This is a genomic window from Sulfuriferula multivorans (assembly GCF_003851125.1).
GTDB classification, from domain to species: Bacteria; Pseudomonadota; Gammaproteobacteria; order Burkholderiales; family Sulfuriferulaceae; genus Sulfuriferula; species Sulfuriferula multivorans.
The window spans coordinates 57,672-171,983 of sequence record NZ_BGOW01000001.1 but is presented as its reverse complement, the minus strand read 5'-3'; the positions used below and the strand labels follow the sequence as shown (position 1 = coordinate 171,983).

117 protein-coding genes and 1 other RNA gene (2 of these 118 running past the window's edge) are annotated in these 114,312 nt (G+C 56.7%); 59 read left to right on the top strand and 59 right to left on the bottom strand.

Annotated elements, in window-relative coordinates; translation table 11 throughout:
- The 12 genes from EI185_RS00830 to EI185_RS00775 form a co-directional block, all read right to left on the bottom strand.
- On the bottom strand, positions 1-344 hold the 5' portion of the coding sequence (locus tag EI185_RS00830; RefSeq protein ID WP_124703209.1) for a GGDEF domain-containing protein. 286 nt of this gene lie to the left of the window's left edge; 344 of the gene's 630 nt are visible here — the first part of the coding sequence; the start codon lies at positions 342-344; its stop codon lies off the left edge, out of view.
- Between the two features lie 183 nt (positions 345-527).
- Positions 528-1,298, bottom strand: coding sequence for an NAD-dependent epimerase/dehydratase family protein (locus tag EI185_RS00825; protein WP_223247590.1), 771 nt, complete (start codon positions 1,296-1,298; stop codon positions 528-530).
- Between the two features lie 42 nt (positions 1,299-1,340).
- The gene (locus tag EI185_RS00820; RefSeq protein ID WP_124703208.1) at positions 1,341-1,796 is read right to left on the bottom strand and encodes a GNAT family N-acetyltransferase; all 456 of its coding nucleotides are present in this window, start codon (positions 1,794-1,796) and stop codon (positions 1,341-1,343) included.
- A 105-nt stretch (positions 1,797-1,901) separates the two neighbouring features.
- Positions 1,902-2,642, bottom strand: coding sequence for a sulfotransferase family protein (locus EI185_RS00815; protein ID WP_124703207.1), 741 nt, complete (start codon positions 2,640-2,642; stop codon positions 1,902-1,904).
- Between the two features lie 348 nt (positions 2,643-2,990).
- Positions 2,991-3,716 (bottom strand): endonuclease III domain-containing protein, encoded by a 726-nt coding sequence (locus EI185_RS00810; protein WP_124703206.1) that lies wholly within the window; start codon positions 3,714-3,716, stop codon positions 2,991-2,993.
- 84 nt (positions 3,717-3,800) lie between these two features.
- Complete coding sequence (locus EI185_RS00805) at positions 3,801-4,754, bottom strand: O-methyltransferase (RefSeq protein WP_124703205.1); 954 nt, start codon at positions 4,752-4,754, stop codon at positions 3,801-3,803.
- Positions 4,755-6,101 (bottom strand): ATP-binding protein, encoded by a 1,347-nt coding sequence (locus tag EI185_RS00800; protein ID WP_124703204.1) that lies wholly within the window; start codon positions 6,099-6,101, stop codon positions 4,755-4,757.
- A 39-nt stretch (positions 6,102-6,140) separates the two neighbouring features.
- Positions 6,141-7,298 (bottom strand): DNA cytosine methyltransferase, encoded by a 1,158-nt coding sequence (locus EI185_RS00795; RefSeq protein ID WP_124703203.1) that lies wholly within the window; start codon positions 7,296-7,298, stop codon positions 6,141-6,143.
- Between the two features lie 120 nt (positions 7,299-7,418).
- Positions 7,419-8,600: a DNA cytosine methyltransferase gene (locus EI185_RS00790; protein WP_124703202.1), complete on the bottom strand. Its 1,182-nt coding sequence runs from the start codon at positions 8,598-8,600 to the stop codon at positions 7,419-7,421.
- Positions 8,597-9,244: an Eco29kI family restriction endonuclease gene (locus tag EI185_RS00785; RefSeq protein WP_124703201.1), complete on the bottom strand. Its 648-nt coding sequence runs from the start codon at positions 9,242-9,244 to the stop codon at positions 8,597-8,599. The genes EI185_RS00790 and EI185_RS00785 overlap by 4 nt, the downstream gene beginning before the upstream one ends.
- A gap of 258 nt (positions 9,245-9,502) precedes the next feature.
- Entirely contained in the window at positions 9,503-10,030 is a 528-nt protein-coding gene (locus EI185_RS00780; protein WP_124703200.1) for a permease, read from the bottom strand.
- A 44-nt stretch (positions 10,031-10,074) separates the two neighbouring features.
- The gene (locus EI185_RS00775; protein ID WP_189836221.1) at positions 10,075-10,794 is read right to left on the bottom strand and encodes a YfdX family protein; all 720 of its coding nucleotides are present in this window, start codon (positions 10,792-10,794) and stop codon (positions 10,075-10,077) included.
- 264 nt (positions 10,795-11,058) lie between these two features.
- Here EI185_RS00775 and EI185_RS00770 point away from each other — a divergent pair, with 264 nt between their 5' ends.
- From EI185_RS00770 to EI185_RS00760, 3 genes are all read left to right on the top strand, one after another.
- Complete coding sequence (locus EI185_RS00770) at positions 11,059-12,450, top strand: cytochrome ubiquinol oxidase subunit I (protein WP_223247589.1); 1,392 nt, start codon at positions 11,059-11,061, stop codon at positions 12,448-12,450.
- A 233-nt stretch (positions 12,451-12,683) separates the two neighbouring features.
- A complete protein-coding gene (gene cydB, locus EI185_RS00765) occupies positions 12,684-13,703 on the top strand; it encodes a cytochrome d ubiquinol oxidase subunit II (RefSeq protein WP_189836220.1) in 1,020 nt (339 codons plus the stop codon).
- A 213-nt stretch (positions 13,704-13,916) separates the two neighbouring features.
- Positions 13,917-14,531, top strand: coding sequence for a DedA family protein (locus EI185_RS00760; RefSeq protein WP_124703197.1), 615 nt, complete (start codon positions 13,917-13,919; stop codon positions 14,529-14,531).
- A 26-nt stretch (positions 14,532-14,557) separates the two neighbouring features.
- On the opposite strand, the gene cyoD is transcribed toward EI185_RS00760, so the two are convergent.
- The 23 genes from cyoD to EI185_RS00645 all read right to left on the bottom strand — a co-directional run bounded on the left by cyoD (position 14,558) and on the right by EI185_RS00645 (position 43,485).
- Positions 14,558-14,890, bottom strand: coding sequence for a cytochrome o ubiquinol oxidase subunit IV (gene cyoD / locus EI185_RS00755; protein ID WP_124703196.1), 333 nt, complete (start codon positions 14,888-14,890; stop codon positions 14,558-14,560).
- Positions 14,891-15,502, bottom strand: coding sequence for a cytochrome o ubiquinol oxidase subunit III (gene cyoC / locus EI185_RS00750; protein ID WP_124703195.1), 612 nt, complete (start codon positions 15,500-15,502; stop codon positions 14,891-14,893).
- Positions 15,499-17,499 (bottom strand): cytochrome o ubiquinol oxidase subunit I, encoded by a 2,001-nt coding sequence (cyoB, locus tag EI185_RS00745; RefSeq protein WP_124703194.1) that lies wholly within the window; start codon positions 17,497-17,499, stop codon positions 15,499-15,501. Before cyoB ends, cyoC begins: the two co-directional genes overlap by 4 nt.
- 3 nt (positions 17,500-17,502) lie before the next feature.
- Positions 17,503-18,624, bottom strand: a complete 1,122-nt coding sequence (cyoA, locus tag EI185_RS00740; RefSeq protein WP_124703193.1) for a ubiquinol oxidase subunit II — start codon at positions 18,622-18,624, stop codon at positions 17,503-17,505.
- Between the two features lie 230 nt (positions 18,625-18,854).
- Positions 18,855-20,171: an NAD(P)/FAD-dependent oxidoreductase gene (locus tag EI185_RS00735; RefSeq protein WP_124703192.1), complete on the bottom strand. Its 1,317-nt coding sequence runs from the start codon at positions 20,169-20,171 to the stop codon at positions 18,855-18,857.
- A 25-nt stretch (positions 20,172-20,196) separates the two neighbouring features.
- Positions 20,197-23,298 carry an efflux RND transporter permease subunit gene (locus EI185_RS00730; RefSeq protein ID WP_124703191.1) on the bottom strand — a complete coding sequence of 1,034 codons (3,102 nt, stop codon included), beginning with the start codon at positions 23,296-23,298 and terminating at the stop codon, positions 20,197-20,199.
- 224 nt (positions 23,299-23,522) lie between these two features.
- Entirely contained in the window at positions 23,523-24,569 is a 1,047-nt protein-coding gene (locus tag EI185_RS00725; protein WP_124703190.1) for an efflux RND transporter periplasmic adaptor subunit, read from the bottom strand.
- Entirely contained in the window at positions 24,566-26,008 is a 1,443-nt protein-coding gene (locus tag EI185_RS00720) for a TolC family protein (RefSeq protein ID WP_189836219.1), read from the bottom strand. The genes EI185_RS00725 and EI185_RS00720 overlap by 4 nt, the downstream gene beginning before the upstream one ends.
- Positions 26,009-26,159: 151 nt before the next feature.
- Positions 26,160-28,538 (bottom strand): cation-translocating P-type ATPase, encoded by a 2,379-nt coding sequence (locus tag EI185_RS00715; protein WP_124703188.1) that lies wholly within the window; start codon positions 28,536-28,538, stop codon positions 26,160-26,162.
- 126 nt (positions 28,539-28,664) lie between these two features.
- The gene (locus EI185_RS00710; RefSeq protein ID WP_124703187.1) at positions 28,665-29,804 is read right to left on the bottom strand and encodes an MFS transporter; all 1,140 of its coding nucleotides are present in this window, start codon (positions 29,802-29,804) and stop codon (positions 28,665-28,667) included.
- A gap of 194 nt (positions 29,805-29,998) precedes the next feature.
- On the bottom strand, positions 29,999-31,546 hold the full coding sequence (locus EI185_RS00705) for a GMC oxidoreductase (protein WP_124703186.1): 1,548 nt from the start codon (positions 31,544-31,546) through the stop codon (positions 29,999-30,001).
- Positions 31,536-32,321 (bottom strand): glucose 1-dehydrogenase, encoded by a 786-nt coding sequence (locus tag EI185_RS00700; RefSeq protein WP_124703185.1) that lies wholly within the window; start codon positions 32,319-32,321, stop codon positions 31,536-31,538. Before EI185_RS00700 ends, EI185_RS00705 begins: the two co-directional genes overlap by 11 nt.
- A gap of 180 nt (positions 32,322-32,501) precedes the next feature.
- Positions 32,502-34,865 (bottom strand): glycoside hydrolase family 15 protein, encoded by a 2,364-nt coding sequence (locus EI185_RS00695; protein WP_124703184.1) that lies wholly within the window; start codon positions 34,863-34,865, stop codon positions 32,502-32,504.
- A gap of 83 nt (positions 34,866-34,948) precedes the next feature.
- Positions 34,949-35,545: a ubiquinol-cytochrome c reductase iron-sulfur subunit gene (gene petA / locus EI185_RS00690; RefSeq protein WP_124703183.1), complete on the bottom strand. Its 597-nt coding sequence runs from the start codon at positions 35,543-35,545 to the stop codon at positions 34,949-34,951.
- 2 nt (positions 35,546-35,547) lie between these two features.
- Positions 35,548-35,784: a hypothetical protein gene (locus EI185_RS00685; RefSeq protein ID WP_124703182.1), complete on the bottom strand. Its 237-nt coding sequence runs from the start codon at positions 35,782-35,784 to the stop codon at positions 35,548-35,550.
- A gap of 141 nt (positions 35,785-35,925) precedes the next feature.
- On the bottom strand, positions 35,926-36,300 hold the full coding sequence (locus EI185_RS00680; RefSeq protein ID WP_124703181.1) for a hypothetical protein: 375 nt from the start codon (positions 36,298-36,300) through the stop codon (positions 35,926-35,928).
- Between the two features lie 69 nt (positions 36,301-36,369).
- Positions 36,370-36,765 carry a PRC-barrel domain-containing protein gene (locus EI185_RS00675; RefSeq protein ID WP_124703180.1) on the bottom strand — a complete coding sequence of 132 codons (396 nt, stop codon included), beginning with the start codon at positions 36,763-36,765 and terminating at the stop codon, positions 36,370-36,372.
- Between the two features lie 135 nt (positions 36,766-36,900).
- Positions 36,901-37,041, bottom strand: coding sequence for a cbb3-type cytochrome oxidase subunit 3 (locus tag EI185_RS00670; protein WP_124703179.1), 141 nt, complete (start codon positions 37,039-37,041; stop codon positions 36,901-36,903).
- A gap of 221 nt (positions 37,042-37,262) precedes the next feature.
- Positions 37,263-38,630, bottom strand: coding sequence for a ClcB-like voltage-gated chloride channel protein (locus EI185_RS00665; protein ID WP_124703178.1), 1,368 nt, complete (start codon positions 38,628-38,630; stop codon positions 37,263-37,265).
- A 39-nt stretch (positions 38,631-38,669) separates the two neighbouring features.
- A complete protein-coding gene (locus EI185_RS00660; protein WP_124703177.1) occupies positions 38,670-40,079 on the bottom strand; it encodes a sigma-54-dependent transcriptional regulator in 1,410 nt (469 codons plus the stop codon).
- Positions 40,072-41,574 carry a sensor histidine kinase gene (locus tag EI185_RS00655; protein WP_124703176.1) on the bottom strand — a complete coding sequence of 501 codons (1,503 nt, stop codon included), beginning with the start codon at positions 41,572-41,574 and terminating at the stop codon, positions 40,072-40,074. The genes EI185_RS00660 and EI185_RS00655 overlap by 8 nt, the downstream gene beginning before the upstream one ends.
- A 6-nt stretch (positions 41,575-41,580) precedes the next feature.
- On the bottom strand, positions 41,581-42,798 hold the full coding sequence (locus EI185_RS00650) for a YfdX family protein (protein WP_124703175.1): 1,218 nt from the start codon (positions 42,796-42,798) through the stop codon (positions 41,581-41,583).
- 174 nt (positions 42,799-42,972) lie between these two features.
- Positions 42,973-43,485, bottom strand: coding sequence for a DUF1269 domain-containing protein (locus EI185_RS00645; RefSeq protein ID WP_124703174.1), 513 nt, complete (start codon positions 43,483-43,485; stop codon positions 42,973-42,975).
- 154 nt (positions 43,486-43,639) lie between these two features.
- Between EI185_RS00645 and rnpB the strand changes: the two genes are divergently transcribed.
- Positions 43,640-43,933: RNase P RNA component class A (gene rnpB / locus EI185_RS00640), an RNA gene on the top strand.
- Between the two features lie 39 nt (positions 43,934-43,972).
- Here rnpB and EI185_RS00635 read toward each other — a convergent pair.
- On the bottom strand, positions 43,973-44,377 hold the full coding sequence (locus EI185_RS00635; protein ID WP_124703173.1) for a hypothetical protein: 405 nt from the start codon (positions 44,375-44,377) through the stop codon (positions 43,973-43,975).
- Positions 44,378-44,629: 252 nt separating this feature from the next.
- Here EI185_RS00635 and greB point away from each other — a divergent pair, with 252 nt between their 5' ends.
- The 22 genes from greB (at position 44,630) to EI185_RS00525 (ending at position 66,244) form a co-directional block, all read left to right on the top strand.
- Positions 44,630-45,211 carry a transcription elongation factor GreB gene (gene greB, locus EI185_RS00630; protein ID WP_124703172.1) on the top strand — a complete coding sequence of 194 codons (582 nt, stop codon included), beginning with the start codon at positions 44,630-44,632 and terminating at the stop codon, positions 45,209-45,211.
- A 256-nt stretch (positions 45,212-45,467) separates the two neighbouring features.
- A complete protein-coding gene (mraZ, locus tag EI185_RS00625) occupies positions 45,468-45,914 on the top strand; it encodes a division/cell wall cluster transcriptional repressor MraZ (RefSeq protein ID WP_124703171.1) in 447 nt (148 codons plus the stop codon).
- A complete protein-coding gene (gene rsmH / locus EI185_RS00620) occupies positions 45,911-46,849 on the top strand; it encodes a 16S rRNA (cytosine(1402)-N(4))-methyltransferase RsmH (RefSeq protein WP_124703170.1) in 939 nt (312 codons plus the stop codon). The genes mraZ and rsmH overlap by 4 nt, the downstream gene beginning before the upstream one ends.
- Positions 46,846-47,124 (top strand): cell division protein FtsL, encoded by a 279-nt coding sequence (ftsL, locus tag EI185_RS00615; protein ID WP_124703169.1) that lies wholly within the window; start codon positions 46,846-46,848, stop codon positions 47,122-47,124. The genes rsmH and ftsL overlap by 4 nt, the downstream gene beginning before the upstream one ends.
- The gene (locus EI185_RS00610; RefSeq protein ID WP_124703168.1) at positions 47,121-48,869 is read left to right on the top strand and encodes a peptidoglycan D,D-transpeptidase FtsI family protein; all 1,749 of its coding nucleotides are present in this window, start codon (positions 47,121-47,123) and stop codon (positions 48,867-48,869) included. Before ftsL ends, EI185_RS00610 begins: the two co-directional genes overlap by 4 nt.
- Positions 48,869-50,347 carry a UDP-N-acetylmuramoyl-L-alanyl-D-glutamate--2,6-diaminopimelate ligase gene (locus EI185_RS00605; RefSeq protein WP_223247598.1) on the top strand — a complete coding sequence of 493 codons (1,479 nt, stop codon included), beginning with the start codon at positions 48,869-48,871 and terminating at the stop codon, positions 50,345-50,347. The genes EI185_RS00610 and EI185_RS00605 overlap by 1 nt, the downstream gene beginning before the upstream one ends.
- Entirely contained in the window at positions 50,344-51,690 is a 1,347-nt protein-coding gene (locus tag EI185_RS00600; RefSeq protein WP_124703167.1) for a UDP-N-acetylmuramoyl-tripeptide--D-alanyl-D-alanine ligase, read from the top strand. The genes EI185_RS00605 and EI185_RS00600 overlap by 4 nt, the downstream gene beginning before the upstream one ends.
- Positions 51,690-52,775, top strand: coding sequence for a phospho-N-acetylmuramoyl-pentapeptide-transferase (gene mraY / locus EI185_RS00595; RefSeq protein WP_124703166.1), 1,086 nt, complete (start codon positions 51,690-51,692; stop codon positions 52,773-52,775). Before EI185_RS00600 ends, mraY begins: the two co-directional genes overlap by 1 nt.
- The gene (gene murD, locus EI185_RS00590; protein ID WP_189836218.1) at positions 52,775-54,121 is read left to right on the top strand and encodes a UDP-N-acetylmuramoyl-L-alanine--D-glutamate ligase; all 1,347 of its coding nucleotides are present in this window, start codon (positions 52,775-52,777) and stop codon (positions 54,119-54,121) included. The genes mraY and murD overlap by 1 nt, the downstream gene beginning before the upstream one ends.
- Positions 54,118-55,290 (top strand): putative lipid II flippase FtsW, encoded by a 1,173-nt coding sequence (gene ftsW, locus EI185_RS00585; RefSeq protein ID WP_124703164.1) that lies wholly within the window; start codon positions 54,118-54,120, stop codon positions 55,288-55,290. Before murD ends, ftsW begins: the two co-directional genes overlap by 4 nt.
- Positions 55,287-56,381, top strand: coding sequence for an undecaprenyldiphospho-muramoylpentapeptide beta-N-acetylglucosaminyltransferase (murG, locus tag EI185_RS00580; RefSeq protein WP_124703163.1), 1,095 nt, complete (start codon positions 55,287-55,289; stop codon positions 56,379-56,381). The genes ftsW and murG overlap by 4 nt, the downstream gene beginning before the upstream one ends.
- A complete protein-coding gene (gene murC / locus EI185_RS00575; protein ID WP_124703162.1) occupies positions 56,378-57,775 on the top strand; it encodes a UDP-N-acetylmuramate--L-alanine ligase in 1,398 nt (465 codons plus the stop codon). Before murG ends, murC begins: the two co-directional genes overlap by 4 nt.
- Entirely contained in the window at positions 57,765-58,748 is a 984-nt protein-coding gene (gene murB / locus EI185_RS00570; protein ID WP_124703161.1) for a UDP-N-acetylmuramate dehydrogenase, read from the top strand. Before murC ends, murB begins: the two co-directional genes overlap by 11 nt.
- 8 nt (positions 58,749-58,756) lie before the next feature.
- Entirely contained in the window at positions 58,757-59,668 is a 912-nt protein-coding gene (locus EI185_RS00565; RefSeq protein ID WP_124703160.1) for a D-alanine--D-alanine ligase, read from the top strand.
- Positions 59,658-60,455, top strand: a complete 798-nt coding sequence (locus EI185_RS00560) for a cell division protein FtsQ/DivIB (RefSeq protein ID WP_124703159.1) — start codon at positions 59,658-59,660, stop codon at positions 60,453-60,455. The genes EI185_RS00565 and EI185_RS00560 overlap by 11 nt, the downstream gene beginning before the upstream one ends.
- Positions 60,452-61,687 (top strand): cell division protein FtsA, encoded by a 1,236-nt coding sequence (ftsA, locus tag EI185_RS00555; protein ID WP_124703158.1) that lies wholly within the window; start codon positions 60,452-60,454, stop codon positions 61,685-61,687. Before EI185_RS00560 ends, ftsA begins: the two co-directional genes overlap by 4 nt.
- A 70-nt stretch (positions 61,688-61,757) precedes the next feature.
- Positions 61,758-62,912: a cell division protein FtsZ gene (gene ftsZ / locus EI185_RS00550; protein WP_124703157.1), complete on the top strand. Its 1,155-nt coding sequence runs from the start codon at positions 61,758-61,760 to the stop codon at positions 62,910-62,912.
- Between the two features lie 76 nt (positions 62,913-62,988).
- Positions 62,989-63,903: a UDP-3-O-acyl-N-acetylglucosamine deacetylase gene (gene lpxC, locus EI185_RS00545; RefSeq protein WP_124703156.1), complete on the top strand. Its 915-nt coding sequence runs from the start codon at positions 62,989-62,991 to the stop codon at positions 63,901-63,903.
- A gap of 6 nt (positions 63,904-63,909) precedes the next feature.
- Positions 63,910-64,092 carry a hypothetical protein gene (locus EI185_RS00540; protein WP_124703155.1) on the top strand — a complete coding sequence of 61 codons (183 nt, stop codon included), beginning with the start codon at positions 63,910-63,912 and terminating at the stop codon, positions 64,090-64,092.
- Positions 64,093-64,265: 173 nt separating this feature from the next.
- Positions 64,266-64,736 (top strand): DsrE family protein, encoded by a 471-nt coding sequence (locus EI185_RS00535; RefSeq protein ID WP_223247588.1) that lies wholly within the window; start codon positions 64,266-64,268, stop codon positions 64,734-64,736.
- 252 nt (positions 64,737-64,988) lie between these two features.
- On the top strand, positions 64,989-65,435 hold the full coding sequence (locus EI185_RS00530) for a hypothetical protein (protein ID WP_124703154.1): 447 nt from the start codon (positions 64,989-64,991) through the stop codon (positions 65,433-65,435).
- Positions 65,436-65,461: 26 nt separating this feature from the next.
- Positions 65,462-66,244 carry a transporter family protein gene (locus EI185_RS00525; protein WP_124703153.1) on the top strand — a complete coding sequence of 261 codons (783 nt, stop codon included), beginning with the start codon at positions 65,462-65,464 and terminating at the stop codon, positions 66,242-66,244.
- 96 nt (positions 66,245-66,340) lie between these two features.
- Here the strand turns inward: EI185_RS00525 and EI185_RS00520 are convergent, their stop codons facing one another.
- Positions 66,341-66,787 carry a DciA family protein gene (locus tag EI185_RS00520; RefSeq protein WP_124703152.1) on the bottom strand — a complete coding sequence of 149 codons (447 nt, stop codon included), beginning with the start codon at positions 66,785-66,787 and terminating at the stop codon, positions 66,341-66,343.
- A gap of 81 nt (positions 66,788-66,868) precedes the next feature.
- On the opposite strand from EI185_RS00520, the gene secA reads away from it, so the two are divergent.
- The 3 genes from secA (at position 66,869) to EI185_RS00505 (ending at position 72,049) form a co-directional block, all read left to right on the top strand.
- Complete coding sequence (gene secA, locus EI185_RS00515; RefSeq protein WP_124703151.1) at positions 66,869-69,595, top strand: preprotein translocase subunit SecA; 2,727 nt, start codon at positions 66,869-66,871, stop codon at positions 69,593-69,595.
- 53 nt (positions 69,596-69,648) lie between these two features.
- A complete protein-coding gene (locus EI185_RS00510; RefSeq protein WP_124703150.1) occupies positions 69,649-70,809 on the top strand; it encodes a DUF2863 family protein in 1,161 nt (386 codons plus the stop codon).
- A gap of 358 nt (positions 70,810-71,167) precedes the next feature.
- Positions 71,168-72,049 (top strand): PEP-CTERM sorting domain-containing protein, encoded by an 882-nt coding sequence (locus EI185_RS00505; RefSeq protein ID WP_124703149.1) that lies wholly within the window; start codon positions 71,168-71,170, stop codon positions 72,047-72,049.
- Here the strand turns inward: EI185_RS00505 and EI185_RS00500 are convergent.
- Positions 72,031-73,179, bottom strand: a complete 1,149-nt coding sequence (locus tag EI185_RS00500) for a class I SAM-dependent methyltransferase (RefSeq protein WP_124703148.1) — start codon at positions 73,177-73,179, stop codon at positions 72,031-72,033. The two genes, EI185_RS00505 and EI185_RS00500, sit on opposite strands and share 19 nt — an antisense overlap.
- A gap of 59 nt (positions 73,180-73,238) precedes the next feature.
- Here EI185_RS00500 and EI185_RS00495 point away from each other — a divergent pair, with 59 nt between their 5' ends.
- The 28 genes from EI185_RS00495 to EI185_RS00370 all read left to right on the top strand — a co-directional run bounded on the left by EI185_RS00495 (position 73,239) and on the right by EI185_RS00370 (position 95,688).
- Complete coding sequence (locus EI185_RS00495; RefSeq protein ID WP_124703147.1) at positions 73,239-73,979, top strand: pteridine reductase; 741 nt, start codon at positions 73,239-73,241, stop codon at positions 73,977-73,979.
- Positions 73,980-74,058: 79 nt separating this feature from the next.
- The gene (locus EI185_RS00490) at positions 74,059-74,358 is read left to right on the top strand and encodes a nucleotidyltransferase domain-containing protein (protein ID WP_124703146.1); all 300 of its coding nucleotides are present in this window, start codon (positions 74,059-74,061) and stop codon (positions 74,356-74,358) included.
- Entirely contained in the window at positions 74,355-74,882 is a 528-nt protein-coding gene (locus EI185_RS00485; RefSeq protein ID WP_124703145.1) for a hypothetical protein, read from the top strand. The genes EI185_RS00490 and EI185_RS00485 overlap by 4 nt, the downstream gene beginning before the upstream one ends.
- A gap of 109 nt (positions 74,883-74,991) precedes the next feature.
- Positions 74,992-75,282 (top strand): nucleotidyltransferase family protein, encoded by a 291-nt coding sequence (locus EI185_RS00480; RefSeq protein ID WP_124703144.1) that lies wholly within the window; start codon positions 74,992-74,994, stop codon positions 75,280-75,282.
- Complete coding sequence (locus EI185_RS00475; RefSeq protein WP_124703143.1) at positions 75,279-75,545, top strand: HepT-like ribonuclease domain-containing protein; 267 nt, start codon at positions 75,279-75,281, stop codon at positions 75,543-75,545. Before EI185_RS00480 ends, EI185_RS00475 begins: the two co-directional genes overlap by 4 nt.
- Positions 75,546-75,703: 158 nt before the next feature.
- Positions 75,704-76,066: a toxin-antitoxin system TumE family protein gene (locus tag EI185_RS00470; protein ID WP_124703142.1), complete on the top strand. Its 363-nt coding sequence runs from the start codon at positions 75,704-75,706 to the stop codon at positions 76,064-76,066.
- Positions 76,063-76,413 carry an HVO_A0114 family putative DNA-binding protein gene (locus tag EI185_RS00465; RefSeq protein WP_124703141.1) on the top strand — a complete coding sequence of 117 codons (351 nt, stop codon included), beginning with the start codon at positions 76,063-76,065 and terminating at the stop codon, positions 76,411-76,413. The genes EI185_RS00470 and EI185_RS00465 overlap by 4 nt, the downstream gene beginning before the upstream one ends.
- A gap of 108 nt (positions 76,414-76,521) precedes the next feature.
- Positions 76,522-76,647, top strand: a complete 126-nt coding sequence (locus EI185_RS18315) for a hypothetical protein (protein ID WP_262982368.1) — start codon at positions 76,522-76,524, stop codon at positions 76,645-76,647.
- Positions 76,648-76,953: 306 nt separating this feature from the next.
- Positions 76,954-77,721, top strand: a complete 768-nt coding sequence (rfbF, locus tag EI185_RS00460) for a glucose-1-phosphate cytidylyltransferase (RefSeq protein ID WP_124703140.1) — start codon at positions 76,954-76,956, stop codon at positions 77,719-77,721.
- Positions 77,721-78,788, top strand: coding sequence for a CDP-glucose 4,6-dehydratase (gene rfbG, locus EI185_RS00455; protein WP_124703139.1), 1,068 nt, complete (start codon positions 77,721-77,723; stop codon positions 78,786-78,788). The genes rfbF and rfbG overlap by 1 nt, the downstream gene beginning before the upstream one ends.
- Positions 78,789-78,864: 76 nt before the next feature.
- The gene (rfbH, locus tag EI185_RS00450) at positions 78,865-80,181 is read left to right on the top strand and encodes a lipopolysaccharide biosynthesis protein RfbH (protein WP_124703138.1); all 1,317 of its coding nucleotides are present in this window, start codon (positions 78,865-78,867) and stop codon (positions 80,179-80,181) included.
- A gap of 6 nt (positions 80,182-80,187) precedes the next feature.
- A complete protein-coding gene (locus EI185_RS00445; RefSeq protein ID WP_124703137.1) occupies positions 80,188-81,231 on the top strand; it encodes an NAD-dependent epimerase/dehydratase family protein in 1,044 nt (347 codons plus the stop codon).
- Entirely contained in the window at positions 81,228-83,045 is a 1,818-nt protein-coding gene (locus EI185_RS00440) for a thiamine pyrophosphate-binding protein (RefSeq protein ID WP_223247587.1), read from the top strand. Before EI185_RS00445 ends, EI185_RS00440 begins: the two co-directional genes overlap by 4 nt.
- 159 nt (positions 83,046-83,204) lie before the next feature.
- Complete coding sequence (locus EI185_RS00435; RefSeq protein WP_124703136.1) at positions 83,205-83,750, top strand: ORF6N domain-containing protein; 546 nt, start codon at positions 83,205-83,207, stop codon at positions 83,748-83,750.
- A gap of 37 nt (positions 83,751-83,787) precedes the next feature.
- Positions 83,788-83,964, top strand: coding sequence for a hypothetical protein (locus EI185_RS17900; protein ID WP_189836217.1), 177 nt, complete (start codon positions 83,788-83,790; stop codon positions 83,962-83,964).
- Positions 83,961-84,473, top strand: coding sequence for an NUDIX domain-containing protein (locus EI185_RS00430; protein WP_223247586.1), 513 nt, complete (start codon positions 83,961-83,963; stop codon positions 84,471-84,473). Before EI185_RS17900 ends, EI185_RS00430 begins: the two co-directional genes overlap by 4 nt.
- 11 nt (positions 84,474-84,484) lie before the next feature.
- Positions 84,485-85,459: a glycosyltransferase family 2 protein gene (locus EI185_RS00425; protein WP_124703135.1), complete on the top strand. Its 975-nt coding sequence runs from the start codon at positions 84,485-84,487 to the stop codon at positions 85,457-85,459.
- Positions 85,440-85,892, top strand: a complete 453-nt coding sequence (locus EI185_RS00420) for a GtrA family protein (protein ID WP_124703134.1) — start codon at positions 85,440-85,442, stop codon at positions 85,890-85,892. Before EI185_RS00425 ends, EI185_RS00420 begins: the two co-directional genes overlap by 20 nt.
- The gene (locus EI185_RS00415; RefSeq protein WP_124703133.1) at positions 85,880-87,967 is read left to right on the top strand and encodes a TrkA C-terminal domain-containing protein; all 2,088 of its coding nucleotides are present in this window, start codon (positions 85,880-85,882) and stop codon (positions 87,965-87,967) included. The genes EI185_RS00420 and EI185_RS00415 overlap by 13 nt, the downstream gene beginning before the upstream one ends.
- Positions 87,968-88,250: 283 nt before the next feature.
- Positions 88,251-89,066, top strand: a complete 816-nt coding sequence (locus tag EI185_RS00410; RefSeq protein ID WP_223247585.1) for an aldolase/citrate lyase family protein — start codon at positions 88,251-88,253, stop codon at positions 89,064-89,066.
- A complete protein-coding gene (locus tag EI185_RS00405; RefSeq protein WP_124703132.1) occupies positions 89,063-89,731 on the top strand; it encodes an SDR family NAD(P)-dependent oxidoreductase in 669 nt (222 codons plus the stop codon). Before EI185_RS00410 ends, EI185_RS00405 begins: the two co-directional genes overlap by 4 nt.
- A complete protein-coding gene (locus tag EI185_RS00400) occupies positions 89,722-90,801 on the top strand; it encodes a 3-dehydroquinate synthase family protein (RefSeq protein WP_124703131.1) in 1,080 nt (359 codons plus the stop codon). Before EI185_RS00405 ends, EI185_RS00400 begins: the two co-directional genes overlap by 10 nt.
- Positions 90,798-91,814 carry a glycosyltransferase family 2 protein gene (locus EI185_RS00395; protein ID WP_124703130.1) on the top strand — a complete coding sequence of 339 codons (1,017 nt, stop codon included), beginning with the start codon at positions 90,798-90,800 and terminating at the stop codon, positions 91,812-91,814. The genes EI185_RS00400 and EI185_RS00395 overlap by 4 nt, the downstream gene beginning before the upstream one ends.
- Positions 91,780-93,228, top strand: coding sequence for a polysaccharide biosynthesis protein (locus EI185_RS00390; protein WP_223247584.1), 1,449 nt, complete (start codon positions 91,780-91,782; stop codon positions 93,226-93,228). Before EI185_RS00395 ends, EI185_RS00390 begins: the two co-directional genes overlap by 35 nt.
- The gene (locus EI185_RS00385; RefSeq protein ID WP_124703129.1) at positions 93,225-94,259 is read left to right on the top strand and encodes a glycosyltransferase family 2 protein; all 1,035 of its coding nucleotides are present in this window, start codon (positions 93,225-93,227) and stop codon (positions 94,257-94,259) included. The genes EI185_RS00390 and EI185_RS00385 overlap by 4 nt, the downstream gene beginning before the upstream one ends.
- A 38-nt stretch (positions 94,260-94,297) precedes the next feature.
- Entirely contained in the window at positions 94,298-94,993 is a 696-nt protein-coding gene (locus EI185_RS00380; RefSeq protein WP_442267870.1) for a glycosyltransferase family 2 protein, read from the top strand.
- A gap of 129 nt (positions 94,994-95,122) precedes the next feature.
- Positions 95,123-95,320, top strand: coding sequence for a type II toxin-antitoxin system VapB family antitoxin (locus EI185_RS00375; protein ID WP_124703127.1), 198 nt, complete (start codon positions 95,123-95,125; stop codon positions 95,318-95,320).
- Positions 95,317-95,688: a type II toxin-antitoxin system VapC family toxin gene (locus tag EI185_RS00370; protein WP_124703126.1), complete on the top strand. Its 372-nt coding sequence runs from the start codon at positions 95,317-95,319 to the stop codon at positions 95,686-95,688. Before EI185_RS00375 ends, EI185_RS00370 begins: the two co-directional genes overlap by 4 nt.
- A 57-nt stretch (positions 95,689-95,745) precedes the next feature.
- Here the strand turns inward: EI185_RS00370 and EI185_RS00365 are convergent, their stop codons facing one another.
- Positions 95,746-95,931, bottom strand: coding sequence for a hypothetical protein (locus EI185_RS00365; RefSeq protein WP_124703125.1), 186 nt, complete (start codon positions 95,929-95,931; stop codon positions 95,746-95,748).
- On the opposite strand from EI185_RS00365, the gene EI185_RS00360 reads away from it, so the two are divergent.
- On the top strand, positions 95,931-96,473 hold the full coding sequence (locus tag EI185_RS00360; protein ID WP_124703124.1) for an ATP-binding protein: 543 nt from the start codon (positions 95,931-95,933) through the stop codon (positions 96,471-96,473). The genes EI185_RS00365 and EI185_RS00360 overlap by 1 nt on opposite strands.
- On the opposite strand, the gene EI185_RS00355 is transcribed toward EI185_RS00360, so the two are convergent.
- The 19 genes from EI185_RS00355 to EI185_RS00265 form a co-directional block, all read right to left on the bottom strand.
- Complete coding sequence (locus EI185_RS00355; RefSeq protein WP_223247583.1) at positions 96,457-96,765, bottom strand: type II toxin-antitoxin system PemK/MazF family toxin; 309 nt, start codon at positions 96,763-96,765, stop codon at positions 96,457-96,459. The two genes, EI185_RS00360 and EI185_RS00355, sit on opposite strands and share 17 nt — an antisense overlap.
- Complete coding sequence (locus tag EI185_RS00350) at positions 96,762-97,010, bottom strand: AbrB/MazE/SpoVT family DNA-binding domain-containing protein (protein ID WP_124703122.1); 249 nt, start codon at positions 97,008-97,010, stop codon at positions 96,762-96,764. Before EI185_RS00350 ends, EI185_RS00355 begins: the two co-directional genes overlap by 4 nt.
- 113 nt (positions 97,011-97,123) lie before the next feature.
- Positions 97,124-97,303, bottom strand: a complete 180-nt coding sequence (locus EI185_RS00345; protein ID WP_223247597.1) for a type II toxin-antitoxin system RelE family toxin — start codon at positions 97,301-97,303, stop codon at positions 97,124-97,126.
- Positions 97,304-97,397: 94 nt separating this feature from the next.
- Positions 97,398-99,230 (bottom strand): polysaccharide biosynthesis protein, encoded by a 1,833-nt coding sequence (locus tag EI185_RS00340; protein WP_124703120.1) that lies wholly within the window; start codon positions 99,228-99,230, stop codon positions 97,398-97,400.
- Between the two features lie 58 nt (positions 99,231-99,288).
- Positions 99,289-99,681: a type II toxin-antitoxin system VapC family toxin gene (locus EI185_RS00335; RefSeq protein ID WP_124703119.1), complete on the bottom strand. Its 393-nt coding sequence runs from the start codon at positions 99,679-99,681 to the stop codon at positions 99,289-99,291.
- On the bottom strand, positions 99,668-99,928 hold the full coding sequence (locus EI185_RS00330) for an AbrB/MazE/SpoVT family DNA-binding domain-containing protein (RefSeq protein WP_124703118.1): 261 nt from the start codon (positions 99,926-99,928) through the stop codon (positions 99,668-99,670). Before EI185_RS00330 ends, EI185_RS00335 begins: the two co-directional genes overlap by 14 nt.
- 69 nt (positions 99,929-99,997) lie before the next feature.
- Positions 99,998-100,999, bottom strand: coding sequence for an MraY family glycosyltransferase (locus tag EI185_RS00325; RefSeq protein WP_223247582.1), 1,002 nt, complete (start codon positions 100,997-100,999; stop codon positions 99,998-100,000).
- Positions 100,992-101,567, bottom strand: a complete 576-nt coding sequence (locus tag EI185_RS00320; RefSeq protein WP_124703117.1) for a Uma2 family endonuclease — start codon at positions 101,565-101,567, stop codon at positions 100,992-100,994. Before EI185_RS00320 ends, EI185_RS00325 begins: the two co-directional genes overlap by 8 nt.
- A gap of 64 nt (positions 101,568-101,631) precedes the next feature.
- Complete coding sequence (locus EI185_RS00315) at positions 101,632-102,615, bottom strand: UDP-glucose 4-epimerase family protein (protein WP_124703116.1); 984 nt, start codon at positions 102,613-102,615, stop codon at positions 101,632-101,634.
- Positions 102,616-102,633: 18 nt separating this feature from the next.
- A complete protein-coding gene (locus EI185_RS00310; RefSeq protein WP_124703115.1) occupies positions 102,634-103,011 on the bottom strand; it encodes a type II toxin-antitoxin system VapC family toxin in 378 nt (125 codons plus the stop codon).
- On the bottom strand, positions 103,011-103,220 hold the full coding sequence (locus tag EI185_RS00305; protein ID WP_124703114.1) for an AbrB/MazE/SpoVT family DNA-binding domain-containing protein: 210 nt from the start codon (positions 103,218-103,220) through the stop codon (positions 103,011-103,013). The genes EI185_RS00310 and EI185_RS00305 overlap by 1 nt, the downstream gene beginning before the upstream one ends.
- A 206-nt stretch (positions 103,221-103,426) precedes the next feature.
- Positions 103,427-104,533 (bottom strand): glycosyltransferase family 4 protein, encoded by a 1,107-nt coding sequence (locus EI185_RS00300; RefSeq protein ID WP_223247581.1) that lies wholly within the window; start codon positions 104,531-104,533, stop codon positions 103,427-103,429.
- Positions 104,530-106,482 (bottom strand): asparagine synthase (glutamine-hydrolyzing), encoded by a 1,953-nt coding sequence (gene asnB / locus EI185_RS00295; RefSeq protein ID WP_124703112.1) that lies wholly within the window; start codon positions 106,480-106,482, stop codon positions 104,530-104,532. The genes EI185_RS00300 and asnB overlap by 4 nt, the downstream gene beginning before the upstream one ends.
- A 30-nt stretch (positions 106,483-106,512) precedes the next feature.
- The gene (locus EI185_RS00290; protein WP_223247596.1) at positions 106,513-107,649 is read right to left on the bottom strand and encodes a glycosyltransferase family 4 protein; all 1,137 of its coding nucleotides are present in this window, start codon (positions 107,647-107,649) and stop codon (positions 106,513-106,515) included.
- Positions 107,649-108,785 (bottom strand): glycosyltransferase, encoded by a 1,137-nt coding sequence (locus EI185_RS00285; protein WP_223247580.1) that lies wholly within the window; start codon positions 108,783-108,785, stop codon positions 107,649-107,651. Before EI185_RS00285 ends, EI185_RS00290 begins: the two co-directional genes overlap by 1 nt.
- A complete protein-coding gene (locus EI185_RS00280; protein WP_124703109.1) occupies positions 108,769-109,608 on the bottom strand; it encodes a class I SAM-dependent methyltransferase in 840 nt (279 codons plus the stop codon). Before EI185_RS00280 ends, EI185_RS00285 begins: the two co-directional genes overlap by 17 nt.
- A gap of 52 nt (positions 109,609-109,660) precedes the next feature.
- Positions 109,661-110,347, bottom strand: a complete 687-nt coding sequence (locus EI185_RS00275; protein ID WP_189836216.1) for a class I SAM-dependent methyltransferase — start codon at positions 110,345-110,347, stop codon at positions 109,661-109,663.
- 13 nt (positions 110,348-110,360) lie between these two features.
- Positions 110,361-111,608 (bottom strand): murein biosynthesis integral membrane protein MurJ, encoded by a 1,248-nt coding sequence (gene murJ, locus EI185_RS00270; protein ID WP_189836215.1) that lies wholly within the window; start codon positions 111,606-111,608, stop codon positions 110,361-110,363.
- A 275-nt stretch (positions 111,609-111,883) separates the two neighbouring features.
- Positions 111,884-112,897 carry an NAD-dependent epimerase gene (locus EI185_RS00265; protein ID WP_124703107.1) on the bottom strand — a complete coding sequence of 338 codons (1,014 nt, stop codon included), beginning with the start codon at positions 112,895-112,897 and terminating at the stop codon, positions 111,884-111,886.
- A 70-nt stretch (positions 112,898-112,967) separates the two neighbouring features.
- Between EI185_RS00265 and waaA the strand changes: the two genes are divergently transcribed.
- Entirely contained in the window at positions 112,968-114,233 is a 1,266-nt protein-coding gene (gene waaA, locus EI185_RS00260) for a lipid IV(A) 3-deoxy-D-manno-octulosonic acid transferase (RefSeq protein WP_124703106.1), read from the top strand.
- Between the two features lie 6 nt (positions 114,234-114,239).
- Here the strand turns inward: waaA and EI185_RS00255 are convergent, their stop codons facing one another.
- Positions 114,240-114,312, bottom strand: partial view of a TolC family outer membrane protein gene (locus tag EI185_RS00255; protein WP_124703105.1) — the 3' end only. It continues 1,232 nt past the right edge of the window; the window shows 73 of its 1,305 coding nt (coding positions 1,233-1,305); its start codon lies beyond the right edge, outside the window — the gene reads right to left on this strand; it ends in the stop codon at positions 114,240-114,242.

The window sequence follows — 114,312 nt, the reverse complement described above, 5'->3', positions numbered from 1 at the left end:
TCGAGACGGCCAAACCGGTCTACCGTCCGCAGCAGCTTGATCGCTGTATCGGCCACTGTTTTCAATATGGTGTCTCCAACAAGGTGACCGTATTGATCGTTCGCTGCGCCGAAATGGTCCAGATCGATGATTGCGAAACTGAATGGATGTCCGGTTCGAAGCGAGCGCTGCAATTCCGCATCCAGCATCTCGGTCAGGCTGCGCCGGTTGAGCACGCCGGTCAGTGGATCATGCCGGGACAGTTCTTCGATCTGGTTGCGTAAAGCCTGGATCGCCTGGTCTTTTTCAGACAGTTGCTGGCGCAGGGAGGCGCAATTGGGGCAAGTATCCTGTTCTGTCGTCATTGGTGCTCCGTTAATGCAAAACGGTTGATTGCCGGATGCCTGCGTCCGGATTTTTATAATGATACGGCGCTCATCATGCCATCGTAATCGATTGATGCGCAATGAAATTAATCACCCGCTGCCCGTCGTTGACAGACGTGCTTTCGGGAATCGGGCATTCAACATTCAGACCTGCCACAGGCATTATGGATCAGGTGAAGTGTCTGCCTGGCGATTGTATTCGCCGATACGGAAGTCGGCGTTCCAGCCTAGGGCTGCTCGCGCTTTATCGATGGTAACGGTACCGTCATCCTCTGCAATATTGTAGATACCAGCCTCACCGCTCATGACCGCCCGCCGTGCTGCGTCAGCCGCGGCGTCGACATGCAACGGCCCGCCACTAGATGGTTTGTCGAAACCAGTCCCCGGCCCATAAAGTTTCCCGTAGCGGAGAACAATGGCCTCGAACGGAGCGCTGAGCACCTGCTGTTCGAGGCTGGCAACGGCCCGAGCCGATAATCCGAAATCAGGGTCATCCAGATTCAGCGGCGCATCTTCACGGTAGGGCGTCGGGCCGGGCGCATAAACAAAAGCAAGGCTTTGGGCGACCATCCGCCTTGCTCCCGCAGCCACCGCCGCGGCGACCAGATTGCGCGTGCCGACTTCACGGAGACGGGCGTTGCGGATTAGCGCATCAGCCATCTTCGTGGGGTCGAGTGCGGGAGGCAGGTCGGTCAGTTGATGCACCACAACATCCGGCTGCGCTGCGCAGACAATGTCGAGCAATGCTTTCTCGTCGAACACGTCCACAATCACCGGCGTTACACCCATGGCGCGCAGGGCCGATGCTTTCTCTGCCGAGCGTGTTGTACCGGTCACCGACCAGCCGTCGCGGACCAGCAACGGACAAAGCCTGCGACCGATAACGCCTCCTGCACCGGCAACAAAAACCTTTTTGTTCAGTTCGCCTGGCATATGTGTCTCCCTTAACGCGAGGCAGCCTGCTCGGCTGCCAACTCAGGTTGAAAGCTTGATGTGATAGACCAGAAACTGTTCATCTCGTTTCCAGCCTGCAGATTGATAAAGGGTCTGTGCAGTTTCATTGGTTGTGGCGGTTGACAGCGAGACGCGCACAGCGCCCAGTGCGCGGGCGAAATCGACGGCGGCGGACATCAGTTTTGCAGCCACGCCTTTTCTGCGTGCATGCTCATCAACATAGAGATCATTGAGTATGAATGTTCGGGCGAGAGATATGGATGAGAAGCCGGGATAAAGCTGGGTAAAACCAACAGGCATGCCGTCTTCAAATGCGATGAACAGAATGGACTCGCCATGATCGAAGCGGGCCAATAAAAACGCTCTCGCAGCGCGAACATCGCTGGCGCGACCGTAGAATTGGCGATAAGCATCAAAAAGCGGCACAAGCGCTTCAAGATCAGACAAGATGGCTTGGCGAACGGTAATGGAACCCATGTTTCCCCGAAAAGATATCGCGTTTGAGTTGGTGGACTGGACGCCGCAGGCGGTCAGTCTCAGTGAGTAGAGCGAACAACCGAACGGCTCACTATGCTTTGATTTTCAGGAAAAGAAATGGACGGCCCCATAAATCAAACCGGCCAATGCAACCGAACCCGCACCAAGAATGACATAGGCGCCTTTGGTAAGATCGCGCACGGTCTTTTTAATGGCTGCGCGATCATTGACATTGGGAAACTCCGATTCGGGCGCTGGCACATCCAGAAACTCGCAAAGTGGCTTCCAGCCCTGGTCTGCGGAAAACACCAGCAGCCGATCGGCCGGAACAGCGGCTTTTACATCCGCGATGTGCTGATGATAGTGAGCGATGGCTTGGTCACGATCATCCATGGTGCCCTTGTGCGAGCGCTGCCAGATCAGCTTGCGGGACATGTCGCCAAACTTTCGCCCGAACGGCGTAGCAAATTCCAATACCTTGAACTGCCACATTTTTTCCGTGAAATAGATGGTGTCCATCGTGCTTTCATACCAGGCTTCGGCACCGCGAGGGTGAACGGTCAGCACCACCCTGGCGTCGGGATAGGCAGCCAGCAGTTCACGCCATACACAGCACGCCGGGTTGTCCACCGCGGCGGTATATTTTGAAAATACCTGTGTCCAGTCGTGCTGAGCGCCCGGCGCGGAATTAGCGACTTTGCGCCAAAAATCCAGGTGCGATTTGTTTTCCTTGTTTTCCAGTACTTCGAACATGTGATAGCACGGAAAACCCAACTGCTGAAGTGCGGTATAAACAGACAATGTGCCGGTGCGCCCAAACCCTGCGCCGATTATTTCAAGAGCCATGGTCATATCCCCTTTTTATAACCAACCGACATTTTGCCAGTTATCAACCCGACACCTGCCAGTACTCTTTGTAATGGTACTGACGCGCATCATGCCATCGTCATTGATTGATGTGCAATGAAACGGGTGATACCCCGTGCATAAGGTAGCGCCCATCTTGCTGACAGGATGGCTTGTAATACCTATGCCTTATAAGACTGATCAAGGCCAGAAATCGATATTAATAAACGGCAGAATACGACACATACCCGCCCGTCATGATGCTTGCAATGAAAGGGCCGCTTGTAGTTACTTGTATAGGAATGTGATTTTTGAACGTCCGCTCATTTGATTTCTAAAGCGCCATTTCTAGACTTTAATTTTTTTCTTCATTCGATCCACACCAGTCTTGGGGCACAAAGCTGATATGGGACATTCATCGCAATGGGGTACAGATGGAGTGCAAATCTCGCGCCCGAGTGAAATCATGTTTACGTGCAGCGAGTAGCGAAGCTCGGGCGGGATTTTGGATTGCAGGCGATCCATGTCGCGCGGCGCGCAGTGTTTGTCTTTTTGCGTAGGCCTGACCCAGCCGAGGCGGCGGGCGATACGCCAGCAATGCGTGTCCACTGGGAAAACCTGCCTGCCCAGCGAGTACATCAGAACGCAGCGCGCCACTTTCTTCCCGACTCCCGGCAGCGCCAACAAAAAAGCCTCGGCCTCCGTGTCGCTCATCTTGCGCAACGGCTTCAGCGTCGGCTCACCGAACTTTTCCACGATCACATCGAGCAGTTCGCGGATCGCCTTTGCTTTCTGGTTTGACAACCCGCCGCTGACGATAGGCCGCGCGATATATTCGGCGGGCGCTTCGGCGATGTGCAGATGTGTAGGGAAGGTTTCTTTCAGCGAGCGGAAGGTGCTGCGGTAGCTCGCCTCGCCAGTCTTGGTGCTGCAAATGATGAACAGCAATTCGTCCAGCGGGTCTTTGAGGTTGTAGTGGTTGAAGTCACGGTAGCGTTTTTTCAGCGCTGCGGCAACGTCAAAAATAGAAGAGGGATATTTAGGAAATGGCATGTTAGCAATTGCGAAGTTCACGGATGAGTTTGGCGCTGCAAATGCAGTAGCCAGCCTTGTGCTGATCAACCCTGAAGATACGCGAAGCTAATATCTTTATTTTTCTCAAACTTCAGATTCGGCGAAAATTGGAAAGTAGCGATACACTTCACAATATTGAATAATTTCGGACTGCGGGATGTTAATTGTCTTATAACTTTCTTCGCTGATAGGCATTAGAGATTCAAGATGCCTAATTTCCTTAAAAGTTAACTTGGGAATGTTAATTTTATAAGGCTCACTTCCGTCTTTGCAAAATCGCAAGTTCGTAAATGCGCATTTGTCGAGCAAATGTTTTTGACCAGAGCCGTATATTATTCCTCCAACAGTGAGCATTAACGCGCCATCTGAATAGTGAAAATTAAATAACTGGCGATAGCAAAGCTTTGCGCTATCTGGCATAGAACCATTTCTTTGCGAAAGAATTTCTTCTATTTTATTGGTAATAATTCGTCTAAAAATATCCGCACGATCCCATCCGCTGAGCGAATTAGCACCTACATCCCTCGGAACATTTTCCTCGCCTATTTGGGTCTTTAGGCGGTCTAAAGGAGTCCCCGCCCCAGAATCGGGGTCGTCTTGAATATTAAATGATGCAAGGCAAACGCTACCGGATGTCGCCGACGAGAAGAATGTTTCGATGTCTCTCAAACAATTAGATTCGAGCAAACCATCATAATCAAGCCAGAGTATTGTTGGAATATCCTTCCATTCAAGGGTCGGTAACACCTCCCAAGATTTTCCAAACTTTAGTTCTATGTATTTATAGGGGGCATTAAATTCAAATCTGCGCTTAACACTTTCCGAAAGCGTGCTTTCAATGCTGACCATGTTGCGGATCCCCAACATGCGATGAAAAAGAACAAAGTCCGAAAAGTACACCGCACCAAAACCAATATACCGATAACTATCGATCGTATAAAAATCATTCAGCTTTCTAAAGATGTCGCACAGCATCTTTCTTTCGACGGACTTCGCTGGTCGAATGGTGTAGTTTATTTTGCGATAGCTGCCAGCCATTTATTCTTCTCCCATTGATTTGAGAAAATAATTAAAAGTGTGCAAGCCAACTGCCGGATTAGATTTGCATCCCGTCAATTCCTTTATTCGGTTAATTTTTTCATAAGATGCAAGATAAGAAATTCTGCCTTCTTTGGGCTCTTCATTTTTCATATCTGTATCGGTGGCTTTCGGATAAACAAATACAGCGGATTCGGCAATGTTGCGAAGTAGCGCAGGCTTGGCCTCGTTGACCTTTGATTGCAGCGCCGTACTCTCTGTATCCATTTCGTTATCTAGAGCATTCAAAAAATCGATTACCGGTCGCATTGCATTTACCATTTCCAACTTGGCCGACTGATACAAGCTAGATTCGACATCAACTCCATTTTTTGTGGTGTTCCAAGGCAGCACGTCGGCGCTATCTGAGTCGAAGAACACATACCCTCGAAAACGCGCAAACTGGTAATGCGGTTTTGGCATGTGAACCCCATTAATTTCCTGATCCCAGCCGGTTACCTGGCTTTTATCAGCGCGAAGCACCAAACGTTCATTACAAAAAACATACCACCCTGCATCGATTAGCTTTGCTTCCGATATGCCAACGTAAATTCTAACTGTGACAGCCTTTCCCTTGATTGGAATTCCGACGCTTTTGTATAGGGGCTGTAGCTTTTTTGAGCTGAGAAGCGCGGATTGACGATATTCGAGATCAATATCATTGACTGCAATCTTTAAGTTATTCCCGATGGCGCTTTGATGAGCAGCCTCAATGTTTGAAATTAGGCGAGTAACAAAATTTTCCAATTTAAATTCATTTGCAATTCCTTCATGCAATTTTGTTACCGTTATTACAGTCGAACATTTCTCGGCAGGATTGTTCAAGTTTTCCTCTAGCGTTTCAAATTCAAAATCCCATCTTTCCTTGCCATGCTCGTCAACATATCCCGGATTTTTCCATGCATCAACATCAATGTTGATAGTAAATTTTGAATCAGCGGCTGTTGACTCAATTTTAATATTTGACCCCATTTTAAAAAGCGCTCTCTTCATGCCAACGCCAAACTGGCCAATTGAATGTGGGGTATTTTCTATATTGACTGGGCGACCAAAACGAAAAGCATATTCACGAGCAATCTTTGCGCTAATGCCGCCGCAGTTATCAGCAATAATAAAGAAATCAGGTTTCGCCTCTAGCGTGAGATGCAAGCCATCATAGTTGTTATCTGGGCGCAATCTTCTTGCGCCGTCAACACAGTTATCAACTAAATCAGATATCGCATCGACAAGTTTTATGTCCCTTACCAGAATCGAGATGAAAAAATCTTTTGTTGGAGATGCGTCAATTCTCTGATTTACATCTGTCATAAACTTCCCCTCAACCCTTGGTTAAACTTGCTAGTAATGTCAGACCAGACCCTTTATCAACTTGCCGAATATCACTGACAATAAATATTCTGAAACTATCGGGCTAACGCTATTCCCAATCTGCCTGAAGCTATGCCACTTGGTGCTATGCAACAAAAACCAGTCTGGAAACCCCTGGAGCCTTGCAGCTTCGCGCGGAGTAATAACTCTAGGCCGCAAATAGTGGATGGGGCGCACCGCTTGAAAGCTTCCTTTATCGCTTCCGGTTCCGGCCCGCAACGTCGGACAGAATCCGTTCGGGTTCAGCTTGATGGATTTCGATATTGCATCCTGTTCCCCGTAGCCTAAATCGCTGTAACGTTTTTCGACTTCCGGCGAATGTATCGTTCCGATGCAGCCGGAGACAATTCTTTTCTCCATATAAATTTCAAGCGCAGAATTGTTTCCGACACCGAGTGGAACAGCATTCGTAACTTTATTCAGAAAAGCGCTTTCATTTTCGATATGGGTGCGGCTCCAGCCTTTATCTGTGTCTGCTTTCCAATTCGGGAGTATATCTTTCGGAAGGCCGTGCAATGCTTCCCTTACCTTCGTTAACTCGACATCGCTGCCATGCTCGAAATCGGACACGGTCATGGCCGCCATTTTTGATGGATCGTAGCCGAAGAAAAAAATACGTGTACGTGTGGTGGGCGCACCGTAATGATTTGCTTTAACCGTTATCGGATCGAGCGTAACGTACCGTTTTGGAAGCCGTTCAAAGGCGGCCTTTCTGATGTCATCGTATTTCTCGTTTAGTATTCCGGGTACGTTTTCAGCAAGAAAAAATGCGGGGCGCGTTTCGTCAACCAAGCGCATGAAGTGTCCGAACAAATCGTTTCTGGAGTCGTCCAGTTGACGCTTCCCCATCGTGCTGAACCCTTGGCACGGAGGCCCGCCGATCAACCCGTCCAGCTCGCCTTTTTTCAAACCGGCGCGCATTAACAGCTCACTGCCGCTTAGCTTGGCAATGTCGTTATCCAAATGGGTCACATAGGGGAAGTTTTGGGTGTGGCTTTCTATCGCGAACTTATCCAGCTCTACAGCAGCGGAGACGGTAAATCCGGCGCGCGTTGCACCTAGACTTAGCCCGCCAGCTCCCGCATATAAATCTATTACTTTGGGCTGGGCGTCAAGTTGTCGTCGGATGTTTTCCATAGTCACAAATTATACAGATGCAGTAAACCCCAGCAGGCCGATATTTTGAGCCAGTTCAGAAGCCGCTCAACTTGTCCCACATTAACAGTCAACCACGCTATCGGGTTGTCATGCTGGATATTAGATTCTTGCCCGGTGCGACAGTCTTGCATCAACCGAGTCGCCCCGCACTCTCAACCTGCCCGCCAGTTCACGCCCTATCGTTTCGCCCAGCAATACAGGAACCGCGTTCCCTATCTGGCGCATCGCTTCGCCCCAGGCGCCTTTGATGACGAAGTTATCCGGGAAGGTCTGGATTCGTTTGGCTTCGCACACCGTGAAGTAGCGGACGCTGCCATCCGGGTAGCGGATCATGTTTTCTCCGCCGGGTACGCCGTGGCCTCCGGCCTTGATGGTTTTTGCGGGCCAGTCTATGTCGCTGCCGGTGTGGCCGGGATAGGTGCGCGCACCGTCGTGATAGATGTGATCGGCGATGCCGTGTTGTGTGGTTGGCTCGGGGATGCCGTGCAGCGCATCTCTGACCGTGCGCCAAGGCTGTTGCTCCGGCTCGAACATGCCGTACTTGTCCTTCAAGCGAGCCACCTTCTCTTGCAGAAGCTCGGTTATCGGTAAGCGTTCCGATTTCGGCACGCGGTGGCGTTTCCAGTATTCGCCCGAAACGTACATCTCCCAAAGCAACCTGTCTTCGGAATGTGTCTCGGCGGGGAACGACCAAGGCACGCCCAGATCAGCTCTGATACCGACGATAACAACCCGCTCCCGCGTTTGCGGGACGCCGTAATTTGCCGCATTGATTAGATTGAACGAGACATCGTATTTTGTTCCGGCATAAGCAAGCTGGCTGATGCTGCGCAGGTCGGACAAATGTTCTTTCCAATCCGCGTTGGGCTTGGCAGCAAATCCGGGGTAGGTAAGTCGCAGGATTATGTATTCGAAATAATCCGCAAATGATTCTCTGAGCAAGCCCTTAACGTTCTCAAATACAAAAGCTTTTGGGATGAGTTGTTCGATTGCCCGGATCGCATATGGGAACATGTCGCGGTTATCTTGATCCGCTTTATGTTTGCCGCCCAATGAAAATGGTTGGCAAGGCGGGCCACCCGCCACGATATCGACATCGGCCAGAGCGCTAAGGTCAAAATCTTTGATGTCGCCAAAGTAAACTTTTTTCGCATCAAAATTTTCGCAGAGCGATGCGCAGGCGTGTTTGTTAAATTCCACGAACGCGGAATGCTGGAAGCCCGCAAGCTCCAGCCCTTTCGCCAATCCTCCAGCCCCTGAAAATATTTCTAATGACTTCATGGCTTGCGCTCGATATTTTTGAAGTGGCTTTTGATTCTGGAAAGGATGGTGCTTTCTTCGGCATGTGCGCCGTTGCATTTTTTTGCCCAAGCCCGTCCCGGATGAATCACATCCCATTCGGATTTCGCCTGCTCATATCGCCCACTACCTGGATCGTGATTACCGAAGCCATCCACGGCAGTGTTCCATAGAGGCATGTTCAATTTGATTAGCGCAGCTTCGATGGTGCTGATCATGTCTGAGCTAGCATCTTCAAAAATAACGAAACGGCACATGAAGTCTTTCAGTTCCAATCCTTGAGCAATATTGATGCTACGACTGTGCTCCCGAAGTCGGCCAATTAGTTCTTTGGATTGTTCGAGCTGATTGTCGGAAACCCTCGCTTGGCGCCAGCCCTTTGGCACCGCCTTGCCAACATATATTGGGTAACTGTAAGACAGGCGATTCAACTCGGCATATTTTTTGTATATTGTGTTTTTGCCTGTGTAATAGATAGCGTAAACCCCGGTGCCGAGGAAAGACTCTGGAGGGGGTAGCGTATGTACGGGCGTGCCATTGAAAAACCGGATGGCATCTTTGACGAGTTCGGCAAAAGCGTCGTTCTTATAAACGTGTTCACTTCTATCGAAAGGTTTTGATTTCATGAGTGTGTGACGCGCATGGTCTGGTCGACCCGTATTTTCTCATGTTGGCATGGTAAATGCCTCAAGTCCAATTCAGTAGAGGTGAATTGCCAAGAGAGCAGACGCTAAGAAATGGAATTCCTCGATTAACTACCATCGTCCGCACTGAAGCGGTCATTCCCGGTTTCACCCTTGAATGTCTGAAACTTATCCGCCCTTGCGATGTTCATGCCAAATCAACACCTCTCAAAATATCGCAAAGGCCAGTGCGAGTGCAAATCAGGCAGCCAGTCGTTCGGTCTCCAGTGCATGCGCACGCTGCAGGATCTCCCGGGCGTTTTCCACTTCCTCGGCATTGCCATGCGCAATGACCAAGTACTTGTTGGCCTTGAGCAGGGTTTCGTATTTGATTGCGCTGTGTTTGGGCAGGCCCAGGCTCATCAGTGCCGCGACCAGCGCGCTGATCCCGCCTACCACTGCGGCGCCTTCCAGGCCGCCGGCCAGCATGCCGACTATGGGGCCTGCTACTGCCAGCGCGCCAAAGCCCGGTACCCAGAAGAAGGCGGCGCCTAATAATATCCCCCACAGGCCGCCCCAGAAGGCACCGATGCCGCCCCAGGTCTTGATGCGATCGCCGCTGGTGTAAAAGCCAAGCGGATGTTCTTCACTGTGATAGCCGCGTCCGATGATGGACAGCTTCTTCATATCGAAGCCGGATTTCTGCAGTTCCTTCACTCCTTGTTCTGCCTGCGGATGGGTGTCGAACGTGGCAACGACGGCGCTTTGGTTGGGTTGTAGAGTTTCCATGATTGCATTCCTTTCGGTGTGGTGATTAAAAACATTGTGCGGGTTTAGCTGTTGGGGAAAGCCAGTACGCGGACTTTCTCGGCGACCAGGCTATCCAGTGCCTTGTTGACAGAGCGTTGCGCCGATTTCAAATCGGGATGGCTGCCATGCAATGCCGTTTGCGCGAGCCGGATCTCTTTGCTGATGTGGTCCAGGGGAAGATAAACCGTGGTGGTTTCCAGTTCGTTCGCCGCATCGGTCAATGCTTGTGCGGCTGCACGGGTCTTTCCGCTGCGCGCCTGGGTTTCAGCGTGTTTGATTTTGTGGCGTTCCTGTCGTGCCAGTTCAGGTGCATAGACTTGCATATCGTCCAAGCTGGCATAGATCGGCAGCAAGTCATCGTAAGCAATTTTGGTATTTCCGGAGATCAGCTTTTGCTGCGCGTTGCGTATCGATTTGGATACTTCCAGAAAAGGCATGTCGTGTTTCAGCGCCGCACTGAAGTCTTGCGCAACGATCAGTTCGTTACGCGCACCCGCAGCGGAGCCGTCGGCCAGAAATGCCCGCGCAGCGCGCAGATGACCAATCAGCACGCGTCCGGATTCTGCAGCAGCGTGCGCCAGCTCGGGATTGGCCCAGCCGCTGTTTTCAGTGTAGGTCTCGTTTTTGATCCGCAGACTCGGCTGCGTTCCGGATACGGCCGCGTAGCTGGTACCGGAAATGAGCGACATGGTTAACACGATGGGCAGTGCAAATTTGACACCTGCCGCGCTTCGTTTGTTCATGATATCTACCTCCTGTTGCGATGGTCTTGTTTGGGCACCTTGCCCAGCCAATGCGATGCATACCTCATGCCAGAAACATAAGTAATTGATTTTTTGAAAAAGCCACAGGAGCGCAGAGGGTCTGGCGGGGGATATGCCCCATTGCAAGGTCAGAGCCATGGGGGTTGTGACCCAAGAGCAGTTGGCACGTCAATTGAACTTAGGGTTTGCTATTCCGTCGATGAATTACTATAAAGCACCTTCTGATTGCTACTCGACTCCTTCATGGCAACCATGCTCGTTACCGATTTATCCCGTGCCCAGTTTGCCTTGACTGCGCTATTTCATATTGTGTGGCCGGTGCTCACCATCGGGCTGTCGTTTTTTCTGGTGGTGATCGAAGCACTGTGGCTCAAGACCGGCGATGTTGACTACTATCGCCATGCGCGTTTCTGGGCAAAGTTGTTTGTGCTCAATTTCAGCGTGGGGGTCGTCACCGGCCTGCCGCTGGAATTTGAATTCGGCACCAACTGGGCGGAGTTTTCACGCTTCGCCGGGGATTTTTTCGGCGCAGCGCTGGGTTTTGAAGGCGCCATGGCATTCATGCTGGAGGCGGGCTTCCTCAGCATCATGCTGCTGGGCTGGCAGCGCGTGCCGCGCGCGGTGCATTTCTTTGCCACGCTGATGGTGGCTGTCGGGGCCAGCCTGTCGGCATTGTGGATCGTCATGGCGAATTCCTGGATGCAGACCCCGGCGGGCGGATCGGTGGTGAACGGACGCTTTGTAGTCACCGATTTCTGGGCTGCCATGTTCAACCCGGATATGGTGTGGGGGGTGAGCCACATGTGGGTGGCCGCGCTGGAAACCGGCTGCTTCGTGGTGGGCGGTGTGTCGGCCTGGTATGTTCTGAAAAACCGCAATCCGGCGTTTTTCATGAAGAGCTTCAAGATGGCGGTGCTGGCGGCGGTGCTGATTACCCCTTTGCAAATTTACCTGGGCGACGGTTCGGGTAAATCCGTATTTGTTTACCAGCCAGCCAAGGGCGCGGCGATCGAAGGCCATTGGCACACCAATCCGGTTGGACAGGGTGCGGCGTGGGCGGTTGCCGCCTGGCCTGACGCAAAAAAAGGCGCCAATGACTGGGAGATCAAGATTCCCAATGCGTTGAGCCTGCTGGCAACCAGCACCTGGGACGGCCAGGTGAAAGGTCTGCTCGATATTGCGCCGCAGGATCGCCCGCCCGCATTGCCGCTGTTGTTTTACAGCTTCCGCTTGATGGTGGTGATCGGCTTGTATTTCTTCGCATTGATGCTGCTGAGTCTGTGGCACGCATGGCGCCACGGCTGGCAGGATGCGGCCTGGCAGTCACGCCCGTGGCTGCTCAAAGGCTGGCTGTGGGCGGTGCCGCTGGGCTATGTCGCGGTGGAACTGGGCTGGACCGTGCGCGAGGTCGGACGTCAGCCGTGGCTGGTCTATGGTTTGCTGCGCACCAGCGAGGGGGCGTCGCCACTCCCCGCGTCCAGCGTCATGTTCAGCATGGCCGGATACACCGTGCTCTACATCGTGCTGGCGATAGCGTTTTTTATTTTTGCGCGACGCTGGCTGCGCAAAGGTCCGGACCTGACGCTGGAGCCGCCAGCAGTTCCCCAGCACGGCTGGCAAGATCGGCGCATCTGATCAAACCATCCTGAAAACGGCGATTTATCCACGAAAGACACAAAAGACACGAAATAAAACAATGCGGCATTGATTAGGTCGTTCACTCTCTGGTGATGATTTACTACTTTTTATTTCGTTGAATATTTTGCGAGCTTTCGCCTTACGGCGAAATGCCTGCATACCCCATTTCGTGCTTTTCGTGTGTTTCGTGGACCACCGCTTTTTTTGGATCATTCAAGGACAAACGCTGTATGGACATGCAAAGTTTCCTGGTGGCATTCTGGATCGGCGTAGCCGGGCTGTCGCTGTTGCTGTATGTGGTGCTGGACGGCTTTGATCTGGGCGTGGGCATCCTGTCGCTGGCGGCCTGCGATGAAGACCGCCGCGGCTTGATGATGGCGAGCCTGTCCAGCGTGTGGGACGCCAACGAAACCTGGCTGGTGCTGTTGGGCGGCGTGCTGTTCGGCGCATTTCCGCCGGTCTACGCCGCCTTGTTGCAGGGCTTGTATATCCCGGTCACGGTGATGCTGTTCGCGCTGATCATGCGCGGGGTGGCGTTCGAATTCCGCCATGCCAGCAGGCGCAAGTGGCTGTGGAACGTGACCTTTGGCGTAGGCAGCCTGGGTGCAGCCATCAGCCAGGGAATGATACTGGGCGCGCTGATTCAGGGCTGGCCGACCCTGGCGGGTAACTATGTGGGCAGCGGCTGGCACTGGATGACACCCTTCACGTTGCTGACCGCATTGGGCGTGGTGCTGGGTTATGCGCTGATGGGGGCGGGCTGGCTGATACTCAAATCCACCGGCGAGATGCAGGATCGCGCCTATCGACGTGGCTTCTGGCTGTTGCTGGGTACCTTGGCGACGGGTGCGCTGGTGCTGGCGTTGACGCCGTTGCACAACCCCCATATTGCCAGCCGCTGGTCCGGCAGCTCGGCGCTGCCTTATGCGCTGGCAGGCGGGGTAGCCATATTTGCCGCGCTGCTGACGCTATGGGCCTATCTCAAACGGCATGAGTACTGGCCATTCCTGGGCACGCTGCTGCTGTTTGTGGCGTCGTTTGTCGGCTTGGTCGCGAGCCTGTATCCCTACGCCCTCACTCCCACGTTGACCTGGAACGCTGCCGCCGCTTCCTCCGGTACGCAGTTGTTCATGCTGGTCGGCATCCTGCCGCTGATACCGATCATGCTGTTCTACAACGGCTATCAGTATCTGGTGTTTAGCGGTAAGGTGGATGGGACGGCTTACGGCGACGATGAAGGCGAAGAATGAACCTAAAACAAAACCCGCGATTCAAGCCACAGAGATCACGGAGAACACAGAGATGAAGCGTTTCCCACCTGTTTTTCCGGGTCACCTGATGGGGGAAGTCAATATTTACGGCAACCAGGGATTTTTGCGAGTTGGGCGACGAATCGCCCATCCCGGCGAGCCCCGCTGCCTCAGTGAACTCTGTGTTCTCTGTGGCTGACTGATTTTCTCAATATGAACAGCCTGCTTGCCACGGCGCATCCCTATATTATCCAGTACGGTTACGGCGCGCTGTTCGGCGTGCTGTTCGCCGAGTCGTTGGGATTACCGCTGCCGGGCGAGACCTTCCTGGTCGCCGCGTCCTTCCTCGCCGTGCAGGGCCAGCTCAACATCTGGCTCGTGGTTGTGACGGCATGGGCAGCGGCGACGCTTGGCGACAACGCCGGCTATGCCATTGGCCGCTTCGGTGGTCGCAAGCTGCTGGTTCGCCATGGCGCGCGCGTGGGCATCAGCGTCGCGCGGCTGGACAAGACGGAGCGCTTCTTCGCGCATTACGGCCCGGAAGTCGTCATCGTCGCGCGTTTCTTCCCGGTGCTGCGGCAACTCAACGGCCTCACTGCGGGCAGTGTTGGAATGGGCTGGAAACGCTTCGCAGTCTACAACGCGCTGGGCGCGCTGCTGTGGGTCGGCGCATGGAGTGCGGGCGTCTACTATTTCGGCAAGCAGATCGAAGCATGGCTGCTGCGGGTTCATACGGCAGAGTTGTGGCTGGCGGGCGCGTTGGCGCTGGTTCTGCTGGTTGCCGTCGTTTACTGGGCCATGTCGAAACGGTCGCGCAGCCGGCGCTGAGACTACGCTCTCAGGGCGATCGGCTTTTACATCATGCGTGCATGGAGATCGAACATGATCCACAGCGTGCCAAGCAGCATGATGGCGATGATGAGTACGGTGAACACAATGGCGAGCAGGTTCCAGCTCTGGTCCGAGGTGCGATCCAGGTGCAGGAAGTAGTGGAGTTGCACCACAATCTGGACGATGGCTGCGAGTGCGATGACAGTCAGTATGGCGGTGTGGGGAAAGCGGTCGAGACCGAATACGACCAAGCCGAACGGGATGATAGTGAGCACGATGGACAGCGCAAAACCCACGACATAGGTGCGCAAGCGGGCATGGCTGACACCGGGCAGATCAATCGACTCATGTGCCATTTACATCACTCCCATCAAGTAGACCACGCTGAAGACGCCGATCCACACGATGTCCAGGAAGTGCCAGAACATGCTCAGGCGGATCAGCCTGGACTGAACCGGGACGGTTAATCCCTTGTGCATGACCTGAACCATCATCACCAGCATGCCGATCAGGCCGAAGCTGACGTGCAGGCCGTGAGTGCCGACCAGGGTAAAAAATGCGGACAGAAAACCGCTTCGATCGGGTCCGGCACCCGTCAGGATCATGCGCTGGAACTCGCTGACTTCCATGCCGATGAAACCCAGCCCAAGCAGGAAGGTGATCAACAGCCAGCCCAGCACCTGGATTCTGTTTTTCCTGTTCATCGCCAGCACCGCCAGGCCATAGGTCACGCTGCTGGTAAGCAGGAGCAGGGTTTCGCCGAACACCTTGGGCAGGTCGAACAAGGTCGCGCCGGTGGGGCCGCCCGCGTAGTTGTGGCGCAACACGGCAAAGGTGGCGAACAGTATGGCAAACAGGATGGCGTCGCTCATCACATACACCCAGAATCCGAAAACGCTGTTACTCACGGCCTGGGCATGGTGCGCCGCAGTCTGGTCGGTGTCGCGGGTTAATGCGGCGGACATCATGCTGGCACCTGCTGATACGAATCGGCGTCTGCATGCCGGAATATGCGCGCGGCTTCAATCCGCTGCACTTCCTCTGCGGGAATCAAATACTCCACCTCGTCCTGCATCATCCGGAAAATGAGTGTGGCGAGGATGCCCAGCGCCGCGCCTGCGGCCAGCCACCAGATATGCCATATCAAGCCAAAGCCGGTAAAGAACGCCAGCACGCCGACAATGAAACCGGCAGGCGTGTTCTTCGGCATCAGAATGGCGTGATACGTGTCCGGGCGTTGATCGGTGCTGCCGGCTTGCTTCATCGCCATGAATGCATCGCGCGACTGCACAACAGGGTGTTGCGCGAAATTGTAGAGCGGCGGCGGCGAGGCAGTTGACCATTCCAGGGTGCGACCGTCGCGCCAGTAATCGCCGCTCAGGTCGCGGGTTGTTTCGCGCGCCCGGATGCTCACCACCAGCTGGATGACCTGAAACACGATGCCGATCAGGATGAAGGCAGCACCCACGGCGGCAATTTCCAGCCAGGGATGCCAGGCAGGGTTGGTGTAGTACTCCAGACGACGCGGCATGCCCAGAAAACCGAGCACGTAGAGCGGCATGAAGGCGAGGTAAAAGCCGCTCGCCCACATCCAGAATGCACGCTTGCCCCATTTCTCGTTCAGCGCAAAACCGAACACCTTGGGAAACCAGAAGGCATAGCCGGCAAAGTAGCCGAACAGAGCACCGGGAATCAGCATGTTGTGAAAGTGGGCGACCAGGAACTCGGTGTTATGCAGCACGTAATCGGCACCCGGAATCGCCAGCATCACGCCGGTCATGCCGCCCAGCACGAACGTCACCATGAAGGCCAGCGTCCACAGCATCGGCGTGTCGAAACGCACCCGCCCCTGATACATGGTGAACAGCCAGTTGAACACCTTGACCCCGGTAGGTACCGCGATAATCATGGTCATGATGCCGAAGAAGGCATTCACGTCTGCGCTCGATCCCATGGTGAAAAAATGGTGCAGCCACACCGTGAAGGACAGCACGGTGATGGCGATGGTCGCCCAGATCATCGAGGTGTAGCCGAATAGCCGCTTGCCGCACAGTGTGGCCACCACTTCGGAAAACACGCCGAACGCGGGCAGCACCAGGATGTAGACTTCCGGATGCCCCCAGATCCAGAACAGATTGAGGTACATCATCATGTTGCCGCCGAGAGCGTTGGTAAAAAAATGCATGCCCAGGTAACGATCCAGCGCCAGCAACGCCAGCGTCACGGTCAATACCGGGAAGGCGAGAATCATCAGCACGTTGGTGCACAATGCGGTCCAGGTGAAGATCGGCATGCGCATCAGCGTCATGCCGGGAGCGCGCATTTTGAGTATGGTCACCAGGAAATTGATGCCTGTCATCAGCGACCCCAGCCCGCTCAACTGGATGCTCCAGATCCAGTAATCGACACCGGTGCCCGGACTGTAATGCAGGCCGCTGAGGGGCGGGTAGCCGGTCCATCCGGCGTGGGAGAAATTGCCCACGCCGAGCGAGAGCATGACCAGCCCGGCGCTGAATACCGTGAGCCACAGGCTGACTGCATTCATGAACGGGAAGGCGACGTCGCGCGCGCCGATCTGCAACGGCACGACCACATTCATCAGGCCGACCAGGAACGGCATGGCCATGAAAAAAATCATGATGGTGCCGTGCGCGCTGAAAATCTGGTCGTAGTGGCCGGGCGGCAGGAAGCCGTGATCGGAGCCCAGTGCGACGGCCTGCTGCGAGCGCATCAGGATGGCGTCAGAGAAGCCGCGCAGCAGCATGACGAGCGCCAGAATGATGTACATGACGCCGATTCTTTTATGATCGACGCTGGTCAGCCATTCATGCCACAAGTAGCCCCACTTGCGGTAATAGGTGATGAGCGCCAGGATCAGCGCCGCGCCCAGCAATACCACGCTGACCGATCCCATGATGATGGGTACATGAAAGGGGATCGCTGACAGTGACAGTTTTCCGAACATGCCTTATGTCTCCTGATGGCTTGACGCCGGCTGCATGGGCGCCATCGCGCCTGGCTGCATCGGCTTGAATGTGCGCATAACCTGGTCGAACAGATCAGGGGGCTGGACCGATGCGAAATAACTCACCGGCGAATGGGCGCTGGGTTGCGCCAATTGCTTGAAGCGTGCCAGGTTCAGTGCGCTACCGGTTTGCCTGACCTGTTTGAGCCAGGCCTGGTAATCGCCCTGTGAAGTTGCAATGACCCTGAAGTGCATGCCCGGAAAACCGGCACCGCTGAATTGCGAGTTCATGCCGCGGTAGTTGCCCGGCTGGCTTGCCAGCAGATGCAGACGGGTTTGCATGCCCGCCATCGCGTAGACCTGACTGCCCAGACGCGGGATGAACAGCGAGGCCATCACTGTATCGGAGGTGAGCCGGAAACTCACCGGTGCGTTGACGGGAATGACCAGCTGGTTGACCGTTGCGATATGCTCGTCCGGGTAAATGAACAGCCATTTCCAGTTCAACGCAATCGCCTCGATCTGGATCGGTTTTGCGGATGAAGCGATGGATTTGTAGGGGTCGAGCCGGTGCGTGGTGACCCAGGTCAGCACGCCCAGCGCAATCACGATGATGGTCGGCACCGTCCATACCACCAGCTCGATTGTATGTTCGGACCAACCGGGCTGGGGCGCAGTTTCCCGGCGCGAGGCGCGATAACGCCAGGCAAACCAGAAGGTCATGCCTATCACCGGCAGCACCGGGATCAGCATGATGAGAAAGGCGGTTACGATCAGATTGAGTTCGCTGTGACCGATCGGCCCCTGCGGGTCGAGCAGCGGGAAACCGGATACGCTACAACCGCCCAGAAACAGCAATGGGATGAGCGAGCAGTAACCGAGTAGCCTGAGGTGCTTTTTTCCTGGCACAAAATACCTCATATCCGCATTTGAATGGGAACTGCCGGCTTGAACACGGCGCGGCAGATTCAGGTTTATCCGGTCAGGCTTGATGGCTGCGGACAACACCTCTCCGATTTTCCCTATGCATCGACTGTGCCAGCCCAATAAGGCCTTGAATTTTTTGTGATCGGTTTTGTTGGTGCGGGAAACTTCGGGGTATAAGCCCCGGACCAGAAGGGTCATTGGGGCATCTCAACCAGTGTCGCAGAGGCAGGCGCGACACGCCCACGCGGGATGACGAGACGTTCAACCTGGAAAAAGCAGTTGGTCCACGAAAGACACGAAAGACACGAAACAAATCAATGCATGACATTGAGTAAGTCATTCACCCTTTGGGTGATGATCTGCACTTGTTATTGATTCGGATATTTCGTGATTTTCGTGTATTTCGTGGATAAATCGCCGTTTTTTGATCAGTGCAGCTTGATGGTGGGCTTGTTGGGCGTATTGATGAGATTGGCGAGAAGCAACAGCGCGGTCCTGACGTAGCCGTTCAGCGCAAGCAGGTGCAGGGTATGCAGCGACCTGTACATCAGCCGCGCCCACAGCCCTTCTACCCGCAGGCCATTGCCGGACCACCTGTCCATCAGATTGCCTACCGTGCTGTGTTGTCCGAGCGCAACCAGCGAGCCGTAATCGCGATACACATACTGCGGCAACGGTTTGTGGTTGAGTCGGCAGCGTATCGATTTCACCAGCAGGCTGGCCTGCTGATGCGCGGCCTGCGCGCGTGCAGGGACGATGCCCTTGCCGCCGGGCAGCGGACACGCGGCGCAATCGCCAAAAGCAAAAATCGCGTCATCCGCGGTCTGCAAGGTCGGGCGCACGATCAATTGCTGCGCGTGATTGGTGGGCAAGCCCAGTGTGGTCAGAACATCCGGCGCCTTGATGCCTGCCGCCCACACCATCATGCTGGCGTGGATGAATTTACCGGTATGCGTGAGCATGCCGTCCGGGCGCACTTCCACCACGTGTTCGCCGTTATGCATCTCGATACCCATGCTGTGCAATTGAGCGGCGACCGCATCGGACAGGCGCACCGGCAATCCGGGCAGCACTCGCTCGGCCGCCCCCACCAGCACCAGCCGCAAGCTTTTGTCGGGGTCGATATGTTCGAGCCCGTAGGACGACAGTTCGCGCGTCGTGTCGTGCAGTTCGGCGGCCAGTTCCACCCCGGTGGCACCGGTGCCGACGATGCCGACCGTGATCTGCCCGGGTGCGACCGGCCCGGTCTGGGTTTGCGCGCGCAGACAGGCGTCGATATGGCGGCGATGGAATTGACGCGCCTGTTCCGGGGTGTCGAGCATGATGCAATGTTCGGCCACGCCGGGTATGCCAAAATCATTACCGATCGAACCCACCGCAATCACCAGCGTGTCGTAATGAAGGCTGCGGCGCGGCATGATTTCGTGTCCGTTCTGATCCGTGGCGGGTGCAATCCATACGCGTTGCCGGGCGCGATCCAGGCCGTCCATGCGTCCGAAACAAAAGCGGAAATGATGCCAGTGCGCCTGTGCCAGATACTCCAGCCGTTCCGCATAGGAATCCAGACTGCCTGCGGCCACTTCGTGCAACAGCGGCTTCCATACGTGCGAAGCCGAAGCGTCGATCAGGGTGACCTTGGCGCGGGTGCCGCGTCCCAGTGTGTTGCCCAGGCGCGTGGCGAGCTCCAGCCCGCCCGCGCCACCGCCCACAATCACAATGTCGTGCGCTGGCTTATGCCGTGTCATGGCTGTCTTCGGTCACCGTCGGGTTTCATGCGGTGCTGTCCGGGTTGCGCCGCTCAAACCGCCCATAGCGCAGCGCGAGCGTCGGCAATATCAGCAGGTTGAGCAGCGTGGAAGTGATCAGCCCGCCCAGGATGACGGCCGCCATCGGGCCTTCGATCTCGTTGCCGGGCGCACCGCTGGTCAGAGCCAGCGGCAGCAGCCCCAGCGCGGTGACCAGCGCCGTCATCAGGATAGGCGACAGGCGTTCTGCTGCGCCGCGTATCGCTGCATCCTTGCCCCATGCCACGCCTTCCACCTCGACCAGATGGCGATAGTGCGAGATCAGCATGATGGCGTTGCGCAGGGTAATGCCGAACAGCGTGACGAAACCCACCAGCGAGCCGATCGACAATACCCCGCCGGTGACGAGCACCATCACCACGCCGCCGGCCAGCGCGAACGGCAGGTTGGCGAACACCAGAATGGTCGACCGCACGCCGCCCAGCGCCATATACAGCAGCAGCGCTACGCCCGCCGCAGCCAGTGCCGAATGCAACAGCAGATCCTGTTGCGCGCGCGCCTGCTCCGGCGCATCGCCGGCGTAGACCAGGTAAGTGCCGCGCGGCAGCGTGACCTGGGCCGCGATCTGTTTTTTTACCGCCGTGACAAAACTCGACAGCGCACGTCCCTTGACGTCTGCGGTCACTACCTGCAGGCGTTGCGCGTCGTCGTGTAGGATCAGATAACGCCCATCGGTCTGGTGAATATCGGCAATGTCCTTGAGCAGCACCATGCGGCCGTCCGGGGTCTTCAACGGCAGTTCGCCCACTTGCGCCGGGCTTTGGCGCAGCGGTGGCGCCAGCACCACCGTCACGTCGAATACGCGACTCCCTTCGTACACCTCGCCGACTTGGGTACCGGCGTAGGCGGTTTGAATCGCACTCAGCGCGTCGACCGGGGCGATGCCGAGCCGCGACAGGGCGCTGTCGCGCAGCTGGATGACCAGTTGCGGACTGCCGGTGGGCGCCTGTACCTGCACCGCGCCGGCGCCCGGCACGCTGCGGATCGCGGCGGCGACTTGTTCGGCCTTGCGGTCGAGCACGTCGAGGTCGTTGCCGTAGATATCCACGACCAGCGGCGCGGTATAGCCTGAAATCGTTTCGTGGATGCGCTCGGTCAGGAAGGTGTTGACCGAGAAACTCGCTCCCACGAACGGCGCAACGGTGCTGCGGATGGCATTCAATACGCGCTGTTGTCCGGGGCCGGAGAGCGGCGTCAGGTCCACCTCGAACTCGCTCGAAAATGCGCCTGCCGGATCCGACACCTGGGTGGCCCGTCCCGCGCGCTGGGCCACCGAACGTATTCCCGGAATCCGGCTAAGCGTCGTACTCACACGCTGCCCCAGCGCAAGCGACTGGGCCAGCGACGTGCCCGGTGCCATTTTCATGTGGACGATGAAATGTCCCTCGCGCAGCGTGGGCAGGAAGCTGCCCTGCAGGAACGGCAGCACCGCAAATGCCGCGCCGCACAGCAACACCACGACCAGAATCACCGCGCCCGCGCGCTGATCGATGCCGGCGAGCAGACGGGTGTAGCGCACCTTGAGCCATTTACCCAGCGGCGGCTCTTTTGCTTCAGCGGCACGGCTTGCCAGCAACGCATAGGCCAGCGCCGGGGTAAGCGTCAGCGCCACCACCAGCGAAGCCATGATGGCCGCAATATAGGCGATTGCCAGCGGGCCGAACAGGCTGCCGGCGACGCCGGACAGTGTCAGCACCGGCACGAACACCAGCGCCACGATGAAGGTGGCGTAGATCACTGCGCCGCGTACTTCGAGCGATGCGTTCAATACCACTTGCGCCGCATTCAGCGGTGCAGCCAGCAGGCGATTTTCGCGCAGGCGTCGGAAAATGTTTTCCACATCGACAATGGCGTCGTCCACCACCTCGCCGATGGCGATGGCGAGTCCGCCCAGCGTCATGGTATTGAGGCCGATGCCGAAGTGATTCAGCACGATCACCGCAGTCAGCAGGGAAAGCGGAATCGCGGTGGCAGAAATGACCGCGGCGCGCGCGTTGAACAGGAACAGGAACAGCACGATCAGCACCAGCGCAGCGCCGATCAGCAGCGCGGTGCGCAGGTGGCTGATCGCGGTTTCAATGAAGTTGGCCGGACGGAACAGGTCGGGATTCAGCGTCACGCCTTCGGCAGTGAGGGCGGGTTTGAGCTGCGCGAGGCGCTGTTCCAGGGCGCGGGTCACGGCCAGGGTATTCGCGCCGTACTGTTCCTCGACCACCAGCATCACGCCCGGCTGCCCCTCGATCGAAGCCGCACCGACTGCGGGGGCGGGCGCCACCGTCACATTCGCGACATCTGCCAGGTGCAGGGTGGCGCCGCCCTGATTGCGCAGCACCACCGCTCCCAACGCTGCGGCGGAGATGGGCTGCCCGGTGGTTTCCAGCGTGATGCGCTGGTTGTTGTTTTCGATGATGCCGGCGCCGCGCACTGCGGTTGCCCGTTTTGCCGCATTGACCACGTCCTGGAAAGACAGGCCGTAGCGCACCAGCTTTTCGGGGGCGATCTGGATCTGCAACTGCTTCACCTCGCCGCCAAATACGGAAATGCCCGCCACCCCGTGCACGGAAAGCAGCTGCGGTTTAACGCTCCAGTCGGCAAGGGTGCGCAGTTCCATCAGCGAGCGCGACTTCGAGGTCAGACCGAGGCTCAGCACCACGCTGGTGGATGAAGCCAGCGGCAGCAAAGCCGGTGTTTTGACGCCTTGCGGAAGGGTAGCGGCAGCCCCGCCCATTTGTTCTGCCACGACCTGCCGGGCCCGATAGATGTCGGTACCCGATACGAAAGTCAGGGTGATCATGGACAGCCCCTGAAACGACTTGGAGCGCATGGTCTTGATCCCGGTCAGGCCGGCCAGGCGGTTCTCCAGCGGCTGGGTGACCAGCACTTCCACCTGCTCGGACGACAAGCCCGGCGCTTCGGTCTGCACCTGCACCTGGGGCGGCGCGAATTCCGGGAATACATCCAGCCGCGCATGGCTGAGGGCGAACAGGCCGTACCCCGCCAGCAGCATTGCCAGGGCGATGACAACGCCGCGAAAGCGGATGGCAAAGTCAACGATGGGAGTCAGCATGGGCGATGAAGTCCTGTTAAACCTGAAAAAATCGGTTAGCCACAGAGAACACAGAGTTCACAGAGAAAAAACGATGGATTGACGTAAATTTGTGCTTTCATCCGGTGAACTGGAACAATAGCTGGAACCTGCTTCATCTCTGTGTCCTCTGTGCTCTCTGTGGCTGGCATTGCGGTTTTTGGCTTCAATGACCGGATTGGAAATAAGGTGCGCGCGCTCGCCTGCTAATCATCGTCATCGCCGCCGCTGCTCGGGGCGCCCGGTTGCGGTTTCGGCTGGAATTCCTGCGAGAACAGCAGCGCGGCGCCCTTGACCACCACGCGTTCGCCACCGCGCCACTGCGCAACAAACCAGCCGCCGGGTGCGGGTGTGTCGACGGCGATTTCGCGGCGCACGAATTGCGTATCGGTGGACTGCACATAGACCCATGGCCGGTTGGCGTACCAGATTACCGCCGAGTTCGGGATCACAACCCCGTCGACAGATTGACCGGTGGGCAGCAAGGCATCGAGGCGCATGCCGGTGCGCAATCCGCCGCGCGGCGCCTGGTAAAAATACGTCGGACTCTGGGTGACCGGGTCGGCCAGCGGCGAAGGCGATAGCAAATGCGCAGTGATCTCGCCGACGCTGCCGGGCAGGCTGATGTGGATGGTTGGCAGCGGCGAACCCGTCGCCCCGCCCTGCGGCAATGCGACCGACAGTAAAGCCTGCTGTCCGGAATTCAATGCATCCAGTTGCGGCGAGCGCGTGGCCAGTGCCCAACCCGTCAGCACGTCGCCCCAGCGGCTGCGCGCCGTGTCGCGCGCAGCCAGCAAGCTTGCCTGTGCCGCTTCCAGATGTGCGCGGTCTGCATCGCGGGTGGCACGGGCTGTTTCGGTCACTTTGTCCGACACGGTGTGGTCCTGGCCATTTAGCACAGTCAGGCGCTGGTATTCGCGTTCCGAGGCCGCAGCCTGGGCGCGCGCCGCGTCGGTCTGCAGTTGTGCCGAGCGCAGTTGTCCGCGCAGCTGCAGCAGCGGCCCCGGGTCGAGTACGCTGGCGTAGGCGCTGGTTTGCGGCTGGAAACGGGTGACGGGCAGCGCTTGCACTGCTATGCCGCTCAGCGCCATTTGCGCGGGGCTGATCACTACCGTACCGGCGCTGGTCGTTGCGGCTTGCGAGTCAGCCGATGAGGCGGGCGGATGGCTGGGCGTGCTGCGTATCCAGATCACAGTGCCGATAACGATCGCAGTCGCGATCAGGCCGGCGAGAATAAAGCGCGTGTGTTTCATGGCCGGGATCCTTGATGGGCAGGCGCGTCGCGCCGGGGGTCGGGCAGGGTGGGGTCGGTGATTTGAATTGAGCCGTCCAGCGGTTGCTGGACCGCGTCTTCGAGCGCACCCAATGCGCGTTGTGTCTGTATCGATGCAGTCAGGCGGGTGTTCTCGGCAGCCAGGGTTTGCAGGTGTGCCTGGTCCAGCGCGAGGTGATCGATGTAGCCGGATGAAAATTGACGCTGCGCGGATTGCGCGCGTAACTGCTGCGTAGCGGCCAGGGACTGCGCAGAGTCCAGTGCCGTTAGGGCCGCACGATAGTCTGCAAGCGCTTGCCCGGTCTGGGCGATGGCCTGGGTTTGCAGGGCGGTGAAGCGGGCCGCGGCCAGCTTGCGTTGTGCCCTGGCCTGCGCGATTTGACCCTGGTTCTGGTTGAACAGCGGCAGCGTCAGGCTGATTCCCAGCGACCATTTGTTCGCGCCCTGGTCCCACTTGTAGCCAGGGCCGATTTGCAGGTCCGGATATTGCCGCGCAATTTCGAGCTGCAACGCGGACTGGCTAACCTCATACCGGGAAAGTGCCGCGAGCAGATCGGCGCGATTGGTCAAGGCTGCGCGGCGCACAGCTGGAGCTGGGATTTGCGCTGCAGAAAGTGGGCGGTTGAGTGCCGTGAAGGAAAGATTGACGCTGTCGAGCGCCGCCACCGGCACCCCCACGGCCGCAGCCAATGCCACCCGCGCTGCGTCCCCGCGGCCACGCGCCATGTCCAATTGCAGGCGCACGTCGGCCAGTGCAGCCTGCTCAGTATCCACCTCGGGTTGCCCCGCCTCGCCGGCCGCGAGGCGGCGCTGCACGGCCTGCAACAGCTTCCCGCGCAGAGCCAGTGTTTGCTTCAGGATGGCGGCTTCGCGCAGCGCGGCATCGTAATCCAGCATGCGGCTACGCATATGGCTGCGCACTTGCCAGGCCACCTCGGCAACATGAAAACGCGCATCATCAAATTGATGGTTTGCCTGGGCCTCGCGATAACCGCGTCGTCCGGCGGTTTCGATCGGGAAATTCAGCATCGAGCCCAGAATCCAGGGCGACATACCGGCGATCGCATTGGCGTTATAGGCCGGCGTTAAATTCAGGCTCGGATTGGGCCGTTGCCGGGATATCTGGACGCCCGCTTCGGCTACGTTCTGCTGCGCACGCGCTACCTTCAGGTCGGGATGGTAGTACAGCGCAGCCAGTGTCAGCTTATCCAAATCCCAGGTATGGGATGACTCCGCCTGCCCGGTGCGCGGCAGATGGGCGGCCAGGTACTTTTCCAGGCCGGGGTCGGAGAGCGTGCGCGCTTCAAAGGCGCTGGCAGTGGCTTGCGGCGACAATGGTCGCGGCGTGTAGCTCGCACAACCGCCGAGCGCAGCCGCCAGCAGGAATAAAGCGAGTGCGTTGCGGCGGTAACGGGGCATTGGCATCATCCTAAAGGCAATATTTTCGATGTCCATGGCTGAATGTTACGCCATGAAAACTTACTTTATTCTTAACGACCCTATCTGTTTTTGTTAGCCGATAGCTCATTTAACTTGTGTATACCAAAAATTTTCCACCTATGTAATAACGCTACATACCAAGAAAACGCTTGCGAATCGCATCTTGCAGCAAGTAATGCAACGCCACCATCCCCAATCCGGATGCTGCCAGGATCGTGATCCAGGAGTCCGCATCCAGCGACACCATGCCCAATATGTCGCGTAGCGGCGGCCAATAAACCCCAGCACCATGCAACAACGGCGCGCCGATCAGCAATCCCCATACCGCCAGCCGTTGCGCGGCTGACGCAGTTGGCCCGCGCTCGTCGCTGGTCAACCGGAACAGCACGTACAAGCCCATCAACACGATCACCGATACACCCGCCGTTCTACTGTACTGCTCCGCCCGGTCTTGAAACAGGAAGAAATTCGCGTAAACGAGTAGCGAAAAAAATGCGGTGCACAGCCCTGCCAGCAGCGCGAACTTTAACGGTTCACGGAGAAAGTTTTCCGTCGATTGTTTGCCCACGGCAGGGGCCAACAGTGTCAGCACTGTGGCCGGGATACCAATGGTCAGCACATCGATCCACGTAATGTCGCGCGGGCTCAACGGAAATCTCAGCCCAACGAAGCCGACGAAGCCGACAAAAAACAGGCTGTAGACGTTCTTCGTGAGAAACAACTGCATGATGCGCTTGATGCTATGGATGATCCGATCCCCCTCTTGCGAGAGCGCCGGCAAGTGAGCAAAAGAATCTTTCAGCAACACAATATCCGAGACATCGCGTGCCGCTGCTGCACCTGAGTTCATTGCGACCCCGATGTCGGCCTGCTTTAACGCCAAAACGTCATTGACACCATCGCCTACCATACCGACAAAATCGCCTGACTTCTGCAGACATTTGACGATCTGTTGTTTTTGCTGCGGTATCAGGCGGCCAAAAAATTGGCCTTCATGAACCGCTTTCGCGAATGCATCCGGCGCCAAAGCAGCTAACTCTGGGCCGCTGATGGTTGATCCGTGGAGGGTTATGCCCGCTTGCCGGGCCACCGCCGAGACGGTGTCAGGGTTGTCGCCCGATAGTATTTTTAGAGTAACGTCGCGCGCTTCGTAAAATCGGATCGCGCTGCCGACATCCTGGCGTAGCTCATCGCGCAGTACCACGAAGCCCAACAGCAACAGGTCGTCGCGCTGCGACAGCGTTTGTGCAGAGCGCGCAAACAGCATCACGCGCAGGCCGCGCTGCCTGAAGTCCGTCAGCTGCGCAGCCTGGGCGGCCGTCAGCCGGTCCTCGGCCATCGCCTCGGGAGCACCGAGCCACAAGGACACGTCCTCGCCATTAAACCCTACACGCACTGCACTGGTCTTGTGCTCGGTACTGAAAGGTAACTCGTCGATCACGGTACTGGCGAGGCTGGGGAACGCCGATGCAATCGCTTCGGTGGTCTGGTTTTGCGCGCTCACCGCGCCGAGGAATAGCCCCAGGTAGCGAGCTAACTCGCCTTGACTCAAGGCGAAGGGTACTAACACTTCAAATTGCAAACGATTGGTGCCGAGAGTACCCGTTTTATCCAGGCACAGCACCGTCAGGTGACCCAACGATTCGACCGCGCCAAGCTTTTGCACCAGGACATGCCGCCTGGCCGCGCGCAACGCGCCCATCGCGAACGCCAGCGTGGAAATCAGGACCAGCCCCTCGGGCACCAGGGCTTTGATCACAGTGACCAGCGACAGGATGGTCTCCTTCACCGGCAAACTCTTGATGTAAGCCGCCATGAGCAATAAGGCGACGAACAATATCAAGATCGCGGTCAGCGTCTTAATGAGGGTATTGATGCTCTTCTGAGTGGGTGTGAGCTGGATCTTGTATGTTTTGGCCTGCGCGGTCAGTGTATTGACGCTGGAAGCTGCGCCGACACGGATCGCCACATAATACCCCGCCCCGCTGACACAATAGCTGCCGGAAAGCACGGTATCACCCGTACGTTTCTCGACTGCAGTTGCTTCCCCTGTCAGCAACGATTCGTCCATGACGACCGGCGCAGACGGCGCGAGCATGCCATCGGCGACCACTTGATCACCAGGCGTCAAGCGTACCAAGTCGTCCTTGACGACCTCGTCGCTGGAAATTTCCTGGTCGTGGCCATCGCGGCGTACCGTGACAACATGGTGCTGTAACAGCGCGAGCCGGTCCAGTGCCCACTTGGCACGAAATTCACTGATGACGCCCACCAGCATGTTGGCGAGAGTGACTATGGACAAGAACACTGCATCGCTATTGGCACCAACCGCCAGCAGCGCCACAACAGACGCCGTCAGGATGCCATTGAATACCGTCACGATGTTGTTGCGCAAGATGCCCGGGACAGTGCGCGTCGTGAATTTCTCTACCAGGTTGACTTGGCCCTGTTGCCGTCGTTCGTTTACCTCGGTTTGGGTCAGACCGGCAGCTTCGGGTGGAGACAACATAGGATTAGCCTTAGTCCAGTATTTTGAAACAAAGATATGCGCCGACCACCACTCGCGGGCCAATTTTTGCGTTTTGGCGATTTGCGCCGGAGGCAGCGCCCCCGTTTTTGCCAGCGGATGACTAGTTTAGCTGGTTTTTGCCCGCGCCGAGAGGCGCCATCCCAACACGAACAAGGGTATGGCCAACAATGCCGAAAACAGGTAAATCCGCGGCAGCGCGACGAGGCTTTGCAACGGCCCCAGGGCAAACGAGCCGATGCCCTCGCCGGCCATCAGCGCGGCCACCATCAGACCGGCCATGCGTGTCTGCTGCCCGGAAAAAGCGGCCAGCCCGTACGACATGGAAAACGGAAAGTAGACGCTGCATGCTGCGCCGGCCAGTGCAAACGCGCCTATCAAAGTCCAGGCGCTGGACAGAAACGGCAACGCAGCGAAGCAGGCGCCCATGCCCAGCGGCGCCGCCAGATAAAGCCAGCGCTGCGCGATCACGCGCTCCGGCACCAGCGCCAGCAGGATGCGAAACAGCGTCATGCTGCCCCAGAAAGCGGAGAGCGCCAGCGCTCCGTAATGCGCAGGCAGGGCCTTGTTCACGCTGATGTAAATATTGGCCCAACTGCCAAAAATGCCTTCGCCGATGGCATAGAGAAATGCGGCCAGCGCAAACAGCAGCATGGCGGCTTGCCAGCGCGGTGATTCACCGGTTTTGGCAGTGCTGGCCGGGAGCGGCAGAAAGAGCACCAGTCCGAATCCCGCTGCCAGCATGAGCGGCCATACGCCCCAGCTGGTCCAGGCAGCAATGCCATGCAGGATTAGCGGGGAGAGCGCGGTGGCGCCACCGATGCCGGCGTTGAGCAAGGTGACTGCCATTGTGGCGCTGCGGGGGAACAGCAGCGCGGCATAGTGATTGACGGCAGCCAGCGTCAAGCCAAAACCCACGCCGAGAAACAGTGTTTCCATCAATAGCAAGGCATGCGCCAGCGTGCCACTGCTATAGGCCGCGCCGGCCAGCAGGAGCAGGGCGAGCACATTGGCAGCAACGCCGGTACGGAACAGGCCGCGACTGCCGATGCGCTGGTGCAGCGTGTCGGCAGTGAGCGCGCCGAAGATGGCGCCCAGCGTCTGCGGCAGAAACAGCACGCCATAGGTGCTGCTGGACAGGTGGTAAGGCGGTGCGGCCAGAATGGTACCGAGCGCCGGGATCAGGACAAACGCGCAGCCTTGCAGGAAACCTGCTGTATAGACTGCGACGGCGCTGAGCTTGGCCATGTCTGATTCTCCTGATTAGGTCATCAATGTCATGAATCCGGAAACGGCAATTGCAGCCACAGAGTAGGCGCGGGTATGCCGTATTCCGAGTTGATCGACCGGGTACTCAGGTCTGGGAAGCGCGTTTCCTCCGTGTTCTCTGTGGCCTCTGTGGCCAAAGTGCTTTTCAATCGCCATTTCGGCACACCAGTTGCCTATCCATGCCAATCGCCCTGGGCGAAACGCTGGCGCAGGTGGGCGCCGACGCGCAGTGCGTTGGCCATGATGGTCAGCGACGGATTGACGGCGGCGATGGAGGGCATGAACGACGCATCCACCACGTACAGGTTGTCCAGCTCATGCGTCTTGCAATGGAGGTCGAGCATACTGGCGCCGGGGTCGGTGCCGAACCGTGCCGTGCCTACCTGGTGGGCCACCGCCTCGATGCCCATGCGCTGGGTGAAGACGAGCGGATAGCCGAGCTGTTTCAGGATGTTTTTCCAGCCACCGACCAGGCGCTGATGGGCGGCCTCGTTGGTGGGTAGATAGTGCAGCCGGATGGTGCCGTCAGCATCCAGACTGACCCGGTTGTCCGGGCGCGGCAGGTCTTCCGTGGTCAGCCACCAGTCCACCGAATGCTGCGCCGCCCAGCGCGCCAGTGGCCAGGGGAAGTATGGGCGCTGAGCTTTGAGGATGGCCGGGGTAACCTTGCCGAGATTCTGAATGTGGCCGAGCGGGTAGGGGAAATCCGCCTCGCCCGAGCTATTGTAAAAATCGTTGATGGCGATGGTTTTCTGAAACACGGTCGGGTTGCGGCGACGCGGATCGATGGCAATGCAGGCGCTGTTGAGATGGCACATGTAGTTGCGGCCAAGCTGGTCGCTGCCATTAGCCAACCCGCGCGGGTGCCGGGCGTTGGCTGAAGCCAGTAACAGAGCGGCGGAATTGATGGCGCCGGCAGCGACGACAACCACACGTGCGCGGAAACGCCGCGCGCCTTGCGGGCCCAGCGTTTCCACGCTTTCCACGCGGCTGCCAGCGCCATTGGTGAGGAGTTTTTGCACCCGGACACCGGGCAGGATATGAACATTGGCGTATTGCAATGCGGGGCGGATGCCGCAGGTTTCCGCATCGCCCTTGGCGTGCACCAGGCACGGGAAACCGTCGCAGCTGTCACAGCGTATGCAGGCACTTTGTTGCGGATGATCTTCGTCCCGATTCAGCGCCAGCGGCAGCGGAAAGGGGTGTAAGCCTAGCGTTTTCAGTTGGCGCGCCACTTCTGCCATGTAAGGCTCATGGGTGAACGGCGGCCATGGATAGTCGTTGCGCGGCGGCTCCGTAGGGTCGGCACCGGCCAGGCCGTGCGCGTAATACCAGCGTTCTGCTTCATCGTAGTAAGGGCGCAGATCGGCATAGCCAATCGGCCAGTTCGGGGTGCTGCCGTCGACATGCTTGCGCGCCACAAAATCCTCGCCGCGGCGGCGCAGCACCGCTGCGCCGTAGAGCTTGGTGTTGCCCCCCACGTGGTAGCCGGTGACGGGTTGAAACAGACGCCCGGCGCCATCGCGCCAATGATCCTGAGTATGGTAGCGGTGCGCGCGAAATACAGCTTCGGCCTGCCAGTTGGCTTTTTCCCTGGGCAGAAAATCGCCGCGCTCCAGCACCAGGATGGAAATGCCGCTGGGCGCCAGCGCACGCGCCAGCGTGCCGCCTCCGGCACCGCTGCCGATGATGATCAGGTCGGCATCCAGATCATCCGCCATGACGGAAGTCCGGGTAGATCAGCATGCCGCCGTCCACCGCGATGCTGGTACCGGTAATGTAGCTGGCCAGATCGCTGGCCAGGAAAGCCGCAACCTGGCCGATTTCATCCGGCTCGCCCATGCGCCCCATGGCGATTTTCTGATCCAGATCGACCAATCCCTGCGGGTCTTCCCAGACGCTGGCGTTGATCGGCGTTTTGATCGCGCCGGGGGCGATGGCCAGCACGCGTACGCCGCTTGCAGCCACTTCCTGGGCCAGGGTCTTGGTGAACATGGACAGCCCCGCCTTGGCGCTGGTATAGGCGCTGTAGCCCGACCAGGGGATGAATTCATGCACTGAGGTGATGTTGATGATGACCCCGCGTTTCTGCGGCAGCATCCAGTGCAGTGCCTGACGCGCGCAGTAGTAGGACCCTTGCAGGTCCACCGCGATGACGCGCGCCCACTGGTCCGGATCGCTGTCGGCACAATTGGCCGCACCGCCGTCGATGCCGGCATTGTTGACCAGAATATCCAGCCCGCCGAATGCGGCGCCGACTTCAGCGAAAAGCCGCGTCACCTGTTCCGGAACCGAAATGTCGGCCTGAAATGCCTGCGCCGCACCGCCTTGCCGGACGATGCGCGCCACCACTGCGTCTGCTACCACTTTATCATTTCGATAGTTGATCGCCACCTTGGCGCCTGCGCTGGATAAGGCCATCGCGATGGCTTCGCCCAGTCCGGAACTGGAACCGGTGACCAGCGCCCGGCGTCCGCTCAAATCAATTGTCATCATGATGCGTCTCCTGTCATTCTGGAAAAAAGCAATTGGCCACGGAGAGCACGGAGGAAAAAGAACAAGGCAAAAGGCAAAAATGGAAAGTCAAAAGGCAAAATTCAAGACACTTCCCGGGTTTTATTTTGACTTTCTCCTTCATTGTTTTTCTCCGTGTTCTCCGTGGCTAAAATTGCCGTTTTAAACGATGCGAATCTGAAAATCCTCACCCTGCCATTGCCCGCTATCCGGCCAGTACAGCGTGAACTCCAGTGTGTCGTCCGGTTTCAATTGCGTCGTCGGCAAAATGGCGATGTGCGCCAGCCCCCAGTCCTGCGTGTCCACGTCTGCGATCTCCTGCCAGCCGTTGCGTCCCCAATGCACGCGTGCAGGCGCGTGCAGCAACAGGCGCAGTTCCTTGCCGGCAGGCAGATTGCGCGGGCGTTGCTTCATGCGCCATAGATAAAATGAAATTTGCGGGCGCCGGCCGTGATAGCGCTGCCAGGTCTGCACCGGGCGATCCACCGGATAGCCCTGGGCATGGCTCAGGCACAGCTTGATGTACTCGGCGTGCGCCCACACCAGCGGCATGGCAGACCCGCTGGGTTGGCCCGGGTAGAGATCGCGCGCAGGTATGGGATCGGTATCCCATACCTGTTCGGGAATGAGACCGCCCGCCCCGGTCATGGCCGTGATGGCTTCGATGTAGGGCAGCACGTCCGCTCCGGCCATCAATGCATAGTGGCCGCGCTCGCCGGTAAGCAGTGGCCAGCCGCGCCCGTTGCCACTGCCGTCGAAGGCTTTGCCATCTGCATGTTCGCCGTAGCCGTCGCCGTTGTAGCGATGCCATACCGGGCCGTTGGGCGTATCGGTCTTGAGCAACTTGTCGATGGCGGTCACGCTTGCGACGATGCACGGGTCGTGCGCATCGCGCAGACCATAGCGCACCAGTTGCAGGAAATCGGTTGCCAGTTGCTCCTCGGCGGGAAGATCGGGATCAATGGCGCGGTTTTTGATCAGCAGGTGTTCGAGTTTGGCGCCGTCGTGGATGAGTTCGTCGGTGGGGGTGCTGCGCAGATAATAGCCGGGCACGTCGAGGCTGCGTGCCAGCGCCGTATCTTCTACCCAGGTCCAGTCTTCCAGCCGGGCATTCCAGTAATCCGCCAGCATCAGTGCGCAATCGCGTTCACGCCCTTGCAGCAATGCAGCGCCCTCCACCAGTGCGGCAATGGCCACCGCCAGGGTAAAAGGATTGATGCCGGCGTCCTCCTCCCAGCGGTCCTGGCCGGTGGCAGGACCTTCGCGCAGGATGAAATCGAGCGCGCGACGCACTGTATCGTGCACCGGAATTTGTGCCAGCGCGTCACGTGCGTGCAGGGCGGCGGCCAGCAGCACGGGGAAGGCGGTTTCGTCCAGCTGGATGCCTTGCCAGAATGGTTTGCCGCCCAGCCACTGATTTTGCAGCCAGTGGCCGTTGCTCTGCTGGGTGGCGATCAGATAGCACAGGATGGCCCGCGCATCGTCGAGTTTATCCATGGCCAGCAGTGCGCCGGCAGTCTCCACCAGATCGCGTGACCACACCAGATGGTAGCCGCCCTGGCTCGAGCTGGATTCGCCCCACGGCACCGACAGGCTGGCGACGGCAGCACCGGGGTAAGTATGGTCCTGGTGGATTTTGAGTATGCTCGCAGAGCGTTGCAGCAGTTGTTGAGAGGCATCCGGCAGGGCGGCGAGCGCTGGCGGCGGCTGCCAGTTTTTTTGCCAGTCTGCCCAGTCCTTGCATTGACCTTGCCAGGCCGCTTCGAAACCTTGCATCAATGCGCTCCATGCCAGGGTGGCTGCGGCTTCCTTGCTGCTGCCCAGACCCAGCGCTACAGTACAGCGACGCGGCAATTCTCCAGCCAGCGATACTTCACCCGGCTCGGTTTCGGCATAGCTCCATGTCATGCGCCGGTGGCGATCGAAATCCTGCCATAAATCGCTTTCGCCCACGCTGCCCACTGATCGCATGCCAAAACCGGGCAGTCCGCCATGGTCGGCACACATCAACGCCAGACCGAAAGGCCCTTGTTCCGCCCACAGCAAGGGCCTGCCTTGCCAGGAATCCGCCCAGGCGCGGTTATTGAGGCTATCTCCACCCAGACGCGGCGCGGCAAGCAGATAGGGGCGCAGCGCCGCGTCGCCGTCAAGCTCGATATCCAGCAGCAGCACATCGCGCTGCGGATCGGAGCAGATTCGGATGCGCAGGTTGAAGCGCGAATGCCGGTGGTGGATGGTCAGTACCGGGATGCCGGGGGCAACGAATTCCAGGGTGTAACCGGGCAGCCTGCGCAACTCCTGCCAGAAGCCCTGGTCATCGGCGACGATCAAGCCGAGATCCTTGAGCTGGGGGATATCCAGGCGCGGGTAATACACCTCGCTGACGATTCCCTGCGCTACGCTGAACCACAGCCGCGAAGCGCCCAGTGCGGTGCCAACCATATCCTTGCGCGCGGATGTCCAGGCAGGGTTGCTCCACTGCGGCGCCGGGGCTGTGCCAGAAGGTTGCGTGGTGTCATTTTTCATTGTGTTCTTTCTGGTGGAAGTTCTGATCGTTCTGCTGCAAATCCGGATATAAACGATAGTCGCGCTGGTTTCGTGTGGGGTATCTAGCCTGTTTTCTTGTCTGCACCGATCAATATCAGGGTCTCGCTCAGGTAGGTATGTTGAGGAATTTCCAGGTTGAGTGGTGCCGGCACGTCCTTGAATACCCGACCCGCCAGATCGTATTTGGAACCGTGGCAAGGGCATAGAAAACCACCCGGCCAATTCGCTCCTATATCCGGTGCTCCCACTTCCCTGCGGTAGGTTGGAACGCAACCGAGGTGTGTACAGATACCGACTGCGACAAAGTATTCCGGCTTGATCGAACGGGTTGCGTTCTGACAATAAACGGGTTGTTGGGGCTGTCGTGACAGCGGATCAAGCAGTAACTGATCATGCTTGCCCAACCGGTCGAGCATGGGCTGGGTGCGATGCAGAACCCATACCGGCTGTTTGCGCCATGTGAAGGTTACCAGCATGCCCGGTTCAATCTTGCGGATGTCCGCATCGACCGGACCGCCTTCGGCCAGCGCTCTCTGGCTCGGCATCATGCTCATCACGAACGGATAAGCGGTCATCACGAACCCTGCGCCCGCCACCGCAGTGGTGGCGGCAATCAGGAAGCGCCTGCGGTTAAAGTTGAATTCTGTCGACTCGACCATTTTTAGAGGATCTCGAAAGAAAGTACAAAGGAGGCTACCGTCATGCAAATCAGTCCGACGATAAACATGGTGTCAGCCAGATTCTCCAGATGCACAGCCCGCCGCTCGTAGCGCATCGAGGCATAGGACAGGATGGCGCTAAACAGAAACACTACATTGTCAAAGCCGAGTATTTTGTCCACCAGTCTGCTCATGGGCCCACCCATATGGATGAGTTTGACGATGCTGAGAATCATCATGCAAACGCCGACCATTGAGGCGGAAGCCTGCAAAATATGCGAGGAAAGGTTCTTGAACTGGCTCATGCGACAGTCCGGGCGTTTGCCGGCCCGTGTTCCTTTAATCCATTCCAGCCTGCATGCGCTGAATTCGGGATGGAATCAATAGCAGCGGTAAGGCCAGGCGCCGTAGTAACAACGGCCGTAGAAATAACCATCCGGAGCCGGCCACCAGCTATTCCAGTCTTGCATGTGCTGATCGCGGCGCACGGCTTCAAGGTAAGTATGCTGCATGTAATCCAGCACCTCATCGGATACGCCCTGCTGGTGCAGGCGCGCGAACTGACTGGCCTTGAGGCGATAGACGGTGCCAGCGTCACGCATGCGCTGGATGATTTGATCGGGAGGGTCGCCTTCATGACTGAGGCGAACCACCTCTGCAACCGTGACCGGCGCGGGCGGCGGCAGACTGGCACAACTCGCCAGCATCAATGTCAGGGTGGTTGCGACGAGCAGCGGGAAAATACGACGCCTCATGACACGCTCCTTGGTTTGAACCAATAGTGTGAGAAAAAGGGGTGCGCAGGCCACCCGCCATGACCTGCATCATTTTGTGTATTTGAATGCAGGCAAGGACTTGAGCATGGCCTTGTTCGCGCCCGGCAGCAAGTATCGATGTCCTTCGGCCTTGAAATGGTTGAACGGGATCAACACATCATGACGGTCAATGCCGAGGAAGCCGCCAACGCCGACAACTGCGTAGGACACCGAATTTCCCGGCGACACGATGATGTCTTCAATGACGCCGATTTTCTTCTTGTCATCGTTATAGACCGGTTTGTGCAGGATTTGTTTCTGTGCACTCCAGCCCGCGGCGGCGATGCTTGCCTCCTGGACGGTGATGCCTACGGTTTCAGAACCTGCCACGGGGGCGGCATAGGCGGCGCCGGTCAAGGAAATAATCGAGGTGGCGAGGACGGCTGCGAGCAGATTTGATTTCATGCTAATTCTCCTGAGATTAAAGTGATCTAAAACATGGTTGGTGAAGCGGGATCATGGTTTGCCTGGTTTGCTGTTTTTTTTGCCGGGCTTGAAACTCCTTTTGACCAAACGGTTGTGGCGCCTGTGAGCAGGAAATTATTCCTGCTCTTCCTCAAAGGGGATATCGGCGTCCTTGCTGAAGCGCGCCTTGCGTTTTTTGCTGAATACCCAGATCACTATGCTCACAAACGCCAGCAACAGAATCACGGTATAAATTACATATCCGCTTGCATGCATTGATGCTCTCCTTACGCCTGGAAAAATCTGTATCCGAATTGGAATGAGTGTCTCTGGTGTCAATACAGCAGCATCCATGCCAAAACCATAAGCACATGAAAGTAAATATAAGTCTGCTATGTATAAGTGATCGCCGGGGGATATCCCCCGGAACATGAAAGAAATTAGGCTGATATCCCCCTAGCCCTGTTGTCTGGCTGGGAAGAGGTGTTGCGGTCTGATCAAGGCGATTTGCTGACGGGCGCTATTTCTGCGGCATGGAGTCCACGCTTGCGCCGTAGTGCGCCGGCGTAGATCGACTCGCTGCCGCGGTGGTCGCGCGCGACGGTGTAGGCGATCACACACGCCAGCATCAGTGGCAGGGTAATTTTGTAATCCAGGGTCATCTCGAAAATCATCAGGATCGCCATCAGCGGCGCATGGGTGGCGGCGGCCAGAAACGCGCCCATGCCGACGATGGCGTAGGCGCTGGAGGGCGAGATCATACCGGGAAAAATCGCGCCCAGCGCGGTGCCGAACAGCGAGCCGAATGCCGCGCCAATGAACAGGGTGGGGGTGAATACCCCGCCCACTGCGCCGGAGCCGATCGTCGCTGCCGTGGCGATGATCTTGAAAATCAGCACCAGGGCGAGCAGCTGCCAGGCGATGTTCTGATGCAGCAGGCTGTTCACCACACTGTAACCGTTGCCCCACACTTGCGGATAGAACGTGGAAATCGCGCCCACCATCAGGCCGCCCAGCCCCAGCTTCAGGGTGAGAGGCAGCCTGGTGCGCGCGAACAGGCTTTCGCTGCGATCCAGCAGGGTGATGAAAGAGGGCGCGAGATGCCCCAGCAGATAGCCCAGTGCGGCGTAAAAAATCAACTCCCAGTTGGATAGAAACTGAAACGCCGGGATCTGGTACACCGGCGCGTAACCGAGGAAATGGTGGATGGTGGTATTGGAGACAACCGAGGCGACGATGAGCGGGCCAAAGCTGTCCATGGCGATGGTGCCTATCACGATTTCAGCCACGAACAGTGCGCCGGCGATGGGTGCGTTATAAGCCGCAGCCAGACCTGCCGCGGCTCCGCACGCCACCAGCAGGCGTTGCTTGTGCTGAGGCAGGTGCACCCAATGGCCTGCCGCTGATCCCACCATGGCGGCAAGCTGCACCATCGCACCCTCGCGTCCGATCGAGCCGCCGGAGCCGACGGTGAACAGTGACGACAGGCTTTTCACCAGGCTGGCGCGGACACCGATGACGCCGTCGCCCGCGACGATGGCTTCCATGTAGTCGGTGGTCCGCGCGCTGCCTACCCATTTCAAGCCGAATTGCAAAATCGCCCCTGCCAGCAAGCCCCCAGCCAGCGGAATCAGCAGGCGCTGCCACCAGGTCAGCCCTTCGGCGATGTGCACCAGGCTGCCGGAATGGCGCGTGAACAACAATTGAACGAGCTGGATGCCCTCGCGGAACAGCACGGTCGCCAGCGCACCGAGTATGCCGACCACGCCAGCCCACAGCAGCATGCGGCGTGCTTCTTCCTGCTCGTGCCCGCGCAGGAAGAGCTTGAGCCGGGTGATGGCATGGATTATGGATTTACCTTGCATTGCGCCTTCTCCCGGCGGCGTCTCATTAGGCCGGATGTTTCAGCCATCCTTGCCGGCTTCTGGTTTGAGGCCGTATTTATCCACCCGGTAACGCAGTGTTTCGCGTGTGGTGCCAAGCGCGCGCGCGGCGGCAGTGACATTGTAGGCGTAGCGTACCAGGGTGGTCTGGATGATGTGACGATCCATGTCGTCGAGCGCCATGCTGCCGTCCAGCGGCAGGCACAATAAAGTTTCACTGCTGGCTTGCGGTGGCGCGGGCAGGATGCGACCGGGAGTGAGTTGCAGCCATTCCTCCTGCAGCGTGTCGGCATCGCCTGGGGTGAGCAGCACGGCGCGCTCGATGGCATTGTGCAGTTCGCGTACGTTGCCCGGCCAGTCGTGCTGCTCAAGCAGAAGCCAGGAGCTGTCGCGGATATGGCGTATTTTTTTGCCGGCCTTGAGGTTGAATTCAGCAACAAAGCGCTGCACCAGGGCACGAATGTCCTCGCGGCGCTGGCGCAATGGCGGCAATTCCAGGCGGAATACCGACAGGCGATGATAGAAGTCTTCGCGGAAACGCCGGGCGGCGACAGCTTCAACCAGATCCTGATTGGTGGCCGCGATGAGCTGCACGTCGAGTGCGATTTCGCGGTCGCCGCCCACGCGGCGGATGACCTTGTCCTCGATCGCCTTGAGCAGCTTGGCCTGCAAATCGGGTGCCAGCTCACCGACCTCATCCAGAAACAGGGTGCCGCCATCGGCCTGCTCGAACAGGCCGCGCCGCCGGGTTTTGGCGCCGGTAAACGCGCCGGGTTCGTGGCCGAACAGCTCGGATTCGATCAGTTCATGCGGCAGTGCGGCGCAATTGACCTCCACCAGCGGGGCATTGGCGCGCATCCCGCCGTGATGCAGGATGCGTGCTGCCAGACCTTTGCCGGTACCGGTTTCGCCGCTGATGAGCAGTGCGGAATAGGGTACGCTGGCCAGCCGCGTCAGCATCTGGCGCGCCGCGTTCGAGGCGCTGCTGTTGCCGCTGAAGCTGTCCACGCTGTAGCGCCGTGCCGCCGCCGCCGAGTGTTCGGCAATGCGCCGCTGGGCGCGGCCGCTGCGCGTGGCGGCGGCGATGATCAGGTCGAGGCGCGCCAGATCGCAGGGTTTGCTCAGGAAATCCAGTGCACCCAGTTTCAGCGCGCGCACTGAATCCGGCACGGTGCCGTAGCCGGTGAGGAACAGCCACTCGCCGCCCAGATTTTTCTGGCGCACGGATTCGAGCAAGTCCAGGCCATTGCCATCCGGCAGGCTCATGTCGGAGAGCACGATCAGCGGTGTAAGAGTTTCGCCGAACAGCAGGGATTCGGCTTCGGCGATGCTGCGGGCCCAGCTGACCTCCCAGCCTTCACGTCGGAAATGGCGCTGTAGTTCAGCACCGAGCAGGGATTCGTCTTCAATGATGAGGAGGCTGTCAGGCATGGGTGGAGGCACAAGGCAGGTAGAGGGTGACGCGTGCGCCACCGCCAGGCGTGTTGTCCAGCGCAATGCGCCCGCCCAGATCATTTACGAAACGGCGCGTGATGGCCAGCCCGAGTCCGGTGCCTGACTCGTGGCTGCTGATAAACGGGCGCGGGCCGTGGCTGAGCAGTGTATCGGAAAAGCCGCCACCGCTGTCGGTGACGCTGATTTCGATAGCGTCTTCACGAGGCTGCGCGGTTAGGTGGATATTTCCCGCATGTTCGCCGATGGCGTTGCGTGCGTTGAGAATCAGGTTGAGCAAGGCCTGGCGCAAGCCATCGGCCGAGATCACGCAGCTCAAATCCGCGGGGACGTCGGTCACCAGCGTGATCGCGGGTGGCAACAGGTAATGGACCAGGCTGGCCAGGGCGCCGCACAGTTCGGCCAGGTTCACTTCGCTGGGCGGGGCGGGGTGGTGCCGTGCCTGATCCAGCAGGCCATTGAGCAGGCGCGTAATGCGGTTGATTTCATCCAGGACCATATCCAGCCGTTCGGCATGGTCGGCCGATTCGGTTTCACGGCGCAGATTGGTCAGCGCCATCTGGATGCCGGACAGCGGGTTGCGCAGTTCGTGCGCAATGCCGGCAGCGACTTCGCCGACGCTGGCCAGTTTTTCCGCCTGCGCCAGATGCTGCTGCTGGTTGAGCAGGGTGGTGCTGGCGGCGCGCACCTGCTGTTCGAGCAGGGTCTCGCGGTTCTGGTGTTCGGCTTCGAGCTCGGCCAGTCGGCTCACCAGATGGTTGTAACGCAGCAGCAGCGGCTTGATCATCGGATCGGCATGGGCAATCGGGGCGCTGGCGTAATCCTGTTGCGACAAACGTTGCATCAGCCAGCTCAGGTCGCGCAGCGGTAACTGCACGCGATGGCGCAGCAGGTAGAGGGTGGCGACCGCCAGCAAGGGGAGCACCACGACCAGGGTCAGCGCGAGATTGAATTCGAAGCGCGCGGTGCGTTGCACATCGCTGACCAGTACCGCATGGGCGTTGGTTTCACGCGTGATGCGGTCATGGATCTGCGCCAGCGTGGAGAGCAGCGTATCGTGGCCGGCATTGCGACGCGCCAGCAATTGCCGTAGCTGGCTCAATACCGCGGGTGTGTCGGCCACGCGCGAGTGATCGGCAGCGATGATGTCGGCGAGTTGTTTGTCCAGCGCCTGCTGGATGTGCGCAGGGAGCGGCGCCTGCGGATTAACCAGGCGCAAATAGTCGTGTTCTATCTGCATTGAGAGCGTCTGCAGTGCGAGAATATTCTGCATGTGCAATTGCACGGTGCCGATGCGGGTTTCGGCGCGCCATGCGGTCAACGTCATCAGTGCCAGAGCCAGGATCACCACGCCGCCCAGCACCAGGGCAGGCAGTCGCAATGAGCGCAGGATCAGCGCACTCGACACGGGATAGGAATCAGTATCTTCATGGCCGCTATTCAAACTGGTTTCTGTTGGGTAGGCAAGCCTCATCTCATGTCAGCTCTGGCTGATCAGGATACCCAGTTCGCCCGCGAGCTGGCTGTACTGGTCCGGGTTGCGTTGTGCCGGAGTTTCGGTTGCGAGCCGGGCGACATGTTGTTGCACACCGTGTATTTCGATTTGCGGCTGGTTATCGGTGCGTGCGATTTCCAGTGCCTGGCCGAGGTAGCTTTGCGCGCGCACCAACGCTTTCTCGGCGGCCGCTGGCTGGTGTGCGGTAAATTGATCAATGGCCGCATCGCGTAACGCGAGGCGGGCTTCGATGAGTCTGGATTTGATCGGCCGGTCGTGCATTACGCTGGCCCATTCATTGCCCAGATATGCCTTGGAGCGTTCAGCCAGTGCAGCTGTCCTGTACCACAAGGTTTGCGCGTCATTGACCAGATTGGCATCGTTGTTCCGGATATGCGCGTCGAGCCGGTCAGCATCCTGCAGCAGTTTGTCGGCATCGTCCTTGGCAATGCTATCGGTTGTTTGTGCGGCGCGTTGCAGGTAGCTGCGCGCGCGTTGGAGTTCGAGCCGGGCTTTGGCGGTTTCACCCGCTGCTAGCAGGCGGGTGGTTTGCAGCAAGGATTGGCGGCCTGCGGCGAAAGGCTCGTTTACGCTCACCGACATGAATACGACGCCGTCTTCGGCATTTTTGAGTGCCTGGTCGGCACGTTGCCAGTTCTGCTGGTCCAGCGCATGACGTGCGGTATCCACGGTGCGAAGCGTATGCACCAGTGGCAGGTCAGCCTCGGCATAAATCAGCGTGGCATCCGTGACGCGCAGCTTATCGGCGGCAGGCTGTTTAAGCTTCTGCTGTGCCGGAATGAAGTCTCGCAACGTATGCAGGTTGGCGTAAATCGGTATCAAATCAGGCAGCACACGCGCACTGTTATCGTATTCCTGATGTTTTTGCGCATTCCAGACGTGATCGGAGACGCGTGTGACAGGCAGGCGGGTTTGCAAGCTGGCGAGCAAGTTGCCGGCGTTGTCCAGGGCCTGGTGAGCACTGGCGGCATTGCGTAGAGCGATGTCTTCCCGTGCCGCAGCAATCTGATGCAGTACTTTGACTGCAATATCTGACAGTCGCTGTTGCTGTTCAATACTTAAAGCCGGGCTGGGTACCACGGATATCTGCTGCACTACTGGAGCCTCTGCACCCCAGGCGCGCGTCAATGCACTACCCAACAGCAAGGTAATAATAAGCGGGCGACAGGAAAAAGTGCGCATGATGTTCTCCGGCAAAAACAACGTCCTTGCCCTTTTGCATACAATTGCCGTGCCAGAGTGTAACTTGTTGAAACTGCGTATTAAGCCCGGATTTTATTGAAGAAGGCGGGGCATATCCACCAATCCCGCGGGGCATAAACCCCGCGCAGCACTATGCGATTTTCCTTGGTTGAATCAGGGAAAAGCGGGGATGGTGGGCTCCATATTGCTGGTGCTGGCCTCGGGATGACGGCTTGCGATGAGCTTGCGAATATCATCTACACGTCCACTGGGAACGTCGACCATCATCAAAATGCGTCCCTGCTCAATTGCTTTTTCGTAAGTCTTGAGCCTGGAATTTGGAACGGAACTGGCAATCATGCTCGACACCCAGGCACCGAATGCGGCACCCGCCAGCGCGGTCACCAGGATGGTGACCAGCCTCAAATCGACACCTGCTGGAGGAAATAATATCCCCACGATGCCGGCCAGAATACCGGCAATGCCGCCTATGACCAGGCCGCTTTCCATGCCGTGAATGAGGTCGCTTTTTTGCAGGATAGAGGCTTCGTGCAAGCCGTCGAGCGGGATGCCGTCGCGGGCGAGGACGTGCATATGCCCCTCGTCAATTCGTGCCAGTAATAAATCATTGACCATCTGCTGGGCGCTGGCAGTATCCGGCACCGTGAAATAGAGTCTGCGTCTCATCGCACTCTCCTTGAATGAAAGAAATTGAACATCAGTAGCCCCGTAGCGGGGTGGGAGGACGCCGCAGGTGACGCGCCGTCATGATGTTTTTTCTAGGCAATAAATCTATTTATGTCAAGGATATAGACTGGGTTGATGATGATAGAATAGCGGGGAAGCTGGCCAGACAGTCGCCGCCCCGGGCAACCGGGGGGGAGGAAAGTCCGGGCTCCACAGAGCAGGATGCCGGTTAATGGCCGGCCGCCGTGAGGCGAGGAACAGGGCCACAGAGACGAGCCGGTTAAGTCTGGAGTGAAACGCGGTAACCTCCATCCGGAGCAAGGCCAAATAGGCAGGCGATGAAGCGGCTCGCTGAGTCTGCGGGTAGGCTGCTTGAGCTGTCGGGTAACCGACGGCCTAGAGGAATGACTGTCCACGACAAAACCCGGCTTATCGGCCAGCTTCACCTTGTTTTCATAGCTGGATATTGACGTGGTATTTCAGGCAATTATTCCTGTTCCTGCGATGTGCTAGCCCAATGCATGATCAGGCTCTTGGCGTGTTTTCCATCCAGCGTCACGTTGCGGGATTGCTTCACGCCATGGTGTTCTGCGTTTACAGTATATTTGCCCTTGGGAAGGCGTACATACAATAGGGGCCCGGCATCCGGCAGTTCAACTACCGCCTTGTGATGTCTATCCAGAATGGTCACCGGAATGTCAGCGAGGAACGCACCGTCCTTGCCTTCAGAAAATATGATGTGCAGCGGATATTCATTGGCGATGCTGTGCATCCTTGCCATTCCCTCGTCACCAATTCCGCCGTTGACGTAATTCGTTGAATCGTCCGCATAGGCTAATGGCAAAGCAAGGGCCAAAGCGACGGCCATTACGAAGGATTTTTGCAGTTTCATGATGTTTCCTTTCATAGATGAAAATTGATGGGGAACCAATCGGGCGGTCTCCATTGCTTGCGAGGTTTTCCATCGATTCTGGATGGAGATGAGTTTTGTCTGTGCAATGGGTACGCGCCTTAATGCCTACTTGCAATGAATTAGAATATTAAATCCGGGTAGGGTTCAGTATAGGACACAGGACGGGGTTCGCCGGGGCAGTCACTGCAGGCGCGTATTGGGTATTCAGAAGTTGAGCATAAACTATTTGCCATGAGTAAAGCATTTACCAAAGAATCCGACGCTGACGACGAGGAGCCGCTATCCGAGCCGCAGTTACCCGCGGGTGCGAAGAACTACATGACTCCGCGCGGCTACGCGTTGCTCAAGGCCGAATTCGACCATCTGCTCAAGGTGGAGCGTCCACAGATGGTTGAAACGGTGTCGTGGGCGGCGTCGAACGGTGACCGCTCGGAGAACGGCGACTACATCTACGGCAAAAAACGCCTGCGCGAGATCGACCGGCGCCTGCGCTATCTCACCAAGCGCCTGGATGATCCGATCGTGGTGGATCCTGCTACCCAGCAGGGTCTGGAGCAAGTGTTTTTCGGCGCTACAGTGACCGTGGGAGAAGAAGACGGTAGCGAGCATGCCTATCAAATCGTTGGCATGGATGAAGCCGACCCCGCCGCGGGTCGCATCAGCTGGGTTTCGCCGCTGGCGCGTGCGCTGGTCAAGGCGCGTGCCGGCGATGTCGTGCGTTTGCAAAGCCCTTCCGGGTTGCGCGAAATCGATGTGCTGGAAGTGCGTTATTTAATGGATTCCATACCGCCTGCTTTGGCAGGTAACGAATAACCCGGTTCGCGCTGGGCATCTGTTTTACTTTCTTTTCCGGCAACACTTGATATCAAGCCTTCAGATAGTTGGCTATGTACTTATTTTTGATTGTTAATTAGCATTCACTAATGTTGTGTAAGTGTTTGTAACGTCTTGAAAAAATCCCTTTTAGTTGCTTGACCCACTATTGCTTTTTATCTATAGTGGGGCGAAGTGGTGAATTGTGGAGGAAAGTGGGAAATTTCCTCCGGGCTAAGTAATCAAAAGGGGTCTCATGTTCCGCGGCGTCGCAACACTTAACCTGGATAGCAAAGGTCGGCTGGCTGTGCCGTCCAGGTATCGTGACGCGCTCATGGTGCATGGTGCCGGCCGCGTTGTAGTAACCGCCGACCCCAGTCAGTGCCTGCTTTTGTTCCCTCTGCCGGAGTGGGAACCCATCGAGAAAAAACTCAATAGTCTATCCAGTTTCAATCCCCAGACCCGCAGTTTGCAGCGATTGCTGGTCGGAAATGCCGCCGATCTGGAACTGGATAGTGCCGGGCGTGTTTTGCTGCCTGCCATGCTGCGCCAGTTTGCGGCGCTGGAAAAAAACGTGGTGCTGGTGGGGCAGGGCGTGAAATTCGAATTATGGAATGAAGAACGCTGGCAGGCGCAGATGGAGCAGGCGCTGGTATTCAAGGATGGAGCCATGCCGCCGGAGTTGGAGGGATTCTCGCTGTGAGCTCCGGCTTACGGCATGAGACGGTTCTACTTGAGGAGGCGGTTGCGGCACTGAACATCCAGCCTGACGGCGTGTATGTGGACGCAACTTTTGGCCGCGGCGGGCACAGTCGCAGCATATTGGCGCGATTGGGAACGGGCGGGCGGTTGATAGCGTTCGATAAAGACCCGGCAGCCATGGCAGTGGGCCAAGGCTGGAAAGATCCTCGTTTCGAGATTGTTCATAGCAGCTTCGCGCAGATGACAGAAACATTGCACGCGCGTGGCTTAACTCAGGTGAGTGGTGTGTTGATGGATTTGGGTGTGTCTTCACCGCAGCTGGACGAGGCTGAACGAGGTTTCAGCTTTCGTTTCGATGCGCCGCTCGATATGCGTATGGACACCACGCGCGGGCTGTCTGCCGCCGCCTGGCTGGCTGATGCCGATGAAGGGGAGATCAGGGGGGTCATCAAGGATTATGGCGAAGAGCGGTATGCTAAATCGATTGCAGGCGCGATTGTTGCGCAGAGAGCGGGCGCGCCGATTACAACCACCAAAAGGCTTGCGGATCTCGTGGCGGGAGTCGTACCCACGCGCGAGCCAGGGCAGAATCCGGCGACCCGCACCTTTCAGGCTATACGGATTTACATCAATCGGGAGCTTGAGGAGTTGTCGCTAGCATTGCCCCAGGCTGAACAGTTGCTCGCTCCCGGCGGGCGCCTGGCAGTGATCAGCTTTCACTCGCTGGAAGACCGCATCGTCAAGCGCTTCATGCGTGAAGCGTCAAGCCCGCCCCCGCTACCGCGCCGCTTGCCGGTCCGTGCTGCCGATATCCCTGCACCAAAAATGCGTCTGGTGGGGCGCGCAATTCGTCCGCTAGCTTCCGAAATTGCCGCAAATCCCCGCGCGCGCAGCGCTACCCTGCGCATTGTCGAACGATGTGGGGGTGATGCGTGAGCCGGATCAACCTGGTGCTATTGGCACTCGTCGTCATCTGTGCGCTGGGTGTGGTGAATAGCCAAAATCACGAGCGCCTGCTGTTCGTTGAGTTGCAGCAGGACCAGGCACGTCAGCGTCAGCTGGATGTGGAGTGGGGGCAATTGCAGCTGGAGCAAAGCACCTGGGCAATGCACGGACGTATTGAAAAGCTGGCCACGGAGCGCCTGCACATGCAGGTGCCATCCGCCGACAAGGTGCAGGTGGTGAATGACATGGGCGGTGCCGCGCAATGAGTCGAATTGCCGCCCGCCCGTCCAGCCATTTGCTGGAACTGCACTTGCAGCGCTGGCGTGGCCGCGTGGTGGCCGGGCTGCTATTACTGTGGTTGCTGATGCTGGTGGGGCGTGCCGTGTATTTGCAGGGGGTGCATCATGACTTCCTGCAACGCAAGGGCGACGCAGTGGTGAACCGCATCCTGGTGTTGCCCGCGCACCGGGGCATGATTACCGACCGTCGCGGCGAACCGCTGGCTATCAGTACGCCGATGGAGTCGCTGTGGGCCAACCCGGGTTCGGTCAGCGCCACCCAGGGGCAGGTCGTACATCTGGCCAAGCTATTGGGAATGCCTGTGAAAGACTTGCAAACCCGGCTGAATGAACAGGACCGTGAATTCGTTTATATCAAACGGCAGTTGCCGCCGGATCAGGCCGCGGCCGCGACCCAGCTGGGTATACCGGGGTTGTATCTGCGGCGCGAATACCGGCGCTACTATCCGTCTGCCGATGTCACCGCCCAGTTGCTGGGTTTTACCAACGTGGATGACGTGGGTCAGGAAGGTTTGGAACTGACCTATCAGAACTGGCTTGCCGGGGTACCTGGCAGCCGGCGTGTCGTCAAGGACAGGCGCGGCAATATCGTGGAGGATCTGGAAAGTATCCAGAGCCCGAAACCGGGGCGCGATCTGGCGTTGTCGATCGACATGAAGATTCAGTATCTGGCCTATCGGGAATTGCAGGCTGCCGTGCTCGCCAACAAAGCCAAGGATGGTGCGATTGTGGTGCTGGATGCCAAAACTGGCGAGATACTGGCAATGGCCAATCTGCCGTCCTACAACCCCAACAACCGCGAAGGCGTCAAGCTCTGGCAGATGCGCAATCATGCGGTCACCGACGAATATGAGCCGGGATCGACGATGAAACCGTTTACCGTGGCGGCAGCACTGGATGCCGGCACCATCAAGCCGGATACGGTGATAGATACCGGTGACGGTACTTATGAATTGGGTAATCGGCGCATCCACGATACCCACGCCAACGGCATGCTCACCATCTCGCAGATTATCGAGAAATCCAGCAACATCGGCGCGGCCAAGATTGCGCTGGAACTCAAGCCGGAATATTTCTGGGATGAATTACACAAGGCCGGTTTCGGTACCGCGCCGAAGATCGGATTTCCAGGGGCCGCCAGCGGCCGTTTGCGCCCGTATCAGAACTGGCGGCCCATCGAACAGGCCACCATGGCCTACGGCAATGGTATTGCTGTCAGCCTGTTGCAAATGGCGCGCGGTTATACCGTGTTCGCCAATGACGGCGTGATGAAAGCGGTTTCTTTGCTGAGACAGGATGTGCCGTCAGGTAATGGCGTGCAGGTATTCAGCCCTGCCGCTGCCCGTGCGGTGCGCGCCATGATGGAAACGGTGGTGTCGCCGGAAGGTACTGCACCGCGTGCCCAGGTGGCCGGCTACCGGGTGGCGGGCAAGACCGGCACTGCGCACAAGCCGGAAGACGGACGCTACTCCGCCCACAAATACATTGCCTCGTTTATCGGCATGGCGCCGGCGAGTAATCCGCGTCTGATTGTCGCAGTGATGATCGATGAGCCCGACGCCGGTCAGTATTACGGCGGCATCGTCGCGGCGCCGGTGTTCAGCAGCGTGATGAGCGGCGCGCTGCGCGTGCTCGACGTGCCGCCGGACAACCCCACCGGCAATGTGGTGCTGCCGCCGGCGGCAAGCCATGCGGAAGAGGAATCGATGTGATCGCCGCATCCGATGCCCAACAGCAGACTGCCGCCGGTATCCTGGCCGCGCTGGCACGCCAGGGCGCGCGTTTGACTGCGCTCACCGCCGACAGCCGTAAAGTCACGCCAGGTTGCGGCTTTGCTGCATACCCGGGTGATACGAGCGATGGCCGCAATTATCTGGATCAGGCGATTGCAGCCGGGGCGGCAGGTGTGCTGTGGGAGCAGCGTGACTATGCCTGGCCGCAGGAATGGTCGCAGTTGCCCAATGTGGCGGTGACCGGCCTGAAAGATCGCATTGGTGAAATTGCCGCAGCGGTATATGGCAATCCATCCGACAAATTGTGGGTGATCGGTGTGACCGGCACCAATGGCAAAACTTCATGTGCACACTGGCTGGCGCAAAGCCTGACCGGCAGCGGTCGGCGCAGCGCGGTGATCGGCACGCTGGGGAATGGCTTTCCCGATGCGCTGACGCCGTCAGTCAATACCACCCCCGATGCAATTGTGTTGCAACAGGCGCTGGCCGGATATGTCGAGCAGGGCGCAACTGCTGCGGTGATGGAGGTGTCTTCGCATGGACTGGCGCAAGGCCGGGTCAATGGCGTGCAATTCGACGTGGCCGTATTCACCAACCTGTCACGCGACCATCTTGACTACCACGGCGACATGGACGGCTACGCAGCGGCCAAGGCTGTGCTGTTTAAATGGCCCGGGCTGCGCTACGCGGTGCTCAATATGGATGATGAATTTGGCCGCGCCCTGGCCGGGCAGTTAAGCGGCAGCAAGGTTGAGGTGGTGAGTTACGGCATGTGTAGCAGCCGGGTGCGCGGCACCGCCCTCAAGCTAAGCGCCAGCGGGCAGGAAATGGATATCGAATCCGAATGGGGTAATGCACATCTGGTTTCATCTCTGCTGGGCGGTTTCAATGCCCACAATCTGCTTGCTACGCTGGCAACGCTGTTGGTCAGCGGTGTGTCGATGGCGGAAGCGGTGCGGCAACTGGCGACGGTCAAGCCCGTGGCAGGCCGCATGCAGGCATTGGGAGGCGACGGCAAACCTGTGGTCGTGGTGGACTATGCGCATACCCCCGATGCGCTGGAAAAAGTGCTTTGCACCCTGCGTGAAATAAATCCGCACGGAAAGCTGATCTGCGTATTCGGTTGCGGTGGCAAGCGCGACACGGGAAAGCGCCCGCTGATGGGCGCCATTGCTGCAGCTCTGGCAGACCATGTGATCGTCACTTCGGACAATCCTCGTAACGAAGACCCGCTGGCCATCATCGCGGACATCACCGCGGGCATGAGCGGCGACTATTGCATCGAAGCTGACCGGGGCGCGGCCATAGCGGCCGCAGTGCGGTCGGCAGGGGCCGGCGATGTGGTGCTGGTGGCGGGCAAGGGGCATGAAGATTATCAGGAGATACACGGCGTGAAGTACCCGTTCAGCGATGTTGACGTTGCCACTCAGGCACTGGAGGGGTGGACATGCACATGACCACGCTGGCTATGGCCGCCGCCGCCATCCATGCCGATATGCGCGGCACGGATGTGGAATTTGATCGCGTCGCCACCGACACCCGCACCATCCAGCCGGGCGATTTGTTTGTAGCGCTCAAAGGCGAGAATTTTGATGGGCATTACTTTGCCCAGCAGGCGCTGGATAACGGCGCGGCAGCGGTAATGATCGCCGCAGACAGCGGCTGCAGCGCGCAACCTGCACTGCTGGTCGACGATACGCGGCTGGCGCTGGGCCAGTTGGCGGCCTGGTGGCGTACGCAAATGCCCGCACGCCTGGTGGCCATTACCGGAAGCAACGGTAAAACCACCGTCAAGGAAATGCTCGCGTCGATCCTGAGCGCTGCGAGTTCCAGCGCGGCGGTCCTGTCTACCCAGGGCAATTTCAATAACGACATCGGCATGCCGCTTACGTTGCTGCGCCTGCGCCCGCAGCATGTGTACGGGGTGATCGAGATGGGCATGAACCACAGCGGCGAAATTGACTACCTGACCCGGCTGGCCAGACCCGATGTGGCGCTGGTCAACAACGCGGGTGCTGCGCATGTGGGCATGCTGGGCTCGGTAGAAAACGTGGCGCGCGCCAAAGGCGAAATCTTTGCGGGGCTGGAAGAAAGCGGCACAGCGATTATCAATGCCGATGACGCCAACGCCGGACTATGGCGCGCCCTGGCAGGCAAGCATCAGATAATGGATTTTGGCCTGGAGCACGGCGCAGTCCGTGGCGGCTACCGGGCCAGCGCGCGCGGCAGCGAAGTGACAGCGGCCACGCCGATCGGGCCACTGCAATTCAATCTGCGCGTGGCGGGGGAGCATAACGTACGCAATGCCCTGGCTGCTACCGCTGCCGCACTGGCGTTGGGAGTGGGCGCCAGCGCAATCGTTGATGGACTGGGCAGATTTGAGGGAGTCGCCGGACGTTTGCAATTCAAGCTCGCGCTGCATGGCGCCACGCTGATTGACGATACCTACAACGCCAACCCGGATTCGGTAAACGCTGCACTGGCAGTGCTGGCGGCCATACCCGGCAAGAAGATTGTGGTGCTGGGCGACATGGGTGAGCTGGGTGAGGATGCGGCCGCCATGCATGCGGATATCGGCCGTGCTGCGCGTGCGGCAAACGTTAACAGGCTGCTTGCGCTGGGCGAAATGAGTGCGGCCGCCGTGACGACATTCGGCGCAGGCGCGATGCATTTCGAGCGCATCGAAGAGTTGCTGGCGGAACTGGAAAACCGGCTGGATGCCGGAGTGACTGTATTGGTAAAAGGATCCCGTTTCATGCAGATGGAACGGGTGGTGAAGAGTTTCGAGGTAAAACACTAATGCTGCTCTGGTTTGCTCAATATCTGGCGCAGGATGTGCGTGCGTTCAATGTATTCAACTACATCACGCTGCGGGCAGTGCTGGCCACGCTGACTTCGCTCACCATCTCGTTTGTGGTCGGACCTGCCGTGATCCGCAAGCTGACTTCGATGAAAATCGGCCAGGCAGTACGCGACGACGGTCCGCAAAGCCATCTGATCAAGGCGGGCACACCGACCATGGGCGGCGCGCTGATCCTGGTGTCCATTACCATTTCCACCTTGCTGTGGGCGGATTTGTCCAACCATTATGTCTGGGTGGTGCTGTTCACTACACTCGGGTTTGGCGCAGTGGGCTGGGTGGATGATTACCGGAAAGTCGTGCATCGCAATCCCAAGGGCCTGTCGGCCAAGGCCAAGTATTTCTGGCAGTCGTTGATCGGGCTGGCTGCGGCGCTATTTATTGCCTACTCCACCCATCTGCCCGCGCAGACCGAGCTGATCGTGCCGTTCTTCAAACATATCGGCATTCCGCTGGGCGCAGTGGGATTTGTCATCCTCACCTATTTCGTCATCGTCGGCTCCAGCAATGCGGTCAACCTGACCGATGGCCTCGACGGGCTGGCGATCATGCCCACGGTGATGGTGGCCTCGGCACTGGGCATTTTCGCCTACGTGGCCGGCAACGCGGTGTTTTCCAAATATCTTGGCGTGCCGCACATTCCCGGCGCGGGCGAACTGGTGGTGTTTTGCACCGCCATGGCGGGGGCGGGGCTGGCTTTCCTGTGGTTCAACGCCTACCCGGCTGAAGTGTTCATGGGCGACGTCGGCGCGCTGGCGCTGGGCGCCGCACTGGGGGTGGTCGCCGTGATCGTGCGTCAGGAGATAGTGCTGTTCATCATGGGCGGCGTGTTCGTGGTGGAAACCCTGTCGGTGGTGATCCAGGTGGCGTCGTTCAAGCTTACCGGCAAGCGCGTGTTCCGCATGGCGCCGTTGCATCACCACTATGAATTGAAGGGCTGGAAGGAGACGCAAGTCGTCGTCCGTTTCTGGATCATCACCATGATGCTGGTGCTGATCGGCTTGTCTACGTTGAAGCTGCGTTGATGAATTTGTACGGACAAAATATTCTGGTGCTCGGGCTGGGCGATACCGGCCTGTCTGCGGCGCGCTGGCTGGCGCGGCGCGGCGCCACCGTGCGTGTGGCAGACAGCCGCGACGCACCGCCCAATCTGGCGCGTCTGCATGAATTGCTGCCTGATGTGGCGGTGTCCACCGGCCCGTTTCGCAGCGCGGATTTTGACTGGGCCGAACGCATCGTGGTGAGCCCCGGTGTCGCCGTGTCCGAGCCGCTGATCCAGCAGGCCATGCTGCGCGGCGTGGCCGTGGAGGGCGATGTCGAGCTGTTCGCCCAGGCTGTTCCCGCTACAGCTACAGTCATCGCCATCACCGGTTCCAACGGCAAAAGCACCGTCACCAGCATGGTCGGGGCGATGTGCGCGGCGGCAGGCAAAAAAACCATCATGGCCGGAAATATTGGCCTGCCGGTGCTGGATGCGCTGGACGACCATCCGGAGACGGATATTTTTGTGCTGGAATTGTCCAGTTTTCAGCTGGAAACCACGGCCAGTCTCAATGCCGCTTCCTCTACCGTGCTGAATATCAGCGAAGACCATCTCGATCGTTATGCCGATCTCGACGCCTATGTCGCCGCCAAGGCACGAATTTTTAGCGGCGACGGCGTACAGGTATTGAACCGCGATGACGCACGCAGCCTGGGCATGGCATTGCCGTGGCGCACGGTGTTGACCTTTGGCCTGGGTGCTCCAGCGATGCTCAACGAATTCGGCGTCAAGGACGGCTGGATGTGGGAGGGCAAGTTTCGATTGATGCCACTGGCGCAACTGCCGCTGACCGGTCTGCATAATGTCTCGAATGCGCTGGCCGCGTTTGCGCTATGTCGTGCAGCAGGTTTGCAGATTGAGCCACTGGTCGAGGCCTTGCGCCAATTCCGTGGTCTGCCGCACCGGGTTGAGTGGGTAGCGGCGATCAATGGCATTGAATTCTATGACGATTCCAAAGGCACCAATGTGGGCGCTACCGAGGCTGCCCTGAAAGGGATGGATAAAAAGGTGATTCTGATCGCCGGTGGCGACGGCAAGGGGCAGGATTTCAGTCCGCTCAGGGATGCCGTGGCGCAGCATGCGCGTGCCGTGGTGCAGATTGGACGCGACGGTGCATTGATAGCCGCTGCGCTCACCGGCGCCGGCGTGCCCGTGCTGCGCGCCGAAAGCATGCAGGACGCAGTGCAAGCCGCATTTGCAGCCGCTCTGCCAGGCGATGCCGTGCTGCTCTCGCCCGCCTGCGCCAGTTTCGACATGTTCAACAATTATGCCCATCGCGCCCAGGTGTTCATTGACGCAGTGCATGCCCTGCCAGGAGCATCCGCATGAGTACCGCTACCGCAGCCGCCATACCGCGCCGCAGCGCGGCACCGGAATACGATTTTGTGCTGATGTGGATCACGCTGATCCTGCTCGCCTTCGGTCTGGTGATGGTGTATTCGGCTTCCATAGACATCGCCGAGGCGAGCCGCCGCACCGGCCACAATTCGGCCTACTTCCTGATTCGTCAGGCGATGTTCATCGGCCTCGGTATCGCGGCAGGCTTTGCCGCATTTCAGGTGCCGATGCGCGAGTGGCAGCGCGCCGCGCCGTGGCTGTTCATTGGCGGTCTGGGGTTGCTGGCGATCGTGCTGATTCCGGGCGTCGGGCGCAATGTCAACGGTAGCCAGCGCTGGCTGCCGCTGGGTCTTCTCAATCTGCAGCCGTCCGAGCTGATGAAGCTGGTAGCGGTGCTGTATGCCGCCGATTACACGGTGCGCAAGGCCGCCTTCATGCACAGCTTCAAGCAAGGTTTCATGCCGATGCTGATCGTCATGCTGCTGACCGGTTTCCTGTTGCTGCGCGAGCCGGACTTCGGCGCGTTCGTGGTGATCATTGCCATCGCCATGTCGGCACTGTTCCTCGGCGGCCTGAATCTGCGCATTTTCGCCGGACTGATCGTGCTGCTGATCGTCGGGTTCGTGGCGCTGATCTGGAGTTCGCCGTATCGCCTGCAGCGCATTGTCGGCTTCATGGATCCGTGGGCGGATCCGTTCGGCAAGGGCTACCAGTTGTCGCATGCGCTGATCGCGTTCGGGCGCGGCCAGTGGTTTGGCCTGGGGCTGGGCGGCAGCGTGGAAAAATTATTCTACCTGCCGGAGGCGCATACCGATTTTCTGCTCGCGGTGATTGCCGAGGAGCTCGGTTTCGTCGGCGTGCTCGCGGTGATTCTGCTGTTTGGCTGGCTGGTGCTGCGCGCGTTCCAGATCGGGCGCCAAGCGGCGGTGCTGGAACGCCATTTCTGCGCGCTGACGGCGATGGGCGTGGGCGTATGGCTGGGCGTGCAGGCGTGCATCAACATGGGCGTGAACATGGGGCTGCTGCCCACCAAGGGGCTGACCCTGCCGCTACTGTCATTCGGCGGCAGCGGGATCGTCGCCAACTGTATCGCCATCGCGCTGCTGCTGCGTGTGGATCATGAAACGCGCTGCCTGATGCGCGGAAAGAAGGGCTCATGAGCACCGCACGCACGCTCATGGTCATGGCCGGCGGCACGGGCGGGCATATCTATCCGGGTCTTGCCGCCGCCGCTGCGCTGCGCAATCACGGCTGGAACATTGTCTGGCTGGGCACCCGCCACGGCATGGAGTCACGCCTGGTGCCGGAGCATGGCTACACCATGGCATGGCTGTCGCTGGGCGGTGTGCGCGGCAATGGCGTGCTGCGCAAATTGCTGTTGCCGGTGACGCTGCTGGTCGCGTTTGCACAGGCGCTCGGCGCGTTGCTGCGGCACCGTCCCGATGTGGTGCTGGGCATGGGCGGCTACCCGAGTTTTCCGGGCGGCATGATGAGCGTGCTGCTGGGCAAGCCGCTGGTGATCCATGAACAGAATTCGGTGGGGGGGCTGGCCAACCGTGTGCTGGCGTGCGTGGCCGACCGCGTGCTGACTGGCTTCCCGGATGTATTCAGGAGCGGGCGCGACAAGCCGTTGCCCTGCGGCAAGGTGGCAAGCACCTGGGTGGGCAATCCGGTGCGTGCGAGCATTGCTGCACTGCCGGCGCCGCAAACGCGCACGGCGCCGCAACTGCACTTGCTGGTGGTGGGGGGCAGTCTCGGCGCTGCGGCATTGAATGACATCGTGCCGCGCGCGCTGGCGCTGATTCCCGCAGCCGAGCGCCCCGCAGTCATCCACCAGTCCGGCACCCGCCACGCAGACAGCCTGCGCGCCAATTACGCAGCAGCAGGAGTGATTGCCGAGGTGCGCGACTACATCGCCGACATGGCCGAAGTGTATGCCTGGTGCGATATTGCGGTTACCCGTGCGGGTGCGCTGACCATAGCCGAACTGGCAGCGGCGGGCGTGCCGGCCGTACTGGTGCCCTATCCTCACGCGGTGGATGACCACCAGACCGGCAATGCGAAATTTTTGAGCGCAGCCGGCGCAGCGTTGCTCATGCCGCAATCCGAACTGACCCCCGACAGGCTGGCGGCGGTGTTGCGCAGCCTGGACCGGGAAAAGCTGCTGGTCATGGCGCAGCATGCGCGCGCCCTGGCGAAGCCGGATGCCACCGAAACCGTAGCGCGGGTATGCATGGAGCTGGCGTCATGAAGCACAAAGTCAAACAACTGCATTTTGTCGGCATCGGCGGCGCGGGCATGAGCGGCATCGCAGAAGTGCTGGTCAACCTGGGCTTTGTCGTCACCGGTTCAGACATGGCCGAGAACGCGGCGACGCGACATCTGGCAAAGCTGGGCGTCAAGGTATTTAGCGGCCATGCCGCAACACAAATCGCAGGTGCCAATGCCGTGGTGGTTTCCACCGCGGTGAAAGACGACAACCCGGAAGTCATGGCGGCGCGCGAAAAACACATACCGGTAGTGCCACGCGCAATCATGCTGGCGGAATTGATGCGTCTGCGCCAAGGCATCGGTGTGGCCGGTACCCATGGCAAGACCACAACCACTTCGCTGATCGCCAGCATTCTCGCAGAGGCCGGGATGGATCCGACTTTCGTCATTGGCGGCCGCCTGGAAGCGGCAGGGGCCAATGCACGTCTGGGCAAGGGCGAATTCATCGTGGCCGAAGCAGATGAATCCGATGCGTCCTTTCTCCACCTCACTCCGGTGCTGGCGGTGGTGACCAATATCGACGCCGATCATATGGAAACCTACGGTCACGATTTCGGTCGCCTGAAGCAGGCGTTCGTGGATTTTGTGCAGCACATTCCTTTTTACGGCATGGCGGTGCTGTGCAGTGACGACGCCAACGTGCGCGAGATCATGCCGCGCATTACCAAACCGATTACCACTTATGGATTGAATGACGGTGCCGATATTCGTGCCGTGGATATCACCCACAGCGGCGGTCAGATGCGTTTCGGCGTCATCAATGGCGGCGGTCGCCGTGTGATGGAAGTCACCCTCAACTTGCCCGGCCTGCATAACGTACTCAATGCATTGGCGGCGATTGCAGTCGGCCTCGAAGTCGGCGCGGCAGAAGGCGCCATCGTCAAGGCCCTGGCTGAATTCAGCGGCGTGGGCCGGCGCTTTCAGCGCTACGGTGAAATTGAAATTGCCACTGGCGGCAGTTTCACGCTGATCGACGACTACGGTCACCACCCGGTGGAAATGGCCGCCACGCTGGCGGCGGCGCGTGCTGCATTTCCAGGGCGACGTCTGGTACTGGCATTCCAGCCGCATCGTTATACCCGTACCCGTGATGTATTCGAGGATTTCGTCAAAGTGCTATCCGGTGTGGATGTGCTGTTGCTGGCCGAAGTGTATGCCGCAGGCGAAGCACCGATTGTGGCGGCAGACGGACGTGCGTTGGCGCGCGCGGTGCGCGTGGCGGGCAAGACCGAACCGGTGTTTGTCGAGCACATCAATGAAATGCCGCGCGCGGTGCTGGATACGGTGCAGGACGGCGACGTGGTGTTATGCATGGGGGCCGGTTCCATCGGCCAGATACCGGCCCAGATTGTGGAGGCGGCCAATGCGACGTAGCGAAGAACTCGGTCATGCCGCCTCGGGCGGAGCGATCAGCAGCCTGCCCGCCGCACGTGGCGAGACGCGACTGCACGAACCGATGGCCAGACATGTGAGCTGGCGCGCCGGAGGCAGTGCCGAGCGCGTGTATATTCCCGCCGACATCGGCGATCTGGCCGAATATCTGCGTGGACTGCCTGCCGACTTGCCGGTGGTGTTCGCCGGACTGGGCAGCAATCTTCTGGTGCGCGATGGCGGCGTGCAGGGCGTGGTGGTGCTGTTGCATGGCGCATTGAAGCGCATTGCGCTGGAGTCGCGCCTGAAAGGCACAAGCTGGGAAAACGAGCCGGTTGAGGGATACGGCGTGGTGTATGCCGAGGCTGGCGTGGCGGCACCCAAACTGGCACGTTTTGCCGCCAGCCATGACCTGGTCGGTGCCGAATTCATGGCCGGCATTCCCGGCACCGTGGGCGGCGCACTGGCAATGAACGCGGGCTGTTATGGTGCCGAAACCTGGGATGTGGCGGCGCAGGTGCTGACACTCGATCGTCAGGGGCATCTCACCGAGCGCAGCGCAGCCGAATACACCTTGGGTTACCGCCATGTGGCATTGCACAGCGGCGCAGAAGAATGGTTCGTCGGCGGCTGGTTCCGCCTGGCGCGCGGCGACGGCGCCGTATCGCGGCAGCGTATCAAGGATTTGTTGAACCGGCGCATTGCCAGCCAGCCGCTGAATCTACCCAATGCAGGGTCGGTATTCCGCAATCCGCCGGGCGATTTCGCCGCGCGCCTGATTGAGTCATGCGGCCTGAAAGGGATGCGTATTGGCGGCGCCCAGGTATCGGAAAAACACGCCAACTTCATCGTCAATACCGGTGGAGCAACGGCAGCCAATATCGAGGATCTGATTGACGAAGTGGAATACCTGGTGGGCAAGCATACCGGGGTGAGGCTGATACGCGAAGTACGCATCATCGGGACAAGATTGTGAGCGAAGTAATGAAAGCATTTGGAAAAGTCGGGGTGCTGCTGGGCGGACGTTCGGCCGAGCGCGAAGTGTCGCTGAAAAGCGGTGCCGCGGTGTTGGCCGCACTGTTGCGCCAGGGGGTGGATGCGCATGCGTTTGATCCGGCCGAACGTGATTTGCCGGAACTGGCGCGCGAACATTTTGACCGCGTCATCATTGCGCTGCATGGTCGTTATGGCGAGGACGGCACGATCCAGGGCGCGCTGGAATTGCTGGGCATTCCTTACACCGGCAGCGGCGTGATGGCGTCGGCATTGGCGCTGGACAAATGGCGTACCAAGCTGCTGTGGCAGGCCGCCGGCGTGCCCACGCCGGAGTATGCGTTGCTCGATGCCGAAACGGATTTTGAGGCGGTCGTGCAGCAGTTGGGATTGCCGATTTTCGTCAAACCGGCGCGCGAGGGTTCCAGTATCGGCATGAGCAGGGTGACTGCGGCAGCCGACCTGAAACCCGCCTGGGAAAAGGCGGCAAAGTTTGACGCGCTGGTACTGGCGGAGCGTTTCATTGCCGGGGGCGAATATACCTGCGCGATTCTCGGCGACAGCGTATTGCCGATGATCCGCCTGGTGCCGAAAAAGGATTTCTACGATTTTGAAGCCAAATATTTGCGCGACGACACCGAGTACCGTGTGCCTTGCGGATTGCCCGCAGCCGAGGAACAGGCGATCCAGGCGCTGGCGCTCAAGGCTTTCAAAGTGCTGGGGTGCAGCGGCTGGGCGCGTCTGGACGTGATGCTGGATGCAGCAGGCAAGCCGTATTTCCTGGAGGCCAATACTTCCCCCGGCATGACCGATCACAGCCTGGTGCCGATGGCGGCGCGCGCGGCAGGAATGGATTTTGACACGCTGGTGCTGAAAATTCTGGAGTTGGCCCGTGTGGGATGACGAAGCCGCGCTGGCGCGCCTGACCCGCTGGAGCCTGTGGGCAACCGCGCTCATCGTGCTGTGGGCGCTGCTGGTGCTGGCGTCGCGCTTGCCCTGGTTTGATCTGCGCCAGATCAAGGTGAATGGTGCCCAGCATGTGACGCGCGAGCAGGTGAATCTGGTGGTGTACCAGCACTTGCGCGGCAATTTTTTCTCGGTTGATCTGGATTCAGCCCGTGCCGCATTCACCAAACTGCCGTGGGTGCGCAGCGCCAGTGTGCGCCGGCACTGGCCGGATGCGCTGGAAGTGACGCTGGAGGAACACAAACCCCTGGCGCGCTGGGGTGATGAAGGCTTGCTGAACACTTATGGCGAAGTATTCCAGGCGGCGACCGGACAAACCTTGCCGCTGTTGTCGGGGCCGCCCGGCAGTGCGGAGGAAGTGGCACAACGCTATGCCGATTTCAGCCGCATTCTGCTGCCCTTGCACCGCCGGCCGGTCGAAGTGGAACTGAGCGCACGCCGGGCCTGGAGTATCCGTCTGGATGACGGCATGAACATCGCATTGGGACGTGAGCACATGGACCAGCGTCTGGGCAGTTTCGTGGAACTGTATCCGCGCACGCTGGCCAACGTGGCGACACCGGTAACTTATGTGGATTTGCGTTACCCCAACGGGTTTGCGGTGCGTGTACCGGTCGCTGCCGTCAAACATGCTGGATTGCACGAAGCTTCCAGTCAACCTCAATTACGCCGAGATTTATTACATAGCGCCCGCTTGGTCTCTGGGCAAGGAAAGCAAGGATGAGCAGATACAAAGATACACGCGAACTGATCGTGGGACTCGATATTGGGACCTCGAAGATTCTTGCAATCGTTGCCGAAGTCACACCGGAAGGCGGATTGGAAGTGATCGGCATGGGCAGCCATCCGTCGCGCGGCCTGAAAAAAGGGGTGGTGGTGAATATCGAATCCACCGTCAGCGCAATTCAGCGCGCACTGGAGGAAGCCGAGTTGATGGCGGATTGCAAGATCCGCGAGGTTTACACCGGCATTGCCGGCAGCCACATAAAAAGTTTCAACTCGCACGGTATGGTGCCGATCAAAGACAAGGAAGTCAGCCAGCTCGATGTGGACCGGGTAATTGAAACGGCGCGCGCGGTGAATATTCCCACCGACCAGCAAATCCTGCACATCCTGCCGCAGGAATATCTGGTGGACGGCCAGGAGGATGTGCGCGAACCGCTTGGCATGAGCGGCGTGCGTCTGGAAGTGAAAGTGCACATCGTGACCGGTGCGGTGTCCGCCGCACAGAACATCATCAAGTGCGTGCGCCGCTGCGGCCTGGAAGTGCGCGACCTGGTACTTCAGCCACTCGCCTCGGCACTGGCGGTACTGACCGAGGATGAAAAAGATCTGGGCGTAGCGCTGGTGGACATCGGCGGCGGTACCACCGATATCGCGGTGTTTACCCAGGGGGCGATTCGCCATACCGCAGTCATACCGATAGCCGGCGACCAGATTACCAACGACATTGCACTGGCGCTGCGCACTCCCCTGAAGGACGCAGAAGACATCAAGATCGCTCACGGTTGCGCGCTGCGTCAATTGGCCGGGGCGCACGACATGGTTGAAGTGCCCGGAGTGGGCGAACGCGGACCGCGCCAGCTATCGCGCCAGACCCTGGCCGAGGTGATCGAGCCGCGCGTACTGGAACTCTATGAACTGGTGCAGGCCGAGTTGCGGCGCAGCGGATTCGAGGAGCTGATGCGTTCCGGCATTGTCATTACCGGAGGCTCTGCGGCAATGCAGGGCATGGTGGATTTGGGCGAAGAGGTGTTTCACATGCCGGTGCGGCTGGGCTTGCCGCAATACACCGGCGGTTTGTCGGAGATGATGCGCAACGCACGCTATGCAACGGGCGTGGGCTTGCTGCTGGCAGGTATGGATCAACAAGATCGGCATCAGCCGATGAAGTTCTCGGGGAGTTCGGTAAAGCAAATTTTGGAGCGTATGAGGGGCTGGTTCAAGAATTTTTGAGGGATAGCAGTAGCGGGTTGAGCAGTAAGGGGTTCGGGTAAATTTTGATTTGTTGATAAAGGAGATGGCAATGTTTGAAATCGTGGATACACAAGCGCAGGATGCAGTTATCAAAGTGATAGGTGTGGGTGGTTGCGGCGGTAATGCGGTCGACCACATGATCGATTTTGGTGTGCAGGGTGTGGAGTTCATCAGCATCAATACCGATGCGCAGGCGCTGCAGCGCAACAAGGCCAAAATCCAGCTGCAACTGGGGACGGGCGTGACGCGCGGACTGGGCGCAGGCGCCAATCCGGAAATCGGTCGCGAAGCTGCGCTGGAAGACCGCGAGCGTATCGCCGAACTGATCGAAGGCGCGGACATGCTGTTCATCACTGCCGGCATGGGCGGCGGTACCGGCACGGGTGCTGCACCGGTGGTTGCCGAAGTAGCCAAGGAAATGGGTATTCTGACTGTAGCGGTAGTGACCAAGCCATTCATGTTCGAAGGCAAGCGCGTACGCCTGGCAAATGCCGGCATCGAGGCACTGTCACGTCATGTGGATTCGCTCATCATCATCCCCAACGAGAAGCTGATGCAGGTGCTGGGTGAGGATGTCTCCATGCTGGATGCATTCACGGCGGCCAATAATGTGTTGCATGGCGCGGTGGCGGGTATTGCCGAAGTGATTAATTGCCCTGGCCTGGTCAACGTCGACTTTGCCGACGTGAAAACCGTGATGTCGGAAATGGGCATGGCGATGATGGGTTCCGCAGTGGCCAGTGGCGCCGAGCGTGCGCGCCAGGCAGCGCAGCAAGCCGTGGCGAGTCCGCTGCTCGAAGACATCAACCTGGCTGGAGCGCGTGGCGTGCTGGTGAATATTACCGCCAGCGCCCACCTGAAGATGCGCGAAATCCATGAGGTGATGAATACCATCAAGAGCTTTACGGCAGAAGAAGCGACCGTGATCGTCGGCGCGGTGGTGGATGAAAATATGGGTGAAGAACTTCGGGTGACCATGGTGGCGACAGGTCTGGGCAGCCCGGTGGCGCGCAGCCAGCCGAAACCGGTAATTGTTAAAACCGGTACGGATCACTACGCTGCTTCAGCGGTGGAATATCAAAACACGGAAGCCGAACCCGCCGTATTCCGCAACAACCGTCGTGAAGCACAAGTCGAGGCAATGCGGCAGTCAGGGATGGAGTTGCTGGATATTCCGGCATTCCTGCGCAAACAGGCCGACTGAATCCCGGCTGGCGTAATCAGCCAGTCAGGATTTCCGAATCCGCGCTATAATGCGCTGATTCATTAGAGATATTTGCATGATCCGACAACGCACACTGAAAAACGTGATCCGCGCCTCGGGCGTGGGTCTGCATACGGGCGAAAAAGTCCTGATGACGTTGCGCCCGGCTGCGCCCAATACGGGCGTGGTGTTTCGTCGCGTTGATCTGGCCAGCCCGGTGGATATGCCCGTTTCTGCCGAACTGGTGGGCGATACCCGGCTGTGCTCCACGCTGGACAATGGTCAAACCAGCGTCGCTACCGTCGAGCATTTGATGTCGGCCCTGGCTGGCCTGGGTGTGGATAATGTATATGTGGATCTGGATGGCCCGGAAGTCCCGATTATGGATGGCTCGGCTTCATCGTTCGTATTTCTGCTGCAGTCGGCGGGAATAGAAGCGCAGAACGCGGCGAAGAAATTCGTGCGTATCAAGAAAACCGTCGAGGTGAAAGAGGGGGACAAATGGGTCCGTTTCGAGCCTTTTGAGGGGTTCAAGATCAGCTTTACCATCGATTTCAAGCACCCGGTGTTCGAAAAATCCGGCCAGGAAATCACGCTCGATTTTGCCAACACTTCCTATATCAAGGAAGTCAGCCGCGCGCGTACCTTCGGTTTCATGCAGGAGGTTGAGTGGCTGCGTGCCAATGGTCTTGCGCTGGGCGGTAGCCTGGACAATGCCATCGTCATGGACGAATTTCGGGTACTGAACAACGACGGCCTGCGCTACGAAGACGAGTTCGTCAAGCACAAGGTGCTGGACGCCATCGGCGACTTGTATATTCTCGGACATCCCATCATTGGCGCGTTCTATGCGTACAAGTCCGGCCACGCACTCAATAACCGCCTGTTGCGCACTTTGCTGCAGGATCAGAGCGCCTGGGAGTATGTCAGTTTTGACGATGAAACCGTCGCGCCTGCAGGGATACAGCAACTGCACGCCGCAGCGATATAAATCTGCGTGATAATTATTCGCCTGCTGTTTGTGCTGACACTGCTGGCGTTGGTGGTTTCCGGCGGACTGTATCTATTCACCGGCGACCGGCGCTACGTGCAGTTCGTCTGGAATGTCCTCAAATTCGGCGTCGTTCTGGTGCTTATTTTCGGTGCCCTGGTGGTGGCTGAACGATTTCTCATGCTCTGACTGCTTTCAATAACTTCCTGATTTGTATTATTTTCATGATCAGCATATTAAAAACATGCTCGTGGATGGAATATAACTGCCTTGGGTATCGTCTATATATGCGGGGCGGCCAATTTTAATCGGCTGCTTTCGTAAATACCTACAATGACACCCGTGAATCCAAGGAGACAAAATTGAAGACAAATCTTATCGGCAGTTTAGTGATGGCCGCAGCCGTGTTTGCAGCAGGCACATCATTAACCGCAACCGCTGCCGGCACCCAGCCGGTCAACGCGACCTCCGCAGAAATGCAGGGCGTGGGCAAGCAGAAGGTGGTGTTTCAGGTCAGTGATGCGGACCCAAAAAAATGGAATCTGACGCTTAATAATGTGAAAAATATCCAGCATGATCTGGGCAAAGGCAACACGGATATTGAAGTCGTTGCCTATGGCCCTGGCATCGGGATGCTGAAAATGGATTCGGAGGTCGGCACGCGCGTGGCAGAAGCGCTAGGCACCGGTGTGCGTGTCGTTGCCTGCGAGAATACCATGACCAATACGAAGCTCACCAAAGAAGATATGTTGCCGAATATTGGCTACGTGAAAGCGGGTGTGGTGGAGCTGATGGAAAAACAAAGACAAGGCTACGCTTATATTCGCCCATAAGTAGCCACTCCATGAATTAACAGGAGATAGCCCTCCTGAACATACGGCCGCCGGCTTTTTGCCGATGGCCGTAAATTTTTATAGCCTCCAAACCTGTAATTTTCAAGTTGCCGCTCGTCACCCATACCATACCGTCTATCGGCCTATGGTGGACATGATTCCCGTGTTGGGTTGTGATATCGCGCACCCGGGCTATTAAAGCTTTAGTTAAACCTCGGTGGGCCAAGGACCATTACCTGACAGGAGAAACGTATGTTTACCAAAACCCGCATTGCAGTCGCGCTGAGCTCAATATTTTTAATCAGCGGTGCTAATTTAACATTGGCCGCTGATACCGCCACTACCACAGTTTCCAGTGGTACAACCAGCACCTCCAGTACAACTACTCCATCCAAACAGCCGTTGAGTCAGGCATTGACCAGTGTGGATAAAAACCTGGACAAAAATCCGGACAACCGAGGACTGAAAAACGCCAGGGAGCGCCTGGAGCGCAATCAAACGCGCATTGAAAAAGCCGAAAAACACGAAAAGGTGGAACGAGTCGAGAAAGCTGAACGTGTAGAGAAAGCGGAGCGGCCGGAGAAGGTCGAGCGTCCAGAGAAGATTGAACGGCCGGAGAAGGTCGAACGTCCCGAGAGAGTCGAGCGCCCGGAGAGAGTCGAACGTCCGGAGCAGGTCGAACGTCCAGAACATTCGTAATATTCCAGCAATTCTAAGGTAAGGTAATGAAAAACATGACTCAAAGTGTTATTCGGGCTGGCGTACTCGCGGCCATGATTATGGTCTCGGCCCAAGCAGTCGCCGGGGACTCCGGCTTCAGTCTCACCACCGGCATGGACTACAGTTCGGGCAAGTACGGTGGCACGCAGTCCACCGACATCCTGTATATCCCGCTTACCGGCAAGTACGAAACCGGGCGCTGGGTTTTCCAGCTGACCGTTCCCTATGTCCGGATTACGGGTCCCGGCAACGTGACTCAGGGAGGTATTGTGCTGGGGTCTGCCAAGACTGCCCGTACTACCGAAGCGGGTCTGGGTGATGTCGTGGCGGGTGCCACCTATAACGTCTATAGTGAAACCGGGTCGAATCCATTCCTCATCGACCTGACCGGCAAAGTCAAGTTCGGAACGGCGGATGAGAAAAAAGGCCTGGGTACCGGCTCGAACGACTATGCCGCACAAGTAGATATGTACAAAACCATGGGTCTGTTCACCGCCCTGGGCACGGTGGGTTACAAGGTGATGGGCAACGCGCCCGGACTTAAACTGGACAACGTGTTCTATGGCTCGTTGGGCGGAGTATACAAAATCTCGCAACAAACCAGTGGCGGCCTGATATTGGATTTGCGTCAGAAGGTAACCCCAGCGGGAGCGTCGCAGCGTGACGTGACTGCATTTGTCAGCCATAAGATCAACCAGGACTGGAAAGCCCAGGTGTACGCCGTGGATGGTTTTTCGAACGCCAGCCCGGACTGGGGCGCGGGTGCAATGCTCACGCGGTCTTTCTGATATAAGGTTTGCTGCCCAGCGAATTCTCCTGAACTCACCAACAGGCCAGGCCGTCCAACTTTTCTGTTGCGGTGTTTAGGGGTTGTATTTAATTCGCTAATCGGGGCGGTGGCGGGCGAGCAAATGGTCCAGTGCGGACTTGAGCTCGCCAGCCTCAAGCCCATCGCTCAGTCGAGCAATGTTGTCCAATCCGGCACGGCTGATTTCCCGTTTTTGCACCGTGCGTTCTGGCACCGGCAGGGCCTGAGCGCGCACCTTCACCTGCAGATATGCCGTTGCGACACCTTTGCTGCGTAATGCTTCTGCCAGAGTAGGCAATTGCTGGCGCAGTTTTGCGGCCACTGCGCCATTGTCGCAATAAATGGTGGTCTGACCGAACTCGTCTTGTCCAATATGGGATACCCCGGCCAGATTTGCTGGAGCCACCGTTTCCCAGATGCGTTGCAGGGTGAGCAGCGTCTGAACCTGGGTGGAGAGTTGCCGCAATTTGTCATTCTCGGCAAGAAAAGCGTTGGCTTTGCGAGCGGGTAGGGTGGGGCGCATGGACTGTCTTCGGAATGCAAGACTGAGTATGGTAACATTGCCTGATTTTCTCGCAACGCGTCAAGGATTTACCCTTTAGCCATGATCTCTTCCCTGCTGAAAAAAGTGTTTGGCAGCCGCAACGAGCGGCTGGTCAAACAGTATATGGCCAAAGTCAAGGCCATCAATGTACTCGAACCCGCGATCCAGAAACTCACCGACGCCGAACTGCGCGCCAAGACGGATGAATTCAAGGCCCGCATAGAAAAAGGCGAGACGCTCGACCAGCTGCTTCCGGAAGCATTTGCGGTAGTGCGCGAAGCGGCCCGCCGGGTCATGGATCAGCGCCATTACGATGTGCAGCTGATCGGCGGCATGGTGCTGCACGATGGCAATATTGCCGAGATGCGCACCGGCGAGGGCAAGACCCTGATGGCGACTCTGCCGTCCTATCTCAACGCCTTGTCGGGCAAGGGCGTGCACATCGTTACCGTGAACGATTATCTGGCCAGCCGCGATGCCGCGCAGATGGGGCGCATCCATAATTTCCTCGGTCTCAGCGTCGGGGTGAACCTGTCGCAGATGCCGCACGACGAGAAGCAGGTTGCCTACGCTGCCGACATCACCTACGGCACCAACAACGAATTCGGTTTCGATTACCTGCGCGACAACATGGTCTACCAGGTCTACGAAAAAGTGCAGCGCAGCCTGAATTTCGCCATAGTGGACGAGGTCGACTCGATCCTGATCGACGAGGCGCGCACGCCGCTGATTATCTCCGGCCAGGCGGAGAACAGCACCGAACTGTATCTGGCGGTGAACAAAGTCATCCCCAGTCTCACCCGCCAGGAAAAAGAAGACGGCGCAGGCGATTACTGGGTGGATGAGAAAGCCCACACCGTGCTGCTGTCCGAGGCCGGACACGAGCGCGCCGAGCAGTTGCTGACCGACGCAGGCCTGCTGCCGCCGGGCTCCAGCCTGTATGAAGCCGCCAACATCGGACTGATGCACCACATCTATGCCGGATTGCGCGCCCACGCGCTATACCACCGTGATCAGCACTACGTGGTGCAGGACGACGAAGTGGTGATCGTGGATGAATTCACCGGGCGGCTGATGTCCGGGCGGCGCTGGTCGGAAGGCCTGCACCAGGCAGTGGAAGCGAAAGAGGGCGTGGCCATCCAGAAGGAGAACCAGACGCTGGCTTCGATCACTTTCCAGAACTATTTCCGCATGTACAACAAGCTGTCCGGGATGACCGGCACGGCGGACACCGAAGCCTACGAATTCCAGCAGATTTACGGGCTGGAGACCGTGGTCATCCCGACACATCGTCCGATGATCCGTATCGACAAGATGGATCAGGTGTTTCGTACCGCGGGCGAGAAATACCAGGCCATCATCAACGACATCAAGGATTGCTACGAGCGCGGCCAACCGGTGCTGGTGGGCACCACCTCGATCGAAAACAACGAATACCTGTCCGCCCTGCTGAAAAAAGCCAATCTGCCGCATGAAGTGCTCAACGCCAAACAGCACGCGCGCGAGGCCGAGATCATTGCCCAGGCGGGCAAGCCCAAGGCCATCACCATCGCCACCAACATGGCGGGTCGCGGTACCGACATCGTGCTCGGCGGCAGTATCGAGAAGGAACTCGAAGCGGTCCGCCTGGACGAAAGCCTGTCGGAGAGCATCAAACAGGCGCGTACCGAGGCGCTCAAGGCAGCTTGGCTGCCCGTTCACGAGGAGGTGCTGGCCGCCGGAGGCTTGCACATCATCGGTACCGAACGCCATGAATCACGCCGTGTGGATAACCAGTTGCGCGGTCGTTCCGGTCGTCAGGGCGACGCCGGTTCCAGCCGTTTTTACCTGTCCCTGGAAGACCCGCTGCTGCGTATTTTTGCATCCGATCGTGTGGCGTCGATCATGAACCGCCTGAAAATGCCCGAAGGCGAAGCCATCGAGCATATCTGGGTCACGCGCGCGATTGAAAATGCCCAGCGCAAAGTGGAGGCGCGCAACTTCGACATGCGCAAGCAGTTACTCGAATATGACGACGTTTCCAACGATCAGCGCCGGGTGATCTATCAGCAGCGCAATGAATTGCTGGAATCGGAGGATATTTCAGAAACGATTCACGCCATGCGCGCCGACGTTTTGAACAATATTGTCGGTGAATACATTCAGCCCGGCAGCATGGCCGAACAGTGGGATGTGGCAGGGCTGGAACGTGCGCTGGCGGGAGAGTTTCAGCTACAGCTGCCGCTGCAGGAATGGCTGGATCAGGATAGCAAGCTCGATGAAGATGGTCTGCGCGAGCGCATCGTGGCAGAAGCCAACACGCGTTACCAGGAAAAAGTCACCCAGGTGGGTGAGTCGGTGATACGGCATTTCGAGCGCGCGATCATGCTGCAGAATGTGGACAGCCACTGGCGCGAGCATCTGGGGGCGCTGGACCATCTGCGTCAGGGTATTCACCTGCGCGGTTACGCACAGAAAAACCCCAAGCAGGAATACAAGCGCGAGGCTTTCGAACTGTTCTCCACGCTGCTCGAAACCATCAAGCGCGAAGTCACGCAAACCACAGCCACCGTGCAGATACGTTCGGAGGAAGACGTCGAGGCGGTCGAAGCAGTCAGCCCGTTGGCCAACGTGGAATACCGCCATGCTGATTTCAGCGAGACGTTGTCAGACGAGCCCGATGACCATGGGGTCGACGAGCTTGCGCCGGTAATACCTGTCCGCAATGACGACAAGGTGGGGCGCAATGATCCGTGCCCGTGCGGATCAGGAAAAAAATACAAACATTGCCACGGCAAATTGAGCTGACGCGCTTTGGGGAGGCTCTCACCGGGCCGCCCCATTTCAACACACCGATCCTGATGAAACGACCCCGCCTTCCCCGCACACCGCGCTTGAGCCGTGACACCACACAGTTGTTACGGCTTGCTATCGCACTCAGCGTATCGGCCAGTCGCCTGGAAGACCGCTTTTGGGTACATCAACTGGATGCGCAAATTGATAGCGTGCTCGACAAGGGCCAGGAAGACACGCTGGAATCCGCCCTGGATCAACTCTGGACCGCCAACCCGCCGGCCTACGATGCCCTGGCGCAGGCCATCGAAGCGCGTAGCAGCGGCCTGATCAAGGCAGATGGACAGGAGTTGCTGCTGATCGCCATACCGGTGCAGGCATGGTCGCGCTACAGCATTGCGGCCGGAGCGATTGCGCCAGCGCGGCTAGCGGAACTGCGCACCCAGTTGCACGGACATGTACTGGCCGCGGATGTACGTCTGGCGCTTGTGGATGTGCTGTTCAGCCCGGATCAGTTGCCGCGCGGGTTCGCCGCCACGCGTAAATTTGCGCGCAGCTTGATGGATGCGGCAGAGCATGAACAGGATTTGCATGTGGATGCGGCTGGTTTGGCTCAAGCCATCCCGTTCGTTGCCGATGTGCGCTATGTGGTGGGCGCGGTGATGGTCGCGCCGGATGCGGCGGTGTTTCGCTGGCAGGAAGCGCAGCACAGCCGCGAACAGGTGTTGCGCGACTGGCAGGCCTATGGCGGTGCTGTGCTGCAAACCATGTTGCCCGCTTGCGCCATCGAAACATTGTTGCCCAATGCGTATTTCAATGCCTGGCGCGAGTCTGACCTGTCCGGGCGCGGCTGGGGTGTGCGTTCCACCGTGGACTACCTGAAAGCCGTACTCGCCTTGCCTGCAGCAAATCTGCGGGTGGTGATTGCGCCCTTCTATGATCATGTGCTGGAAGAATACCGGGTCAGTTTTACCCGCGTGGGTTCGAACGACGTGCTGCATGGCGTGGTGTGGCCGCTGATTGGAAATGAAGATGAAGCCACCGAAGTGACTAACGAAATCGAGACCATCGTACGCGCCGCCGGGATTGGCGAAGTACTGCTGCTGAATGAACGCATGCCGCTGGAATATTGCGACGATTGTGGTGCACCGCTGTTTCCCAATCCAGAGGGCGAACTGGTGCATGCGCAAATCCCCGAATCAGCCGAACCCACACCGCCTCTGCATTGAACTAAAAACAGTACCAACCTCCGAGAACACAGAGGGCGCAGAGAAAACGAGAAGTAGAATCGAAGACAACTCTTCGGCTTGATTTTTTACCTTTTGTCTTCCCTGTGTTGCTTCGTGGTTCACGATTATCTTTCCCCGGTTGAACAAACCACGCCGCCTGCGCCAGGAAATCGGCAATTGCTTTGAAAATTCGACACCGCCCTGCAGCGGGTAAACGGCTGTTGGCGCATGTCGACTACTGATGTACCGATACCGCCCGGTTTTATAGCGTTTTCTGCAATCACACGAGGATCATCCGCAGGATAAGCAAGTCGGCACAGGTTTTGCTATTTTCAGTGAACCATTGAAGAGGCATACCATGTTTACCAGAAAAAGAATTATCCTGGCCATCGTGCTGATGCTGTTGAGCATCCTGCTGGCGCAGGGTGTGAGAAGTTATTTTCAGAGCAGCACTGCCATCGATCGTGTGCCGCCTGCACGTAACAAGCCTGGCGACCACCATCACCCCGTGTTCGTGAGCGGACTGGATTCGGCGGGTAATGCGCTATTGTCCGGTAACAAGCCAGCGACACACCCACTGCAACAATTCGCTGACAACCCACAGGGCAATCTTGCCGGTCAGGCTGGAGATATACGGGGAGCGGATGATTGCGCCATTCCGTGTAGTGGTAGTGACTTCATTGCGCTCGACGACCATTCCGGTTTCTTCATCTCCGGCCCGGGATCGAATGCAGGAAATTCGCCAAAGGGCAAAGGAGCGCCTGGCACGGATAAGAAAAATGGCACGGGTGAGCCGGTTATAGGTAATGCGCAGCCCGGTCCAGGCACAGGTGGTAGCAGCACTCCGCCTGGTGGTAACGCGCCAGCGAGTGGTGGGGGTGGTAAACTGCAGCCCGGTGGCAATCCCGGACCTAACACGGATCCCGGCGTAAGCCCCGCGCCACCTGGCGGGCAGCAGCAACCTGAGCGCCCGGCTGACAACCCGCCCATTGCAGGCAATCCACCTCTCGGCCCGTTTATGCCACTAAATGTGCCGCTCAGCGACTCGCCTGCAACCCCGCCTGTCTTGCGCGGTACGGCCGCACCCGTTTCCACTCTGACTGATCGGGTGACGCCCAATCCGGTACCGGAGCCTGCATCGCTGGCCTTGATTGCCGCAGGTTTGCTGGGTATGGCGTGGCTTAGAAAAAAACGTGACCGGCGCCAGCCTCTGCATGAACCCTACAATTTACGTTGTTGATCGCCCTGCACAAAGCCAAGCAAGGCTGGGTCCATGCCCTTGCACAAGGCAATCACCTTGAACAGTTCGCCCATTTCGGCGGGGCTCATCAGTTTTTGCAGCGCGCTGGCCTGGGGTAGATACTTGCCTGCATCACTCGCCGGAGTTTGCGCCAACAGATCAGTGATGCCGCAATTGATCAGAAATTGCGCCTGACTGGTATAGCCGCCCAGGTGCATTCCTGCCTCGATGCCGGCCACGGCAATCGCAGTGAAATCCACATGGGCGGTAATGTCCTGCAGACCGGGAAAATAGAACGGGTCGTCATGCGCACGATGACGGTAATGGCACATCAGCGTGCCTCGGTTGCGTTGCGGGTGATAGTACTCGCGCTCGCCAAAACCGTAGTCGATCAACACCAGCGCACCGCATTGCAGGCACTGCGCCAGACTCTTGATGAATGCGCTTGCCGCCAGATTGATTTCGCTGACATAGCCGGCAGGTACATCGAGCGCACGCGCCGCATCGTACAAACGCCCGCTGGTAATGGCCTGGTCGTGCCACACGAAAGTGTTGTCCGCCCATGCCACACCACGCTCGAACACGGCATCCTGCGTCCAGTGCACCACATTCACCGGCATGGCGTCCAGCACCTCGTTGCCCACTACACAGCCGGTGAAAGATTCCGGTAGTCTATCCAGCCACTCCACGCGCGCAAGCATTTTCGGAGCCTGTTTCAGGATGGTCGCGCGCTGGCGTTCACGCAAGTCGGCACTCAGTTCGAGGATGTAATAGTGCTGCGGCAAACAGCCCAGCGTGGCCAGTTCGTTGAGCAGGTCGCATGCCAATCGTCCGCTCCCGGCGCCGGCCTCCAGCACGTCACCGCTGCATATTTGCAGCACCTGCGCTACCTGTCGCGCCAGACTGCGGCCAAACAGTGGAGAAATTTCCGGCGCGGTGACAAAATCCCCTGCAGCGCCGAATTTGGCTGCGCCGCCGCTGTAATATCCCAGGCCGGGCGCATACAGCGCCAGCTCCATGTAACGGGCGAAGCTGATCCAGCCATCGGTTTGGTGAATAACATCCGCTATATGATGGGAGAGCGCGGTACTATGGGCGAGCGCTTCAGGGCCAGGTGTGGGCAAAGACATAGGATGTACAAGGTGCTGGGTTGATCATCGGCGAAACCGAGAGGATAAGGAATTAAGCCATGCAAGGCAAAACGGTATTGATTACGGGTGGGGCAAAACGAGTGGGCGCAGCAATCTGCCGCCTATTGCATTGCGAAGGCGCCAATCTGATGGTGCATTATCATACCTCGGTGCAGCAGGCACGCGCGCTACAGGATGAACTCAACACCATCCGTGCGGGTTCGGTGACCCTGATCCAGGGTGATTTGCTCAAAACCGAAGCATTCCCCAACATGATCGCGACTACCGTGGAAACCTACGGCAGCCTGGACGTGCTGATCAACAACGCCTCCAGTTTCTACTCCACGCCCATCGGCGAAATCAACGAATCCAACTGGGACGACCTGATCGGCACCAACCTGAAAGCGCCGCTGTTCCTGTCGCAGGCGGCGGCCAATGAGCTGCGCCGTCGCCACGGTTGCATTGTCAACATCGCCGATATCCACGCCGAGCGGCCTATGAAAAGCTACGCGGTATACAGCATCGCCAAGGCCGGCGTGGTCGGGTTGACGCGCTCGCTGGCTCGGGAGCTGGGGCCGGAAGTACGCGTCAATGCCGTCGCGCCGGGGCCGATTTTATGGCCTGAAGACGATACCATGTTCGATGAGCTGTCACGCCAGCGCATCATCTCCCACACCATCCTCAAACAGGCTGGCGAACCCGAAGACATCGCACGTGCGGTGCGCTATCTGGTATCCGATGCCGGCTATGTGACCGGGCAGGTGCTGACGGTGGACGGCGGGCGCAGCGTGCGATTGTAACAACAGGTGCGCAAGGGCTGTTTGCAGGTTCAGGTAAAATACATGCCGTTAAGTAATTGATAAAACGAATAGCTAAACCATGCGGCTTTCCCAGAAAACACAGAAAATTATCCGCGATACCGTCCATGAGGTTTTCGGTATCGAGGCGAATGTGAAGCTGTTCGGTTCGAGGATTGACGACGATGCGCGGGGCGGCGATATTGATCTGCTCGTTGAGCTACCTTCGATCACCGCGGAGCTGGAACGCAAAACCATGCAGCTGGTCGCCAGGCTGCAGTTACGTATCGGCGACCAGCCTATCGATGTTCTGGTGCTTGACCCGTCAACACCACGAAAACCGATCCATGAGCAAGCCGCCAGTACAGGGGTAAAGCTATGAACCAGACTACCGGCTTGCCAATTGCGCGTTTTCTGCAAACCCTGGAAATAGTCGCACGCGAAGGAAAGCATCTGTCGTATAGCTGGAACAGCCTGTTCAGTCAGACGATCGATGCGGAGTGGGTACGCAATCTGGAACATGCGCCGGCAATTGCCGAGCGACTCGAAGCCTTCGTGTCCCGTTTTGGCAAAATGCAGGATACGATGGCGAATAAGTTATTCCCGCGTTGGCTGCTTGCGCTTGCCGAGACGCCAGGCAGTCAAATCGAAACACTCAATCGCGCCGAGCGGCTGGGCGTATTAACCAGCACGGAACAGTGGCTTGAAGCGCGCAATCTGCGTAATCGCCTGGTTCATGAATACCTGACCGAGCCAGAAAAGTTTGCCGAAGACCTGGCGCTGGTCAAAGAATATAGCCTGATGCTGCTGAATACCTTCAACGGTTTGCGCCAGGATGCAATCGCGCGCATGGGGCATAAAGCGGAAAACTTGCCTGAAGCGCTGATTTTGCCACGACCGGGGTGATGACAGGGGGGAAACCGCTTCGTGAGATGTATCTTGCCCAGCAGAGAAAATACTGACGTAGGTCGATGTTCGTTTATCATGAAACCGGATTATGTTATGGGAATCTCGCATGAAACCTTCTGTTGCGCTTGACCAGAAACGCAGCGCTGTGCGCGCTGCGGCAAGTCGCTTCCGCGCCACTAACCCGCGTGTATTTGGTTCCGCGCTGCACGGCGATGACCACGACGGCAGTGACCTGGATTTGCTGGTAGACGCCTTGCCCGGCGCTACCCTGTTCGACCTTGGCGGCTTGCAAGTCGAATTGGAAGAACTGCTCGGCGTCCCTGTCGATCTGCTTACCCCCGGCGACTTGCCACCGAAGTTCCGCGATCAAGTGCTTGCAGAGGCCATTCCGGTATGAGTGAGAGCCGCCTTGTTGATTACCTCGATCACATGCTTGAAGCCGCCCAGCAAGCATGCAGCTACGTCGAAGGCATGGTCAAGGAAGACTTTCTTGCCGACAAGCGTACTCAGCCAGCCGTGATCCTGAATATCGTCATCATCGGCGAAGCTGCGACCAAGCTGCTGCAGAGCCACGCTGACTTCCTCGAACAACACACCGATTTGCCGTGGAAAAACATGAAAGGCATGCTGCCGCGCGGGGCATGTGCTTGTACGAGGTGATATGGTATGGCCTTGGGTCGTCAGCTTACTTCAGCAATGAAGTAACGGCGGCCTATATCATTAAGGACGCGGGGGGCCAATGCAATGGATCAACGGTTACCTCTTGAGTTCTTTTTCAAACGGCATACAATGTTTATCAACTGGTGATAAGGTAAGTTATGCAGGCTGATACCGGACTTGAAACTCTTCTGGATCTCAACGGCTATACCATCGACCAGGAGGGTGGCTACTGGGTCAAAGTTGAAGCTTGGCGAGTCCCGGCAACAGCTGATATTCCGCACGGCATCCGCTATTCGCTCACACTGCACGAGCCATACGGAAAGCGGGTTTTGGGCTACGACAACAGCCACGCCATAAAGCCGCCCAGGAAATTCAAGTTTGTGGGTCAGCGTCTGCCGTATGACCACAAACACCGCCACGTGGCGGACAAGGGCGTTCCTTATGAATTCAGGGATGTCTACCAGTTACTGGCCGACTTTTTCACCGAAGTAGACTGCGTATTAGAGGAAGCACGAAAATGAAAAAAATCGCAATCGGGATCATGCCCCAAGAGAAAATCCGCGAGCGTATGTTGGCAATCGCCAAGGGCGAATACAAGCCCAAACCTGGCGAACCCAAAATCTGGTTCACCTCGATGAAGTCTTTAGCCGAAGTTCTGAGCGACGAAAACCGCGCCTTGCTCAAGACCATACGCGATGCACAGCCGGAATCCATCAGCGGCCTGGCTGTCATTACTGGGCGCAAACCAGGTAATCTTTCCCGTACCCTGAAAACCATGTCCAATTATGGGATCGTGGAAATGCGCCGGGAGAATCGCCACGTGCGGCCCATCGTCAAGGCCACGGAATTCCAGATTCTTGCGGCATAGCGATGGGCTTAAACCCCGAGGGTGCCGCTCACGACAATATAGATGAGAAACTTACCCGCGAAACGGCCCGTATGGCGGTAGAGCCAGAGCGATAGCAAGGATCACCTGATGATCCCGACTCGATTGGTGCGGGAAACCGTGCAGACGGCCTTGCCGCAGTTATTGGAACGCTTGCCCGAAATTCGAGAAGGCGCGGACGGCGAAGACCGCAATGATTATGGTATGGAACCATGATTCAACCCATCCCGCCCTGCTGAGAAAATATTGCCTATCCAACAAAGCCCTGCGCGATGCCCGCATAAATTTATGAAAAATCCCGGTTAAACGGTATTCAATACTTCAAGCAAGCTCGCGATTTTCCAAAAGCGGGCTAGCGCACAATACCATCCTCCTCGAATCGGTTACAATCCTGCCTTGATCGCAATTTTCACCATCCATGGCCTTGTTTATCTGCCTGTTCCCGCCGAACAGGCTCTGCAAGGCCATCAATTCAGTAAGGTAAGCTCGCTTTAATTTTTTAACGATTTGGTCATTAAATTTATGAAAGCAGTCATTCTGGCCGGAGGTTTGGGAACAAGGATTAGCGAGGAAACGGCTGTTCGCCCCAAACCCATGGTAGAAATTGGAGGCAGGCCGATTTTATGGCATATCATGAAAACCTATTCTGCATATGGCATAAACGAATTTGTTATTTGCCTAGGCTACAAAGGCTATGTCATCAAGGAATATTTTGCCAACTACTTTCTGCATATGTCAGATGTAACCTTCGACATGGCGCAGAACAACATGGAAGTCCATCAGCACAACGCAGAACCGTGGCGAGTCACCTTGGTTGACACAGGGGATAGCTCGATGACCGGTGGACGGATTAAGCGCATTGCACCCTACCTTGATGGCGAAGACTTTTGTTGTACCTACGGTGACGGTGTCGGTGATGTTAATATTGGCGAATTAATTGCCCATCATCAGAAGCACGGCCGACTTGCAACATTGACAGCGACCCAGCCCCCAGGCCGGTTTGGGGCAATTAATCTCGACGGTGAGCAGGTTACCGGGTTTCAGGAAAAACCCGAGGGTGATGGCGGCTGGATCAATGGCGGTTTTTTTGTACTCTCGCCAAAGGTACTGGATTACATCGAAGGCGACCATACTGTTTGGGAGCGTGAGCCGATGGAACGCCTCGCTCGCGATGGACAAATGACCGCCTATTTTCACCGTGGTTTCTGGCAGCCTATGGATACTCTGCGCGACAAAACGCATCTTGAAGAACTCTGGAGTTCCGACAAGGCACCTTGGAAGGTGTGGTAATGCTTGCCAATTTTTGGGAAGGAAAGCGTGTCCTGTTAACCGGGCATACCGGTTTCAAGGGCGGTTGGCTGTCCTTGTGGTTGCAATCATTGGGAGCCAATGTCACAGGTTATGCCCTGCACCCCCCAACACAACCGAGTCTTTATGAAGTAGCGCGGGTAAGCGATGGTATGTGTTCGCACATTGCCGATATACGCGATCTCGACCGCCTTGTGGCAGTCATGCGCGAAACTCAGCCTGAGATTGTGATCCACATGGCGGCCCAAGCCCTCGTTCGCCACTCCTACGTCAATCCTGTTGAAACCTACGCCACCAACGTCATGGGAACGGTCAACCTGCTGGAAGCGGTGCGTCAAGTCGGCGGTGTACGCGTAGTTGTCAACGTTACTAGTGACAAGTGCTACGAGAATCGCGAATGGATTTGGGGGTATCGCGAACATGATCCCATGGGTGGCTATGATCCCTACAGCAGCAGCAAAGGCTGCGCTGAACTGGTAGCCGCTGCTTATCGCAATTCGTTCTTCAACCCTGAAGCCTTTGAGACGCATGGTGTTGCCCTGGCTTCGGTGCGTGCCGGCAATGTTATTGGTGGTGGCGATTGGGCTGAGGATCGGCTCATCCCGGATTTCATGCGTGCCATCATGGCAGGGCGGCCAGTCGTCATTCGCAGCCCCCACGCCATCCGGCCATGGCAACATGTGCTCGAACCGCTATCCGGTTACCTGCTGCTGGCACAGCATCTGTGGACAGACGGCCCTGCCTTTGCTGAAGGCTGGAATTTTGGTCCAGTAGATGAAGATGCCAAACCAGTAGAGTGGATCGTTGAGCAGTTGACCAGTCTGTGGGGGGATGGTGCAGCCTGGGAACTCGATAGCCGCCCGCAGCCGCATGAGGCTCATTACCTCAAGCTCGACATATCCAAGGCACGCATGCGCATGGGATGGCGCCCGCGCTGGCATTTGTTGCACACACTGGAACGCATTGTTGAGTGGCATCGGGCCTGGCAACGCGGGGAAGACATGCGCGCATTGTGCCTGCGCCAGATACAAGGCTACAGTCAGGCATAGAACCGTTGTAATAAAATTGAATTACTTTGAATGGTTTTAGAATGGGCGCTGCCCGCAATAGAAAACAGGAATGGAAATGACAGAAGCTGAACTCCGCAAACAAATCCTCGCACTTGTCGAACAGTACGCCCAGCTTGCACATGCACCCAAGCCTTTCCAGCCCGGCACAAGTGTTGTTCCCCCTTCAGGCAAGGTTATCGGTGCTGCGGAAATCAGCAATATGGTGGAAGCCTCGCTGGATGGCTGGCTTACCACCGGGCGCTTTAATACAGCGTTCGAGCAACGTTTCGCCGAATTTCTCGGGGTCAAGCACGCGCTGACCACCAACTCAGGCTCATCGGCCAATCTGCTCGCCTTCACAGCGCTAACCTCACCAAAACTGGGCGATCGTGCATTGAAACCGGGTGATGAGATTATCGCTGTAGCAGCGGGCTTTCCCACCACGGTCAACCCGATTATTCAGAATGGCATGGTGCCGGTCTTTGTCGATGTGCATATCCCGACTTACAATATCGACCCTGCGCTTATCGAAGCTGCCGTCTCGGACAAAACTCGCGCCATCATGATTGCCCATACTCTTGGCAACCCCTTCGATCTGGATGCGGTCATGGCAGTGGCCAGGAAATACAACCTCTGGGTTGTAGAAGACTGCTGCGATGCGCTCGGTTCAACTTACAATGGCAAACTTGTCGGCACCTTTGGCCATATTGCTACTTGCAGCTTCTACCCGGCGCACCATATCACCATGGGTGAGGGTGGCATGGTATTTACCAATGACGGTCAATTAAAAACCATCATCGAATCTTTCCGTGACTGGGGGAGAGATTGCTACTGCGAGCCGGGCAAGGACAACACCTGCAGCAAGCGCTTTGGCTGGCAACTTGGATCATTGCCTTTCGGTTACGATCATAAGTACACCTATTCTCACTTGGGCTACAACCTCAAGATTACCGATATGCAGGCCGCCTGTGCGCTGGCGCAAATGGACCGGTTGCCCGGGTTCATCGAGTCCCGCAAACAGAATTTCGAGTTTCTGAAAAACCGCTTGGCCGGAATGGAAGACTTCCTGATCCTGCCCGAAGCGACACCGAACAGCGAGCCGTCCTGGTTTGGCTTCCCCATCACCTTGCGCGAGGAGTCACAAGTGGCGCGAGTGGATCTGCTCAAATACCTGGACCAGAACAAAGTGGGTACCCGCCTGTTGTTCGCCGGCAACCTGACACGGCAACCGTATTTCCAGGACCGTGCCTATCGCATTAGTGGCGAGTTGAAGAATACCGATATCGTGATGAACCAGACTTTCTGGCTTGGCGTCTATCCCGGGCTTAGCGAAACCATGCTCGATTATGTGGGTGAGAAACTGGAAACTTTCTTCGGGTTGGGCGGGTGGTAATGCACAGTGCGGAACCAACTGGCAGAAGACCTGAATAACATCCTCGATCGAGGGCGTGCGCTTTGGCCAGATATCAAGGGCGCGCGATTTTTCATAACGGGCGGCACGGGGTTTATCGGCACCTGGTTGCTGGAAAGCTTCGTCTGGTTGAATGATCGTCTGAACCTGGGCATGAGTGCTGTAGTGCTGACCCGCAACGCCGAGGCATTCGCCGAAAAGGTGCCCCATGTGGCGTCCCACCCCAGCATCACGTTGTTGACAGGAGACATAAGAACCTTTGCTTTTCCGGAAGGGAAGTTCTCGTTCGTGATCCATGGCGCCACCGATGCCAGTGCCAAACTGAATGCCGAAGACCCTATCCGCATGTTTGACACGATTGTTGGGGGAACACGGCGAACCCTTGATTTTGCCGTGCAATCCGGGGCAAAAAATTTTCTCTTCCTCAGTTCGGGTGCGGTATACGGCGACCAGCCCCCGCACATATCACACTGGTCCGAATCCAACTTCAACGGCCCGGATTGCACCAATGCCGGATCTGCCTATGCAGAGGGTAAGCGCGTTGCGGAATTGCTGTGCAGCTTATATGCCAGGCAGTACAGTATCGAGGCCAAACTGGCGCGCTGTTTTGCGTTTGTCGGCCCCTATTTGCCAATCGATAGCCACTTTGCAATTGGCAACTTCATCCGCGATGCCATGGCTAAAAACACGATCCAAATCAGTGGTGACGGCACGCCATACCGTTCTTACCTGTATGCGGCTGATCTGATTTTGTGGTTATGGACCATCCTGCTACGTGGCCAGACCGCCCGCCCCTACAACGTAGGGGCGGGCGAGGCTATCAGCATTGCGGAGCTTGCCGCGCTCGTCAACACAACGCTTGGCGGCAGCGGCATGCGCATCATGCAGCAAGCTCAGCCGGGAGCCCTGCCCAAACGGTATGTGCCTTCCGCACAGCGTGCCGAAACTGAACTCGGCCTCACACAAAGCGTCACCCTGGAACAAGCCATCATCAAAACTGCCCGTTGGCACGGTTGGGAGCAACATTCGTGAAAATCAGAGTATCCGATTATCTGGCAAAACGCATCGCCGAAGCGGGTGTCCGCCATGTGTTCATGATCTCCGGCGGCGGCGCCATGCACCTCAATGACGCCATCGGCAAAAACAAGAACCTGGAATACGTTTGCAACCACCATGAACAGGCTTGCGCGATCGCCGTTGAAGGCTACGCTCGCATAACAGGCAACCTGGGCGTAGCCGTCGTCACCAGCGGCCCGGGCGGCACCAACACCCTCACCGGTGTATTGGGGCTATGGCTCGACTCCATTCCCGGAATGTTCATTTCCGGCCAGATAAAATATGGTACGACAGTCGAGAGTACGGGATTGCCGCTGCGCCAGCTCGGCGACCAGGAAGCCAATATCATCGCCATTGTCGAATCGATTACCAAATACGCCGTGATGGTGCGCGACCCCAAAAGCGTTCGCTATCACTTCGAAAAAGCGCTTTATCTCGCCCGCAATGGGCGGCCCGGCCCGGTTTGGCTGGATATTCCCCTGGACGTCCAGGCGGCCCTGATTGATGAGGATGAGTTGTTACCCTACAGTCTGGCTGAAGACCGGATATGTTTCGACCCAGAGACCGTCCAGGCGCAGGCGGCGACCATCATCGAGCGCCTTCGCGCTGCCGAGCGTCCTGTGTTTCTGGCCGGCAATGGCATCCGTCTCGCTGGAGCCATGGCCCTCTTTCATGAAGTGATCGACCTGCTCGGCGTACCCGTGCAAACTGCCATGGGCGGCAATGACGTTATTCATTCCGACCACCCGCTGTTCTTCGGCCGTCCCAGCGTCACCGGCGACCGATCCAGCAACTTCATCATCCAGAACGCGGACGCGCTGCTGACCATCGGGGTGCGGCTTGGGGTCAGAACCGTTTCCTATCTGTTCAAGGCATTTGCTCGTGCCGCGTACAAAATTGTCGTTGACATCGACCCCGCCGAGCTCAAGAAGCCCACGATTTTCCCCGACATGCCCGTCCACTGCGATGCCAAAGTGCTACTGGAAGAAATGGCGCGGCAACTGCGTGGCAAGCCTTTGCCGCGTAAGGAAAGCTGGATTGAATGGTGCCGCGAACGGCGTCGCCGTTACCCGAGCGTGACCCCGGAATGGCGCGCACAGAAGGACGATGTAAACTCCTTCCATTTCGTTGACACCCTCTCGGATGAGTTGGCGCCCAGTGACGTAATCGTCCTTGCCAATGGTGCGGCAAACACCTGTACTTTTCAGGCGGTCAAACTGAAAAAGGGGCAGCGTCTGTTCACCAATTCCGGCTGTGCCTCCATGGGCTACGATCTACCCGCCGCCATAGGTGCGTGCTTCGCCAACGACCGCAAGCGGGTGATTTGCATCGCCGGCGATGGCAGCATCCAGATGAACCTGCAGGAACTGCAGACCATTGCCCACCACAAACTGCCCATCAAGATTTTTTTGCTCAATAACAACGGCTACACCTCCATTCGCCTTACCCAGGATGCCTATTTCCCTGGAGGTTATATCGCGGCTGATCCGAGCAGCGGGGTGTCCTTTCCGGATATGCAGAAAATCTGTGGCGCCTACGGCATTCCATCCAACCGGGCCGCGAACCATGACGAATTGCTGGAAAAAATTCGTCAGACCCTAGCAGTGCCAGGGCCAGCCCTGTGCGAGATCATGATGGCCTCCGATCAGCTGCTGTATCCAAAACTGGCATCCGAAATCAAGCCGGATGGCACCATGGTGTCTAAACCGCTGGAAGACATGTACCCATTCCTGGACAGAACCGAATTCATGGAAAACATGCTCATCGAACCATGGGATGGCAGCAAATGATGACTATAGTGGCTCTAAAATTGGAATTTTTAGAGTACCCCTTAAGCTTTTGGCGAAGATGTCACCTCTAAACAACCGAGCAAAGGCATCAAGCCCTATGCGATGTGATGAAGTGATAGGGCAAATTGCGCAAAGGAACAGCAGAGAGGATGGTGTGATATGACGGATATGGTGATATTTGAGAACCTAAAAGAGTTGATCATCGAGATAAGAGGCAAAAAAGTTTTGCTCGATGCTGATGTGGCAGTGATTTACGGGGTTGAGACAAAAAGAGTTAATGAGGCGGTGAAAAATAACCCTGATAAATTTCCTGATGGATACATCATGGAGCTTGATAAAAACGAGTGGGATTCGTTGAAGTCGAAATTTTCGACTTCAATTAAAGGAGGTAAAGTAAAGCTCCCAAGTGCATTTACGGAAAAAGGGCTCTATATGCTTGCCACAATACTCAAAAGCCCACAAGCAACCCAGGCGACCATCGCGATAGTTGAGACCTTCTCAAAAATCAGAGAGCTATCAAGAAGCATAAAAGAGTTATCAACAGTTCAAGACAAAGCCGTTCAAAAATCACTCATGCAAAAAAGCGGCGAGCTAATCGCCGAAATCTTCGATGACGACTTGCAAGCGAGCGACACAGAAACCTCAATCGAACTGAACTTCGCTGTTTTGAAATTCAAACACACGATAAAGAAGAAAAACAAATGAGAGAAATCCGCATCGTTACCGGGTGGGGTTGCCTCAAATGATTGTGCTCGACACGCATATCCGGGTGAATTGGATACTGGGCAGCGATGCTGCCCAGTATCCGTCTATCATTGCCACCATGCAATCTGAAACCATTGGTAGACATGTGCCTTCCCTCGACAGAACAGAGCTCATGGAAAATATGCTCATCGAGCCATGGGATAGCAGCAAATGATGACGGCTAACCGCCTCGGCAACCTGGTGCAGGAATTGCAAGCTCTCACCGGAGACCCAACCAAAGGCTTGCCGGAGGAGGTGTTTCTTTATGCCAGCCAGATTACCCCGCTGGTTAATGTGGATCTGCTTATCAGGGATGAGGCCAACGGCGTCCTGCTGACATGGCGGGACGATGGTCACTATGATGCCGGTTGGCATGTACCCGGTGGCATTATCCGTTTCCGGGAAACCTTCAGCGACCGCATCCATGCCGTAGCGCGGCAGGAGCTGGGTGCCAGCGTCGTACATGACTCCGCGCCGATCGCCATCAATCAGGTCATACACCCCACAAACACCATTCGTGGTCATTTTGTTTCGCTGCTCTTTGCGTGCCGCCTAGCTTCACCTCTTGCTGAAACGCTTGCGGCGCATGTCCCCCCGGCAAAAGACCAATGGCAATGGCATAAGACGTGCCCCAAAAATCTGATTCCGGTTCATCATATGTATCGTCCCTACTTATTTGCTTGATTGCCGACTCAATGAAGAAACTGATTTCCATTGTTATTCCTGCCTACAATGAGCAAGATAACGTCGACGAACTGGCAAGGCGCTTGCAAGGCGTTTTTGCCGCCAACCCTGCATACGATTTCGAAGCCATCATCGTTGAGAACGGATCCTTGGATAATACCTACGAGAAATTGCTGGCGGTTCATAAGCAAGATAATCGATTCAAAGTCCTGCAATTGGCGAGAAATTTTCGAATGGATGGAGGGCTAACGGCTGGATTGAATTACGCCAGTGGGGATGCCGCGGTGATCATGACCGCTGATCTGCAAGACCCGCCCGAACTTATCACCGAATTCATCAAAAAATGGGAAGAAGGCTACGAGAACGTCTATGGCATTGTCACCAAGCGCAATGGAACCAACGCGATTAGGAGATTTAACTCTCAGCTGTTCTATAAGGTGGCAAATGGGCTAACCGGAGGCATGGTTCCAAAGAATGTCAGCGACTTCCGCCTGGTGGACAGAAAAGTCTATGAAACAATCAACTCAATACATGAACGGAATCGATTTCTGCGCGGTATTTTTGCCTGGGTTGGGTATAAATCCATAGGCATTAAACATGAAAGGGCAGAACGCTTTGCTGGCGTGTCCGGCGCGCATACCTTCAAGGTCATTGAACTGGCATTGAAAGGAATTTTTGCCCACACCTACATACCACTAAAATTAATCACCCTAACGGGCCTCGCCGTTTCTGTCTTTTCATTCATATTGCTAGCGGTGATCATTATAAAAGCAATCATCTGGGGGGTTCCATTCGCGGGCTTTGGAACGATCATGGCTGTCATGCTGTTGATGTTTGGCATTCTGTTTACAATGCTTGGTATTGTGAGTGAGTATGTAGGATTGATATACGAAGAAGTTAAGCAGAGACCCAACTATATCGTGTCGCAAACCCATGGGCTGACGATAGAGGGAGGCGCTCTAAAAAATGGGTCTCCTGAAAAATGAAAAAATTCGCTATTTGCTGGTAGGTGGATATAACACGGCGTTTGGCTACATCTTGTTTGCGTTGTTGCTGATGTTGCTCAAAGACCGGGTCCACTATCTGATTGTTCTGGTTATTTCCCATGTGATCTCTGTTACCAATGCCTACCTGGCATACAAGTTTCTGGTTTTCAAAACCAAAGGGCGCTGGCTGCATGAATTTGGCAAATTCAATACGGTCTATCTCGGCGTGCTGGCAATCAATCTGGTCGCTTTGCCAGCTATGGTCGAGTTACTGGGGACCCGTCCGATAGTAGGGCAAGCATGGTTTGTGGTCATCACAGTTATTGCTAGTTACCTCGGGCATAAACATTTTTCATTCAAAACACCTGAGCAAGCCCTTAATACAACAGAGTCCTCTAAGATTCTAAAGAGAGATAAGCAATGCCAATTTTAGAACGCATGCCGATAAATTTACGGTATCGATTGTCTGCACTATTCGTTATTGGTGTTTTCAACTTACTTATATTCAATCGCTATTTCCCTCTAAGTGAAGGATGGTGGGAAACATACGGTTATTTGTATAACTTGGGGCTAAAGCCATATCATGACTTTGATTTGGCGTTTACCCCTTTGTTTACGATAATCAATGGGTATTTGCTTGATATATTTGGAGACTCGTTTTTTTATTTGCGCCTTTTTGGCGTGGCCGTTTATTTGTTGGCCATATTGTGTCTTCAGTTATTTTTGGAGCAATTTTTTTCCGCAAAAGCATCCGCAATATCAGTAATTGTGGCGAGCTTTCTTTTGTTTTCCGAACCGCAATTTATCGCGAAAGATTACCATACCTATCAGTTGTTAATTGTTTCGTTAACTTTGCTACTGCATAGCTGGATAGCTGGGAATGCCAAATTAACAAAAATACAGAATTTTGGTGGTTCATTGCTGTTAGGTATGTTGGTATGCCTCATGATTTTCCTCAAGCAGAATGTTGGCGTATTGTTATATGCCGCACTTATGCTGAGCTTTGTACTGCAAAAAGGGGAATGGTTGTTAGCAAAGTTGTTAGGGCTGACGTTTGGCGTGATAATTGCTGTCCTAGCCATGTTGCCAATAATATCATTTGCAGATTGGCAAAATTTATTATTCTCAAATGATGCTAAGGGTAATCTAGTAACTGTGTTGGGTCGTTTTTTTATTGACCCAACAAATAGAAATATTTTAAAAAAATCAATGCTTATTGCAGGAATGTATTTTTTCTTCAGATATTTATTTTATTTTAAATCAGATTGGCAAAAAAAATGGATGAATTCTATCCATGTGCTGTTAAATAAACAACTTACGCAGCGTGCTTTATTCGCCACCAGTGTGCTGCTTATTATCGGCATTGCTATAACAAATAGCCTATACCATTTGCTACGAGAGCTAATAATTCCGGTTTCTATCGCGCTTTTAATTGTTCTGAGTTTCAAGATTTATCGAAGGTTGCGTGACGATGCTACTACTTCTGAAATTAATATTAAATATGTAGGGATTGTTTTTCCGCTTATTGCGCTGGCTTACAGTAATACTAATACTGCCAGCTTTGATTTTAACGGTATGCAAATTCCTATAGCGTTCACTGTTGCGTGGATTCTCAATAGAATCCAGCGATTTCCGCAGCAGAAATATTTCTTACTAGCGAGCCTGTTTTTTCTTGCAATTTTACCGAGAATAGCAATTGGTAAATTATTGGTTCCATACTCTTGGTGGGAAAATACACAGGGATCAGTATTTTCGGCTAGGTATCAAACAAATTACCCGGACTTAGCCGGAATATATGTTGATGTTAAATACAGAGATGTATTTAACATGATTAAGCTATATGTGGATCGTTACTCTTTATCACAATCGGATGTCTATTTCTATAATTTGCCTATTTTTTATGCACTACATAAAAAAATCCCTCCCTTCAGAGAGGTCGTCCAATGGTTTGATGTTGTTTCGTCAAAACAAATGGAAAACGAATTGCGGGCACTAAGAAAGCATCCACCTCGTGTGATAGTTGCTTTGGAACCATCCCCTGTCGCATTCGCCGTAAATAGAATATTGAAGCAAAACGAGAATTTGCCACAAGAGGATTTTAGAAATCAATTAGATCAATGGGTTTTCGAAGGTAAATATCGTCTAGTCAGAAGCGTTGCATTACCTACGCATAAACTTAATATCTCGAAATTAGAAATTATGCCGAAGGCAACTCAGAATGTTTTAATCCAAAATGTCAGCATTATTGGCGAAGATCTAGATAACGCTGTTCAAACAATCGGAGCACTTAAAAACAAAGTAAGAGTAGTGGAGGTTATTCGTAACGCATTAATATATCAACCTACACCAAGTTTTAAATTAAAAGCCGGGGATATGCTGACATTGCGAGGTAATTATCAGGATTTGATGGCGGTTTCAGATGAGTTGGGTGTGGCTCGTGATTTACCTAGAGATTGGAATAGTGTAAATATATATTTGAGAGAAGACGTTAATATTAATGGGAATTGAATATATTATAATTAACATAGACACGCTCCCCACTAATATTTACAGATCATGAAATATCAGAATTAGTGTTTGAGATAGCTAATTATTTATTTGAGTTTCCGATCTTGTGAAATATTCTAGCCGTATGTTCCGGATGTCCTGATAATGCGAATGGGTATATTGTGAGTTATTTGCAATGTTTATTCCTGAGTGTTTATGAAATGGCAGTTTTACATGCTAGGAGATTTATTTCTGAATATTTAACAACATATTTAAGCAAGTTTATTAACTAATTAAGGAGTTTATGTTGAACAAAATTGAGCGTGAAATGGTTGAAGTACTAACCGACCTCAGGGAAAACCATCACGTAGTTGGCGTGAAGGCCGAATTCGAAGCAGAGGGAACGCGACTCGAAGAAGCCATGCGCCTGAAGGAGGTGATTAGTGCTGCGGGTCTGGGGCTGACGCTCAAGATCGGAGGTTGCGAAGCCATCCGCGATATGTATGAGGCGCGGGTGCTGGGTGTCTCGCGCATTGTCGCGCCCATGGTGGAAACGCCTTACGCATTGAAGAAATTCCTGGCTGCGATTGACCTCGCCTTTCCTCAGGATGAAATCGAGCAAATGTCTTTCTCGATTAATATTGAAACGGTGACCACTTGCCAGAACTTTGATGAAATGCTGGCTATCCCCAGCATCAGGAAGCTGAATGGCATTGTCGTGGGGCGTGTTGACTTGAGTGGCTCTGCCGGCCTGGGCCGCGATGACATTAATAGTGATGCCGTTTTTGACCTGACCAGTAACATTGTCGCCAAAGCCCACGCTCACGGCTTGATTGCGGCTGTGGGTGGCGGCGTTTCGGCCGATGCGCTGCCCTTCCTGCGTAGATTGCCGACTGGGGCGTTGAGCTATTATGAAACACGCAAGGTTATTTTTAGCTGTCCGCAAGCGCTGGATGCAGGCACCGAGAAGGGTATTCTGAAAGCCGTGTATTTTGAATTGCTGTGGCTGAAGAACAAGCGCGACTTTTATGGAATGATTTTCGCTGAGGATGCTCAGCGCATTGAAATGCTGGAGGCTCGTTACAAGAGCGCCATGGAGAAATACGGGATTGTGAAGTGAAAAATCGCGTCGCCCTGGTCACGGGCGCCTCTCGCGGTATTGGCGCCGCTATCGCTGCGGCATTGGCTCGCGCAGGCGTACACGTGCTAACGCCTTCACGTACAGAAATGGATTTGGCTGTCCCCGAGTCCATCGAGCGTTATGTGGACACTATAGAAGGCCCCATCGATATTCTGGTCAACAATGCCGGCATCAATTTTCTGGCCGGCATTGATGAACTCGATTCCGCTACGTTAAATGCGACACTGCAGATTAACCTGGTTGCGCCGTTGCAGTTAACCCGGCTGGTTGCTGAGCGCATGAAGGCAAACCGATTTGGAAGAATCGTCAACCTCAGCTCGATCTGGAGCATCGTCTCGAAGGAGCGCCGGATGGCTTATGCGGCGAGCAAGTCTGCCATCAATGGAGTGACGCGTACGTTGGCGCTGGAGCTGGGGCCACATGGCATACTGGTCAATGCCATCGCCCCCGGTTATGTCAATACCGAGTTGACGCGTCAGAATAATTCTGCGGAGCAGATCCAGGCCATCAGCGACACTATACCGCTGCAGCGTTTGGCCGAACCGGCAGAGATAGCCGAGATGGTGGCCTTTTTATGTTCCGGAAAAAATTCTTATATGACTGGCCAGGTATTGGTAGTTGATGGGGGCTATGTATGCAGGTAATCAGGGTTCATTCCGCAATTCGTGACTATGAGGTGCATTTCTCCGGTTCGTTTGATTTTCTAACGGCATTCGAAGACATTCCCAACCGTTTCTACGTCATCGATAGCAATGTGTGGGAGCTCTATCGCGACTCCCTGTTTTCCCGGCTTGATCCTGAACTGGTCATGGTGTTGCCGATCGAGGAAGATCGCAAGAATCTTTATACGGTCATGGAGGTTTACGATGCGCTGATGTCGCGTTCGGCCAAGCGCAACATGACATTGATATCGATAGGCGGCGGGATCGTACAGGATATTACCGGTTTCGCCGCTTCAACCCTGTATCGCGGCATTAACTGGATTTTTGTTCCGACAACCCTGTTGGCACAGGCTGACAGTTGCATAGGCAGCAAGACTTCCCTTAACTACAAGAGTTACAAAAATCTCGTCGGCACATTCTTTCCGCCGAACCGGATATTTCTCAGCCCCGGGTTTACCAGGACCTTAAAGAACGAGGATTATTTCAGCGGATTGGGCGAAGTCGTCAAGCTGCACCTGATGGGTGGCGAGCAGCTCGCCCGCGAGTTAATGTTGAATCTGCCGGCACTGGCAGGCCGCGAAAATGCCGCGGCATTGCTTTCCGCCATCGAAAAATCCCTCGCCGTTAAACTCGGTTATATGCAGGACGACGAGTTCGACACCGGCAAGCGCAACCTGCTCAATTTTGGCCATTGCTTCGGTCATGCAGTTGAATCCACTTCAGCGTTTGCCATCCCGCATGGGCAGGCTGTGGTCATTGGCATGATGTTTGCCAATATCGTTGCCAAAAATCGCGGCTTGATGAGCGTTGCTCTTTTCGAACAGCTACACCAACAGGCGCTGAAACCGGCGCTTACGGCCCAACCAGACAAGGGCCAACTCGATACCGATGCCGTGTTTGCCGCAATGAAGATGGATAAAAAACGGACAGGCGATGGTTTGGTTCTTATCATGTTGATCAATGGTTTTGAGATGATCAAGATTGACGATTTGACTTATGCTGAACTGGACGCGGCGAATCATGAACTGCAGAAACTTATTGGTGTGGCGTGAAAAGCCACATCACTTGGGATAACCAGAAACTTGAACCGGTACTGATTACCTACAATCGTTCGGCTGATTTGCAGCGTACATTGGCCGCCTTTCTCGATGCCGGGCTGACTGGCATCAAACTGCATGTTCTGGACAATGCCTCGACGGACGACACGGCATCAGTCGTCGCTGCTGCTCAGGTGCAGTGGCCAAATCTTTCATATCATCGCAACCGGTACAATATTGGCGGCAATGCCAATATTCTGCGTGCGATTGAAATCTCGTCTTCAGAATATTCCTGGATATTGGGTGATGATGATGAGTGGCATCTGGAAAATATTGAAGATCTGATTGCCATCATCGAGAAAGGTGAGGCGGATTTAATAAGATTGGGTTGGCTTGCGTCCGCCGAATCCAAAGGCAGGAGCATTTCTGCCGTTGAGCTTGCTGGCACGGAAAAAATGTTCTTTGCGAGTATCAGTCAAATAACCAATACTATTGTCAGGCGTGCCATTTTTATCAAGTACTTGCCGCAAGCCTATATGAATATAGGCGATGCGTTTCCCCATCTCGTGCCTGTGATACTTGGGCTTGGTCGAGACAGTCTGATTTTATATACAATTCCGAATCAGATAATGACTTATAAACAAAGTAACGAACCCAGCTATTATTTCGGGGATTTGGAGTGGCACAATAGCTGGTTTAGAACGAGCCGTTTCTTTCAATCAGATTCTCTGCGGAAAAAATTTCTGCAGGATGGTATGGATTTCCTGACAAAAGATAAGCCAAGTTTTGTCAGGCAGTTTGTCTTGTTGCTCAAGATATCATTAAAATTCAAATCCCACGGCATGAAACAGGGTGAATATCTTTTGTCCATGTTCGCATATGGTAAGGGTTGGCGGCTGCGCCTGGCGGGAATTATCATGATTTATTCATTGCTGCCTGCATCAGCTGCAAAGTGGCTGCGACGGATTTATTTCCGCTTATCAGGACGGCCTGATGAAGGTCTCCATACTGACAGATCCAGACTTTAGTTCTTTTTATTTCTTCAAACCGACCATTCACACAAAGAATCCATTGCATTCAGCTGTCACACGAATTGTCAATAGAGTTGGGTTAAGCCGGGCAATTCTGTTCACCCTGTTTGCTCGAGGCTGGCAAATTATTGCCGCGCCCATCACCTTGTTGCTGGTGGGACACTATTTCAATTTGGTTCAACAAGGGTTTTACTATACTTTCAGCAGTGTTCTTGCATTGCAGGTGATATTCGAATTGGGCCTGGCATTTGTTATTACCCAGTTCGCCAGCCACGAATTCGCTGCACTATCCTGGGGTCATGCGGGACAAGTCCATGGCGATCAGAAGGCTATAAACCGTCTTCATGCCATCTTGAGACGATCCGTCGTCTGGTATGGTGGGGTAGCCTTGTTAATGGCGCTGTTTATACTCCCTGCCGGACTGTTTTTTTTTAGTAGCCATGAAACCGCAGGTTCGACTGTATCCTGGCAAAGTCCCTGGGTGGTATTGGTATTGGCGGCATCTGCGTACTTGCCAATTATTCCCATTTTGGCGGCCATTGAAGGCAGCGGGCAGGTGGCGCAGGTCAATCGGCTCCGATTGGTTCAAGGGATTTTCTCAAGCGCGTTGACTTGGGCAGCTATTGCCGGAGGAGCAGGCCTTTATGCGGCGGCTGCCACATTTATTGTCAATGTGATTTTTGGTTCTGGTTGGATTGCCAGAACTTATCCAGCCTTGTTAAGCGCGATTCGACACCAAAAGGATGAAGCTGGTCTTTCCGGGTTTTCCTGGAAGCGCGAGATATGGCCCATGCAATGGCGTATCGCGGTGAGCTGGGCATCGGGATATTTTATTTTTCAGCTGTTCACGCCCATTTTGTTTTATTACCACGGACCCGCCCAGGCCGGACAAATGGGGATGAGTCTGGTCATTGCCAATATGCTGAATAGTGTAGCGCTCGTGTGGTTGCAGGCGAATACGCCGGTGATGGCACAATCTGCAGCGCGGGCTGATTGGCAAACGCTGGACCGGGTATTTGCGCAGGTTTTTTGGCAATCGGTTGCAGTCAGTTGGGTGGGTAGTGTGGCGGTACTTGCGGTGTTGGAGTTGTTTTCCTCGTATCCGTTAGCACAACGGTTGTTGCCCATGACCGATATGGTTTATCTGCTGGCGGCATTCGCCCTGACGCATGTGATTGGAGCCCTGGCTTATTACCTCAGGATGCATAAACGGGAGCCCTTTATGTTCTTGTCCGTCTTGGGAGCCATTCAGGTGGCTTTGGCCATGTGGTACTTTGGACGCCGTTATGGCAGTACCGGGATGGTAATGTCACTGCTGGTGATCAATCTGGTGTATGGCTTGCCAAGCGCGCTATGGTTATGGCTGCGTTTGCGTAAGATTTGGCATCAGCCTGCAGGGCAGGTCAAATGAGTGATGTCGTGCTTTCTATAGCAATCCCGACTTTTAATCGGGCGGCGTGGCTACAGTTATGTCTGACGCAGCTTCTACCGCAGCTGGCTGCGGTGGGAAATGACGTTGAGGTAACTGTATATGACAATGCCTCGCCGGATCATACCCAGGAGGTTGTTCAATCCTTTATCGCGCAAGGATTTCCGCTCGGCTATTTTCGTAACGCTGAGAATATCGGCTCCGACAGGAATATCGCACAATGTTTTAATCTTGCGAAAGGGCATTATGTGCTCATCCTAGGGGATGACGATGTTTTGCTGGACGGTGCATTGCAGAAAATCCTGGCCTTGCTGGGAACCGGCGACTATGGAGCTGTTTTTGTGAACGCCTATGGCTACAATTTTGATTTTCTCAAGGAACAGCCTACCCAGTTTTTTGCGGGGAAAAAAGTTTATCGCGATGCCAATGAGTTCATCAAAAAATGTTTTGTTAGGGCGACATTTATTTCATTCCTGATTATAAATAAATCCAGTTGCAAAGATTTGGATGCGAACAAGTTTGTCGGTACGTCGCTGGTTCAAACCTATCTGTTTTATGAAGCGGCCTTTAGCCGGCCGGAATGTGTATACGTCAACGAATACCTGTTGGCAGCAAAGCGTATTGAACGCAAGGATTACGATGTAATCGGGATTCTTTGCGGCCAATATAATCGCGTGCTTGAAGCTTTCCTGGATCGGGGACTCTCGCCTGTCACTGTGAGCGCAATCAATCGCAAGCTGTTGTGGTTATTCCTGCCTTTCCATTTGCAGCTTCTTCGCGCCTCCGATACGCCAGAAAACCGCGTTGCAGAAGTCTATGCGGAATTGCATGGGCGTTATTATCGGGAACCTTTGTTTTGGCTCTGTTGCATGCCCATTTTGAAATTCCCAGCCCGCTTGGCGCGTCTTTGGGGCTATGGCTGGATTATCCTGGGCAGGCTGATAAATGGTGAGGTGGGGCGCCTATGGGTGGCCCTGCGAGGAAAAATAAGTAGAAATGGCGCCGGGACATGATTACCGTGTCTATCGTTACTCATGGTCACGCTGCAATGGTGGCGCAATTGCTGCGCGATCTCACGCAATGCCCCGAGGTAACACGTATCGTGCTGACGCACAACATGCACGAGGCAGCGGTTGCCATACCGGAAACGCTGGCCAGCAAGGTGGTCAACGTAAATAACCTCGTTCCAAAAGGCTTTGGTGCGAATCACAATGCGGCTTTCCGCCATTGCCAAACGCATTATTTCTGTGTGCTTAATCCGGATATCAGGTTGCTTACGAATCCTTTCCCGGTGTTGCTGTCTGTGCTGAAAAAGACCAATGCGGGCGCGGCGGCGCCGATTTCAGTGAACGCTGAGGGAGTGGTCGAAGATAGTGTTCGGCACTTTCCGCACCCCCGTAGCCTGGCAGCAAAAGCATTTGGACTGACGGACGGGAGCTATCGAAGCAGGCCCGGCGCAGAACCTTTTGCCGCCGACTGGGTGGGGGGCATGTTTATGCTGTTTCGATCAGCGGATTTCAAAGCTATCCACGGTTTCGACGAAAAGTATTTTCTTTATTATGAAGATGTGGATATTTGCGCACGTTTGTGGAAAGCCCATCGCCGGGTTGTTGCCTGCCCGCAGGTGACGGTTGTACATAATGCGCAACGCGCCAGCCGTCGGGATTTACGCCACATGCGCTGGCATTTGCAGAGCATGACGCGCTATTTCCGTAAGTATTTATTCAGGCTGCCTGTTGCCAAATGAAGCGCCAGCGCAATGCTTTGTGCTGATAGGAACTGAGGTGTTGTGTGATGCAGTTAGGATCCATGGCATGCATTGATTGCAGCATCATTCGATGTTATAAAGTATGCATCATTAACGGAGATAATGATCATGCGTACTACCCTTGCACTTGATGACGACTTGATGGAAAAAGCCCAGGCATTGGCCGGCCCTATGGAAAAGACTGCCTTGGTTCGCGAAGCTCTCAAGGCATTGATCCAGCGCGAGAGTGCCAAACGATTGGCATTGCTCGGTGGATCAGAACCTTTGCTTGATTATGTGCCACGGCGCCAGTCTGAACCGGCATGATTCTGGTCGATACCTCGGTCTGGATAGACCATTTACGGCATGGTGATGTGGAATTGACGAGGCTTCTGAACACAGGTCAGGTCCTGACTCACCGGTTTGTCATTGGTGAGCTGGCCTTGGGTAGCTTACAGAATCGCAATATCGTGCTAACTACCTTGCAAAACCTGCCGCAGGCCACCGTCGCCTCGGATGAGGAAGTATTGCATTTCATCGAAAACCATGCGCTCTTCGGCAGAGGAATTGGTTATATCGATGCACACTTGCTGGCGGCTGCGCGGCTTTCTCCCGGCGCGTGGCTATGGACGCGTGACAAGCGGTTGTTGGCAGAGAGTGTCCGGCTTGGGTTGTGCGTGAACATGACTCATTGATCCAGCGGCGACTTTGGATATGCCGGGTTGATATTTATCGCGTAATACGGTACCTCTTTATAAAAGCTGCACTCGTTCCCCGGCATTAATTGCAGGAGCGGCTTTAGCCACGAAACTCAAATACATCGCGGCTAAAGCCGCTCCTACATCCATCAAATTATTCTCGTTCTTATCGATCGTTGGAATGACATCGAATTCGTATTTTATTTGCGACTTTTTTGCATTTGTTGTGCGCTTAGTCAATGAAACGCTACCTTGAAGAGTTGGTATTGAAAGATTTGACCGCCAAGATGGTAGTGTTGACTGGACCGCGGCAGGTGGGGAAAACTACGCTTGCTCGTCAGTTGATGCAGTTGTTCGGGAATGCTCAATACCTCAACTGGGATGTGTTGCCGGACCGGGGTGTGTTGCAGCGCCAGTCATGGAATCCACGCGCCAAGCTACTCGTCATGGATGAGATTCGCAAAATGCACGACTGGAAGGGCTGGCTGAAGGGGGTGGTGGACGGGCGTTCGCCCGAGCAGGCATTGTTGGTGACGGGTAGTGCGCACATGGAAACATTTCGCCAAGGGGGCGATTCGCTGGCGGGTCGTTATTTTGCTTTCCGCCTGCATCCGTTTTCGGTGCGCGAGTGGTGTGAACAGCAGCATGTGGATCCCGCCGATGCTTTGGATCATTTGCTGGAAAGAGGCGGCTTTCCGGAGCCGTGCCTGGCGAGTGACTCAGTGCAGGCCGATCGCTGGCGTGCACCATTCAGGATTGCTCCGGCTATGGAGAAAACGTGATTTGTAATGCGTCCAGTGCTTCAACAATTTCAACTTCGGCAATGCGCTTCATCAGTCTGGATTTGTCCACGGTGCGAATCTGATCCAGCATGATCTGCCCCGCTTTGCCGCTTAACGTGACATCTGCTCTAGTTGGCCATGACTTTTTGCTGCTGGTAATCGGCGCCACAATTACCACCGGCAGACTGCGGTTCATTTCATCCGGCGACAAAATAACGGCGGGACGGCGTTTTTTCGCTTCGCTGCCCACCGTCGGGTCGAGATTGACCCAATAGACTTCACCGCGCTTCACCAGCTATCACTATCGCTAGTGACAAGATCAGCATCCAGCCATGCATGGTCTTCTTCGGTCAGATCACAGCCACCTTTGGCAAAGCTCGCTTCCCATCCGCTGCGTGGCTCTTTGACTGGCTTGAGGATAATGTTATGCCCACGCGCCTCAATCTCGATACGCTCAGTCATGCCCGTCTGGATGAGCATGGCTTTGGGTAAACGCACACCTTTCGAGTTGCCGATTTTTACTAGTTTCGCTTCCATATCGATCACCTAAATGTAATTACTTAGTAAGTATATTTATTTTGGGATGGTTGTCAACTTAATGAATTGAATCTCGCTCACCCACCTCGCCCAGCATGTTTGGTGCTTACCGATTAGTTGCTCCGGTTGCTGGTCTCGATCACGCAAAGCGCGCCGTCCAGTATGTCGCAGATGATTCGATAGCCGCCGATGCGGTAGCGCCTGTATGCGCCGAGACGCAGGATGGTGAGCGCCTTGCCTGTGGTGCGCGGGTCATCGAGCACAGCGAGGCGTTGTCGAAAAAAGCTCGTGATGCGCTTGACTTCGACGGGGTGAGCCGGGGGGGGCAGCCATGTTCAGCGGTACCCTTATTTTTAATCAGGCCCGTATATCTTTTCTGTCATCAACTTATTTCGGCGTGTACTCCGGCACCCATTCGCGCAGTTTCTGCTTCACTTCCGCTTCCGCCACCACGCCACCCTGCATCAGCCAATGCAGCGCCGCCGTTAGCCATTCGGCATCCACATCGCGCGCCTGAGCGATGCGCAGCTTGGGGTGAGGAGTGGGCAGGGTGTGTTCGTCGTCGGCGAGCAGTTCCTCGAACAGTTTTTCGCCGGGGCGCAGGCCCGAATAGACGATTTTGATTTCCTGCTCGGTATAGCCGGAGAGGCGGATCATGTCGCGCGCGAGGTCGGCGATTTTGACCGGCTCGCCCATGTCGAGCACGAAAATCTCGCCGCCTGTGCCCATCAATCCGGCCTGCAGTACCAGTTGGCAGGCTTCCGGGATGGACATGAAGTAGCGCGTGATGTCGGGATGGGTAACGGTAATCGGCCCGCCCTTGGCAATCTGTTCCTGGAACTTCGGAATCACGCTGCCCGAGCTGCCCAGCACGTTGCCGAAACGCACTGCGATAAAGCGCGTGCCGGCGGCTTGCTGCAGGCTCTGGCATACCATTTCCGCGCTGCGTTTGCTGGTGCCCATCACGTTGGTCGGGTTGACCGCCTTGTCGGTGGAAATCAGCACGAATTTGGCGACGCCGTGCGCCTGTGCGGCGCTGGCCAGGGTATAGGTGCCGAGCACATTGTTCTGTAGCGCCTGCCAGGCGTTTTGCTGTTCCATCAGCGGCACATGCTTGTAGGCGGCGGCGTGGAACACCACGGCGGGGCGATGACGCAGCATCAGGTCGTCGAGCACGGCGCGGTTTTTAACGTCGCCGATGATGCACAGGATGGGCAGGCTGGCGAAACGACTGCTGAATTCCTGCTCGATCTGATACAGGGCGAACTCGCTCAGCTCGAACAGGATCAATAGCCGGGGCTGGTAACGCGCAATCTGCCGTGCGAGTTCCGAGCCGATCGACCCGCCCGCGCCGCTTACCATGACGACTTGATCCCACAGCAGGCCATGCAATCCGGCGTCGTCGAGCTGCACCGGGTCGCGCCCGAGCAAGTCGTCCAGCTCGATCTTGCGCAGGCTTGAGACGGTTACTTTGCCGCTTACCAGGTCTTCAAAAGCGGGTACGGTGAGCGCCGTGACGCCGGCTTCGTTACACAGCTGGGCAGCGTGGCGGCGCACAGAATGCGGCGCAGAAGGCATGGCGATGACTGCGTGTTTTATACCCATCCGGCTGGCGTGGACAGGCAGGCTGTCCAGCGTGCCCAGTATTGCTACACCATGGATATCGCGCCCCAGCTTGGTGGCGCTGTTATCCAGCAAACCGACTACGCGCCATTCCTTGCTTTGCGAGAGTTCGCGTACCAGCGACGCTGCCGCACTGCCAGCACCTATTACCAGCAGGGGTTCGCGCTCCGTCTGCAGCAGACTGGAAAAGCGATGTTCTTTCCAGGCTCGGTACAGAAGGCGGCTGCCGCCCATGAACAACACCAGCAGCAGCGGGTCGAGCAGCAACACCGAGCGCGGTACCACGGCATGGATGCGGAACATCAACAGGCCGAGCGGCACCAGCAGCGCGGCGACACCCACAGCCATCAAGATGCGGCGCAGGTCTGTCAGACTGGCAAAGCGCCAGATGCCGCGGTACAGGCCAAAAAACCAGAATGCGAGCGCCTGCAGCGGCACTACCCAGACCAGTGTAGCCAGTGCACTGGTCCAGAATTCCGGCGGAATGGCGAGGTTAAAGCGCAGCCAGTAGGCAATCAGCCAAGCGGCCGCAGCGGCACTGAGGTCGTGCAGGAAGGCGAGAGCGGTACGGGAATTAAAGCGGGGAAGGGATGTCATTGGAGTTCAGGAAGGCCGCGTAACTTGGGGCTTGCACAGAGTCACGATTTTCATAGCGCTACAACAGGACAACATGATGATTTGGCGCATTTTGATCCGCACGCTTTTTCAGACGTCCGTCGAAAGTGGCAAACTGTGTCGCTTCTTTGCTGGAGGCAAGATGCAGCGCATCGCCAAAATCCATCCCGCCCTCAAACAGGGTGAGCGCATCGGCGATGGCAAGGTTGTCCTCAGCCGTTACTTGGGGCAGACCGAGCACGTTTTTTAGCGCAGTGATAATCGCCGGCGAGCCCAAGCCATAACTGAAACGCAGCACCCACTCGGTTTCAAGGAGTACGGTCTTGCCTATGTAAATATTGCCTTGCTCAAATAGAGCAGCCGCCCGCCTGGTTTGCGCAGCGTCATCACCGGTAAGCAGGCGGACGAGAACGTTGGTATCAATCGCGATCATGATTGGCCTTAACGCCGGCCGCGATGGCGGCATCCATTTCATCCAGCGTTTTTGCCGGCCCCGTGTAAGTTGCGCAGCCCACGACATCCTCAAGGCGTGTTGGCTTGAATGGTTTCAAAGGGCGCAACAATATTCCTTCAGGTGTATCCTCCACCGAAAATTCGACTCCTGGTAGCCATTTGTGCGCAGCGCGAATTGGCATCGGTAATATGATCTGTCCTTTACTGGATAACTTAGTGGTGTCCATGGATCAGTCCTTCTTTTATCTGGTAAGACGTAAGTAAGACAATATAGTCTTAATCCATCATTGCAGCAATCAATCAGGTGGATGAGCAGCTTGATTTACCTGAAACTCGCGCCAGCGCTTGTCCACAAGCCGCATCAGCGCAATGAGTACGGCACCCCACAGCGCCGCGATGCCCATTGCCATGGATGCGGGGACAAATAACCCGAGCAGCGCGATACTGCTGCCGCCACCCATGACGACATATTCGGCCAATGCGGTTTTGCGATGACTCCAGCCCATGCGGATCAGACGTTGATAATAATGTTCCTTGTGCGCGTGCCATACTTTCTCGCCCCGCAATCCGCGGCGCACCAGGGTAATGCTGGCATCGAGCACAAAAGGCGCGAAGACCAGCACGGGAAACCAGGCTGGCCAGCTCCCGCGCACCATGCCCAATAGTCCCAGTCCGGCGGCCAGAAACCCCAGCGGAATGGATCCCGCGTCACCCATGAATACCCTTGCGGGCGGGAAGTTGAATAATAGAAAGCCCAGAGCGGCCAGCGCAATCACACCCCCAGCCAGAGCCAGGTCGGGGTGACCTTGTAGCAAGGCAGCCAGCGCGTAAGTCCCGAAACCGAACAGCGCCATGCCGCCTGCCAGACCGTCCGAGCCATCCATGAAGTTATACAGGTTGGTCATCCAGACGATGAAAAGTACCGCCAGCGGCCATAGCCATGTGCTCCAATTCGTACCTAAAGTGGTTACCAGCCACGTTGCGGCAGCGGCATGAGCGAGGAAGCGCAAGCTGGTTGGCAGGTTGTGACGGTCGTCGGCAAAAGACAAGACCGCAAGCAGCGCGGCGCCGACGGATAAGGGAATGGGTAGGTGGACGCCGGCCGCAAACCAGCTGGCTGCGATGCCGGCGATCATGCCCAGTCCACCGGTACGTGGTACGGGTGTGGTATGCAGAGAGCGCACATTGGGATGGTCCAGCGCCAGTCGCGCCGCGCGGCCTCTCGAGAATAGCCACACGGCGAGCGCGCTAACCGGCAATGCCAGCAATGCCAGCCACACGCCGCCCGGATTAAACAATCAGCAAGCCCGTGTCTTCGTAGAGATCGTCCAGCGTCAGCACCAGATGAAGATCGCCGCACGTCACTTCCAGGCTGTCCTCGGTGGAGAGTTCCTGCTCGAACCAGCCCTCGACCTCATGCCGGAAAAATACCTTTGCCCACAGGCGCTCGGCATCTACCAACAGGTAATAGCGCAGGCCGGGCAGGGTGCGGTAAGCCTGCCATTTTTCGCGCAGATCCACGCTGGCAGTGGCGGGTGAAAGCACTTCAGCGATGAAGCATGGCGCGCGTTTATAAATCGGGTGATCGTCACCCGGGTCGCATACCAGCATCACGTCCGGGTAGTAATACGTTGTCCCGGCGTCTACGCGCAGCTTCATGTCGGCCATGAAAGCGCGGCAGGGCTTGCCGCGCGTCACTGTGCGCAGATGGTAAGCGATGTTGAGCGTGATGCGGTTGTGCCGCTCGCTGGCACCCGCCATGGCATACATTTCGCCATTGACCAGTTCATGCTTGGCGCTGGCTTGCTCTTCCCGGCGCAGGTAATCGTCTTCACTTAAAAACACGTGGGACTGGGCGTGTGACATGGCGGGTTATCCTCCAATGGGGTACCCGGATTTTAACCCAGGAGTGCTTGTGGCGTAAGCCGGACTAGGCGTTGTCCAGCCAGGCGCGCGCCATCTGTCCCAGACCCTCATCCAGCGAGTACGGGGGCATCCAGCCCAGTTCGTGCCGAATCCGGCTGTCATCCACGGTCAATGAGCCGGTCAGGCGCTGCACGTCGGTGCGGCGTCCTGTCAACCCTCCCAGACTTTCCAGTAATGGCGTCGGCAGTGCAAACAGCCGTGCCGGCCTACCCAGGTGTCGGCCCAGCCGGCGCACCAGTTCGGACGTGGAAATATCCTCGCCATCACGCACCAGATAAGTCCGTCCCGCCGCTGCGGGGTGGGTGAGGCAGGCGTGCAGCGCGCTGGTGAAGTTGTCTATGCCGATCAGGCTGCGTGCATTGCGGATCCCCGCCAGCGGCAGCGGCACGCCGCGTTCGACCCAACTCAACAAACGCGCCAGATTGCCTTTCACGCCGGGCCCGTACACCAGGGGCGGCCGCACGATCACCACTTCCAGGCCAGTCTCCTGTGCCACTTGGGCGAGCTTGACTTCTGCTTCCCATTTGGTCTGGCCGTAGGGGTCTTGCGGCGCCGGCGTGTCGTCCTCGCGAAAGCTCACTCTCTCCCCTTGCGGGAGAGGGGAGGAGGACGCCGTCTCCTCGCCATTTACCTTGATGCTGCTGATGAAAACCAGTCGCTTTACCCCTGCAGCTGCGGCCTGACGCGCAAGCCGCTCGGTTCCGGCCACATTGGCGGATCGGAATGCAGCCAGCGGATCCTCAGCCGTTTCGCGCATCACATGCACGCGCGCGGCGCAGTGGATGATGCCTTGCACGCCCGCGAGGGTGGCGCGCCAGTCAGTGTCGGCATTCAGGTCGCCTACGATGCGGTAGCTCACGCCCGCCACTGGCTGGACAGGCGTGTGGCTGTGGCGTACCGTGCCGACGACCTCTAGCCCCTGAGTTACGAGCCAGGTGCAGGTGGCGCGGCCGACGAAACCGGAAGCACCGGTAATTAATACCTTCATGGGGAAATCACGGGGAGGTTAAGCCGTTTTCTGCCAGTAGCATACGTTCGGCAGGCCTGCAAAATGGGCGTCGGATGTGAGTAATTGGCCCCCCGCGGCAAGTGCGCTGGCATAGACCATCGCATCTGCCATGGCAAGTTTGTACTGTGCGGAAAGATCGGCTGCCGACAGCGCGATGCGAGTGTCAAGAGGCCGCACCAGGCAAACCTCGGTGAGACCGATGATGTCGAGCGCTACAGCTTCGTTTTTTTCGCGCAGACACCATCTATACAACTCAAACTGCACCAGTGTCGGAACAATCAGGTTGGCACTGTCAGCCAGAAACGGCGCGAATTTTTCTGCTAGCAGGCCGTCGGTCAACCATTCTATCCAGCCACAAGTATCCACTACATGCATCAGCTTCGCTCCGTGCGGTCGCGCACATTTTCAGTGTTGGCGCCCTTCAGCAAGCCACGCACTTCGCTAATCTCGCGGCGCGGAATCATGATGATGGCATCACCCTTGGCAACAAAGACGAATTGCTGCCCGGCTCTAAGCCCGAGGTCGTCGCGAAAAGCTTTAGGGATGCCAATTTGAAATTTCTCAGTGAGGGTTGCGGCATGCATGCTTACTCCTTAGGTATCGTCTTGAACATTGTAAGAATACAAGACGGCAAGATACAGTTCAATATTTATTGAGATATCGCCGAATTGCTCAAATCATTGCGGTGGGATTTACTGAAATGACAAAATGCGAATATTTTAAATATTCAACCATGCAATTGTTTTTTTCTCAGCAGTGACAAAGCCGGAAGCGCCGGTTATCAATGCTTTCATTGAGTCAATTCCCGATAAACCGCCAGCGTTTCCGCGATGATCTGCTCGCGGGAGAATTGTGCCAGAACGATCTCGCGCGAACGCAGGCCCATTTCGGCACGCAGCACGGGATTATCGATCAAACCCTGGAGTGCGACGGCAAGCGTTTGCGCATCGCGCACTGGTACCAGAAAACCGTTGTCGCCATCGCGCACGATTTCGCGGCAGCCAGGCGCGTCAGTGGTCACAATCGGCAGTCCGCAGGCCGCCGCTTCCAGCAGTGATTTTGGCAAGCCCTCGCGATAGGATGGCAGGCAGGCTATATGTGCTGAGTGGAACGCGGCGGGCATATTGTCGCGCCGCCCCCACCATTCCACGCCATTTTTTTCATGCCATGCGCGCAAACTTGCTTCCGGCACTGAAGCCGGATTTCCGGGATCGGGGTCGCCCACCAGGATGAAGCGTGCGTGAACGCCTGCTTGTGTCAACAGGCGCGCAGCTTCGACGAATTCTCCCACGCCTTTGTCCCACAGCATGCGGGCTGCCAGCATGATGCAGACTGTACCGGTGGGTTCCGGGACGGGGTAAAAAGCGGCAGTATCGACTCCCGCACCGCGAATCAGCCGCAAGCGGTGTTCCGGCAGATGCGAGCGGATGAGTAAGTCGCGGTCGTCCGGATTTTGCACGATGGTCAGGCTGCCGCGTGCTTTGAGCAGCCATGCCAGGGTCAAGCGCACCGCCGGCCGGATGATGCGGGTGATTCCTTTGGCCGAGGTGAACAGCCAGCCCAGACCGGTGACTGCATTGACCCGGCCCGGCACGCCTGCCACCCGGGCCGCAAGCGCACCGTACAAAACCGCCTTCAACGCCACATGATGCACAATGTCCGGTCGCTCCCGGCGGTACAGGCGCACGAGTGTCACAATCTCCTGAAATGGATTGCCGCGGCGGCGCGAGAGCCCAAGGGGGATCAGGCGAATGCCTGCTGCCCGGATGGTCTCGCCATGCTCTCCCACGCGGGTCGCCACGACCACATCGAAACCGGCCTCCCGTGCCGCCACGGCGAGCGGCAGTCGATGCGAGACGAAATACCAGTCTTCAGTGACGACGAACAGCAGCTTCAAGCGTTGTTCTCCCGCCATGTCTGGAACATCAGTACATCCCACAGATAGTAGGACCAGTTGCGGCTGCCGGACTGATGCTCGGCCCATTTGCGCTGAATCGGCACAGGGTCGAACACGCCCTCGCGTGTCAGCCGCGCGGGTTCGATAAGCGCCGCCGCCCAGGCTTTGAGCGGGCCGCGCAGCCAGACGTCGATGGGCACGCCGAAGCCCATTTTTGGGCGATCCATCAGCAGCTGCGGCACATGACGGTAGAGCACCTGACGCAACAGCCACTTGCCTTGGCCGTGGCGGATTTTCATGTCCAGCGGCAAGGTCCAGGCGAATTCCACCACCCGGTGGTCGAGCAGCGGCACACGTGTTTCCAGGCTGACTGCCATGGCTGCCCGGTCCACTTTGGCGAGAATATCGTCCGGCAGATAAGTGACTGTATCCAGATACATCATGCGGTGCTCGAAATCGGGCAGATCGGCTTGCTGGCTGGTGGCGGTGAGCAGCGTCACGGGTTCGTGGCTGCCCGGCACCAGTTGCGCCGGATTTTTCCAGTGCGACACCAGCCCCAGGTAAATCTCCTCGGGCGAGCGCACCGCCAGAATCTCCGCCGCCTTGTGCAGCTTGTCGCCCGGGTTGGCATAACGCAGCCGAGCCGGCAGCCACCGCTCCAGTTTTTGGAAGGACGTATTCCACGCCGCGGGCGGCAGCGTGGTCAGCACTCCGGCCAGCGCCGCGCGCAGCGGGCGCGGCATCCAGCCCAGCTTGCGCCACAAATTGCGCGCCCAGAAATAACGGTTGTAGCCGCCGAATAGTTCATCGCCGCCGTCGCCAGACAGACTGACCGTCACATGGCTACGCGCCAGGCGCGAAACCAGCAAAGTGGGAATCTGCGACGAATCGGCGAAGGGTTCATCGTAAACCGATGACAGGCTCGGTATCACGTCCATCGCGTCCTGCGGGGTGACATATAGCTCGGTGTGTTCGGTTCCCAGGTGGCGCGCCACCGCGTGGGCGTGTTCGGCCTCGTTGTAGCCCGCCTCGTTAAAGCCGATGGTGAAGGTTTTCACCGGGCGGGCACTCTGTGCCTGCATCAGCGCCACGATGGTGGTGGAATCGATGCCGCCGGACAGAAACGCGCCGAGCGGCACATCTGCCACCATTTGCCCGCCCACCGCCTGACTGAGCAGGCGTTCCAGTTCCGTCGCCGCTTCCGCATCGTTTCCCCGAAACAGACTGCGCTGTCCTGCCTCAGCTATGGACCGCGCCGACCAGTAGGCCAGCGGGCGTGCATCCTTCTGCCCAGCGTGAACCTGCAAGAATGTGCCGGGCGGCAGTTTGTGTATGCCCTGATAAATCGAGTAGGGCGCAGGTATCGCGTTGTGGCGCAGAAACAGCGTCAGTGCATCGCGGTCAATCTCGGCGCGAAACGCCGGATGCGCCTTGAGCGCCTTGAGTTCCGAACCGAACAGGAAGGTATCACCCTGCCAGCCGTAATACAGCGGCTTCTCGCCCAGCCGGTCGCGGGCAAGCGACAGCGTGAGCGTTTCCCGATCCCACAGCGCAAACGCGAACATGCCGACGAATTTTTTCAGCGCCGCCTCCAGCCCCCATGCGGAAATCGCCGCCAGCATCACCTCGGTGTCGGAATGCCCGCGCCACGCGGGTGCAAAACCAGCCTGCTCCAACTGGTCCCTCAATGCGGAAAAGTTGTACACCTCGCCGTTGAACGTAATCATGTAACGTCCGCAGTGCGACGACATGGGCTGATGACCTTGCGGTGAGAGATCGAGAATGGAAAGGCGACGGTGGGCGAGGGCAAGCCCAGCATCGGCATCTGTCCACACACCCTGATCATCCGGGCCGCGATGGGTGATTTGACGAGCCATTGCCCCCACAATCGCTTCCGCCGCTTCGGCCGAGTGGCTGGTGGCTTTCCAGTATCCCGTCAGACCGCACATGTTTGCGTACTTTTTGGCATGAACGCAGCGTTACCGGATATGTGCCAACACGGTTTCATAAAAATCCTCATACTGCTGCACCACCTTGCCAATCTCAAAATGCGCCGCCACCCGTGCGCGCGCGCGTTCGCCCAGTGCCGCCTTTTCAGAGGGGGGCAATACCAGTAATTCTTCCAGAGCGGCGGCAAGGCCGGTCATATCGCTCGATGCGACGACACGCCCGGTATCGCCGACGATGTAAGCCGAATCACCCACATCCGTTACCACGCACGGCACACCGCAAGCCATCGCCTCACCCAGCACGTTGGGGAAGGCCTCGCCGTAAGAAGATGAAGCCAGCACATCCAGTGCCGCCATCAACGCGGGTATATCGTTTCGCAAACCCAGCAGATGGGTATTGGACAGCACACCTTCCTGGGTAATTGCCTGCATTAATGCTGCGTTGCTCATATCAATATCCTGGCCTGCGAGCACAAAATGCACTTGCGGCATGCGGCGATGCAGCGTACCCGCCGCCTCAAAAAATCCCGCATGATTTTTCTGTGGATCAAATCGGCCGATCAGCCCCACCAGCGGCGTATCAACTTCAATCCCCAGTTCGGTGCGAATCATGCTTCGTGCATGACCATCCGGCTTGAATCGGGTCAGGTCAAACCCATTGGGCACAACCACCATTTTTTCTGCTGCATAACCGTACCTCACATGGACTTGCCGTGCCTTCTCGGAACAAGAGAGAATTCGTGACGGCACCCATTTCGACATCGACGCACACAGACTAACGACTGCACGGGTTGAAAATTTAGTTTTATCCTTATCCAGATTGCTGTTACGAATACACCAGCCTACCGCAGAAACCCCTGCAAGACGTGCTGCCAGCCCACCCAGTAAATCAGCGTGGTACATCCAGGTGTGTACCACATCGGGGTTCAGTCGTTTGAGTAGTTGCACCAGCCGGAAAAAGCCTGACGGGCTGGGCAGACCGGATTTCATACCTATTGCGTCCACAGGAATGCCGAGCGCCGCGATACGCGGGGCAAGCTCGCCCAGTGTCGTCAGGGAAATGACATGGGGCGCAAAGCGCTGACGATCCAGGCGCTCCAGCACCTTGAGCAGCATCATTTCCGCACCCCCAGTGGAAAGACCGGTGATGATGAAAACGATGCGCATCAAACCAGACCCAACGCCTGTTCGGTACGTTGTACCAATCTGTCGATACCAAATTCAGACACGATGCGTGGCCGGCACGCCTCGCCCAGCCCTCGACGCTCTTCAGGAGACCGGTCGATCAGGCGCCCAATTGCGGCGGCTAATGCGTTGTGATCGCCGGGTGGGACGACACTGCCCGTGTCCCCGACGATGAGCGCCGAATCGCCCACATCCGTCACCACGCAGGGCACGCCGCAGGCCATGGCTTCGCCGATGGTGTTGGAAAATCCTTCGCCATAAGCTGAAGAAGAACAGAAAATATCCAATGCGCTATATACTGCCGCCATATCATCCATCGCACCCGCCCAGATCATGCGCTCTCTCAAACCCAGCTCTACTGCCATCTGTTTCAGATTTTCTGAATAATCGGGCGCGCCATTTCCAACACATACAAAACGTAAATTGGGAAATTTTGCGGCAAGTAGGCTTGCCGCCTGAAGAAACATGGTGTGACCCTTCATCGGGTCAAGCCTCGCCACAAGGCCAATCAGTAGCTCACTCTCGCGTATGTGCCATTTCGCCCTGATTCGTTCCTGGCCTTGCAGGTCAAAGCGGAAGCGTTGCGTGTCGATGCCATTGGGAATGACGACGACACGTTGCGCCGGAAACCCATGCTTAACCACATAAGTAGCGCCCGCATGGGAATTGGCGATGATGAGGTCAGCGAAACGTGCCAGGCTGCGTTCCAACGCGTAGGCCAAGCGCGAGAGCCAATCGTAACGGGACAAATCTACGTTCGAAGCACGCACGCCCCATACGATACGAGTGCCGGGCAGTAGCGGCTTTAGTACGGTCGCCAGAATATTGGGTACACCCAAGTAGCTATGCAACACGGTGGGGCGTTTCTTGCGCAAGAGATGCACCAGCCTGTATAGAAATGGCAGAATGTCCCAACGGCCAGTTTTACCCAGGTTAAGGACGCGCACCCCTGACTCGGCTAGTTCGGTCTCATATACTCCGCCACCAAAAAACACCGCCACAGAAACAGCGTGGCCGCGACTCGCCAAACTCTTGGCCAGTACAACCAACTGGCGCTCCGCACCACCACGATCAAGCGAGCGCGCAAGGAACAGGATGGTTTCAGGGATTGGATGCACGGGTAAACACAAACTCATTACAACCCAATCTACCTCCGCAAGTCACCATGTTCCTGAGCGCAAATCCCCGGTCATGATAAAAACGGAAAATCTCCTCGGGTTTGGCTACTTCGAAAGGATAACCGCCGACCCAGTCAACCACATCGCGCCAGGCGGACATGCCGCGAACGCTGTGCTCTGCATAATTCCGCCAGGTGTGAAAAGGTTTTCCGCGCAGCAGATCGTAAATTGTTCGGGGAGTCCAAAGCCAGATCAGCGCAGGTCCAAGCGCCAGCCAGCGCAATTCATTTGGCAACCGGTTATAGGCGCGCTTTACCCAAGTCCATACGGGGGTCATTACCCGTTGATAATTGTAGATGGCGATAAAAAGCGTGCCTCCATGGCGCACCAACGGGATTACATTACCCAACGCCTGCCACATGGCGCCCGTGTGATGCAGCACACCCCAGGAATAAACAATGTCCCACTGGTCAAGCGTTTGCAGATAGCCTTTGTCGAGTGCCGAGCCTTGCTCGACAATCCAGTCAGGATCGTCCGGAAAATAACGTCGCTTCAGTTCCGCAGTGCAAGCCACCGATTGCGGATCGTAATCGAAGGAATGCACTGTCGCCCCCAGCCTACGCGCCACCAGGCTGAACAGCCCAGAGCCGCTGCCGATATCCAGAAAGCGCTTTCCCTGTAAATCATTTACGCCCAGCATGTTGCGCAGTGATTGTTCCGCCAATACGATGCGCTCGTCGTTGAGCACATTCAAAAATTGCGCCCAATTGGCACCGAATTCGAATCGATCACCTCTTGCGACTTCTGTTGCGTGCGTGGCCATTTATACATTTCCCTGAATCATTTTTTTTTAATTGAGCTTGTGATTTAAGAAATCACCGCCGGGCTTTGAAAAAAATATTCGGGCTGGCGATAGGAGCTCCAGCCCTGCCCAGCACATACCTAAATGAACTTTTGATAAGGTTTTTCAAACCTTCCCGGCGCCAATCTGGAAAGGCTCTGGTTTCAATCCGTTGAACAGTGAAGTAGTTTGAGGATAGAGCTTCTCTCAGTCGCGATAACGAGAAACTTTGTGCATGACCCCAGCGGTGAAATGATTCCCCGCAATGCGGACATACAACCTGGTTATCCATCAATCTTTCATTGGCTGGTACTGTTCCGATGAAGAATCCACCGGGCTTCAGTACGCGTCTGACTTCCCCCAAGGTCGAGTGCAGTACATCGTCAGTTAAGTGCTCCAGCACCTCGGACATTATCACAACGTCGAATTCGCCATCTTGGAATGGCATGCTCTGTGAGAAGCCGACTTGCGCCCGTACACCGAGGTCATATTGTTTGCGTAGCCTATCAATGGTCTCTGCACTTGGATCAAGGCAATTCACCACGACCCTTTTTTTAACCAAAATGGATTCGAGGCCGCCGCGACCTACGCCAATATTAAGTATGGTCATGCCAGATTTAATCTGTTTCGCAAGAAACTCATAACGCGGTAGTGCATTGATAAATGCATCACCTATTTCGTCATTGTTTTGGAAATGATCCCAGATTTTTGTTTGATCCAACTCAGAAACCTCTTTATCTTGAGCGCTGAACCGTAAGCCAGCAAAGCGACATTGAAATTAAATACATGAATGCAGTGGACAAGACAAGTCCGTTCAACCCAAGCCATGGCACTAAGCTGAAATTTGCCACCACTTTAACCAAGAGATTAATGCTACCCACTGCCGCAATCGCCCGATGCCTCCTCTGACTGGCCAGTAATGAAACCAGAACGATACCAGCAAAATAAAACGGCAACTGTGCGAGCCCGTAGCGTAGGACTTCCGTTACAACGGTTGCATCCTGTGCAGTAAATGCGCCGCGTTCAAAAAGTAGCCTCACCCCCCAGGGTGCTAGCCACCAGCCAACGATCATGGCGATCACGCCTAATGCAAACAGAAGTCGCGCCCAATGGGTAGCCACGCGACTTACTTGTTCTCCACCTTGCGCCTGAGCCTGAGAAAAAACCGGTAACGTAGCGCGGGACACCGCCATAGCGCCCATGCCAAGGATCAAGGCCAGAATGCGGTTGGCATAACTTAGTGTGGCAATGGCGCCTGTACCCAGATGAGCGGCAAAGAACTGGTCGATGATACCTGTGAAGCTCATCAGAGTCTGACCGGCGAGCATAATACCGAAACCCTGCCAGAATGGGGTCCATTGGGGAGATCGGCGGGTAAAGCGCGGTGCTTCGATCTCGCCTTGCCGCGCCAAAGGCACGGCAAGGCTGGCAAGGTGAAAAGCAAAACCGGCAAGCGTGCCCCACACCAGCGGTTCTGCACCTCCACCGGGGAAAACAAGCAGTGCTACCAAAACTGCCAGGGCGGGCACGCTTTCCAGAAGAGTGTTGGCGTGTCGACCGGCGGCCAGCATCCAGGCAGAAAAAAGGCTGATGATTACGCCCAGAGGGGCCAGCAGGGCTAACGTCGGCACCATGTTGGCGGCGATGACCGCAGTGGAATGTGGAAGCCCTGTCCATGATGAATGTAGTAGCAGGGGCAATCCCAGCCAGTTCAAGAATACCAAGGCCAGTCCAAGCAGGAGGGCGAGGCCAAAAAGTTCAGATCGGAAGCGAGGAAGCTCCGCCGATGACCCTTGCCGGATGCGAGCTGCCAATGGAATCAGGACGACAGTGAGAACGCTGAACCAGACGCCGACCGGCCAGCTCACCAGGTTGAAGACAAAAAGATAGGCGTCTACCTCCGCGCTGACACCATAGCGATAAGCAATCGCCATTTCCTTCGCGGCGCGGGCGAACGACCCAAATAAAACGAACAAAGCCACCCATGCCATACCTCGGGCAATAGCATGATGGTCTGGGTGGGCATTTCGTAGACGCTCACGAAATACGCTGAGCGCTTTGATTAGGTAAGAGGGTGCTGGCAAGTCAGGTTTGATTTCAAAGCGGTGGTGTTATAAAGAAAATGAGAGCGAACACTATTTTCGCGACTTCGCGCGCCGGCCTGTGTGGTGAGGCAGTTTTTCATATCTGCGATGGCGAACTGGCGGTCGCTATCGAACAGTTTGTTGTGCAGCGTTCTTATTGATCGGTGTGAGCATCATGCGCTCCGATGATAATACCCGCGATACCACGCCACGAATTTCTCTATCCCCTCGGCGAGAGGTGTGCTCGGCTCAAACCCCACGTCCCGTTTGAGGTCGGCCACATCGGCGTAGGTCGCCACCACGTCGCCGGCTTGCATCGGCAGGAAGTTTTTCACGGCCTGCCGGCCCGCGGCGCGTTCGATGGTTTCAATGAAGGTCATCAGTTCCACCGGTTCGTGGTTGCCGATGTTGTAGACGCGGTAGGGGGCGTAGCTGGTGCCGGGGTCGGGTGCGTTGGTGTCGAAGTGGGGGTCCGGGGTGGCGACACGGTCAAGGATGCGCACTACGCCTTCGACGATGTCGTCGATATAGGTGAAGTCGCGCTGCATTTTGCCCTGGTTGAAAACGTCGATCGGCTCACCGCGCAGGATGGCGCCGGCGAACAGCGAGGGCGACATGTCCGGGCGTCCCCATGGGCCGTACACGGTGAAAAAACGCAGGCCGGTGGTGGGCAGGTTGTACAGGTGGCTGTAGCTGTGCGCCATCATCTCGCTGGCTTTTTTGGTGGCCGCGTACAGGCTTACCGGATGATCGACGTTGTCGTGTACGGAAAACGGCATGTGCGTATTGGCGCCGTACACGCTGGAACTGCTGGCGTAGACCAAGTGTTCGACCTGGTTGTGGCGGCAACCTTCGAGAACGTTGGTCAGGCCGACAATATTGGACTGGATATAGGCGTGCGGGTTTTTCAGCGAATAGCGCACGCCGGGCTGGGCGGCGAGATTGATGACGCGCTGGAATTTTTCCGTGGCGAACAGGGTTTCCATGGTTGCCCGGTCGGCAATGTCTAGCTGGATGAAACGGAAGTTGTCATGGGGGGTAAGCTGCGCTAGTCGCGCGCGCTTGAGGTTGACATCGTAGTAATCGTTGAGGTTATCCACACCGACGACTACATCGCCGCGCGCCAGAAGTTGCAGGGCGGTGTGCATTCCGATGAAGCCAGCCGCGCCGGTGAGTAGAATTTTCATGTTGCCTCCAGAATTATTGAGCAGATTCTAGCATGCTCGTTTGTGCTTCATGCGCTGTTAGAATGCCGGCATGAAACTGCTTTTGTCCCGGCTCATCTACGCCTTGCTGCTGGTCCTTGCACTTCCTTATACGATGCTGCACCTGCTCTGGCGCGCGCGTCGCCAGCCTGCTTACCTGCAGCACTGGGGCGAGCGCTTCGGGTTTTATCCGGCCCGCCCCACGCAACCGGTGATCTGGCTGCACGCGGTGTCGGTGGGCGAAACGCGTGCCGCGGTGCCGCTGGTGCAGGCGTTGCTGGCGCGCTACCCAGGGCACCGGATTTTGCTGACGCACACCACGCCCACAGGGCGCGCGACCAGCGAGTCGCTGTTTGGCGAGCGCGTGCTGCGAGTATATCTACCCTACGATTACAGTTTTGCTGTGCGGCGCTTCGTGCGGCATTTCCGGCCGGCGATCGGCTTGCTGATGGAAACTGAAATCTGGCCGAACCTGATTGTTGCCTGCCACGCCAGCGGCACGCCTGTGCTGCTGGTGAACGCACGCCTGTCAGCGCGCTCGGCCCGGCGCTATGGCTGGCTCGGCGTGCTGGTGCGCAACAGCATGGGCAAGCTGGCTGCTGTGGTAGCGCAAACCCGCGCCGATGCGGATCGCCTGAGCCAGCTGGGTGCTCTACGTGTTGAAGTGGCGGGCAACCTGAAATTTGATTGCGAGCCGCCGCATGCGCAAATCCAGGCCGGGGTGCGGCTACGCGCGCAACTGGGCAGCGCCCGGCCGGTATTCGTGGCGGCCAGTACGCGCGAGGGTGAAGAGGCGCTGGTGCTGGATGCGCTGGAACGGGTTGCGCACCCCAATCTGCTTACGGTGCTTGTGCCGCGTCATCCGCAACGTTTTGACGAAGTGGTCGCGCTGCTGGAACGGCGCGGCATTATTTATCAGCGGCGCAGCGCAGGCCGGCCCATGGCGGCGCAGACAGCAGTATTGCTGGGCGACAGCATGGGCGAATTGTTTGCCTATTATCGCGCCGCCGATGTGGCGTTTGTGGGGGGAAGTTTGCTGCCATTCGGCGGACAGAACCTGATTGAAGCGGCGGCCGTAGGTTGCCCGGTGTTGATTGGCCCCCATACCTGGAACTTTGCCGAGGTGGCGCGCCAGGCTGTCGCCAGTGGTGCGGCAAAGCGAGTGGAGGATGTGGCCGGATTGGCGCGAGAACTCAAGGGTTTGCTGGATGATTCTTCACGCCGCCGCCAGATGTCGGAAGCGGCGCTGGCGTTTAGTCGTGCCCATCGAGGCACGGTGCAGCGCCTGATGCGGATTATTGATCAATTTATGGATTGAACCGGATTAGTTGTTGCTCACCAGCCATTTGTCTACTTCGCCAAGGTCCATTTCGCTCAATGTTCCAGCTGCGGCTTTC

What these genes read in the sequence shown, in the direction of transcription:
- EI185_RS00700 (WP_124703185.1), bottom strand. Translation starts at nt 32,321, where the DNA reads ATGATGACAATTGATTTGAGCGGACGCCGGGCGCTGGTCACCGGTTCC.
- ftsW (WP_124703164.1), top strand. Translation starts at nt 54,118, where the DNA reads ATGAGTACCGCTACCGCAGCCGCCATACCGCGCCGCAGCGCGGCACCG.
- EI185_RS00310 (WP_124703115.1), bottom strand. Translation starts at nt 103,011, where the DNA reads ATGCATGTAGTGGATACTTGTGGCTGGATAGAATGGTTGACCGACGGC.
- EI185_RS00530 (WP_124703154.1), top strand. Translation starts at nt 64,989, where the DNA reads ATGTTTACCAAAACCCGCATTGCAGTCGCGCTGAGCTCAATATTTTTA.
- EI185_RS00735 (WP_124703192.1), bottom strand. Translation starts at nt 20,171, where the DNA reads ATGACACGGCATAAGCCAGCGCACGACATTGTGATTGTGGGCGGTGGC.
- EI185_RS00710 (WP_124703187.1), bottom strand. Translation starts at nt 29,804, where the DNA reads ATGGCCAAGCTCAGCGCCGTCGCAGTCTATACAGCAGGTTTCCTGCAA.
- murG (WP_124703163.1), top strand. Translation starts at nt 55,287, where the DNA reads ATGAGCACCGCACGCACGCTCATGGTCATGGCCGGCGGCACGGGCGGG.
- EI185_RS00335 (WP_124703119.1), bottom strand. Translation starts at nt 99,681, where the DNA reads ATGATCGCGATTGATACCAACGTTCTCGTCCGCCTGCTTACCGGTGAT.
- cyoC (WP_124703195.1), bottom strand. Translation starts at nt 15,502, where the DNA reads ATGATGTCCGCCGCATTAACCCGCGACACCGACCAGACTGCGGCGCAC.
- EI185_RS00475 (WP_124703143.1), top strand. Translation starts at nt 75,279, where the DNA reads ATGAGTGAGAGCCGCCTTGTTGATTACCTCGATCACATGCTTGAAGCC.
- EI185_RS00390 (WP_223247584.1), top strand. Translation starts at nt 91,780, where the DNA reads ATGAAGGTCTCCATACTGACAGATCCAGACTTTAGTTCTTTTTATTTC.
- EI185_RS00780 (WP_124703200.1), bottom strand. Translation starts at nt 10,030, where the DNA reads ATGGAAACTCTACAACCCAACCAAAGCGCCGTCGTTGCCACGTTCGAC.
- EI185_RS00400 (WP_124703131.1), top strand. Translation starts at nt 89,722, where the DNA reads ATGCAGGTAATCAGGGTTCATTCCGCAATTCGTGACTATGAGGTGCAT.
- cyoA (WP_124703193.1), bottom strand. Translation starts at nt 18,624, where the DNA reads ATGACCCTTCTGGTCCGGGGCTTATACCCCGAAGTTTCCCGCACCAAC.
- murD (WP_189836218.1), top strand. Translation starts at nt 52,775, where the DNA reads ATGAATTTGTACGGACAAAATATTCTGGTGCTCGGGCTGGGCGATACC.
- EI185_RS00675 (WP_124703180.1), bottom strand. Translation starts at nt 36,765, where the DNA reads ATGAAATCAAATCTGCTCGCAGCCGTCCTCGCCACCTCGATTATTTCC.
- EI185_RS00775 (WP_189836221.1), bottom strand. Translation starts at nt 10,794, where the DNA reads ATGAACAAACGAAGCGCGGCAGGTGTCAAATTTGCACTGCCCATCGTG.
- EI185_RS00435 (WP_124703136.1), top strand. Translation starts at nt 83,205, where the DNA reads ATGACGGATATGGTGATATTTGAGAACCTAAAAGAGTTGATCATCGAG.
- EI185_RS00370 (WP_124703126.1), top strand. Translation starts at nt 95,317, where the DNA reads ATGATTCTGGTCGATACCTCGGTCTGGATAGACCATTTACGGCATGGT.
- murB (WP_124703161.1), top strand. Translation starts at nt 57,765, where the DNA reads ATGCGACGTAGCGAAGAACTCGGTCATGCCGCCTCGGGCGGAGCGATC.
- EI185_RS00360 (WP_124703124.1), top strand. Translation starts at nt 95,931, where the DNA reads ATGAAACGCTACCTTGAAGAGTTGGTATTGAAAGATTTGACCGCCAAG.
- EI185_RS00305 (WP_124703114.1), bottom strand. Translation starts at nt 103,220, where the DNA reads ATGCATGCCGCAACCCTCACTGAGAAATTTCAAATTGGCATCCCTAAA.
- EI185_RS18315 (WP_262982368.1), top strand. Translation starts at nt 76,522, where the DNA reads ATGATCCCGACTCGATTGGTGCGGGAAACCGTGCAGACGGCCTTGCCG.
- rfbH (WP_124703138.1), top strand. Translation starts at nt 78,865, where the DNA reads ATGACAGAAGCTGAACTCCGCAAACAAATCCTCGCACTTGTCGAACAG.
- EI185_RS00315 (WP_124703116.1), bottom strand. Translation starts at nt 102,615, where the DNA reads ATGAAGGTATTAATTACCGGTGCTTCCGGTTTCGTCGGCCGCGCCACC.
- EI185_RS00465 (WP_124703141.1), top strand. Translation starts at nt 76,063, where the DNA reads ATGAAAAAAATCGCAATCGGGATCATGCCCCAAGAGAAAATCCGCGAG.
- ftsZ (WP_124703157.1), top strand. Translation starts at nt 61,758, where the DNA reads ATGTTTGAAATCGTGGATACACAAGCGCAGGATGCAGTTATCAAAGTG.
- EI185_RS00280 (WP_124703109.1), bottom strand. Translation starts at nt 109,608, where the DNA reads ATGGCCACGCACGCAACAGAAGTCGCAAGAGGTGATCGATTCGAATTC.
- EI185_RS00525 (WP_124703153.1), top strand. Translation starts at nt 65,462, where the DNA reads ATGAAAAACATGACTCAAAGTGTTATTCGGGCTGGCGTACTCGCGGCC.
- EI185_RS00430 (WP_223247586.1), top strand. Translation starts at nt 83,961, where the DNA reads ATGATGACGGCTAACCGCCTCGGCAACCTGGTGCAGGAATTGCAAGCT.
- EI185_RS00705 (WP_124703186.1), bottom strand. Translation starts at nt 31,546, where the DNA reads ATGGCGGATGATCTGGATGCCGACCTGATCATCATCGGCAGCGGTGCC.
- EI185_RS00670 (WP_124703179.1), bottom strand. Translation starts at nt 37,041, where the DNA reads ATGCATGCAAGCGGATATGTAATTTATACCGTGATTCTGTTGCTGGCG.
- EI185_RS00800 (WP_124703204.1), bottom strand. Translation starts at nt 6,101, where the DNA reads ATGACAGATGTAAATCAGAGAATTGACGCATCTCCAACAAAAGATTTT.
- EI185_RS00815 (WP_124703207.1), bottom strand. Translation starts at nt 2,642, where the DNA reads ATGGCTCTTGAAATAATCGGCGCAGGGTTTGGGCGCACCGGCACATTG.
- asnB (WP_124703112.1), bottom strand. Translation starts at nt 106,482, where the DNA reads ATGTGCGGTCTGACGGGATACTGGAAAGCCACCAGCCACTCGGCCGAA.
- EI185_RS00320 (WP_124703117.1), bottom strand. Translation starts at nt 101,567, where the DNA reads ATGTCACACGCCCAGTCCCACGTGTTTTTAAGTGAAGACGATTACCTG.
- EI185_RS00410 (WP_223247585.1), top strand. Translation starts at nt 88,251, where the DNA reads ATGTTGAACAAAATTGAGCGTGAAATGGTTGAAGTACTAACCGACCTC.
- EI185_RS00500 (WP_124703148.1), bottom strand. Translation starts at nt 73,179, where the DNA reads ATGTCTTTGCCCACACCTGGCCCTGAAGCGCTCGCCCATAGTACCGCG.
- EI185_RS00695 (WP_124703184.1), bottom strand. Translation starts at nt 34,865, where the DNA reads ATGAAAAATGACACCACGCAACCTTCTGGCACAGCCCCGGCGCCGCAG.
- lpxC (WP_124703156.1), top strand. Translation starts at nt 62,989, where the DNA reads ATGATCCGACAACGCACACTGAAAAACGTGATCCGCGCCTCGGGCGTG.
- EI185_RS00760 (WP_124703197.1), top strand. Translation starts at nt 13,917, where the DNA reads ATGAACAGCCTGCTTGCCACGGCGCATCCCTATATTATCCAGTACGGT.
- EI185_RS00505 (WP_124703149.1), top strand. Translation starts at nt 71,168, where the DNA reads ATGTTTACCAGAAAAAGAATTATCCTGGCCATCGTGCTGATGCTGTTG.
- EI185_RS00730 (WP_124703191.1), bottom strand. Translation starts at nt 23,298, where the DNA reads ATGCTGACTCCCATCGTTGACTTTGCCATCCGCTTTCGCGGCGTTGTC.
- EI185_RS00330 (WP_124703118.1), bottom strand. Translation starts at nt 99,928, where the DNA reads ATGGACACCACTAAGTTATCCAGTAAAGGACAGATCATATTACCGATG.
- EI185_RS00660 (WP_124703177.1), bottom strand. Translation starts at nt 40,079, where the DNA reads ATGCCTGACAGCCTCCTCATCATTGAAGACGAATCCCTGCTCGGTGCT.
- rfbF (WP_124703140.1), top strand. Translation starts at nt 76,954, where the DNA reads ATGAAAGCAGTCATTCTGGCCGGAGGTTTGGGAACAAGGATTAGCGAG.
- secA (WP_124703151.1), top strand. Translation starts at nt 66,869, where the DNA reads ATGATCTCTTCCCTGCTGAAAAAAGTGTTTGGCAGCCGCAACGAGCGG.
- EI185_RS00495 (WP_124703147.1), top strand. Translation starts at nt 73,239, where the DNA reads ATGCAAGGCAAAACGGTATTGATTACGGGTGGGGCAAAACGAGTGGGC.
- EI185_RS00265 (WP_124703107.1), bottom strand. Translation starts at nt 112,897, where the DNA reads ATGAAAATTCTACTCACCGGCGCGGCTGGCTTCATCGGAATGCACACC.
- EI185_RS00820 (WP_124703208.1), bottom strand. Translation starts at nt 1,796, where the DNA reads ATGGGTTCCATTACCGTTCGCCAAGCCATCTTGTCTGATCTTGAAGCG.
- EI185_RS00485 (WP_124703145.1), top strand. Translation starts at nt 74,355, where the DNA reads ATGAACCAGACTACCGGCTTGCCAATTGCGCGTTTTCTGCAAACCCTG.
- EI185_RS00520 (WP_124703152.1), bottom strand. Translation starts at nt 66,787, where the DNA reads ATGCGCCCCACCCTACCCGCTCGCAAAGCCAACGCTTTTCTTGCCGAG.
- EI185_RS00655 (WP_124703176.1), bottom strand. Translation starts at nt 41,574, where the DNA reads ATGAGGCTTGCCTACCCAACAGAAACCAGTTTGAATAGCGGCCATGAA.
- EI185_RS00715 (WP_124703188.1), bottom strand. Translation starts at nt 28,538, where the DNA reads ATGTTGTCTCCACCCGAAGCTGCCGGTCTGACCCAAACCGAGGTAAAC.
- greB (WP_124703172.1), top strand. Translation starts at nt 44,630, where the DNA reads ATGAGTAAAGCATTTACCAAAGAATCCGACGCTGACGACGAGGAGCCG.
- EI185_RS00805 (WP_124703205.1), bottom strand. Translation starts at nt 4,754, where the DNA reads ATGGCTGGCAGCTATCGCAAAATAAACTACACCATTCGACCAGCGAAG.
- EI185_RS00795 (WP_124703203.1), bottom strand. Translation starts at nt 7,298, where the DNA reads ATGGAAAACATCCGACGACAACTTGACGCCCAGCCCAAAGTAATAGAT.
- cyoB (WP_124703194.1), bottom strand. Translation starts at nt 17,499, where the DNA reads ATGTTCGGAAAACTGTCACTGTCAGCGATCCCCTTTCATGTACCCATC.
- EI185_RS00565 (WP_124703160.1), top strand. Translation starts at nt 58,757, where the DNA reads ATGAAAGCATTTGGAAAAGTCGGGGTGCTGCTGGGCGGACGTTCGGCC.
- EI185_RS00385 (WP_124703129.1), top strand. Translation starts at nt 93,225, where the DNA reads ATGAGTGATGTCGTGCTTTCTATAGCAATCCCGACTTTTAATCGGGCG.
- waaA (WP_124703106.1), top strand. Translation starts at nt 112,968, where the DNA reads ATGAAACTGCTTTTGTCCCGGCTCATCTACGCCTTGCTGCTGGTCCTT.
- EI185_RS00350 (WP_124703122.1), bottom strand. Translation starts at nt 97,010, where the DNA reads ATGGAAGCGAAACTAGTAAAAATCGGCAACTCGAAAGGTGTGCGTTTA.
- EI185_RS00425 (WP_124703135.1), top strand. Translation starts at nt 84,485, where the DNA reads ATGAAGAAACTGATTTCCATTGTTATTCCTGCCTACAATGAGCAAGAT.
- EI185_RS00790 (WP_124703202.1), bottom strand. Translation starts at nt 8,600, where the DNA reads ATGAAGTCATTAGAAATATTTTCAGGGGCTGGAGGATTGGCGAAAGGG.
- rfbG (WP_124703139.1), top strand. Translation starts at nt 77,721, where the DNA reads ATGCTTGCCAATTTTTGGGAAGGAAAGCGTGTCCTGTTAACCGGGCAT.
- EI185_RS00680 (WP_124703181.1), bottom strand. Translation starts at nt 36,300, where the DNA reads ATGAGGCGTCGTATTTTCCCGCTGCTCGTCGCAACCACCCTGACATTG.
- mraY (WP_124703166.1), top strand. Translation starts at nt 51,690, where the DNA reads ATGCTGCTCTGGTTTGCTCAATATCTGGCGCAGGATGTGCGTGCGTTC.
- EI185_RS00635 (WP_124703173.1), bottom strand. Translation starts at nt 44,377, where the DNA reads ATGAAACTGCAAAAATCCTTCGTAATGGCCGTCGCTTTGGCCCTTGCT.
- cyoD (WP_124703196.1), bottom strand. Translation starts at nt 14,890, where the DNA reads ATGGCACATGAGTCGATTGATCTGCCCGGTGTCAGCCATGCCCGCTTG.
- EI185_RS00375 (WP_124703127.1), top strand. Translation starts at nt 95,123, where the DNA reads ATGCGTACTACCCTTGCACTTGATGACGACTTGATGGAAAAAGCCCAG.
- EI185_RS00610 (WP_124703168.1), top strand. Translation starts at nt 47,121, where the DNA reads ATGAGTCGAATTGCCGCCCGCCCGTCCAGCCATTTGCTGGAACTGCAC.
- EI185_RS00645 (WP_124703174.1), bottom strand. Translation starts at nt 43,485, where the DNA reads ATGAGACGCAGACTCTATTTCACGGTGCCGGATACTGCCAGCGCCCAG.
- EI185_RS00720 (WP_189836219.1), bottom strand. Translation starts at nt 26,008, where the DNA reads ATGCCCCGTTACCGCCGCAACGCACTCGCTTTATTCCTGCTGGCGGCT.
- EI185_RS00685 (WP_124703182.1), bottom strand. Translation starts at nt 35,784, where the DNA reads ATGATGATTCTCAGCATCGTCAAACTCATCCATATGGGTGGGCCCATG.
- mraZ (WP_124703171.1), top strand. Translation starts at nt 45,468, where the DNA reads ATGTTCCGCGGCGTCGCAACACTTAACCTGGATAGCAAAGGTCGGCTG.
- EI185_RS00340 (WP_124703120.1), bottom strand. Translation starts at nt 99,230, where the DNA reads ATGACATCCCTTCCCCGCTTTAATTCCCGTACCGCTCTCGCCTTCCTG.
- EI185_RS00470 (WP_124703142.1), top strand. Translation starts at nt 75,704, where the DNA reads ATGCAGGCTGATACCGGACTTGAAACTCTTCTGGATCTCAACGGCTAT.
- ftsA (WP_124703158.1), top strand. Translation starts at nt 60,452, where the DNA reads ATGAGCAGATACAAAGATACACGCGAACTGATCGTGGGACTCGATATT.
- EI185_RS00510 (WP_124703150.1), top strand. Translation starts at nt 69,649, where the DNA reads ATGAAACGACCCCGCCTTCCCCGCACACCGCGCTTGAGCCGTGACACC.
- cydB (WP_189836220.1), top strand. Translation starts at nt 12,684, where the DNA reads ATGGACATGCAAAGTTTCCTGGTGGCATTCTGGATCGGCGTAGCCGGG.
- EI185_RS00290 (WP_223247596.1), bottom strand. Translation starts at nt 107,649, where the DNA reads ATGCGCATCGTTTTCATCATCACCGGTCTTTCCACTGGGGGTGCGGAA.
- EI185_RS00825 (WP_223247590.1), bottom strand. Translation starts at nt 1,298, where the DNA reads ATGCCAGGCGAACTGAACAAAAAGGTTTTTGTTGCCGGTGCAGGAGGC.
- EI185_RS00600 (WP_124703167.1), top strand. Translation starts at nt 50,344, where the DNA reads ATGACCACGCTGGCTATGGCCGCCGCCGCCATCCATGCCGATATGCGC.
- EI185_RS00650 (WP_124703175.1), bottom strand. Translation starts at nt 42,798, where the DNA reads ATGCGCACTTTTTCCTGTCGCCCGCTTATTATTACCTTGCTGTTGGGT.
- petA (WP_124703183.1), bottom strand. Translation starts at nt 35,545, where the DNA reads ATGGTCGAGTCGACAGAATTCAACTTTAACCGCAGGCGCTTCCTGATT.
- EI185_RS00770 (WP_223247589.1), top strand. Translation starts at nt 11,059, where the DNA reads ATGGCAACCATGCTCGTTACCGATTTATCCCGTGCCCAGTTTGCCTTG.
- EI185_RS00415 (WP_124703133.1), top strand. Translation starts at nt 85,880, where the DNA reads ATGCCAATTTTAGAACGCATGCCGATAAATTTACGGTATCGATTGTCT.
- EI185_RS00490 (WP_124703146.1), top strand. Translation starts at nt 74,059, where the DNA reads ATGCGGCTTTCCCAGAAAACACAGAAAATTATCCGCGATACCGTCCAT.
- EI185_RS00420 (WP_124703134.1), top strand. Translation starts at nt 85,440, where the DNA reads ATGGGTCTCCTGAAAAATGAAAAAATTCGCTATTTGCTGGTAGGTGGA.
- EI185_RS00785 (WP_124703201.1), bottom strand. Translation starts at nt 9,244, where the DNA reads ATGAAATCAAAACCTTTCGATAGAAGTGAACACGTTTATAAGAACGAC.
- EI185_RS00725 (WP_124703190.1), bottom strand. Translation starts at nt 24,569, where the DNA reads ATGAAACACACGCGCTTTATTCTCGCCGGCCTGATCGCGACTGCGATC.
- EI185_RS00480 (WP_124703144.1), top strand. Translation starts at nt 74,992, where the DNA reads ATGAAACCTTCTGTTGCGCTTGACCAGAAACGCAGCGCTGTGCGCGCT.
- EI185_RS00665 (WP_124703178.1), bottom strand. Translation starts at nt 38,630, where the DNA reads ATGCAAGGTAAATCCATAATCCATGCCATCACCCGGCTCAAGCTCTTC.
- EI185_RS17900 (WP_189836217.1), top strand. Translation starts at nt 83,788, where the DNA reads ATGATTGTGCTCGACACGCATATCCGGGTGAATTGGATACTGGGCAGC.
- murC (WP_124703162.1), top strand. Translation starts at nt 56,378, where the DNA reads ATGAAGCACAAAGTCAAACAACTGCATTTTGTCGGCATCGGCGGCGCG.